Raw genomic sequence first — 110,502 nt, 5'->3', positions numbered from 1 at the left:
GTCCCTATCAATGTACGAGAAGTAATATCTAAGTTAGAAATAGATGCTATGATAAAAGCATTAAGCTTAAATGATGCAGAGGATCCAGAAAAAATATACTGTAAAAATGTTAAAAGAAATGCAGTTGGAAAGAAAAGAAGTAATTATAATTCAGATAAAATAAGGCTTCTTCGAGCGTCGCTGTATGAGAAATTTAAAGATGATGAATCGATAAGTTTTTGCTTTTCTAGAAATCCAGAAGATCATAAAAGTGATGAGGAAATATTGAAAAGATTCGCAAAAAGTAATGGTATATAAGATGGTAAAAAATGTTTGTGGAAAAATAGAAAAAGAAGATCAACCTTTGTTACAATAAATATATCGTTGTATAACAACAAAAAAGCGCTCCAATAAGGAACGCTTTTCTTTTTATCCCAAAGGATAATATGAAGTCAGTTTTGGGATTCATAGCCCAATTTGTATTTTAATTGTACATTTACTGTTGAGGAATGTCAATCTTATCTGAGTCAGTAACAAGGTGATTTATTGATTTATGCTGAATATTAACTGAATCACTGGATTGTGTAATATAAATACTACAAGATAATAAATTATATAATTTTACCGGAGCGATACTCTGTATTGCTTCGGTTTTTTGTCGTCTACTTACAGGTACAAAAAACTTGCACCAACCCCTCTATTCTTGTAAAATAGAGGTATAATAACTTATATAATACAAGAATTATTAGGAGGAATTGATTATGGCAGTGAAGATTGGTATTAATGGCTTTGGTCGTATTGGTAAATGCGTCATGCGCGCGGCTCTTAACAACCCAGATGTGGAAGTAGTAGCCATTAATGATACTGGTGATATTGAAGGTTCCGCTTTACTGTTTAAACATGACTCAATTCATGGCAACTTAAGCTGTGACGTGTCTGTAGAAGGCGAATATTTAGTAGTAGACGGCAAAAAAACACGTGTATTCTGTGACCGTGATCCAGCAAAATTAGACTGGTCCTCCGAAGGGGTTGAAGTGGTTATCGAATGTACAGGGGTGTTCCGTTCTCGTGAAAAAGCAGCGGCTCATTTAGGGGGAACTGTTAAAAAAGTAATCATTTCCGCACCAGGTAAAGATGAAGATAAAACAATCGTTATGGGTGTCAATGAAAGTGAATATGATCCAGCTACACATCATGTAGTATCTAATGCAAGTTGTACTACAAACTGTTTAGCTCCGTTTGCAAAAGTATTGCATCAAGAATTTGGTATCAAACGTGGTATGATGACAACAGTGCACTCTTATACAAATGACCAACGTGTATTGGATGCACCACATAAAGACTTACGTCGTGCTCGTGCAGCAGCGATGTCTATTATTCCTACTACAACAGGTGCAGCAAAAGCAGTGGCATTAGTATTACCTGAATTAAAAGGTAAATTAAATGGCTTTGCTCTTCGTGTGCCTACTCCAAATGTGTCTGTAACAGACTTAGTAGTAGAACTTGAAAAAGAAGCAACTAAAGAAAGCATCAATGCGGCATTCCGCAAAGCAGCTGAAGGTGAGTTAAAAGGTATTCTTGGAGTATCTGATTTGCCATTAGTATCCAAAGACTTCAATGGTGATGCTCGTAGTTCTATCGTAGATGCAGACTTAACAATGGTGATGGAAGGCAATATGGCAAAAGTAGTAGCTTGGTATGACAATGAGTGGGGCTATTCCTCTCGTATTGTTGACTTAGCTGTGTACATGAGCAAACGAGGCTTATAATCTGCGAGGGACTACGAGAGTAGTCCCTTTTTGGCATGTTTATTATATACATAGGAGACAGTATGAAACTTTCACTAGCAAATATGAATGTAGCAAATAAAACTGTATTTGTACGAGTTGATTTTAATGTACCTTTGAAAGATGGCGTTATCACTGACGATACACGGATTCGTGCGACCTTACCTACCTTGCGTCATTTGATTGACCAAGGTGCGAAGGTAGTGATTGCCTCTCATTTAGGTCGCCCTAAAGGAGAGCGTAAACCAGAGTTTACCTTAGCTCCTTGTGCCAAACGATTGAGTGAATTATTAGAACAACCAGTTCGTTTTGTAGAAGATTGCATTGGTGACATCCCTGCACAAGCCGTAAGTGAAATGAAGTCCGGTGATGTGGTGGTATTAGAAAATCTTCGTTTCTACAAAGAAGAAGAAAAAAATGATCCTACTTTTGCCAAAGCCTTAGCGGATTTAGCAGAAGTAGGCGTGAATGATGCCTTCGGCGTATCTCATCGTGCCCATGCCTCTGTGGAAGGGATTACGAAATACTTGCCAATGGGCGCCGGTTTCCTATTAGAAAAGGAAATTCGCTATGTCGGAGGTGCGGTAGAGCATCCAGAACACCCATTTGCAGCCATCATCGGTGGCGCCAAAGTAAGCGACAAAATTGAAGTCATTTCTAACTTATTACCTAAAGTAGAAGTGTTGATCATTGGCGGTGGTATGGCAAATACTTTTGTAGCAGCCCAAGGTCATAATGTGGGAACTTCCTTAGTGGAAGCTGACAAATTTGAACTAGCTCGTGAATTAATCGCTCGTGCGAAAGAAACCAACACTAACCTATTATTACCAGTAGATTTCGTTGTAGCCGATGCTTTCAGTGAAACGGCGAATCATAAAGTAGTAGATGCAACAGCTACCGAAGAGGGCTGGATGGCCTTAGACATTGGTCCAAAGAGCCGTGAGCTATTCGCAGAGGCTTTGGCACCGATGAAAATGATCGTTTGGAATGGTCCTATGGGCGTATTTGAAATGGAAGTATTCGCAGGTGGTACCAATGCGGTAGCGAAAGCGGTGGCAGAGGCGAATGCAACTACAATTGTAGGCGGCGGCGATTCTGTAGCGGCTATTGAAAAAAGTGGATTAAGTCACAAAATTTCTCATATTTCCACTGGTGGCGGCGCCTCCTTAGAGTACTTAGAAGGCAAAGTATTACCAGGTATTGCAGCCTTACAAGAGGCATAGGAGGTTATCATGCGACAACCGATCATTGCTGGGAACTGGAAAATGCATATGACGAATACGGAAGCCACAGTATTCGTAGAACAATTGAAAACATTAGTGGCGGATGCTAGCTGTGAAGTGGTGGTATGCCCTCCGTTTACAGCCATTAGCACTGTAGCTGATTTAGCGGAAGACACCAAGGTTCGTGTAGGGGCGCAAAACGTGTTCCATGAAGAATCTGGTGCCTATACAGGGGAAGTATCTCCTTCGATGTTGACGGACTTAGGCGTGTCCTACGTAATTGTGGGGCACTCTGAACGACGCTCTATCTTTAAAGAAGCAGATCGTTGTGTGAATAAGCGCGTACGCATTGTTTTACAACATGGCATGAGCCCTATCCTTTGCGTAGGTGAAAGTTTAAACCAACGTGAAAGTGGGGAAACGGTGGCGTTCATTCATTCCCAATTAGAAATGGGATTGCATGGAGTGCCTGCAGAAGAAATGACAGAAGTGGTGATTGCTTACGAACCGATTTGGGCCATTGGCACAGGTCGTACAGCCACAGCGGAACAAGCTGGGGAAGTATGCCAAAGTATTCGTGAGAAAATCGCCGCTATGTACACACCTGACATTGCAGAACAAGTGCGCATTCTATACGGTGGCAGTGTAAAACCGGAGAATGCGAAAGATATTTTAGCCCAAGCCCACGTGGATGGTGCTTTGGTGGGCGGTGCTTCCTTGGAAGCAGAGACTTTTACGGGAATTATTAATGCCTGTTAACATAGTTTTGAGGTAGCGTATGGCAAAATTAAAAGGACCAGTGATGCTAACAATCCTTGATGGATTCGGTATTGGGGATGGTCAAGACCCAACCAATGCGGTGGTACAAGCGAACCCCCGAACATTTTTAGAATTATGGGATAAGTGCCCTCACACTCTATTGGATGCATCTGGTATGGCCGTAGGCTTGCCAGATGGACAGATGGGAAACTCTGAAGTGGGCCATTTGAATATTGGTGCCGGACGTATTGTGTACCAAGAATTGACGCGCATCACGAAAGAGGCAGAGGAAGGAACCTTATTTACTCGGCCTACCTTGGTGAAAGCCTATGAAGAAGGGGCTAAACAAGCCTTGCATCTAGTAGGTTTGTTATCGGATGGCGGTGTCCACTCGCATATTGATCACTTGAAGGCATTACTTCGTGGCGCTAAAGAGGCTGGTGTAGGAAAAGTCTATATCCACGCCTTCTTAGATGGTCGTGATGTACCACCACAAAGTGCGTTGGCCTATATTGACGAGATTGCTCACTACTGCAACGAGTTGGGTCTAGGGTCGATTGCGACAATAGGTGGTCGTTATTATGGTATGGACCGTGATCAACGATGGGAACGAGTGCAACTGGCGTATAATGCCATGGTATGTGGTAGTGGCACAGAAGTAGGTTGTGCTCATGAAGTGGTAGAACACAGTTATGCTGATGAAACGACAGATGAATTTGTCATTCCATCTGTGGTGGAAGGGTATACAGGTATGCAGGATGGAGATGCGATCTTATTCTTTAACTTCCGTCCTGATCGGGCTCGTCAATTAGTGCGTGCTGTGGTAGATCCTGATTTCACTGGATTTGAACGAAAACATGTATTGCAAGGTTCCTATGTGGCGAGTATGACTCGTTACGAAGCGGACTTACCAGTGCCTGTGGTGTATGATAAAGAACTGCTAACAGATACCTTAGGAGAAGTGTTATCCAAGGGTGGTTATCGTCAACTGCGCATTGCAGAAACAGAGAAATATGCTCATGTGACGTATTTCTTCAATGGTGGCAAAGAAGATGTATTCTCCGGAGAAGATAGAATCTTAGTGCCATCTCCTAAGGTGGCTACCTATGATTTGCAACCAGAGATGAGTGCTCCAGAGGTAACAGAAAAGGTAGTTGCCGCCATTCGCAGTGGCGAGTATGATATGATTATTTTGAACTATGCGAACCCAGATATGGTAGGCCATACGGGTGATTTTGAAGCAGCAAAACGAGCTATTTTAGCCGTAGATGCGGGGCTTTCAGAGATTGTGAAAGCCATTCAAGATAGGAATGGTCAGTTATTAATTACAGCGGACCATGGAAATTCTGAGGTCATGGTGGACCATACCACAGAAATTCCGCACACGGCGCATACGACGAATCCGGTACCACTCATTTTAGTGGGAGCCCCAGAGGGTGTCACCTTGCGACCAGGTCGGCTATGTGATTTAGCACCAACTATGCTGGCTTTAGGCGGTATTGAGCAGCCTGAAGCTATGAGTGGTGAAAGTTTGTTAGTACAATAAGGAGAAGTAACAATGGCAGTAATTACTGATGTATACGCAAGAGAGATTATGGATTCCCGTGGCAATCCAACAGTAGAAGTAGAAGTATATTTAGAAGATGGTACGATTGGTCGTGCAGCGGTTCCATCTGGAGCGTCTACTGGTCAATTTGAAGCGGTGGAATTGCGCGATAGCGAGTCTTCTCGTTACTTAGGCAAAGGTGTATTACAAGCGGTAGCAAACGTAAATGACATCATTGGACCTGCTATTTTAGGGTTTGATGCATCTGAGCAAGTGGCTATTGATGGGGTGATGATTGAGCTAGATGGCACTCCTAACAAAGCAAAATTAGGTGCTAATGCGATCTTAGGTGTATCCATGGCAGTAGCTCGTGCAGCGGCTGAATCTTATGATTTACCATTGTTCCAATACCTTGGTGGCACGAATGCAAAAGAATTGCCAGTACCAATGATGAATATTTTAAATGGTGGGGCTCATGCAGATAATAACGTGGATATCCAAGAGTTCATGATTATGCCAATTGGTGCATCTAGCTTTATGGAAGCATTGCGTTATTGTGCAGAAGTATACCATACATTGAAAGGTGTATTGAAAGCAAAAGGCTTGGCCACAGGTGTAGGTGATGAAGGGGGCTTTGCTCCGAACTTAGGTTCCAATGAAGAAGCATTACAAGTGATTACAGAAGCTATCGAAAAAGCAGGTCTTGTAGTGGGTAAAGATATTGTATTTGCTATTGATGCAGCATCTTCTGAGTTCTACAAAGATGGCAAGTATCACTTAGCTGGTGAAGGCAAAGTAAAAACAGCTGCTGAAATGGTAGAATACTACGCAGAACTTTGCGAAAAATATCCAATTTACTCTATCGAAGATGGCTTGGCAGAAGAAGATTGGGAAGGCTGGAAACTATTGACAGATCGTCTTGGCAAAACTGTTCAATTAGTAGGTGACGATTTATTCGTAACGAATACAGAACGCTTGTCTCGTGGTATCAAAGAAGATACAGCAAATGCAATCTTGATCAAAGTGAACCAAATCGGTACGTTGACAGAAACATTTGATGCTATTGAAATGGCAAAACGTGCAGGCTATACAGCTGTTATCTCTCATCGTTCTGGTGAAACAGAAGATTCCACAATTGCTGATATCGCTGTAGCAGTAAACGCTGGACAAATCAAAACTGGTGCTCCAGCTCGTTCCGAACGCGTAGCAAAATACAACCAATTACTTCGTATTGAAGACATGTTGGCAGAAACGGCTCAATACCGTGGTAGCGATGTGTTTTATAACATCAAGCGATAAGAATATGTGAAAATGAAAAAGGACCCTGCGGGGTCCTTTTTGTATAAAACCTATATGTACTTTCCGTATACTGCGGGAAGTTCCTGCAAGAATAAACTATAATTAGGAGCCTGACGTTGGTTTAATACGGCAAGAATAGTAATCGTATGATGTATTTCGTTGATACTATAATAAATATCATATTTCTCGAAAGAATAAATATGATATACATTTTTAGTGGACTTAGATACATTTAGAATACGATATCGATGCGGTAGATATGATAAACTCTCTATAGCTTTATGTATTTTATGCGAAGTGTACTTAGCTGTTTCTACGGAGAAAGATTCAGCTATATAGCAATAGATATTTAATAAATTGTATTCCGCAAATGATGAAAGTCGTATATCATAGGTTTCCATAATTATTCTCCCAATAAAGTAGCGAAAAATTCTTTAGCAGAACGTCCATTACCGTTATTTGATTCTTCGACTCCACGAGATAAAATATTTTCTAACTCTGAAGGGGTAAAATCAGATGTACTAAGGGGTGGTGTATTTAACTTTAGATCAAAAGGTAGTCCTTTATGTAGGATAATTTGTCGATAAAATAAATCAATAGCGACAGCGCGACTTATCCCAAGGTCTTCTAAAATAGATTCAGCATGTTGTTTTATATTTTCATTAATTCTGACATTAACACTAGCAGATTTCATGTTGGGCTCCTTTCTGTGTACTATATTAATTAAATTATAAACCGTTGTATTGCAATATGCAACATAAAATAATACATGAAATATAAATTGACTAGGTAACAGTTTGTGATATAATATAGTTAAGAAAAGGAGAGCCATCAACGTGCGTTCGGCGTTAGGCTCATCTAGGAGTTAATAAAGCTTGATGATACCTAACGTGTTGAGGAGTGGTAGTCCTCATGCGTTAGGTATTTTCATTGTCTACTTACATAGATCAATGATAGCACTCACCTTGTTTTATACAAGGTGTTTATTTTTTTGTATAAAATCCATGAAAGACGATATATATAATCTATGATATAATAGAAAAGATTAATGCTGAATGCATTCTATAGAATTTTAAGTAAAGGTGAAAGGATTAGGAAAGGAGGAGTAGGGTGTACAACAATTTTGAAGTGATTGGGGCATTTGCATTGTATTTAGGCCTCATGATGTACATCGGGGTATATTATTACCGCAAGTCTAATAGCTTAGACGACTATATTTTAGGAGGTCGCCAGCTAGGCCCCTGGATCACGTCCATGAGTGCGGAAGCATCAGACATGAGTGGATGGATGTTGATGGGTTTACCTGGATTTGCCTACTCAACAGGGATATCGGCGTTATGGATTGCCATTGGTTTAGCTTTGGGAACGTGGCTGAACTGGGTATTCGTATCGAAACGATTGCGTAATTATACAGAGGTAGCGAATAATAGTTTGACTATACCGGATTATTTGAAAAACCGTTTTCATGATACATCAAGAATTGTGCCGGTGGTGTCTGCTATCTTCATCGTTATTTTCTTTTTAATTTACACGTCCTCCGGATTTGTGGCAGGTGGTAAATTATTTAATACTATCTTTGGACTAGATTACATGACATCCCTCTTTATTACAGCAGGGGTAGTTATTTTCTACACGTTTCTAGGTGGTTTCCTAGCCGTAAGTTGGACAGACTGTATTCAAGGTATGATGATGTTCTTCGCCATCTTATTGGTACCTGTGACGGCAGCTATGTATTTAGGTGGCCCTGTAGAAACATCTCAATTAATTGCTACGGAGTTCCCAGCAGGCTTGTCCATTTGGGGTCCGGAACAAGATACGTTCACCTTGGTGGTAGGTATCATTTCTAGCCTAGGATGGGGGCTTGGTTACTTTGGTCAACCTCACATCTTAGTGCGTTTCATGGCGATTTCCGATGCGAAAGAATTAAAAAAAGCTACGAATATTGCCATGATTTGGGTGGTTATTTCCTTGTTGGCGGCAGTGGCAGTAGGTCTTGTTGGTAAAGTATATTTAACAACACCTCTAGTAGATGCTGATGCAGAAACAGTATTCCTTGTGATGAGCGAGCATTTATTTAACCCATTTGTGGCAGGTTTGATTTGGTCCGCTGTATTGGCAGCCATCATGAGTACAGCCTCTGCACAATTGTTAGTAACTGCATCTTCTGTGTCGCAAGATTTGTACCGCAATGTGTTTGCCCGTGATGCAGGAGACCGTGAACTAGTTATGGTTAGCCGTGCTACGGTATTGATCGTATCTGCTATTGCCATCGTGATGGCAGTCAATCCACAAAGCTATATCTTGACGATGGTGGCCTATGCATGGGCAGGATTTGGCGCTGCCTTTGGTCCAGCTATCTTGATCTCGTTGACTTGGAAACGTATGACTCTGAAAGGTTGTATCGCTGGTATCTTGGTAGGTGGTATTACCGTTCTTGTGTGGAAACAATTCGGTTGGTTCGGCTTGTATGAAATCGTACCAGGTTTCGTCTTATCTGCCATTGCTATCTTTGTAGTAAGCTTGTTGGATCATGAGCCAAGTAAAGAAATCCAAGCGGAGTTCGATGCATCAGAACAAATGCATATTTTATAATTACATACACATAGTAAACGAAATGTTGGGGCTACTCCTTTGGGGTAGTGCCAACATTTTTTTGTAGAAGATGTGTAGATTATGGAAAGGATAGTGTAGTTCTAGTGCAAACGGTTTATACTGGCCTATAAAAATGGTATAATATATAGATACGATTCGATAAATGTACAGTTAGAAAGGAGGAAAGACATATGGATGCTAGAGCCCTACGAGCATTGCAACATTTTTATGGATATTCCAGTTTTCGCCCCGCTCAAGAGGTACCTGTTGCAGCTTTGTTAGAGAACCAAGATGTGCTAGGGATTATGCCTACTGGGGCAGGTAAATCGATTTGCTTTCAAATTCCTGCTATGCTAAAGGCGGGCATTACCATTGTATTTTCTCCGTTGATTTCCTTGATGCAAGATCAAGTGGATACCTTGAAAGAGCAAGGTATGCCAGCGGCGTATATGAATAGCACCCTCAGTCGAGAAGAGCAGAATAAAATTTTGTACTATTTACGGGAAGGGCGCATTAAACTATTATACTTGGCACCAGAAAAATTAGAGTCCGAAGGGTTTTGTGAGTTTTTAAGAGGACTGCCAATTAGCCAAGTGATTATTGATGAAGCCCATTGTGTGTCACAATGGGGGCATGATTTTAGGCCTTCTTTCACGGCTATAGGACCCTTTATTAAGAGCTTGCCCCATAGACCTGTGGTAGGGGCTTTCACAGCCAGTGCTACGGAAGAAGTAGAACGTGATATGAAACAACTCTTAGGATTGGAGAATGCCCGTGTGCATATTACGGGATTTGATCGTCCTAATTTAGCGTTTTCTGTGATCCACGAAAGTAAGCGTATGGAATATGTACGGGATTATGTGCTACACAACCCAAATGATGTGGGGATTATTTATTGCGCTACTAGGGCGAATGTGGAAAAAGTATATCGTGAGCTTTTACGGTACGGCGTGAAAGTAGGTTATTACCATGGTGGTTTATCTGATGAAGAGCGTAAGTACCAACAGAATCGTTACGCCTTTGATGAAGTACAAGTTATGGTAGCTACCAATGCATTTGGAATGGGCATCGATAAAAGTAATGTGCGCTATGTAATCCATTACCAAATGCCACGAAATATGGAAAGTTATTACCAAGAGGCAGGCCGTGCTGGACGAGATGGAGCACCGGCAGATTGTATTTTGCTCTACAATGGGCAAGATGTGGCAGTACATCAATATATTCTAAGTCAAAGTGACTTGCCACCAGAACGACAACGGATTGAGCGGAATATGCTACAAGCCATGATCGATTATTGTCATACACCTATGTGCCTACGTAAATTCATGTTGTCTTATTTTGGTGAACAAGTGCCTTGGGATCAATGTCATCATTGCAGTACTTGTGATGAACCACGAGTGGCGGTGGATGTAACAGCCGATGCGAGCGCCGTATTGCAGACGATTTGGAATACAGAAGAACGATATGGTGTGACTATGATTGCGGATATCCTATGTGGGAATCGGACGGAGCGTATTGAGAAGTTTCGCTTACACCGATTATCCGTATTTGGTAAATTAAATCGTTGGGCAGATAAAGATGTAAAAGGCTTTATTAAGCGCTTAATGGCGATGGGGTATGTGACGTCTTCGGGAGGACAATATCCTATTTTATCCGTTACGGAACAAGGTCATGAAGTATTAGCGGGACGGGTCACTGTGAAAGATGTGCCTATTGAGGTAGGGGAACATCGTCCTATGCAGGGCCGTTCTAAATCAAATGCTTCAGGGCTAGCAAAAGCCACTAAGAATAACTCCTTATTTGAGGCTCTGCGTGTGCATCGTTTGGAACTTTCAAAAACAGAAGGGGTAAAACCGTTCATGATTTTTTCAGACGCTACTTTATTGGACATGGTAGCAAAAGAACCATTGACCTTAGGAGATATGGCGAATGTGAAAGGCGTAGGAGATATGAAGCTGCGCAAATATGGCAATGAATTTTTGAAGGTCATAGCCGGGTTTAAGGGTAACATATAGCGATAGAGGGACAACTTGATATCTAAATGTAGATATACAAATACATTTAGACACAGATATTGATACAAATACAGATATACATACAGATATACATACTATATGCTGATACAGTTTAGCATAGTTTCGTATACAAGGAGGCATAGATGAGTTTAGCAGATACGCAATATTTACAGATTATAGAGAATATATTAGATCATGGGTATTATGCCAACAATCGTACAGGCATTGCGACCTATAAATTACCGCATCAAGTGATGCAATTCAATTTAGCAGAAGAATTTCCTATTTTAACCACGAAATTTGTGGCTTTCAAAACGGCCATTAAAGAATTGCTTTGGATTTGGCAATTGCAATCTAATGATGTACGTCAGTTGCAGGCCATGAATGTAAAAGTTTGGGATGAATGGATGCGTGAAGATGGTACGATTGGTAAGGCTTATGGATACCAAATTGCCAAATATAAACAGTTAGATAATTTATTGGATATGCTACAAAAGGACCCTCAAAGCCGTCGTATGATTGTGACCTTGTGGAATATTGAGGACTTGCCAGATATGGCGTTGCAACCATGTGCCTATGAAACATTATGGGATGTCACCGATGGTCGTTTAAATTGTATGCTTATCCAGCGCAGTGGGGATATGGGATTAGGAGTGCCTTTTAATACAGCACAGTATGCAGCGTTGGTTCATATGATTGCCCAAGTATCTGGATTGCAGGCAGGACAATTCACGCATGTCATCAATAATGCTCATATTTATGAGAACCATGTAGAAGCTTTACGTACTCAATTAGAACGTAAACATGAAGCCTTAGAGGCTCCGGTGTTACGATTAAACCCAGAGATCAAAAATTTCTATGATTTTACGCCAGAAGATATAACTCTAGAAGGCTATGAGCATTTAGGGAAACTATCTATGACAGTAGCTGTATAAGGAGTTATCTATGTTAGCAATGATTGTAGCAGTGGCTGAGAATGGCGTTATAGGCAAGGATAATCAACTGATTTGGCACATTCCAGAAGATTTAGCATATTTTAAACAGCGCACTACTGGGCATGTCATCATCATGGGACGGAAGACATTGGAGTCTTTGCCGTTTTTGTTACCTAATCGTGAACATTGGGTCATTACATCACAATTGGATTACATACCACCCTATGAAGGAGTGAAAGTATTCCATAGTCCAGAGGAAGCAGCACAAGCGGCACAAGACATAGAGTTAGCGTATTGCATTGGCGGTGCGCAGGTGTATGCAAGCATGGCACCTTATGCAGATCGTTTGTATGTGACGGAGTTACACCGAGCTTTCACAGGGGATGTGACATTTACTGAGCATACCAAGCCAGAATGGATGGAGATAGAGCGTATACCCGGCGCAGGGCAAGATGAGTTGTCTTATGATTTTGTAACCTATGAAAGGTGGAAATAGAATGGAAATACATGTAGTGATAGCCCAAGAGTTAGGGGTAAAGCCACATCAAGTAGAAGCAGCCATTACTTTATTAGATGAGGGTAATACAGTACCATTTATTGCACGGTATCGAAAAGAAGTGACTGGTGAGTTAAAAGATGAGCAATTGCGTGACATCGAAGAGCGGATGAAATATTTGCGCAACTTGTTACAAAGAAAAGAAGAAGTCACTAAGTCTATTGAAGAACAAGGCAAATTGACGGACGAACTATCCGCAGCGATTACGAAAGCGATGAAATTGCAAGAATTAGAAGACTTGTATTTGCCATTCCGTCCGAAAAAACGTACTCGTGCGTCCATGGCCAGAGACCGTGGTTTGGAACCGTTGGCACAGGCATTGTTCACAACGGCTACAGAAGAAGAGTTACGCCAAATGGGAGCAGAGTACCTTAATGAAGAAGTGCCTACTGTGGAAGATGCCTTACAAGGGGCGATGGATATTGTAGCAGAAGAAGCGAGTGAACGAGCAGATATTCGCCAATATTTGCGTAAAGCTATGTGGGAAACTGGTCATATGAAAACGGAGCTAGTAGGCGAAGAAGAAGTAAACCAAGGATTCTTACAGTACAATGAAGAATACAAAGAACCCATTCGCCAAGTCCCATCCCATCGTGTATTAGCGATGAACCGTGGGGAAAGCTTGGGCGCTTTAAAAGTTAGCTTTGTGGTACCGGATGAAACATTTATCCAATATATGGTAGACACTGTGCAAGGTACTGCAAGGGTAGAGCATTCGTATATTGCTGAGGCTATTGCTGATGGATATAAACGACTATTGTATCCATCGTTAGAGCGTGAAACACGAAATGCAATGACAGAGCAAGCAGAAGAGCAGGCCATCAAAGTATTTGGTACGAACTTGCGCAATTTGTTGCTCCAAGCACCTTTATCTGGACATGTTATTATGGGCTTAGACCCAGGATATCGTACAGGTTGTAAAATGGCCATCATTGACAGGGAAGGTAATGTCCTAGATTATGGGGCTTACTATCTTACGATGAGTGATAAACAAGCAGAGCGTGCCAAACAAGAATTGGCTAAGAAAATCCGTCAATATGGTGTTACTTTGATTTCTATCGGCAATGGTACTGCTTCTTATGAAACAGAGCAATTTACATCTGCTATGATTGCTGAAGAAGGCTTAGATTGTCATTATATTATTACTAATGAAGCAGGTGCCTCTGTATACTCCGCTTCTAAGTTAGCTATTGAAGAATTGCCAGATTTAGATGTATCTATCCGTGGTGCCGTATCTATTGCGCGCCGTGTACAAGACCCATTGGCGGAATCTGTGAAGATTGATCCAAAATCAATCGGTGTTGGTCAATACCAACATGATGTGAATCAAAAACAATTGGGCGCCACCTTAGATCAAGTAGTAGAAACGGTGGTAAACCATGTAGGGGTAGAGCTCAATACAGCGTCTCCAGCGATATTGAAGCATGTGTCTGGTATTTCTAGCACCGTGGCGAATAATATTATTGCTTACCGCAAGGAACATGGTGCTTTTACTAGTCGTAAGCAATTGTTGAAAGTAGCACGTTTAGGTCCTGCCGCCTTTACACAATGTGCCGGTTTCTTGCGCATCGGTAAAGGGGAGAACCCTTTAGATGCGACGCCAGTTCATCCAGAGTCTTATGAGATTGCCCAAGGAGTGCTAACACAGTTGGGGATGTCCTTAGACGATTTACGTAATAAAGCGACACTGGAAACGGCCAAAGCGAAACTGCAAACGGTGAATGTGGAAGAGTTGGCGAAACAGCTAGATGCAGGTGTACCGACGGTGCGAGATATTGTAGAAGCCTTGCAAAAACCAGGTCGTGACCCACGGGAAGATTTACCAGCACCGATGACTCGGAAACAAATTATGAGTTTGGAAGATATTCAAGTCGGTACCGTGGTAAAAGGAACAGTTCATAATGTGGTGGACTTTGGTGCCTTTGTAGACTTTGGTGTGAAAATCAATGGACTGCTGCATAAAAGCGAGTTTTGTGCCTATCATGAACATCCATCTGATGTATTAGCAGTAGGAGATATTATCGAAGTAGAGATTATTTCTGTCGATGCAAAACGGAACCGCATTGGTTTATCCATGAAACGAGAAAAACCAAAAGATCCAAACCGTCAAGGTCATAGACGCAATGGCGATGGAAATCCCCGTCGAGATACACCACGTAAGGATGGTCAACAACCAAAAGGCGAAAGACAACAGGGTCGAAACTCTAACAATGTTAAGGATATAAGAAGTGGCTCAGGTAATCCTATTCGAGATAGAAACAATCGTGGAAAAGGGCAAGAAAAAGAGCAGGACTTAGGCGCTTTATTACAACAATGGGCTGACCGTGGAGGACGTAAACGATGATCTATATCATAAGTATCTTGACCTTCCTATTGGATCAAGTAGCAAAATGGTATGTACGTAGCCACTTTCGGTTAGGTGAATCTGTGCCAGTTGTACCTGATGTTTTTCATTGGACCTATATTGTGAACCATGGAGCAGCCTTTGGTATGTTGATGCACCAACGATGGATATTGTTGTTGGTAGTGGTGCTTTTGTTAGGCGCTATGTACGTAGGTCGTAAGAAATTAGCTATGGCACCGTTATATGCACGAATTGGGACAGGCACGCTCTTGGGTGGTGCCTTGGGCAATGCCTGGGATCGTTTGTACTTAGGTGGTGTAGTGGATTTCTTTGATTTTCGAGTATGGCCTATCTTTAATATTGCGGATATTGGTATTTGCATTGGTGTACCTTTGTTGATTCTATATTTTTGGTCCTATGAAAGCCAAAAACAGTGAGGTAAATAATGGAAACAAAACAATATATAGTAGAGGCTCAAGATGAGGGTACACGATTAGATGTGTACCTCACGAGAGAGCTTGGTCAGTCACGTAGCTATGTGCAATCCTTAGTGAAAGAGGGAAATGTACAAGTGAATGGCAAAACAGGAAAATCAAATTTGAAACTTTCAAAGGATAGTGAAATCAGCGTTACTATTCCTGAAGTGCACGAAGTAGAAGTAGAACCAGAGAACATTCCACTGGATATTCTATTTGAAGATTCGCATATGATTGTCATTAATAAAGCTCGTGGTATGGTGGTACATCCAGCGGTAGGCAATCATTCAGGGACACTGGTGAATGCTTTGCTATACCATTGTAAAGATTTATCTGGCATCAATGGAGAAATTCGCCCTGGCATTGTGCATCGATTAGACAAGGATACATCTGGTGTGATGATGGCAGCCAAACATGATGAATCCCATTTGGGCTTAGCAGAGCAAGTGAAAGAACATAGTGCTACAAGAACCTATTATGCATTAGTACAAGGCAATATTGCAGAAGAAAAAGGGACTATCAAGGCTCCTATTGGTCGCCACCCTAAAGATCGTATGAAAATGGCGGTGGTCTTTGAAAATAGTAAAGACGCAGTGACCCATTTCCGTGTACTAGAACGATATGGCAAGCACACATTAATAGAATGCGAACTAGAAACGGGAAGAACTCACCAAATTCGTGTACATTTAGCGTATATTGGACATCCTGTGGTGAATGATCCGTTCTATGGATTCCGTAAAATGGATTTTCCTATTGTAGGGCAGGCCTTGCATTCTAAAACATTATCTGTGAAACATCCTATCACAGGGGAAGCCTTACACTTTGAAGCGCCATTGCCGGAAGATTTTTTGGCATGTATTGAGTATGCGAAAGAGCATAATCGATAAGGAGTGATACTATGGAAGAACGTATCTTAATTGATGAAGCTGGTATGATGCGAGCCATTCGTCGTATCGGGCACGAAATTTTAGAGCGTAATAAAGGATTATCCAATGCTTTAATTATTGGCATTGAGCGCCGTGGTGTATATATAGCAAAACGATTACAAGCTCAAATTGAAGCCATTGAAGGGATTCAAGTAGATGTGGCAACAATGGATGTCTCCTTGTATCGAGATGATCGGAGCAATCAACCGAAGGAAGGGCCTCCGTTTACGATGGATACGACGGGTAAAATTGTGATTCTTGTAGATGATGTATTATTTACAGGTCGTACGATTCGATCTGCATTGAATGCCCTTATGGATGCAGGTAGACCGAGTGCCATCCAATTAGCTGTATTAGTGGATCGAGGCCATCGGGAACTACCTATACGAGCTGACTATGTAGGGAAAAATATTCCTACGTCCCACTTGGAAACGGTGCAAGTTCGTGTGCACGAAGTGGATGGGGATGATAGTGTAGTGATTTTTTAGAAAGATGAGGAACAACCAATGCATGGTATGGGAACCATCCTTAATGTGGTGTTGATTATTTGTGGTAGCTTATTAGGACTCTTTATTCGACATCGCATGAAAGAAAATTTAAAAGAAACGCTCATGATGGTGTGTGGGATCATTATCCTTCTATTAGGTATGAGTGGCACTATGCAATATATGCTAGTTATTGTTAGCGACAGTTTGCATACAACAGGACCTATGATGATGATTATCTCTATGGTACTAGGGGCGATTATAGGGGAATTGATTGATTTTGATCGTCGTATTACAGCCATTGGAGAATGGTTGAAGTTGAAAACAGGTAACAGTCGGGACCCACAGTTTACCAATGCTTTTATTACGGCATCCATGACATTTACCGTAGGAGCTATGGGGGTCATCGGTTCTATTCAAGATGGTTTGACTGGCGATTATAGTACGATGGTTGTTAAAAGTATTCTAGACGGCATTATCGTGATGGTCATGGCATCTTCCATGGGAAAAGGGGCTTTATTCTCCTTTTTACCAGTAGGGATTACTCAAGGGATTATAACGGGCTTAGCTCATTTAGCGGCACCGATTATGACTCCAGAGGCGATTGATAATTTATCCTATGTGGGCTCCATCTTAATTTTCTGTGTAGGCATTAATGTATTGTGGCCCAACAAGATTCGAGTGGCTAACTTGCTACCAGCAATATTTATAGCAATGCTCATGACATTCTTGCCGATTACACTATAAATTTTAGGGGGGGACTATAGATATCCCTTACAGTATAGAGGAAATGTGAGTACAACATTCATAACTACTGAGCATTAAATAGTGAGGAGTTAGTGATGAAAGAACGTGAGAAACAGCAGGCTATCGAAGATAAGCGATTAAAAGAATTAAAAACGGTGCGCAAGATGATAGAAATCTACTGCAAAGGACAGCACCGACGTAAGTCCGGTGAGCTCTGTGAAAGCTGTGCAGAATTGATGCATTATGCAGAAGCAAGGGTAGAGCGATGCCCGCATATGGAAGAAAAAACATTTTGCGCCATGTGCAAAACACATTGTTACGCACCGACCTATCGGGAACGAATTAAAGAAGTCATGCGCTACAGTGGTCCTCGTATGTTATGGATACATCCAATCATGACGATACGACACATATTGTTAGGGAAAGGTCTGTTGAAATAATATGTGACTGAAATTATATGTTACAGTAATATGTCATGGGAATTGTGACGTGTTAAAAATCAAGTAAACACCTTTACACTATATCGAAAATTATAGTATACTATATATAGACAAAAGAGCGCCCATAAAAGGTTGCTCTTTTTTTACTGTAGGAGGCACGAATTTCGTGAGGGAAACTCCTAAGCGTATATTGGGTATAGTTAAAGGGCGTATAACATGAAATTAAAAATCGTAGGATTATTGATCTTACTGGTGATTTCACTCGTAGTAGCCCCTCAATTTGGGGCTTCTTTCATACCGGTGTGGGATATGTACCAGGCATTTACCAGTCCAGTGCCAACAGATGAGATGAAAATGTTGAGCACCATTGTGCAAGATATTCGCTTGCCGCGGTTGTTGTATTCGGTACTGACAGGGATTGGATTATCTTTAGTAGGGGTTCTGATGCAAACAGTAACACGCAATGCACTAGCCGATCCTTATGTTTTAGGTGTCTCGTCAGGTGCTAGTACAGGAGCGGTCTTTGCCATCATTATGGGAGGATTACCATTCTTGGCATCTTATAATGTGCCATTCTTTGCGGCTTTGGGAGCAGGTATTTCCATCTTGTTGGTGTTACTCTGTGTGGGACGTAGCCAAAGTCCAGTAAAATTAATTTTAATTGGTATGGGTATGACAGGTATTTTCTCATCCATTACGATGATGATTATTTATGGAGCGAAGCACGAAGCACAAGTACGAAGTGCTATGTTCTGGTTGCTCGGTAGTTTTGCAGGCATTCAGTGGAGAGACTTACCATTAACAGCCATTATCATTGGTTTGTTGATGTTCTATATGTACATGTATAAACAGGATTTTGACGTCCTCTTATTAGGGCAACAAGAAGCGAAGCAAATGGGCTTATCGGTGAAATCCTTGCAATTATCTATGGTCATCGTATCCTCTGTGGCTATCGCTACCTTAGTAGCAAAAGTAGGTGTAGTAGGCTTTATGGGCCTTATTATTCCGCACTTGGCACGCATGGTTGGGGGCCCTAAACATGGACGATTACTGATTTTTGCGCCACTCATTGGTAGTATTGTGATGATCTGGGCGGATGTACTTTCACGAGCTATGTATAGTCCCGAAGAGATTCCTATCGGTGTATTGACGTCCTTACTAGGGGCACCACTATTTATTTGGATTATTATGACGAGATACCGTCATCAAGGTTAGACAATAGGAGGGACTATGTACGAGGTAAATTCTTTGTCCTTTTCCTATGGAAAACGACAAATTTTAGATGATGTGAAGCTCAGCTTTCCTAAACATAAAATGACGGCTATCATTGGACCTAATGGTTGTGGTAAACCGACACTTCTTGGACATTTGAGCCAATTGCATCCCACTGATGCGATTACATTGGATGGTGTGCCTTTACAAACCATTGATGGCCCTACCTTTTCACGGAAGGTGGCAGTGCTAGCACAAATGCATGATGCTATGATCGATGATTTTTTAGTGAAAGATATTGTACTTATGGGACGATATCCTTATAAAAGTCATTTTGGAAATTATACAGCGGAAGATGTTGCCATTACCCAGTCCTATATGGATCAAGTGGGGGTATCCCACTTGGCAGAAGAGGAAATGGGACATTTGTCGGGTGGTGAACGGCAACGTGTGTTCATTGCAAAAGCATTGACACAACAAACAGAGGTATTATTGTTAGATGAACCAACAAATCATCTAGACATGAAATACAAGGTAGCGCTCATGAAAGAATTGCAAAACTTTTCGGGTACAAGTATTGTTGTTCTCCATGACCTAAATCTAGCGGCGCGCTATTGCGATCACATCGTGTTGATGAAAGATGGCAAAGTGCTAAAAACGGGGGCCCCACAAGAGGTGTTAACCCCAGAGTTGCTGGAGCCTATTTTTGAAGTGCCTTTCCATGTGTCTATGGAAGAGGGCGTATATCATTTGTATTACTAATTAAGGTAAGAAAGGGAAGATTATGTTAAGTAATTGGAAACAATCTAAAGGCTTTGTATTAACAGCTTTAGTATGTGGTGCTTTGGCAGTAGCAGGCTGTGGTTCTGAAAAAGAACAAGCAAAAACTGGCACAGAAGTGACTTGGAATCAAACATTTGAAGGCAAACAAACAGAATTTGCTGTGAAAGAATCTCCTAAACATGCCGTATCCATGTCTCAGTTTACAACAGAAATGATGTTACAATTAGGCTTGGAAGATAAAATGGCGGGTACAGCTTTCCAAGAAGAAGAAATCTATCCACCATTACAAGAAGCCTATGGCAAAGTAAAAGTATTAGCTGAAAAATGGCCTTCTTATGAAGTGTTTATGTCTGTAAAACCTGATTTCGCTACAGGTTGGGAAGATTCTTTCAGTAAAGAAGGTATCCCTGCAGATAAAATGATTGCTCAAAAAGTAAACATTTGGATTCCAGAGTCTGCTTTATCTACACAAGCTGACTTAGAAACTAATTTCAAAGATATGATTAAATTAGGTGAAATCTTCGGCGTGAAAGCAAAAGCAGAAGAATGGGTAAAAGGTCAACGTGCTTTGCTAGAAAAAGTACAAGCTAAATTGAAAGACCTTCCACATAAACGTGTATTCGTATATGACTCCCAAGATGGACAACCTTTCACAGTATTCGAAGGTTACACAACTAACGTATTGCGTTTAATCGGTGCTGATAACGTAATGAGTGGTTTAGGGGTAGATAAAACTTGGGCGAAAGGTTCTTGGGAAACTGTAGTTCAACAAAATCCTGATTACATCATAATTCCTGACTATGGTAATTCCATCCGCAACGATGATGATTTCCAAGAAAAAGTAGCTAAAATTAAAGCTGCCCCTCAATTACAAACAATTAAAGCGGTACAAGAAAATCATTTCATCCGCGTAAAATTGTCTGAAATTACACCAGGCGTTCGTACAGTAGAAGCGTTAAAACGTCTAGCTGAAGAAATCCATGGTATCCATATTGACTAATTAGATAGTCTTATACATAGTAAAAGCCGTCACAATAGTGACGGCTTTTTTGTGTTTATTGTACTTATCGCTTTGCTCCAGCTTGTAGGGCTTTCAGATATTCTTGTACAGGGTTTATATTATTTTTACTACACTGTAAAAAATGAGCTAATATACATTCTAAAGTGTTTTCTGAATAGGACTGTAATTCTCCAGTCATATAGGTTTCCACAGATGTATGAGTCAGGGAATTATCTTTTGCTTGGATGGGACGATGGTGTGTGTCATAGCCAGGTATTTCTAATTGGATATCTAATTCCCACTTCATATACAAGGCCATAATGGCAGTCACTAAAGACAATTTTACGTTAGAAATAGATGGCAATTTATCCTTTATGGCTAAAAATTCATCAGGATGAGTGGCTTCCATCATATATCCGTATTTGAAAGTTACCAAGTTATGTCCTTTCATGCGTGCCACTTCTAAATCGTGCAAATAGGATTGTAAAACCGGTGTAGAGTACATAGACCAATAGGCATGGCGTGACACAATGAAGTTAGCCATTTGGTCTTGGCAAGGTGAGCGATGGTCTACATTTTGCGTACTAGTGAAGAGAGGCCATTCTTGTTGAATGATAGAAATAATTAAATCGTCTTTCATAATAAAACTCCTATTCTACCCAAGAATCTTCTTTACGGAGAAGTGGATCTTGAATGCGTTGAATGACTTCTTTAGCTTGATAGGTTAAGAAATCAATAGGACTTGTGCTTAAGCCGTTGCGTTGTAACTCTTGAATAATAGCACTACATAAGCGATCAATGTGAGATTTTGTATCTGTAATAGGTGCATCTAGTAATTCTACAATCCCATGTTTGACCGTGTTTCCTAAGATAGGAAGAGTACAACTATGGCGATAGAGCCATTTGTAGAATGGCGCATAGGATTTGTTGAATAGATGCACGAGTAGCATGTAATGATGGACAAATTGATGCAATGCTAAACTTGCAGCAATTGTGTCGTCTCGTTGTAACATACGAGGTAAGTTATACTGCCCAGATTGAGCCAATTGGTTTAATTCATAGGCAATTTTACGAAGGCGAATATCTTCTGGATAGTAGGCCAATAATCGCTGACGAATATGTGTAAAAGATCCAAAATTATCTAGGAAGACTTCACCATTTGTGGCGGTGCACAACAAGTCTTGTGGGACACGGCGAAACTCTTTTTCACACTGAGGCCCTTCAGGATAAAGTGTATAGCGCTGGTAAAATTCAGATATACATTCAACTTGTACTGTGCCATAGGCATAGTTCTTAAAGTAGGACTGAAGGCGTTCTTTATTAGTTTCATAGATATCAGCTGGTAAGAAGAGCTGACAGCGCTTGGTAAAGTCGTGGTCTTCAGAGATGGCATCATCAAAGCCTAAACATTCTGATCCTGTGCCGACCAAAGCTAAGCACATATAGGGAGCTAGGTCAGGTAGATTGAGCTCTATGTCTTGTGCTACTTGGTGAGCGAGTTCTCTGCCTAGCTCTAAGCCAGTTTGGCGATGACAGGGCACCTCTTGTTGCAGCGTTTTAATAAGGTCTTTTACATATTCAAGATTGTGCAATACAGATTGATAGGCTTGACTTTCCACACCATAATTATGTTTCACAATGGGAAGGGCTTCTCTATATAAATTTAGTGCCACATCGTAGTGATGTTGTTCCATTTCAAAGTCGGCTCGATTATTTAACACCGCTGCATACATAGGGTGTTCTGTACCTACCTCACGACGTAAAATGTAGGTAGCCTTATCTAGATAGACTTGAGGAGAAAGCTCTTGTTTTCCTTTAACGTGTTTGCTGATTTCATATAAATTATTGTAGCTAATAGCTAGTGGAACTTGGTATTCTGTAGGCTCCAATAGGCGGACTGCTTCTAATTGCAATTCATGAGCTGTTTCGTAGTTGTTCGTATCACGATAGAGAAGTGATAAATTGTTCAACAGACCAATATAAGCATAGGATGTATCACCTACGGATTGAAAGATTTCTTTTGCTTTCAACAGATGTGTTTCCGCTTCGTAATAGGATTTCTTTTCACGATATGTATTGCCTAGATTAATTAAAATAGTAGCATATGTTTGTGGTGTGTAAGTATCACTTTTTTCGTAGAGACGTAGGGATTCATCAATGGCGGTGATGGCATCATCATAGCGCCCTACATTACGTAGAGACCCACTATACTCATTTAATATTTCAATCAGTTTTTTGTCATTCTTTTGGGTCCGGCACAGGTGAATGGCTTTTTCTAAATAGTCTATCATACCTTGTTCATTGCCTTGTCGCCAAAGTGTGTGTGCTTGTTTTAGTAAAGACTGAATGGATTCCATAGAACCTCCTATAATAAGGTAAGTAATTCTGTTGACGGTTCTGAAATATTGGCAAAGCTCACAATGTCTTTAGGATAACGTTTTGATAATTCTATTTCAATGGTTTTTAAATCACTATAGGAACCAGCGATAGTGAGAATGCTTTTGCCACAGAGACCAATTCCAATTTGTAGACTTAATAAATGAACTTGGTGATGCCAAGCTAGATGATTAGCTAAATGAAATACAGCCACTGTTGTGGAACATTCATAGATACCTAGGTGTGAGACAGTAGGTATTTTTTGTTTTTGTTGAAATACTGAAAGTACATCGGGATGTACGCCAGTAATTGTTTTGTATTGAATCTGCTTCGTATCCCTTAGGATTTGTTCAATTTGCTGTACTACATCTGTATCTGCAATGAGTATGAAGAACGCTTTGCCAGGACATATGCGGTAATGTTTGACAAAAGAGATAGGGTAGTCTTTTAATAACTGATCTAAAAGAGCAAATCCAGATGCGATACGATTGGTTTCCCAAAGACATATAGCCGTATTTGATGCCATCGTAATTACCTCCTGCGTATAATTACTTTCAGTATAAAGAGAAATATAATGTAGAGCAATAGAGAAGAAAGAAGAGGTGTATTTACTACCGTAGTTAGGTTTGAATATTACCAAGGCATACTGAAAACACATATACTACATGCAGATTTTGAGATAGGAGATGATAATTAATCTAACTTTTCAATTACATAAAGGTTTGTATTTTACAAAATTTGGATTGTAAATTTTTATCAGTTCTACCCTGAAATGTGATACCATTTTCTTAAGAAGCATGCACAGTATTCTATTTACGCATGAATGGAACAGAGGCATGAATTATATTTATACGTTGTAAGGAGGTTAACACATGCTAGAACGAGGATTTAGTAAACCAACAGAACGAATTGAAAAGTTGAGAAAAGTAATTATTGATGCTGTACCACAGGTCGAATCAGAACGTGCAGTCTTAATTACAGAATCCTATAAGGAAACCGAAGGTCAGCCTACGATTATCCGCCGTGCTAAAGCTGTTGAAAAAATCTTTAACGAGTTGCCGATTACAATCCGTGACAATGAATTGGTAGTTGGTTCAATCACAATCAACCCACGATCCACAGAAATTTGCCCAGAGTTCTCCTATGATTGGGTAGAAAAAGAATTCCATACTATGCATAAACGTATGGCAGATCCATTTGAAATTTCTGAAAAAGTACAACATGAATTACATGAAGCTTTCAAATATTGGGAAGGCAAAACAACTCACTCCTTAGCAGATTCCTATATGGAACCAGATACAAAAGATTGTATCGCTAATGGTGTATTCACAGTAGGTAACTATTTCTTCGGTGGTGTAGGACACGTAAATGTAGACTACGGTAAAATCTTAGAAAAAGGTTTCCGCGGTGTATTAGAAGAAACAATTACAGCATTACATGCATTAGACGAAGATGATCCTAGCAGCATTAAGAAAAAACAATTCTACAACGCAGTTATTATTTCCTACAATGCAGCTATCCGATTCGCACATCGCTATGCTGAAAAAGCTCGTGAATTGGCAAGTCAAACATCTTGTCCAACTCGTAAAGCAGAATTACAACAAATCGCCGCTAACTGTGATCGCGTACCTGAATTCGGTGCTCGTAACTTCTGGGAAGCATGTCAATCTTTCTGGTTCTTACAAATCATGGTTCAAATTGAGTCCAATGGTCACTCCATCTCCCCAGGCCGTTTTGACCAATACATGTATCCATACTTAAAAGATGATCCAATTGATCGCGTAAAAGCACAAGAATTAGTAGATTGTATCTGGGTTAAATTGAACGACATCAATAAAACTCGTGATGAAGTCTCTGCACAAGCATTCGCTGGTTATGCAGTATTCCAAAACCTTTGCGTAGGCGGTCAAGACTCTGAAGGTAAAGATGCAACAAATGAAGTATCTTACATGTGTATGGAAGCAGTAGCACACGTTCGCTTACCAGCTCCATCCTTCTCTGTACGTGTACATCAAAATGCCCCAATGGAATTCTTATATCGTGCTTGCGAAGTATCCCGTTTAGGCTATGGTGTTCCAGCATTCTACAATGACGAAGTAATCATCTTGGCTCTTGTATCTCGTGGCGTAGCATTAAAAGACGCTCGTGACTACTGTATCATCGGTTGTGTTGAACCACAAGCGGGCCATCGTACTGAAGGTTGGCATGATGCAGCGTTCTTCAATATCGCAAAAGTTCTTGAAATTACTCTTAACAACGGACGTTGTAATGGCAAACAATTGGGACCTAAAACTGGGGAATTAGAAGAATTAGATACTATGGATAAATTGTTGGCAGCATACCAACAACAAATGGAATACTTCGTTCGTCACTTAGCAAAAGCTGACAACGCTGTTGACTACGCTCACATGGAACGCGCTCCATTGCCATTCATGTCTGCGATGGTTGATGATTGTATCAAACGTGGTAAATCTTGCCAAGAAGGCGGCGCGATCTACAACTTCACAGGACCTCAAGCATTCGGTGTTGCTGACGCAGGTGACTCCTTATATGCAATCCAAAAAAATATTTTCGAAGATAAACGCTTTACATTAGCTGAATTGCGTGAAGCATTAGAAGCTAACTTCGGTTATAGCGATAGCGCAGCTCCAATTTGCACTCCATCTATTCCAGAATCTACATTAGATGAAGCTCAAATCTATGAAGCAGTTAAGAAAATCTTATCCTCCACAGGATCTATCGACATTGCTACATTGGAATCTCATTTGAAACAAGGTACTGGCACAGGTACAAGCTGTGGATGCAAATCACAAGCTGATCCAAGCAAATATGCAACTATCCGTAATATCTTGAAAAACACTGATTCCTTCGGTAATGATATTGAAGAGGTAGACCAATTCGCATATCGTTGCGGTAAAATCTACTGTAATGAAGTGGATAAATACATGAACCCTCGTGGCGGTCAATTCCAAGCTGGTATCTACCCAGTATCCGCTAACGTATTGTTCGGTAAAGACGTAGCTGCATTACCAGATGGACGTTTAGCAACTGAACCATTGGCTGACGGTGTATCCCCTCGCCAAGGTAACGACGTAAACGGTCCTACAGCGGCTTCCAACTCCGTAGCAAAATTAGACCATGCGCAAGCATCTAATGGTACATTGTACAACCAAAAATTCACACCAGCTGCGGTAGGTGGTGAACAAGGTTTGAAAAACTTCGTATCTATCATTAAGAGCTTCTTCGATAAAAAAGGTAGCCATGTTCAATTCAACGTTGTAGATAAACAAACATTGTTAGATGCACAAGAACATCCAGAAGATAACCAAGACTTGATCGTTCGTGTAGCAGGTTATAGCGCTCACTTCGTAACATTGGCTAAAGAAGTACAAGACGATATCATTAATCGTACAGAACATGAAATGTAGGTACATAATATAAAGGATAAGTTCGTATGGAATCAGTAGATTATAGTGTACAAGGCACTGTATTTGATATTCAACGCTTTTCCATTCACGATGGACCAGGAATCCGGACAATCGTATTTTTGAAGGGCTGTCCATTACGATGTAAATGGTGTTCTAATCCAGAATCACAACAATATTATCCTGAAGTAGTGTATCGAAAACAACTCTGTATTGGTTGTAAAGCTTGTCAGGCAGTTTGCCCTAAACAGGCCATTGCTGATAGCAACCCATACTGGATTGACCGTACACTCTGTGACAACTGTTCAGAGTGTACCATGGTCTGTCCTACCAGTGCACTTTCTATGAAAGGTAAGTTGATGAGTGTCGAGCAGGTAGTACGAGAACTAAAAAAAGATGCCACACAGTACTTTCGGTCCAATGGCGGCATCACCTTATCTGGTGGAGAGGCATTGACACAACCAAAGTTTGCTAAAGAAATCTTTAAAGCTTGTAAAGCACAAGGATGGCATACCGCAATAGAAACAGAAGGGTATTATGACACAAAGATTGTAGAAGAGATTATGCCGTACATCGACTTAGTTCTACTAGATATCAAAAGTGTTAATCCAGAGCAACATAAAAAGTTCACTGGTGTCGATAACGCAAGGATCAAAGAGTCGGCTAAAGTCATACAGTCTATCGCAAATACAACAGTGCGTGTTCCTACGATTCCTGGGTTTAATGCGAGCGAAGAAGATATTCGTGGTATAGCGGAGTTTGTGAAGGAAAATATGCCTAATGTTCATGACATACACTTGTTGCCATATCACAATTATGGGCAGGGGAAATATGAACTATTGGGACGTGAATATGAATTAGAAAATACACCAAAGATTCCAGAAGAAGAAATGGAAACGTATAAAAAAATAGTAGAATCATATGGTTTAAACTGTATTATTGGTGGTTAGGAGGTACTATGGATACAGCATTATTAGAAAAAGTGATGGGTCAAGTATCAGAAGAACTTGGCATTAAAAAGCCGCAAGGCACAACAGCAGGATCCATCGGAGTTACTGAATTTGTAGGTACTGCAATGGGCGATACAATTGGTCTTGTGATTGCCAGTGTGGATCCGTTATTAACAGAAACAATGGGATTAGGAAAATTCAAATCCATCGGTATTATCGGCGGTCGTGTAGGCGCAGGCCCACAAATTATGGCTGTGGATGATGCAATCAAAGCAACGAATACTGAAATTATTACAGTAGAGTTGCCTCGTGATACTAAAGGTGGCGCAGGTCATGGTTCCTTGATCTATATCGGTGCTCATGATGTATCCGATGCTCGTCGAGCTGTTGAAATTGCATTGGAAGCTGTTCCAAAATACTTTGGAGATGTATACGCTAATGATGCAGGTCACTTGGAATTCCAATACACAGCACGTGCAAGCTATTGTTTAGAAGCCGTATTCAACACTCCATTAGGTAGATCTTTTGGTATGGTATGTGCAGGCCCAGCAGCGATTGGTGCAGTACTTGCGGATACAGCAGTAAAATCTGCCAATGTAGAAGTTGTTTCGTACGCATCACCAAAATCTGGTACAAGTTTCTCTAACGAAGTAATCTTAACATTCTCTGGAGACTCTGGTGCTGTTCGTCAAGCTGTGAAAGCAGCTCGTGAAGTGGGTATTAAATTGCTTGGTGCTTTAGGTGACACACCTACATCGAGTACAACACCATACATTTAATAGGTTAGTATAGAAACATAGGAGGATATTATGGTTTCAGATGCATTAGGAATGGTAGAAACAAAAGGTTTAGTAAGTGCGATTGAAGCAGCAGATGCTATGGTAAAAGCTGCTAACGTAAACTTAGTAGGCTATGAAAAAATTGGTTCTGGATTAGTAACAGTTATGGTTCGTGGTGATGTTGGTGCAGTAAAAGCAGCTGTTGAAGCTGGTGCAGTAGCAGCTCGTGCAGTAGGCGAAGTTGTATCCTTACACGTTATCCCTCGTCCTCACATCGATACAGAACGTATTATTCCAACTCTTAAAGCGTAATGTAGCGTGGCATATGAGGCATCGTCCTTATATGCCACTACTTTAGAGGAGGCACTATGAAAGATAGAGACCTATCTAGGCTCCTAGAAGACATGGTGGCACGTATTTTAGCAGAACAATCTCATGAACAAAGTGTAAGAAAATTATATGTTGTCTTTGATGAACAGTGGCATCATGAAAATTATGCGTTGGCGAATCAATTGACTACATGTGACTTCACACAAGTTCATGCCATTGTTCCCAAGAACGGTGATCCAGAAATGGAACGTCGAGTGAAAGAAATTCATCCTTTTCTTATGCAATATCCCTATGGAGAGGAACCCGCTTTTACAGAACACGATTGCATAGTATTACCTTATATAGGAAGAAATGATGTCATTCATATTGCCTTAGGCTATAGTCAATCGGATCTGTCGGAAGTGGTAAAGAAAGCTTTTACAGCAGGTGCTAGTATCTATGTACTGCCAACATCCATAGAGCCTTTATCAGGAAAAGAACCAGGTCCCTACCAACAGATGGTGCAAGGGTACTATCAAACAATATTTGAGTTAGGGATACGATACATAGACCATATTCGTCATATGAATTGAGTCCTATGAGATAGGAGTAAGCATGTATTTAGCAAAAGTGATTGGTAATGTTGTAGCAACGAAGAAAAGTGATACCCTATTAGGATATAAGTTGATGATTATACAGCCTGTCGATGCATCGCTTTCGCCAGCTCATAGAGAACAAGTAGCAGCTGATTTTGTAGGAGCTGGTGTAGGTGAATATGTGCTAGTTGGAACGGGGTCTTCAGTACGAGTGGAAGAGAACCGAAAAGGGGCTACCATAGATTTAGCAATCATTGGTATTGTAGACTCTGTTGTTATTTAGTAAGGAGGCAAATATGGGAACCCAAGGTGGGATATTTTCCTCAGTAACACAGGTTGTGCATGCATCAAAACAAGCATTTCACATCTATCAAAAGTTGAGCCTACGGGAACGGAAGCAGTTGATTCAGGCTATCCGTGAAGGATTACGAAGCTATTGTCTAGAATTTGCCGCGCTTGCTTGTGAAGAAACTGGTATGGGTAAAGCGGAAGATAAGGCCATTAAGATTAAACTTGCTTTGGAAGAAACGCCGGGCCCAGAAGATTTAATTACAGGAACAACGCAGGGAGAAAATGGAATTGTCTTAACAGAACCATTTCCATATGGTGTTGTATGTGCTATACATCCAAGTACCAATCCTTGTGAAACGTTGATCAACAATACAATTAGTTTGTTGTCAGCAGGAAATGTAGTGATTCATTGTCCACATCCAAGAGCCATGGAAGTATCTAAATATATTACGAAAGTGATGAATAAAATTATCTTAGATAAATTTGGCATATGTAACTTAATCACCACACCAGATACTTGTTCCTTAACATATCTTAATGAAATAATGAATCATCCTGATGTAGAATTGATTTTATCTACTGGTGGGTCAGATGCAGCTAGGAGCGCATTAGCCTGTGGTAAGAAGGTTATTTCAGCAGGTCCAGCGAACCCTACATTTGTGGTAGATGAAACGGCTGATATCGATCGAGCAGCGTATTGCATTCACAAAGGCGCATCCTTCGATCATAACATTACCTGTACATCGGAGAAAAATGTCATTATTGTAGAATCTGTAGTACCTGCATTTCGGTCGGCCTTAGAAAGACTCAATGTGTATTATGTGGATTCAGTGGGAGAAATGTTGCAATTATCAAAAATTCTCTTGACTGAAGATATGGAAGTAAATCGTCAATATGGCGGTAAATCGGCAGATGAGATTTTAAAAGATGCAGGAATTCATACGAATCGTTCCTATGATTTGATTGCTGTAGAAACAGTTAAAATCCATCCATTTGTGACACAGGAAATATTAGCTCCATTGATTACAGTGGTGAAAGCTAGTAATTTTGAAAGTGCCCTACAAATTGCTGTTGATGCAGAACAAGGTTATCACCATACAGCAGGCATTCATTCTCGCGATACGGAGCGTTTACGGCAAGCAGCAAAAGCTTTCCGAACTACAATCTTTGTCAAAAATGGATGTTCCTTAGATGGAATTGGTATCTGTGGCGTAGGAGCCACATCTTTCACGATTGCCAATGTCACTGGTGAAGGAGCCATAACGGCGAAAGATTTAGTTCGTCGCAGAAGATGTGTGTATGTAGAAACGCTATGTTCTTATACATAATAACTATGATTAAATTTCATGACAAAAATCATACTTTTTGACATGGTTTTTGCAATTACTGTCGTATACTATAAGTAGAGATATTTTACGTATTGTATAGGAAAGGTAATAAAAAGGAATGCCACGAAATACTTTGGAAGACAATCGAAACGAAGAATCAGGACTGGATATTATGACTGTCATAGGTCATGATTTATTGGAAGGGATCCAAGAAGCGGTTGCCAACGTGACAGGAATAGCTTTTGTGACAGTAGATTATAAAGGTGATGTATTAACAGAAGCAACACGGTTTTGCAACTATTGTAAGAAAATAAGAGATAACCCTACATCGTCATTATTGTGTAAGTTATCCGATGCATCAGGTGCGATTATTGCTGCCACTAATAAAGAGGTGAGCATTTATATTTGTCCTTGCGGACTTTTAGAAATTGCTATACCGATTATCGTGGATGGTCATTATTTAGGCGGATTTATTGGAGGACAGATTCTATGTGATGATGTACCAGATACAATAGTCCGGTTGAGTAAAAATATGGTACCTGGTGGAGCACAATTAGTGAACCAAGATATCGAAACTACGAATCCGGAAGAGTTAGCAGATATTAAGCGATATAGCTATAATGAAGTGCTTTCCATTGCAAAACTAGTGGAGTTTATTATTAATCAACTTACAAATCATGAAATTGTATCGAATAGAAATAAACAAAAGAATTTAAATCGTATAGAAGCATTAGAAAAAGAAGTATTAGAAGCAGAAGATAAGATTTGCTGCTTACAAAGTGAGCTAGAAAAGTATAAGCGCTATGTAGATATGGTACGTAACTGTAAATTACTTAGCGTAGTAGATAGCTTATCTATAGTAGAAGAAGCAGAAAAAACGGAAGCAGCAATTCTGGATTATATTCATGTATTAGCACTTCATCATGATAGTCTATTTGAAACAAGTATTAAAGAGGAATGTTCGCGCATCGAATCTACAGTATCTCTCTTAAACTATCGTGAAGATTGCCACATAGGCTGGCATATGGATGTAGATGAGAGCCTGTGGCACTACATGTTACCGTCCTATAGCGTATGGCAATATGTATATCAAGTGGCAGAAAGAGCGCAACAAGAGGGGCATGCAAAGATTTCTATGAAACTACATGCAGAGCTCCAAGGTGATCAAGTATGTATTATTATAGAAGATGATACATTGCAGATTCACTCTGATGAAGTACTTGTACTACACAAATTACTACAAGATGTGACGAGGTTAATACATGGAGATACCATAGAGTCAACCTTATCTCCAACGAGTCAAGCTATTTTAAAATTACACCAAACGTTTATAGAATACCATGGCACTTCTGCTAAAGTACATTGTTATCCATTGCCAAAGGATGGGATACAGGTGATGTTATCCTATCCAGTAGAATAAGACAAGGAGGTATTTTGTGATGAAGATACTTTTGGTAGATACCGATAAGTTGCATATGAAAGCACTACAAAAACGAATTGCACTCCATATGCAAGCGGAGGTCATCTGCATTAGTACATATCAAGAAGTACTTTCCTTACCGAAGGAAGAAATAATTTCTGTCGCTTATATAGCAATGGATATTAGCCATCAAAAAGCAGGTGACATTATTCGACATATCTATTACACCTATCCAACATGCCGGATTGTGATGATGTTGAATAAAGAAACGCAAGCTGTTAACCAAATGACTATGAAATATTCCGGAATTGGATATTTATATAAACCTTTTAGCTGGGATGATTTTTATAAATGGATTCCAGCAAAGGGGATGACTAAAGAAAAAGAGGTCACAGGGAAATCCCTAGATCTGTTGGAGGGAATTGTACAAGGTTTTCAGCAAGGTGATTTTGAGGTAGCCTATGACAGATTATACCAAGTATGTCAGTATACATATGAACATAGTGATAGCCAGTCAATTGCCAGTGAACTATATGAAATAGTAGACCAGGTACAACACAAGGTCTTAGACACGCATGTATTGAAGTTACATACGATGGTGTCAAAGATACAGTTGGAACCTGTACATACAAAATATGGAGAAGGACTCGCTATATGGACATTTAAAATTGTTGATTTCCTGTTTATGAAACTATATCAAGGGAAACAAGAAATTTTACATACTGTTCTCTACTATATTCATACACATATACAAGAAGATATTTCTTTAAAAGATATAGTTGTTTCTTGTAATGTAAGCCAAGGCTACATTAGTCGTATATTCAAACATAAGTTAAATATGACAATTATGCAGTATATACACAAGAAAAAAATAAATTTAGCGAAGGAATATATACTTGGAACGGAAAAGAGCGGATCCTATATTGCTAACATATTGGGATATAGTGATGTGAGCTATTTTTGTAAAATTTTCAAAAAACATGAACATAAAACAATCTCACAATATCGAGATCAAGTCATTAATGGATTGGTGGAAACCTATGAAACAATCTGAGTATTTACATTTAGTAACGGAGCGCGTTATAGCAAAGTTACAAGAATTAAATAGATGTAGCGTACCAATTGGTGTTTCAAATCGTCATGTTCATGTGTCAAAAGAAGCATATACCGTTTTATTTGGACAAGATGAACTGACAAAAAAAGTAGACTTGAAACAACCAGGACAATATGCTGCAAATGAAACAGTAACTCTAGTAGGACCGAAAGGCAGTATTGAAAAAGTACGTATTTTGGGACCTTTTAGGAATGATACACAAGTGGAAATCTCTCTAACAGATTCATTTACGTTGGGAGTACCAGGCGTGATACGTGAATCTGGTGATTTACGGGAAACTCCAGGTATAACGTTACTAGGACCGAAAGGGAAATTAACGATTTCTCAAGGTGTGATCGTAGCGCATCGACATATCCATATGCATCCTGATGATGCAAAACGTATGGGCGTGATCGATAAAGAGCGAGTGACAGTGACTGTACATGGAGAACGCGAGCTGACATTTTCCAATGTAATTATTCGAGTATCGCCGAAGTTTGCTTTAGAAATGCATATCGATGTAGATGAAGCGAATGCAGGACGGATTAAAAACAATGATATTGGAATTGTATCGAAATCATAGAGGAGATACGAATGAACTTAGAAATGATTGAAAGTATAGTGAAACAAGTAGTGAAAGATTTACAACAAGAAGGCGTAGGTATGGAAACAACTCGTTATGAATATGGCGTGTTTGATACCATGGAGGCTGCGATTGATGCGAGTGAAGTGGCACAAAGAGAGTTGTTAGCTTTTTCATTACAAGATCGTAATGCATTTGTGGATGCCATCCGTGAAACTGTGTTACAAAAAGATCATTTAGAAATGATTTCACTCATGGCAGTTGAAGAAACAGGCATTGGTAGATATAGTGATAAATTGATTAAAAACCGAGTAGCTGCTGTGAAAACACCAGGTAAAGAAGTGTTGGAAACGCGTGCTATGACTGGTCATGATGGATTGACAATTGAAGAATTTTGTCCATTTGGCGTGATTGGTGCCATAACACCAACAACAAATCCAACAGAAACAATTATCAATAATTCTATCTCCATGATTGTTGGCGGTAATACGGTGGTATTTAGCCCACATCCAAGAGCTAAAAAAGTATCTACTATTTTAGTGCAAATGATTAATAAAGCACTAGAAGCGGCAGGTGCTCCGAACAACTTGGTAACGATGGTGCGTGAACCATCGATTGAAAGTACACAATGCATGATGAGTCATCCAAAAGTAAGATTGTTAGTTGCTACAGGTGGACCTGGAATTGTAAACCAAGTCTTATCCTCTGGTAAAAAAGCGATTGGCGCCGGCGCTGGTAACCCTCCAGTAGTCGTAGATGAAACAGCACATATTGAACAAGCAGCCAAAGATATCGTCAGTGGTGCAAGTTTTGATAATAACGTTCCATGTATTGCTGAAAAAGAAGTATTTGTTGTGGAATCTGTGGCAGATCAATTGGTATACCATATGAAAAAGAATGGTGCTTATGAAATTACTGATATGTCTATTCTAGATACATTAGTTGAAAAAGTAACTAAAAAAGATGGTAAACCAAATCCAGATTTTGTAGGTAAATCTGCAAAAGATTTATTAGCATTAGTAGGCATTGTGGTAGATGACAGTATTCGATTAATCATTGCTCGTACATCAGAACATCATCACCTAGTAACAGAAGAAATGATGATGCCAATTTTACCAATCGTAGCGGTTCCAAATGTAGATATTGCTATAGAATGTGCATACCGCGCAGAATTGGGAAATCGTCACACAGCGATGATGCACTCTCAAAATTTAGAAAAATTATCTAAAATGGCGAGATTGTTAGAAACTACAATTTTCGTAAAAAATGCTCCATCCTATGCAGGTATTGGTGTAGGTGGTGAAGGGCATACTACCTTTACCATTGCAGGCCCAACAGGAGAAGGTATTACATGTGCAAGATCGTTCTGTCGCATTCGTCGTTGTGTATTAAGTGAAGCATTTAGCTTAAGATAAGTGAGGCTTATATGAATCAATCGTTAGGACTATTAGAAGTAAAAGGCTTGTTAGGCGCAGTTACCATGTCCGATGTAATGGTAAAAGCATCTAATGTGCACGTAGTAAATATTGACAAAGCTAATGGTTTTGGTTGGTTTACTGTGAAAGTAGTAGGCGATGTGGGAGCTGTGCAATCAGCTGTTGAAGCAGGCGCTATGGTGGCAAAAGAGATGGGTTGTTTTGTAAGCTCTAAAGTGATTCCAAGAGTATCGCAAACTGTTATCGATGTCTTCTTACAAGAAGAACCGGCAGCTGTGAAAGAAGAACCTATAGCAGAACCTGTGGTGGAAACTGTCGGGGCAGAGCCGGAAAAAACAGTACAAGAAACAGATACAGTAATGGCTGAAGCCATTGCTGAACTGACAAATATTGTGATTGGTGAAGAATCTACACCATCAACAACAGAAGTAGCACCGAAAGCTACAGGTGCTAAAAAATCAGCTAAAACGACTAAAGCTAAAAAGAAAAGTAGTTCTAAAAAATAAGGAGGTTTATCATGAATAACGCATTAGGTATGGTAGAAACAAAAGGTTTAGTAGCAGCTATTGAAGCAGCAGATGCAATGGTGAAAGCATCCAATGTAGAATTAACTGGCTATGAAAAAATTGGTTCTGGTTTAGTAACTGTGATGGTTCGTGGTGATGTTGGTGCTGTTAAAGCAGCCGTAGAGGCGGGTGCAGTAGCAGCTGGTAACGTAGGCCAAGTTGTATCTACTCACGTAATTCCTCGCCCACATCACGATGTAGAAACATTGTTGACTAAATAGTAGAATAGCCTTTAGTAAGGAGGATGGACATGGATATTTATGATTCAGTCCGAAATATTATTGCAAACATAGAGCGCGTGCCATCCACTACACAAGAGGGAATTGCCCCCATTGGACGAGCAGCACAGTGGTCTAGATATACAGGAATTACCGTTGAATCTGTGGTAGATACTGTCGTTGAAGCTTGCGAACAAGAGGCGAAACGATTGGGAATTCCTGTTGTGATTGCTATTGTGGATGCGAGCGGATCGTTAGTGTATCAACGGCGTATGGAACGAGCTCTTGGTGTAAGCATAGAACTAGCCCCTAATAAGGCCTATACAGCAGTAGCTTTTCGGTGCGGAACAGAAAAGTTAGGAGCCGTAGTGCAGCCAGGGACTCCTCTTTATGGTATTGAGACGATGGTCAAAAGACCCATAGTCTTATTTGGCGGTGGTGAGCCACTAATGTTAGAGAATCATCTAATCGGTGGTCTAGGTATTAGTGGCGGCACTGTAAAAGAAGATGTGCTCATAGTGAATGCAGGGCTACGAGCTTTTCAGTCATATATACAAGGGGCGTAATCATGGAATCATGGTCATTTAAAACGCAAATTTTTACAGGACAAACAGAACACTCTGCCAATGGTACTAAAACAGATGCTTTAGAAAGACTTCGCTTATTAGAAGGAGAACGTATTTTTATCATCTGTGACCCATTTTTAGAAGGAACACCAGCATTACAGACAGTGATTGACTTGGTGAATACAAGCAATACCTATGTTGTATATTCTAATGTAGTACCAGATCCACCTATTGATTCCATTGTCAAAGGGGTAGAGGTATTACAGAAAGAAAAAGCCACAGTACTGATCGTCATTGGCGGAGGATCTGCCATTGATACAGCGAAAGGTATTAACTATTTCTGTAAAACAATTTATGGCATCTGCGTTAAAAAATTTATTGCCATACCAACAACTAGCGGAACTGGATCTGAAGTGACATCCTTTGCTGTTATTACAGATACTAAAACAGGTATAAAGTATCCGTTGGCAGATGACAGCTTATTGCCAGATGAAGCGATTTTAACAACATTCTTTGTGAAATCGGCACCGCCAAAAGTAACCGCTTATAGCGGCATGGATGTACTTGTACATGCCATGGAAGCCTTGGTGGCTACAGAGGCCAATCATTTTACCGATGCATTAGCTGAAAAAGCAATAGAATTAGTTATTAAGAATTTACCAACATGTGTAGAGCGTGGAACTGACGAAGTAGCACGAGCAGCGATGCATGAAGCATCCTGCATGGCAGGGCTAGCTTTCAATCAAGCTGGTCTAGGCATTACCCATGCCTTAGCACATCAATTGGGCGGTCAATTCCATGTACCGCATGGATTAGCCAATGCGATGCTATTGCCCTATGTCATTATGTATAATGCAGCCAACTCTAATGAGGCTAAATTAAAATACATTTCGATTGCACAAAAACTCTCCTTAACCACCGAATCTGATGATGAAAGTGCACAAATTGCTGCTTTAGTACGATGTGCACAATCTTTAGCACGTCGAGTGGGTTGCATTATAACAATGAAAGAGTTTGGTATTGATGAAGTTTCCTTTAAGGATTCCTTTCCTACATTAGTGCAACAGGCTATGGTGGATCGTACCTACCCAGGGAATCCATACGTGGCCACAAAAGAAGATTTAACACGTATATTAACATGTATTATATGAGGTAACACATATGGATGCTACACAAGTGTATGTTAGTGAATTTATCGGAACAGCTATTTTAATGGCTTTCGGTAGTAGTTGTAACGCTGGATTATTACTTAAAAATACAATCACAAGCGCTATTAAAACAAACTGGATTGGATTGATGTTTGGTTGGGGATTTGCAGTTACATTTGCAGTCTATGTGGCCGTTCACTTAGGTGGCGTAGGACACTTGAACCCAGCATTAACGATTGCTTTTGCAGCAGGTGGATTATTCCCTCCTGAGTTAGTATTGGGAGCCGTTATCGCTCAATTATTAGGTGGCTTTGTAGGCGCAGGCATTACGATGCTACATTACTATCCTCACTTCAAGATTACTGGTCCAGATGAAGGAAACTGTGTAGGTATTTTTGCTACAGGTCCAGCTTGTGATGAACGAGCTTGGAACTTACTATCTGAAGTGATTGCTACTTTCTTATTCATCTTTTGTGTACTTTTCTTGGGACCTATGGCCGATGGTTTAGCACCACTTATTATTGGTTTCCTTGTAGCAAGTATCGGTTTCTCTTTTGGTGGAACTACAGGCTTTGCATTGAATCCTGCTCGTGACTTTACTCCACGTTTGGCCTATGCGATTTTACCACTTCCTAATAAAGGAACTGCGAATATGGGTTATGCTTGGGTACCAATTGTAGGACCAACGATTGGGGCACTATTAGCAGTGGGCGCATTTAACTGGCTACATGTAGCTTTACATTTATAATTGGAAAGGAGGTTATATCCTATGCTAGATAAACAACGTATCATTCAAGAGTCAGTACCAGGAAAACAAGTCACATTAGCTCATGTATTAGCGAATCCAAAAAGGGACTTATACAGTAAATTAGGTCTAGATAGCGAAGGTCGTAGTGCTGTAGGTATTTTGACGATTACCCCAGGGGAAGCGGCTATTATTGCAGGAGATATGGCCTCTAAAGCAGCCAATGTACATATCGAATTTATCGATCGATTTTCAGGGGCTGTGTTAATATCAGGAGATGTTTCAAGCGTAGAGGTATCACTCTCTAGTGTATTACAGGGATTCTCGGAATTGCTACAGTTTAGCGTAGTTCCTCTTACAAGGAGCTAACCGTGGATACCTTGCGTAGTACTTTGTGGGTTGGTAGCACCTATAGTCATGTGGAAACTGTGGTACAATGTCTTTTAGGCGGAAAGAAGACGTTGCCACGGCCAATGGCGGTGTATCGTGAAGGCAATTGTGTGCTAACTCCCGGAGAGTACATTGAAAATCCTTGGTATTTTTCTGCTCTTTTAGTGTCATCCTACGATGTGGATACCGTGGTACTGGGCTACCGCTTAGGGGAACCATTCAATCCCTATCCACCAGCTACGGCAGGAGCTTTTAATCGCAATGTAGTAGGCGTTGTGGTTACGAATGATGCATTAGATGCGTCTCAGATTGGTGAAAGTGTTCGCCTACTGCGACTAGCGGGGGCTAATGACATCTGTGTCGTAATAGAGTCGGAAGAGGACATAACAGAACAAAATTTAATACAAGATATACCAATGGTGACCTATGGATACGAGGCTCTTAGAGAAATGCTATCTGTAAAGGAATAACGATCACCATAGTGACTGGATAGAAAAGCACCTTCCTTTGTGGCGGTGCTTTTTTGTTACACTATGATAGTTATTAAATAAAATTTATTTTACTATCACATGAAACCTATAGTATGATAAACTAAAAGTATATCCTTTCACGCAATGAATGAGTATGAGCAATTGTATAGTCAAATCCTTTACTTAAAAAGGTAACAGACTGTGTTCTACAATGAGCATGTGGACACAAGCGGTTAGTAGCTAAGTGCTACAGTTAGGAGGCAGTAATGATGAAAGGGAAGACATTACGTATTGTGGTGAGTACGATATGAAATATTCTATATTACTCATTACGTCTATGACGAAGCATTGGCAATGGGCTAAAGAAATAGAACAGAAGTATACAGATGAGACTATGTCCTTGGGCATAGTCTTTCTGTCATCTGAAAATATAGAGTTAGAAGATGTTCAGAGGGCGATTGATGGTACGGATATAGTACTATTTACTCATGTAGGAAGTACCTTAGATACTCCTTTGGTAAAAGGGATTCACAAATATATTACACAGAAACAAGTTCCTTATGTATTACTATTCCATGATTCAGCGTCGGATATACAGAGATATGGTATTGCAGATGAGGACATTGATCAAATTAAGGCTTATTTGCACCAAGGTGGAACAGAAAACTTTTATGGACTGTGCCAATATATGCTATCCTTACAAGGTTATACAGGGCTAGTAGAACCGGTGAAAGAACTACCATACCAAGGTATTTTAGGCAGACAAGGGGAAGTGTATCCATCCTATGAGGCATATCGTAAGGACTATGATCATGGCGGTCCAGTGGTAGGCATTTTCTTTTATCGAGATGAATGGGTACAAGGTCAATTAGACTATCCCTATGCACTGTATGATCGTGCATTAGAACATGGGTTATCGCCGGTATTAGTATTTGGTCAATACAGCAGTAAATCTGGTGGACAATTACGGTGGTACGATTGTTGGCACACGTTGTTTGATCATCAAGTGAAAGAGACAATATCTCTCATCATTAATACATGCAAGTTCTCCATCATTGGCTTGCAGGGGGCGAGTCGTGATGAAATGACGGATTTAGGAATCCCTATTTTGCAGGGCTTTGTTACCTATACTACTTTTGAAAGCTGGCAAACACGTTCACAAGGGTTAGAGCCTATGGATATATCCTTTTCCTTGTCATTGCCGGAAATAGATGGCATTTTAAATGGTCATATTGTAGGGACCAGAACGTATTCAGAGGAAAGAGGCTACTATTTTAAACCATATCCTGAGGGCATTCAAAAGTTAGTAGACCAAGCCAAACGATGGATTGCATTGCAACAGAAACATAGGTCAGAAGTAAAGATTGCTCTATTCCTTCATAATTATCCTCCTAAAAATTCACATATTGGCAATGCCTGTGGGCTAGACACGCCAGAATCTGTACTACGGTTGTTGCAAGAATTACAACAGAACGGATATACAGTAGACGATATCCCTCAAACGAGTGAAGATCTAATGATGATACTGACCAAACATGCTACGAATGATGTAGATTGCTTGACCGATTCAGCCGTAGAGAAAGCTCCAAAACTACCGAAAGAAGTGTATAGGACGTGGTTTTCAAAGCTAGATAGTGCTACCCAAGAATCACTACTACAATATTGGGGACAGCCCATAGGGGAGATATTTGTAGAAGAGGATGAGCTCATTATTCCCGGTGTGGCCTTTGGCAATGTGTGGGTATTAGTACAACCGCCACGTGGATTTAGTGATAATCCAGATGCTTTGTACCATTCGCCGGACATTCCGCCTACGCATCACTATGAGGGAGTATATCATTGGGTGCGTACTGTATTTCAAGCCGATGTGGCGATTCATATGGGAACCCATGGTAACTTAGAATGGTTGCCCGGTAAGGGAACGGCTTTAAGTTCCTATTGTTATCCTCAGTTAGGTATCGAAGATATACCTAATCTCTATCCGTACTGGACAACCATCGTTGGTGAAGGCATCCAAGCAAAACGGCGTAGCCATGCTGTTTTACTTAGCTATTTGTCACCACCTATGAAGCGGTCTGGTTTGTATGGTGACTATGAAACGCTAGAACGATATTTGGACGAATATGACCATATGAAAGCCCAGGAAACAAACCAAGAGCAAGTGGTACTAGGGTATATATTATCATCCGTGAAAGAGTGTCATTTAGAGCATTTGTGCGAAGCCTTCGACTGGTACCAAGAGGGCGGGCAGGTACACTTTGTGGTAGATAGAACTGTCAGTGAAGAAGAGTGGCGTGCCTTAGCTGACTCCATTCATGCAGACGAGGCAGAAGAACTGTTAGGGGATATTCATAATTATTTGATGGATATCCAACATCGTCATATTCGTTGTGGCTTGCATATTTTAGGGCAAAATCCAACCACAGAGGAAGAGGATGGGTATATAGATGCTTTCATAGACATGCATGGTGTGCCAGATGATGCACAGAAAGAAACGCTGTGTGAAACTTACCTCGCAGGGTTGCGCCAAACCACAGAAGAAATGTGCCAATTATTACGAGGTTTAGAAGGAAACTATATTCCACCTAATATCGGTGGGGCTGTTACTAATGGTGGTATCGGGGTGCTACCGATGGGGCGCAATTTTTATGGCGTTGATGAACGGACCTTGCCGACCGTGCCTGCCTATGCCATCGGTTGTGAACTAGGCGATGCATTGCTCAATGAATATATTCGAGAAGAACAGCGATATCCAGAGGAAATCGGTATTGTCTTGTGGGCAGACAACACGCAACGCACTCATGGACAATGTATTGGTGAAGTATTCTATTTATTGGGTGTACGACCAGTTTATACAGGAAGTCGTGTGTCCGATTTAGAAGTTATACCTCTCGAGGAATTAGGGCGACCACGCATCGATGTAACAAGCCGTATTAGTGGGTTATTCCGAGATATGATGCCTTCTGGTGTCATGTGGATTGCAAAAGCTGTGCAAATGGTAAACGCCCTTGATGAAGATCATAGTGTGAATTACGTAAAAAAACATATAAACTTGGATACAGCTGCGTTAGTCGAAGATGGTATGGACTATGAAGAAGCGGTCAAGGCTGCTACGATTCGTATCTTTGGCGATGCACCAGGTGTCTATGGGGCAGGGGTAAACCAAATTTTAGAACAAAGTAATTGGTCTACTCGTGAAGATTTAGCCAATGCCTATGTCACCTGGGGTGGCTATGGATATGATGAGCAAGGGGAGATTATTCCAAGCCATCAACAGTTTCGCAAGCGATTAGGTTCCATCGAAGTGACTGTGAAAAATGAAGATAACCGAGAGGTTAGTTTATTAAGTACAGATGATTTCAATGCCTATCATGGTGGGATGATCGCTGCTGTAGAATCTATCAAAGGAGTACAACCGAAATCCTTTATAGGCGATACAACGTACCGCAAAGATATTTTGGTGCGTTCCTTAGAAGATGAAATTCAGCGTCAGTTCCGTAGTGAACCTATGAACCCTATTTTTATAGAAGGTATGATGAAACACGGTTACAAGGGAGCAGCGGATATGGCGTCCTATGTACAACATACCTATGAATGGGATGCCACTAGTGATATGATTCAAGATTGGATGTATGATGCCTATACAGACGAATATGTCATGAATCAGGACGTACAAGACTGGATGCGCCAAGTCAATCCTTGGGCATTAGGAGCCATTTGTCATACTTTATTAGAAGCAGAACAACGAGGACTTTGGAAGGCCAGTGCGGAACGTATAGAAGGATTGCGCGATGTGGCAATGTCCTTGGAAGATGACCTAGAGGGGTATTATGATGAAACGCAAGGAGACTAACATGAGTACTATATATCCTTTTACAGCCTTAGTAGGACAAAATCAAATGAAATTGGCCTTACTCCTCAATGCGGTAGACCCACGGGTAGGTGGTGTATTGATACAGGGTGATAAGGGAACGGCAAAATCGACGGCGGTACGAGGCTTAGCCAAGGTGCTGCCGATGCATCGTGATGGCACACCGATGAAAGTGGTTGACCTTCCATTGCATTGCACGGAAGACAGATTGGTGGGAACCTTGGATATTGAGCGGATTCTGCAAGAGGGGAAGCAAAAGTTTTCTCCAGGCATTTTATTTGAGGCTCACGAAAATATTCTCTATGTGGATGAAGTCAATTTACTAGAGGACTACTTAGTGGATACATTGCTAGATGTGGCGGCGATGGGTGTGAATCGGGTTGAACGTGAGGGCATTAGCCATAGTCATCCATCACGATTTATTTTGGTGGGCACCATGAACCCCGAAGAGGGGGCTATTCGCCCGCAATTGTTGGATCGCTTTGGTCTATCGGTGACTGTGAAAGCAGAAACAGATGTAGCGTTGCGGATGGAAGTATTGCGTCGTCGATTGGCTTTTGAAGATACTCCACAAGCATTTATTGAATCCTACAGGAAGGACGATGAAGCATTGCGTAACACTATTGAATCAGCGCGCAAAGCATTGCCTACCATTGGGGTAGATGCAAATCTATTAGAATTGATTGCCAATATATCTATTACCCTAGGCGTAGAGGGACATCGTTCTGATATTACCTTACTCAATAGTAGCCGTGCTTTGGCGGCCTTACAAGGGGAGCCCCATGTGACCATGGATCATCTGAAACAGTTGACACCGCTTGTGGTATCTCATCGGATGAAGCGAAAACCCTTTGAGCAACGTGAATTTGATGAAACTATGCTGGACAATCTATGGGCTACCTATGAAGGGATACAGAAGTAGTAGAATTATCAAAGATTTTGTTAAAGGAGGTAAATGGTATGAGTGTACAACTGAATACAGGCATTCACCTCTTTTTGCAAGAACCTTTGTTGCGGACATTACTGATTTCAGGTGAAGTGGGAACGGGAAAAACTTATGCCCTGTTACAAGCATTGCTTGATAGGGGCCGAACCTATACGACGATTACATCCCACACAGATGTGAGTGCTATGCAGGAAGCAGTGGATATACAAAGGACCTTAGAAACAGCTCAAATTGTAAAACAAGCACATCCTTGGGACGTGTATGACTTGCTTATCTGCGAAGGATTGGATCACTTTGACCGGTCCATGTGGTTACGGATTCTTTACGAGCAAAATCGTCGGTACGAAGAGGGAAGACCGCTACAAATCATTGGGACCTATACGGGAGCAGAAGGGCTTTCAGAATGGGTCTATGATATGGATTTGTGGATACCCATAGAATCACCGGATGTGGATACTAGAGTGCGAGTCCTAGCAGATAGAGACCATGCAGATATATATGAGAACGGTGCGACTCGTGAATGTTACCACGGGGAGGGAATATCAGTAGATGTATATGGAACTCATGGAGAAGAGTTGATTTGTTCTAAGGGGAAATTAATGGATGCACCTGGAATCCCCACCGTGCATGATAGCATATATACATATATTTCCAGTCTAGTAGAGAAATTCAACATTTCCTTTATGGGGATGGAATATATTTTACTGAAAGCGGCCATCGGTTTAGCTAGAGAAAAAGGCCATCAGTTTGTGGAGCCTACTGATGTAGAATCAGTACTCCAGTGGACATTACCACAAAAGATGAAGAACCTAGTGAACCCTCGGACACAGCAAGATGGAGAGGCACAGGATTCATCTGACCGAATGCCATCCAATGAGGCAAGAAGGGAACAAGAGGAAAGAAAAGGGACCAGTTCAAACCGAGGGGAAGAGAACAGTTCTCCGCAGAAGGCTGGCAATGGCCAGTTGCAGGATGGGCAAGAGGAAAGAAGTCCTCAGGGAATGAGATCAGATGGTGATAGATCTTATGAGATGCAAAAAGAAGTAGAAGAGGACATTAATCAAGATACAAATCAGGCAGAGAAAGAAAATGGTTCTGGCTATATGGAGTTAGATGGACCACTGGGAAATGATACAGATAAAGAAGGTCTCAGTACATCCCATAGAGATAAGGTAGAGGAGTCCTTTGCACTTTCAGAAGCAGTGGAAACGCAGGTGTTACATTTATATGGGATGTTGCAATCTGGGCTGGCAAAGAAACACATAGACATCAGTGATGACGGTCGAGGCCCTAAGGTACATCGTCAAGGAACTATGGGGAGAACCATTGCATGGATACCAACGATAGTACAAGGGATTGTACGCAGTCGGAAAGTACCGATTCGGCTAACTATAGAAGATATCAGATATGCTATGTATCAGGAAATACCAAAAGAAGCCATCTATTTAGTAGTTGATACAAGTGGATCTATGGGGCAGAGACAACGATTACAGGGGGCAGAGAAGTTACTTTCGCAATTGGTACAGATGATGTATGTAAAACGACAGTATGTATCGCTCATCACCTTTCAAAAGCATGGGGCGCAATGTGTGGTGCCGCTGACACAGCGAATTGAGACCATCCCCAAAGCATTGGGAGAAGCTCGTATTGGGGGCAGAACGCCCTTTGTAAAAGGTATTGAGGAAGCGGTCAAACAGATAGGCAATGACATGTCTCAAATGGGGCATGTACAGGCAAAGGTCGTAATTATTACAGATGGGAAGGTCACCTCACAAGCACTGCAGGGACTAGACGACATCGGTAGATGGCTTGCGAATCAGGGAATACAAACGACGGTCATCGATACAGATACCAGTTTTGTTCGCATGAACCGCGCCAAAGAAATTGCTCATATGTTAGGGGCAGAACTTATAGATATAAATCAATATATAGTCATTTAGAAGTGACAGAATATATAGGTAAATACATGCGCCATATGCTACAATAGAATATAGAATCCAAGTTTGGTTTGATAAAAGGTAAGGTGTAATTATATATGGAAAAACGACAGGATTATTTGCAAATGATTGCAGGTGAGTCGGTGTCCCGTAGACCAGTTTGGTTTATGCGTCAAGCGGGACGAAGTCAAGCGGCGTATCGCAAGATTAAAGAGCGATATAGCCTATTTGAGATTACTCATCAACCGGAATTATGTGCAAAAGTAACAGCTCTTCCCGTTCATGAGTATGATGTGGATGCGGCTATTTTGTACAAGGATATTATGACGCCTTTGGTGCCCATGGGCGTAGATGTGAACATAAAATCTGGTATAGGGCCAGTGATTTCCAATCCTATTCGGTCCAAAGATGATGTGGAAAAGCTACGGGATATTGTAGTAGAAGAATCATTGGACTTTATGGTGAAAACGATCCAAATGTTGACGAAAGAAATGCTCACAGTTCCCTTAATTGGCTTTGCAGGAGCTCCTTTCACATTGGCTAGCTATATGATTGAAGGTGGCCCTTCTAAGAATTACCAGAAAACTCGTCAATGTTTAGTGGCAACGCCTGAGATTTGGCATGCTTTGATGGAGCGATTGACTGCTATGTCCATTACTTATATGGAAGGTCAAATTCAGGCGGGTGTGAATGCAATTCAAATTTTTGATTCATGGATTGGAGCCCTTTCCATGGAACAATATGAAAATGGTGTATTTCCGTATATGAAACATATTATTGGGACTATTAAAGAACGATATCCTCATATTCCTATCACTATGTTCGGCGTAGGTACTAAGCATTTATTCCCAGTGTGGAAAGAATTACCATTAGATGTAATCGGTTGCGATTGGAGATGCTCCATTGCAGAAGCAAGTGCGATGGGCATCAAGCAAACATTACAAGGGAATTTGGACCCTGCCTATTTATTTGCAGATTGGAAGACAATTCAAGGTGAAATTGATCGTATTTTGGCAGAAGGTGCTGCTCATGGAAAGCATATTTTTAATTTAGGCCACGGTGTTGTGCCAGATGCGAATCCTAAAGTATTGCGAAACATAGTGGAGTATGTACATGACAGAGGATAAAGAGATACAACAAGTTTGTGTATTGGTATTAGATTATGGCTCTCCCCGCTCCTTAGAAGATGTGAAAACATATTATACCCGCATACGGAGAGGTCACGGGCCAAGTGACAAAGAATTACAAGGATTGCGACATAAGTATGAACGCATTGGTGGACAATCTCAGTTAATGGAGTCTACCGCATGGCAAGTAGAGCGGTTACAAGAAGAGTTACAAAACGAACTGCCCTTTGCAAAGGTAACGGTGGTACAAGCACATAAATATATAGAACCACTCATCGGGGATGTAGCGAAGGAATTGGGCCACTATGATACAGTAGTGGTACTTATGATGAATCCTTATGGAACAGACATATTAAATGCATCCTATCTAGAGCCACTGAAACCGTTTATGAATGACCGATGGAAGGTAGTACAACATTGGGCAGATATACCGACATTAGTGCAATCTTGGACAGACCGAGTACAGAAGACTATGCGTACATTGCCTATTACGGCGAAACCGCTGTATGTCTTTACTGGCCATAGTGTGCCACTGATGCAAGGAATTTCCTATGATGGATATGTGCATAGCTTACAACGGGTGATGCAATCTATAGCAGATCAATTGGTGTTGCCCAATGCTACCCTAGCTTGGCAAAGTGCAGGCACTCGTGGGGAATGGCTAACACCTACGGTAGAAATGGTTACGGAACAAGCGGGCGCAGAAGGGCATACCCATGTGGTATATATGCCTATCGGCTTTACTTGCACTCATATGGAAGTATCTTATGATTTAGATGTGGAACGTCGTGAACAATGTGATCACTTAGGTATGTCGTATGTGCGAGTGCCTATGCCAGATCGTGACACTCTCTTTGTGAAAGCCATGGCGCATGGTGTATTAACAGCTCTCTTGAAGGAGGGATAATATGAAAGTAGCAATTATTGGTGGTGGTCTAACGGGCTTATCTGCAGCGTATTATATGGGCAAAGCATTTCCTAACTGGGACATTCATGTCCTAGAATCTTCGAATCGTTGGGGTGGAAAGATACAAACAAAACGTCGCGATGGCTATGTGGTAGAAGTGGGGCCTGATTCGTATTTAGCCAGAAAAACATCTATGACAGATTTGGTACAGGAATTGGGATTAGGTGATACCTTGGTACGTAATGCTACGGGAGAATCCTATATTTATCATCAAGGTCAAATGAAGCCTATCCCTGGAGGATCCATCATTGGCATCCCTACAGAATTTCTTCCTTTTGCTATGTCTAGCTTATTGAGTTGGTCTGGTAAATTACGAGCTGGATTAGATATTTTTAAGAAACCATATCCAGGAAACGAGGATATGAGTATCGATGCCTTTTTTCGGTATCATTTAGGGGACGAACTAGTCAATTTATTAATTGAACCTCTCTTATCAGGTATCTACGGTGGAGACTTAAAACGCTTAAGTTTACTGGGAACCTTTCCAGAATTTCGTCAATTAGAACAAAAGCATGGAAACTTGGTCAAAGGTATGATGGCTATGCAAGGTATGCGCAAACAATCTGGGGCGGTTACTGAAGGACAATTTGCCCAATTAACGGGAGGTTTAGAATCATTAGTAGATGCTCTTGTGGAACAAATGCCAAAGAACGTTTCTTTGCACACATCGACTGAGGTGCTAGAGGCATCATACACAGATAAGCTCTATACAGTGCAAACACAAAACGGTACAGACTCCTACGATCGTCTTGTGATCACTACGCCACCTAAAGCCTATGAAAAATTTTTTGTGGGAGATAAAAAATTTGAAGACTTGCGGCATATGGAACAATCTTCTTGTGCCATTGTCATTATGAGTTTGCCGAAGTCAGCTTTTACAAAACCATTGCAAGGCACAGGCTTTGTCATCACTCGCAGCACAGAGACACCATTGACGGCATGTACTTACATTTCTAGTAAGTGGCCACAAACGACACCACAAGACAAGGTGGTATTACGCGTCTTTTTAGGGAAGCCTACAGACTCTACGGTAGATACGCACAGTGAAGAAGAACTGTGTGAATTGGCGCTTTCAGAAATACGAAATATATTGAAGTTTACAGGAAATCCAGAATGGATAGAAGTGGTACGGTTACAAAAAAGTATGCCCCAATATGAAGTGGGCCACAAAGAACGAGTGGCAACCCTCATGGACCATGCCCAAGAACACTATCCGGGATTGGCATTAATTGGAACTCCATTTAAAGGGGTCGGCATGCCAGATGGCATCAAACAAGCCTATGAATTGGTAGAAGCATGGAAAGAAGAAACTAAGGAGGTAGTTCCTATGGATACACATACAGAATCTGTTCATGCAGGTGCAACACCTATGCATGGACATACTACAGGACTAGAAAAAGTACCTGAAACATACGAAGGTTGGTTTAGCTTACACGCTAATTATTCCATCAATTTTGAAAAATGGAGAAGCTGGTCTGCTGAGCAACAAATTGAAGTATTGCAATCTTTCAAAGCATTTATTGGGAATTTAGAAACAGCTCATGAGGCCCATACAAGTAGCTATGCTATGTACCAAATCAATGGTCACAAGGGAGATATTATGTTTTGGTTCTTGCAACCAAGCTTGCAAGATTTGAACGAAGTAGAATTGACACTAAAAAAATTACCAATCTTTAGTGTATTACAGCCAGAATCTTCTTTTGTATCTGTGATTGAAGTAAGCAATTATGTGAAATCTCCGAAAGACCATCCAAAAGTACAAGCTCGGTTATATCCAAAAATTCCTAGATTGGCGTGTATGTGCTTTTATCCTATGGCGAAGCAACGTAATCTAACAGATAATTGGTATATGTTGGATCGTCAAAGCCGTGGTAGCATGATGCGTTCTCATGGACAAATTGGCAAAAAATATGAAGACACTATCAAAGAGTTTACGACGGGTGCTTTTGGCATGGATGATTGGGAATGGGGTATTACATTGATGAGTGATGATCCAATTCAGTTTAAAAAAATTGTCAATGAAATGCGATTTGATGAAGTAAGTGCTCGTTTTGGTATCTTTGGACCATTTACGATTGGCACGATTCTGGATATGGATGGTATAGATCATCTGTTTTCCTAATGTATCAATAGGGTATTAAATTATAAAGTGATGAAATTGCGACAGGTTTGCATACCAGTACCATACTGGATTATAAACCTGTCGTATTTTTTTGCTTTTCGCCAATGTGGTGGCTACTAATTTAAGCGTTGTGGACAACATTCGTGGTTGAGCTATATTTGTATCATGTTAGATAGAATTATTTGTATCTTAGTAATACTTATGCAGTAGTTATACGTTGTTATATGGTATAATGAAAGATATGATAAAGGAGTGATGTCATGAAATTGTTAGCTATAGACTTAGATGATACGCTGTTACGTGATGATAATACCGTGTCTGATTATACAAAAGAAGTCCTAAAAAAAGCACAGGACAAGGGAATTGAGGTACTCATTGCCACAGGTCGAATGTACCAAACGGCATATCCTGTAGCACATCGCTTAGGCTTAGGTGATGTACCGATGGTATTGTATTCTGGCGGAGTTATCCAACGTGTGGAAAGCAAGGAACTTATTTGGGAACGAGCTATTCCACCAGAGGTAGCGCATAAGGTATTAGCCATCGCAAAAGAGCATAATATCTATATTCAGTCCTATATTGATGATGAATTGTTAGTACACAGTGAAACAGAGTTTTCTCGTCTTTATGAAGAGATTACAGGTGCTAAGGCTATGTATGTAGGAGATGCGATCTATGAACCTCAAAAAGGGACAAACAAACTATTAGTAGTGGAAGAACCTGAACGTATGGCAGAGGTGATTGCTATTCTTTCCAAAGAAGTAGGCGATATGGTTGATTTAGTTCGGTCTAAGGTAAATTTTTTAGAAATCGTAGCACCTCATGTATCTAAAGGGGAAGCCTTGGCTTTTATGGGTGAGCAATTGGGCATCGGTTTAACAGATATGGTATCCTTTGGTAATTCAGAAAATGATATTTCTATGTTACAAGTAACAGGTCATTCCGTGGCAGTAGGGAATGCAGAGGAACATGTGAAGACAATTGCCAAAGAAGTATGCGACACAAATGAAAACGATGGGGTCGCTAAATGGATTGAAGCGAATGTGTTATAAAATTTTGTAGGAGGGCCTCATGGAAGGGTTTCGTTTAATCATTGTGACCGGTATGTCCGGAGCAGGTAAAACACAAGTGATGCAAGTCTTGGAAGATATGGGATATTTCTGTATCGACAATATTCCTCCTGTGTTGATTCCTAAGTTTAGTGAAATTTGTCGTCAAAGTGCAGGCACTAAAGTGAGTCGAGTAGCCTTAGTGGTAGATATCCGCAGTCGTGAATTTTTTGATGATTTAAACAGTGCTTTAGATGATTTGACGGCTATGAGTGTGCCTTATGAAATTGTGTTCATGGAAGCTAGCGATGATACTTTGATTCGCCGGTATAAAGAAACACGTCGTAGTCACCCATTGGCACCATCAGGTCGTATTAGTACAGGACTGTCACAAGAACGGGCACTCTTGGCGGATGTACGTAGCAAGGCGGATCATATTATCGACACCACAAACATGAAAACATCTGCCTTGAAATCATTTATGCGCCGTACTTTTAGTCACGTGAAAGAACAAACAGATGGCATGGCTATTACAGTGGTAAGTTTTGGATTTAAATTTGGCATGCCTAATGATGCGGATATGGTATGGGATGTGCGATTTTTGCCGAACCCATACTACATTCCCGAATATCGTCATAAATCGGGGCGCGTACCTGTGGTAAAAGAGTATATTCACTCCTTTGAAGTGACTGATGAATTTAAAAAGCATTTCTTTACTACACTAGATTTCCTTGTGCCAAACTATGAACAAGAGGGAAAAAGCCAATTTGTGGTAGCTGTAGGCTGTACAGGCGGTATGCATCGTAGCGTAGCAATGGCAGAGGCATTATATACACATTTGAAAGAAAAAGGCTGTAATGTTTCTGTGGAACATCGTGATATGATGCGTAATCATGTAGAAGAAGATGTGAATCCACGTTCTAGATTAGACCTATAAAGAAAGGAGTGGGACGATTCTTTCGTCTCTCAAGCCTATGAAATATAATAATTGGATGCGCTGGTTTGCGCCAGGCATTAATATTAAGCGGTGGCTATTCCTATTTTCTTTAGGCACGATTTGGCTGGTAGTGGGTGTCCTTATGATGATGAACTACCAGTGGATTAGCAACTTTGAAGATATTTTCTTAGAATTTTTATTCCATCTCACAGGCTCCTATAACTATACGGTCATAGCCAGTCTTGGTTTAGCAGGTATTGTGGCGGGTATGGTAGCTATGTTGTGGGGGATACGTAAGCTCATTCAGACCATTGTGAATGCGATTTTGCCTAATACAGAAGATGGTGTGAGTGATTATATTTTTGAAAAAATTCGCTTAGGACAAGGACCAAAAATCGTAGTGATTGGCGGTGGTACAGGATTGTCTATGCTATTGCGAGGGCTAAAAAGTAAAACCACGAATTTAACCGCTATTGTTACAGTAGCAGACGATGGAGGTTCTTCTGGTCGGTTACGAGAAGATTTTCAAATGATTGCTCCTGGAGATTTACGCAACTGTTTAGTAGCATTAGCGGAAAAAGAAGGACTTATGGAAGAACTATTCCAGTATCGATTTACTAAAGGAGCAGAATTATCGGGCCATAGTTTTGGGAATTTATTCTTAACAGCAATGACTCAAGTGCTGAAAGATGATGTGGAAAAAGCCTTAGAAGCCTCTAGCAAGATCTTGCGAGTTCGGGGACGTGTTATTCCGTCATCTACAGAAGAAATCAAACTGATTGCTAAATTGACGGATGGTACCATCGTAGAAGGGGAAAGTAATATCCCTAATGCGGGTAAGCCAATTGCGAAGGTCTATACTGAGCCACATAGACCATCTCCTGTAGGAGCTGCCTTGCAAGCTATTGATGAAGCCGATGCCATCATTTTAGGCCCGGGCAGTTTATATACTTCGGTAATGCCGAACCTATTAATTGATAAGGTAGCGGATCACATTGCTAACTCTAAAGCGGCTAAGATTTATATTTGCAATGTGATGACGCAGCCAGGTGAAACAGATGGGTATACTGTGTCTGACCATGTGAAAGCCATTGAAGCACATAGTGAGGTGGGAATTATCGATACAGTTCTTGTGAATGATAACAGAATCCAAGATGCCACATTAGAACACTATAAACAAGCGGGGCAAGAACCAGTAGACGTAGATATGGACGTGTTGCAATCGATGGGGATTCGGACAGTTCGTGCAAATCTTGTAGATAGTCAAGATAAAGCGGTCCACAATTCTGATCGGTTAGCGAAAGTGGTCATGGATGTTGTCTATGCTTTGCAGACGGATATTGAACCGCACATTTTAGAATATTACTTACAGCGAGAAGATCATTAAGTATGAAAGTAGAGCCTCTAAAGGCTCTATTTTCTAGTAGAAATAGTAAAGGAGAGGCTATGTCATTTGCAGAAGATGTAAAAAATGAATTGTGCCAATTTAAAACAGAAGATGCGTGGGCATCCAAGGTAGAGGCCTCTTGTTTATTACGGATGGGTGGGTCCATTTTACTAGGTATGCAAGGACGCGTAGGGGTACGTTTGGTGACGGCCAATAATGCAGTAGCTAGACGAGTGCTAGGAATTATTAAAGAACAGTATGATTTGCCTACTTCTGTGCTAGTGCGTAAAGGGCTAAACCTACGCAAAAAGAACATGTATACGTTGACGGTAGAGCCTACAGAACAGAGTCGTCTTGCTCTAGAGGAGTTACAATTATGGCCTGTGGATGCTATGATTCCAGATGAATGGTTAAAGGACATGGAATCACGAAGGGCTTTTTTGCGAGGCGCTTTTTTGGGATGTGGGTCCGTGAATAAGCCGCAAAGTGACTATCATTTAGAGTTTATGACTACAAAGGAAAACTTTGCAGATCAAATTATTCGTGTCTTAAAGATGTTCCGATTGCATGCTCGAAAGGTAGAGCGCAAAGAGGAGTTTGTAGTATATTTAAAAGAAGGGGATGCGGTGACCTCCTGTTTACAAATTATGGGAGCTCAATCAGCGCTGATGAATTTTGAAAATGTACGAATTATGAAAGATGTACGTAATACCATTAATCGTCAAGTAAACTGTGAAACAGCAAATTTACAAAAAACGGTGAATGCAGCAGTTCGTCAATTAGATGCGATACGTATTATTGATAAACATCAAGGTCTCGACTCCTTGCCAGTTCGTCTTTATGAGGCAGCTATATTACGTCAAGAATTTCCGGATGGTAGTTTGCAAGAATTGGTAGATGCCTATGAAACAAAGTACAAACGAGAATTGACAAAATCTGGTATTGGACATCGTTTACGTAAATTAGAAGCCCTCGCCTTACAGTGGGAGCCAGAGGGGCTTACGATAGAATAGAGGTAGTATGAAATTAATGAATCGAATACAATGGAAACAATGGTTATTAGGGAGCATTTTAACAGTACTTGGGCTAGGCACTACGTATGGACAAGCACCGAGAACGGTAAATATTGATGAGTATACATTTACACCCTTAGAGGTAAAAACTGTTAAAGAGATAGATACTTTATTATTGTCCGATAGCCCAGAATATGTAAAAGAGCCGGGGATTGTAGCGGCAGGTACACTGAGAGGAAATAGCCGTATTTACTTTTATCATGTGAACGAACGAACAGAACCTATGAAAGTAGGTATTTTGTTGGAAAATAAGGGAAATGCTCCAGCATTTGTAGAGATTGAACGAGCTATCTATGCGAAACCAAGTCCTGACTATTTTAAAGTGGGACGAGAGCTTTCGAAAAAAGAAGTGAATAGTACTGCATTAGATTTAGGTGCTTGGGCGAATGAAGGTGTAACGATTCCGGTTCGTTCTAAAGCATTACAACAAGAAATTAAAAAAGAAAAAGAGAGTCTTGCACAATCGAAGAAACTAAAGGCAAAAAAAATTGAAGAGGCAATTAAAAAGGATACTACATCAAGAACTATTTCATTAGTATCACACAATACTAGTGGTACAGAATTTGTATTACGCCCTGGGGAAGTACGACCTATTTTTACTGAGTTGGAAAAAGTACTGATGAATCAAGATGATTTATTCAGTGGTATTATCGATTTTTCTACTACGGAACCAGTATATGCATCTGTGGCGGTGATGGAACCTAAGTCAACAGTTACGTATGGCTTGCCTTTATTGCCAATTCATCCTATAGATGAAGTAGAGTTACGGGGTACTTATGAAGGAATGCGTCGATTCCATGTGGTGGAACCGCAGTTTAATAGTGAGGCAGGTCCAGCTAGTTTTGAAATTGCCAATGATCGAGAAGATGCCTTTATTAGTGGTGTTGATGAGACTAGTAACAATAAGCTGGTGAAAAACAAAGGTAATTATGGTATTTCTAATGTATATGTGTTACGCACAGAAGGAAACACTCCCTATGCCTTGTATTTTAATCCATTAGGTGGTGCTTTTAGTGGCACATTCAGGATTACATCTTCTAAAGGTGTACGCACCTATGATGTGCCTGTAAAAGGTCCGTATTTGGGACATGAAACTATTTATGACACACAGCTATTAGATGTATTTGATAGACCAGAAGATTTACTATTAGAATACATGTCACCAGGGGCGTCTAATTTACCAGTTAGACTTTTGTTGATTCCACAAGTTCCAGAACGTGAGAATACAGATGGTAGTAGATCGCAATATGTGACTAATTTAGTACATAAAATTTTGGGAAAATAATCAAGTCTTTATATAAATAATCCAAAAAGGTATCTTAAATTAATAGTGATTTAATTAGTTGTATATAAGCAAATAATCTTAGTGATATAAGAAACTATGCAAATTGAAATTTTATGATATAATTTAAAACAATCTAGATAGACAAACTTTATATTGACAATCATTGCTAATTATAAATATAATGAGTAATAGAAATGATACTCAGATTAAAGTAGGCGATGTAGTTCGGCAATGAGGCCCATTTGTTAGTCGTATGAGACAGCAAATGGGCTTTTTTGAAAGGAGGAGCATGAATCAAAATTGTATGAAAAAAATAGAAAAGTTCAAACCTAAAGTAATGGATATAGACATGTTGTCTGCCACCGAGGTGGAACATGGCACCATTTATGAGATGAATACGCCTCGAGGTAAGGCAAAGATGTATAGTTATCCTGTATTCGGTGGAGTAGAATTGACGTTCCAAGAGGTGACCATGAAAGAAATCCGTCACCGTGCAAAACCCTTAGATGGTATGTTTGAAATCCATTATTGCAAAGAAGGGCGTATTGAGTGCGCCTTTGATAATGGAAAAGTATTATATATGGATGAAAACGATATTTCTGTAGGGTGGAAAGAGTCACCTAGCTATGTGCACTCTACAAAGTTTCCTACCTCTTATTACAAAGGTATCAATTTATCTATTTATATCCCCAAGGCCCAAGAGATGGTGAATAAGTTCGTAGGACATGATCGGATTGATCTTCGTGACATATGTAATCGCTTTTGTCAGGATTTTGAATTTGGGTTTGTATGTCGTAGAGAATCTAAACTTAGTGACATTTTTAAAAGTTTATATGATCTTCCCGATGAAGTGATGCCACAGTTATTTCAATTGAAATGTATGGAAATCATATTGTTATTAAGCACCATCGCATCAGATGATGATTGCTGTATGCCATATTTTGAACGAAAACATGTGGAAAGTGTGAAACGTATGCACGAATTTTTGATGAAAAATTTGCACAAAAAACCGACTATTGAAGAGTTGGCAAAAACATATGGATTAGCACCGACAGCATTGAAAAAATGTTTCAAAGGGATTTATGGTAGTAGCATTCATCAATATATTAAGCACATGCGGATAAAGGAGGCGGCAAAGGATTTAACTAATACAGATGATAGTATTCTCAGCATAGCTAACCGATATGGCTATGAAAATGCTAGTAAGTTTGCAGAAGCATTTCGGGTTATTATGGGACATAAACCTAGTGAATATAGGAAAATAAATAAAATGTCGGAATGGATTAAGTAGAAGCTATTTAGAGTAGATTTGAAATTATTAAATTTGATATTATAAGTATAAGCTGATAAAAATTATCATATTTTTTTAATGGAGGTAATAATATGGACAGCCTTTTATACATTGTACATTTATTTAACAGCGGTGGATTAGTAATGTATCCATTGGTTATTTTGTCAATCATTGTGATCGCAATTGGAATTGAGCGTTATACGTATTTCAAAGCTAATACTGCATTGCTAAAGGAATTTAGTCATGATGTGTATTTTGCAATAAAAGATAATGATTGGAAGAAAGCGAAAGAGTTATGTGAGGCAAATCAAACGGCAACTGGTCGTATCTTGAATGCAGGATTAACATACTCCAAAAACGAAACAAGTATGAAAAATGCGTTTTCCGAACAAATGATGATTGAAGCCTCTCATTTAAAAATTCATTTGGACTACTTAAGCGCTATCGTAACAATTTCTCCATTATTAGGTTTATTAGGTACAGTATCTGGTATGATTGGCACGTTCAGTGTATTGGATAATGGTGCTGGTGCATCCGCTATTTCTGGCGGCGTTGGTGAAGCCTTGATTGCGACTGCTACTGGTTTGTTAGTGGCTATCTTATCATTCTGTGTGTACACATACTTCAGTCATCGTATGGATGCAATTATCAATGATACAGAAACTTTATCTGTAGTGTTATTAAATGGTATGAAAGAACAATGGAGTGATTCTCATGTTTCAAAATAGTCGATTAAAAATGAAACCTGAGTTCATGATTGTGCCAATGATCGATATCATTTTCTTCTTACTGGTTTTCTTCATGATGAACAGTATTGAAACGGTGGCACAAAAGTCCTTGGGTGTACAATTACCGCAAGCACAATCAGCAACACAAGTCAAACAAAGTCCTATCATTCTTACATTGGATAAAGAAGGACATATCTTGATTGACTCTAAACCATATAGTATCGATGAAGCTCGTAACTATATTACAAGCAAAATTGGAGAAAATCCAAATACAGCGGTACTATTACAAGCAGATAAAAATACGCAACATGGATTCGTGGTTGCCATTATGGATATGCTAAAAACGATTGGGGTTAAGAAGTTCTCAATTGCTGCTAGCTAGAAAGGATGACACATGGAACAATATATTTCCTGGAAAAAATCCTACATAATCTCTGTTGTAATCCACATTGTCCTAGCTGTTGTGTTAGGTATTGCTTTAGTATCCGTAGTAGAGCATAAACAAACCGAAAATGCTTTTGAAATTGACATGTCTATTTCCGACGATTTAAAAGCATCCGCAGGTGGCGGTGGCGGTGGCGGCGGGGTATCTTTCCCTCAACCACTTTCACAAGAAGTTGTACAAGCTAAAGTACAAGCAGCGCAACAAAGTTTATCATCTCCAGTGCCAGTTGATGATGCTGTGAATGTGCCAACATCTACCAACGCAGCTACAGGTGCAAGTGATGGAACATCTACAAACCAAGGTACTGGTGGTGGATCTGGTGGCGGTAACGGAACAGGAAACGGTACTGGCGATGGTAGCGGTAACGGCTCTGGTAGCGGTGGTGGATCTGGCTCTGGCAGTGGCGGAGGTAATGGAGATGGTGTAGGTACTACATCTGGTAATGCACCGTTTGACTGGGCAGGATTTGTGGCTACTGTACAAGCCCAAGCACAAGGTACGTACCCTGCAATGGCAGTAAAACGTAACTTACAAGGTAGTGTTACAGTTAGCGTAACCATTGATGCGAGCGGTAATATAGCCTCTGTTTCGGCAGGTGGAGGACCTGGTATTTTAAACAGTCATACCCAAGATGTTGTCTATGGCATAGGCAATTATCCAAATGGTAGTGGCTCATCAGTATCAAATACATTCACAGTGTACTACACTTTGAATGGTGACTAGTGCAAAGGCACAAGAAATAATTCAGGAGGAATTATGGATTTAAAAAGTTTATTTGACTCCATGTCGGAGGAACAACGTAATATTCAACTTGGTTTTGATACAGCAACGCCGTTGACACATGCTTTTACAAGCAAACGTGCAGTACATGCTGGTCTAAGTGGGCGTCCTTTAGAAAAGGATGAGGCACAACGTGTATGGAATGAATTAATGCAACAACCACCTGTTCCAGGGCAAATGCAAACGGCATATATTCATATTCCATTCTGTCAAACTAAATGTACGTACTGCGGATTCTATCAACATGCTACGAATCAAGATGCAGAAGATAAATATGTAGATATGTTATTGAAAGAAATGCAAATGGCTGCCGATCAACCACGGTTCCGTGATGGTTTGATTCACACTATCTTTATTGGTGGTGGTACGCCAACATCATTATCTGCTAATAATGCAAAACGCATGTTGTCTGCCATCCAAGAATATTTCCCGTTGGCCAATGACTATGAGTTGACATTAGAAGGTCGTATTCACGACTTGGTGCCTGAAAAAATGGATGTATGGATGAGCCACGGTGTCAACCGTATGTCCTTAGGGGTACAGTCTTTCCATACTCACGTACGACGTCAATTGGGACGTTTAGATGATCAAGATACAGTGTTGTCTCGATTAGAACAATTAAAAGCATACCAACAATGTTCTGTAATTGTGGATTTAATCTATGGTTTACCAGATCAAACGATGGATGTGTGGATGGAAGACTTAAAACTTCTTGAACAATCCGCAGCAGATGGTATGGATTTGTATCAATTAAATGTTTTTGAAAATAGTGATTTACAAAGCTTAATTGAACGCGGCAAAGTAAGCCCAGCAGCTACCACTAAAGAACAAGCATTAATGTATGAGGCAGCTGTAAAATACTTGATGAAACGTGATTTTACACGTTTAAGTGCAGCTCATTGGAGCCGTGCACCGCGTGAACGCTCAATGTACAACACTATGGCGAAAGCGGGATACCCAATGTATCCATTTGGTTGTGGTGCTGGTGGTAATTTAGGTGGATACATGACAATGTTGCACCGTGTATTGCCTCCATATGAGGCTCTTGTAGAAGAAGGTAAGAAACCATTCATGGTTCTTATGAAACAATCTGAACTACAAGAATTCTCTAATTATGTAATCAGTTCCTTGGAACGAGGTGTTTTAAATCTAGACACTTTGATCGAAATGGATGCAAAACTAGAGGACTTACGTTGGTTGCTTGATACTTGGGTAACTCGTGGTTTGATGGAATATAATGGCGTATTATATCGCTTAACAACGGCTGGTGGATTCTGGAATGTCAATATTACACAAACCGTTATTGAATGTGTTCAGTACATCTTAACGGGTGAAAGCACATTGTTACATGAAAATATTGCGGCTCAAAACCATGGTGGTAGACCAAAAGATCATCCACATGTAGGTGGTGGTCATCCTGAAGGTGTGGCGAAACATCCACAGGGAGCAGGCGGTCATCCAGCAGGTGTTCCAAAAGGACATCCAGCGGGCATTCCAAAAGGGCATCCTACAGATATGGAAACTACACGTGCTCATGGCACAGTAGGACATAGTCCATTTAAGAAAAATATTTAGGTAGTATCTATTACAGGTGAACTCCTACACACCTTACCAAACCAAACAATATAGTTTCCTGTAATAGTTCTATAGCCACTCATAGAGTGGAATCAGGTATACCAGGTCAAAGTTGGTAGGCTGCATCATACTATAGTACGTTTAAAATCACTTCAGTAATAAGAGTGCAGTATCCGCAGGCAATGCCTGCGGATGTATATCTGATAAATGAACATTGTGCCTTAGGCTACAATGTTAGATACAAAAATAATGATATACTATTTATAGTATTTATATGTTATGTAAAAGGAGCGCACTTCCTAGAAGTGTGGAAAATGAATGAAAGCAATCGTAGTTTACTCAAGCCGTACAGGCAATACAAAATTAGTAGCAGAAGCTATGGCAAGTGCTTTGCCTGCTGGTACACCATGTGTATCTGTGAAAGAAGTTCCAGCTGATTTAGCATCTTACGATGTAGTATTTATGGGTTTCTGGGCAGACCAAGGTAACGCTGATAAAGCGGCACAAGCAGTACTTAAAGAAATCACAAATGAAAAAGTAGCTTTATTCTGTACTTTAGGGGTTCCTCCAGTATCTCCTCATGCACAAGAAACTGTAGAAGCAGCTGCGAAATTGTTACCAAATGATCAAACACCAGTAGGTTACTTCAAATGCCAAGGTAAAGTAGATCCGAAAGTAATCGAAATGATGTACAAAATGTTCCCAGAAGGCCATAACCATGGTAAAAGCCCTGAACGTGATGCACGTCATGCACAAGCTGCATCTCATCCAGACGAAAACGACTTAGCTAATGCAAAAGCATTTGTTGAAGAAGTTATTGCTAAATTATAAGTTTTCTACCTATGTAATAGGTTGCAATATAATAACACTCCGAAAAAGACTGCCAGAAATGGCGGTCTTTTTCATTCGAGGCGATAAGCTCTGATATGGAGTATGGACTAGAATTTTTTATGATTATTCTGAATAAGATTTTCCTGTTAGTAAGCAATGCTTTTAACTATAAGTGATATGATAGACCTATAAAAAAAGCGGGAAATTTTGTATAATTAAGATATGTTTTATTATTCCTTTGAAAGGGGGATCTTTATGCTAGTTTTGTCGGGAATAGTTATTATGATTTTGGGGTTAGCATTTCGATTCAATGCACTGCTTGTCATTTTGCTAGCAGGTATTGTCACAGGTCTAGTTGGTGGTGTAGGATTTCGAGAAACAATAGCTGCTATAGGAAAAGCATTTGTAACTAATCGATATATGTCTTTATTTATACTGATTTTACCAGTAGTAGGGATTATGGAACGTCATGGCTTAAGAGAACGTGCGGGATATTTAATCGGTAAAATTAATGCAGCAACTGCGGGAAGAATATGCATGCTTTATATGTTAATAAGACAAGTAACGGTAGCATTTGGTATTTCCTTAGCAGGAATGCCTGCGTTTGTTAGACCTCTTATTGCTCCAATGGCTGAAGCCGCTGCATTACATGGACAAGAAGTTTCACAAGAGACAATTGATAAAATCAGAGCAATGGCGGCTTCTGCTGATAATATTGGAAACTTTTTTGGCCAAAATATTTTTATTGCGGCAGGAGGAATATTATTGATAAAAGGAGTTATGGAACAGGCTGGTATTACAATCAATTTAGCAGAAATGATTTTATATTGTATTCCAACAGCCATTACTGCATATATTCTAGCGAGTATTAGATATATCCTTTTTGATAAAAAAGTTAAAGATTTAATTGCTAAAGATACGTTAAGTATATAGAGGGGGTGTATGTATGGAGTTGTTTGGATTACCTGCATTAGAAATTGTTTATATATTAACAGGAATAGTGTTAACTATTGTTGCTATACAATCCTTTAATGATAAAGAAAATACAAAACGTGTAGGAACAGGATTATTTTGGTTAACCTATGCTATTAGTTTTATGTTTGGAAAGTATATACCAGATGAAATTAATGGATGGATGGTAATTTTTATGGCAGCTATAGTGGCTACTAAGCAGTTGGGGAAAGGTTTTTATAATGAATCTTCTACAGAAATGAAGCTGTCTGAGTCTAAAAGAATTGGCAATGCCATTTTTGTGCCAGCATTGTTAGTCGGTGTTGTTACATTTTTAGTTGGAATCTTTACTAAACTAGGTGCTTTAGTAGGACTTGGTATTGCTGCGATGGTTGCTCTATTTGTAGCAGTGTTTTTAACACGAGTATCAGTACATCAAGGATTTAATGAAGGTCGTCGCCTGATAGATGCAATTGGGTGGACAGCTATTTTATCACAATTGCTAGCAGCATTGGGTTATGTTTTTGGTATTGCTGGCGTAGGCAAGGTTATTGCTACAGGAATATCAAGTGTAATCCCAGTTGATAATGTTTTTGCGGTCGTGGCTACATATTGCCTTGGTATGGCACTATTTACAATTGTTATGGGAAATGCATTTGCGGCTTTTGCAATGATGACAACGGGTATTGGAATACCTATGTTAATTAATATGCATAATGCAAATCCTGCAATGATAGGGCCAATTGCTATGCTTGCAGGGTATTGTGGAACATTATTGACACCAATGGCAGCAAATTTTAATATTGTGCCAACGGCTTTATTAGAAATGAAGGACCAATATGGGGTTATTAAGGCGCAATGGCCTGTAGCAGTATCTTTATTAGTATTTAACATATTACTTATGTATTATTTCATGGTATTCTAAAGTAATATAATAAAAATAAATACCTGTATAGTCATATTAAGAGGCGGTTAATAATGAAAACAATCTTAGTAACAGGGTTTGATCCATTTGGTGGAGAAGCTATAAACCCAGCTTGGGAAGCTGTTAAAGAATTAGAAGGATATATGGTAAACGACTATAAAGTTGTTACAAAAATGGTGCCAACAGTTCGATATGATAGTGTAAATGCTGTAAAACAAGCTGTTGAAGAGCATCATCCAGAAGCAATTATGTTAGTAGGTCAAGCTGGTGGAAGACCAGATATTACGGTAGAAAGAATTGCTATTAATATAGATGACTTCCGCATTGCAGATAATAAAGGTAACCAACCTAAAGATGAATTTATTGTAGAAGGTGGAGCTCCAGCTTATTTTGCCACATTGCCGATTAAAGATATGGTTAGTGGTTTACAACATCAAGGAATTCCAGCTAGTATTTCAAATACCGCAGGTACCTTTGTTTGCAATCATATTTTTTATGGTGTAGCACATGAAGTTGCCAATACGAATATTCGTTGTGGATTTGTACATATACCATATTTGCCAGAACAAGTAGTAACTAAGCCGGGTCAACCAAGTATGGCTAAAAATATTGTTGTAGAAGGGTTACAATCTATGGTCAATACAATTTGCAGTGGAAAAAGATATGAAATAATAGATCCTGTGGATTATGTAATTCCACATGATTAGTTATAAGTAATAAAACTTTTAAAATGAATGTGAGGATTTATGCATATGAGCATAATCCCACATTTATTTTTTAAATAATTACATTTAATGATTATTATGGCAATAGATGTATATGCAAGTATGATAATTCGGAGCTTGAGCATAAGGTGGATATATGAAGTTAATTAAACAGAATAAGAGAACATCAATTTTACTAGGTGCAGCATTTCTTATGGCAACTTCATCTATCGGACCAGGATTTATGTTGCAGACAGCAGCATTCACAGCTGAACTTAAAGCGGAATTTGGCTTTGCAATTGTATTATCGATTATTTTTTCTATTATTGCTCAGCTTAATGTGTGGACAATTATTAGTGTATCAGATAAGCGAGGACAAGACATTGCTAATCAAATATTACCAGGACTTGGCTATGTAGTTGCATTCTTGGTAGCCTTAGGTGGATTAGTTTTTAATATAGGAAATATTGGCGGAGCATCGATGGCACTCCATATTGTAGCTGGAATTGACATTAATATAGGTGCAGCTATAAGTGGAATTATTACTATGCTTCTCTTTATATTGCCTAAAGCCGAGAATATTCTTGATGGAACTTCTAAAATGCTGGGTATGGTAATGATAGCTCTGATTGGATTTATTGCGTACTCTACGCATCCACCGGTAAAATTGGCTATTACACATACGATTATGCCAGACTATATTCCTTGGTTAGCTACCTTGACATTGATTGGTGGAACGGTTGGTGGATATATTACTTTTTCCGGCGGACATCGACTTATAGATGCTAATATTACAGGAAAAGAAAATTTACATCATGTACGCCAATCTGCCTTCTGGGGAATACTAATAGATGCTTTTGTTAGAGTTTTATTGTTTTTAGCTGTTTTAGGAGTGGTGACATCAGGCGCGATATTAGATCCTAAGGATCCAATAGGAAGCACATTTTTAATAGCTGCAGGTTCATTTGGGTACATGATTTTTGGAATTATATTTTTATGCGCATCTTTGACTTCTATTTTAGGCGCTGCATATACTTCTATTTCTTTTTGTAAAACCCTATTTCCTATAATAAATAAATATGAAAAAAGTGTTATTATGCTCTTTATTGCGATCTCAACGTTTATTTTAATTTTTATAGGAAAGCCAGTATCATTAATGATTGTAGCAGGTACAGTAAATGGATTTATCTTACCAATCACATTATCTGTTATGTTGATTGCTACTCGTAGAAAGGATATAGTCGGAGACTATTTACATCCAAAAGTCTTATATTATCTAGGTTGGGTTGTTGTTTTAATTACAGCCTATATTGCAGTAATATCTGTGCATAGTATTTTTAAATTATTTTGATTTTTTGAGATCAAAAATACTATTTTGTAAATTAATTAATCATTTTGTATTTTCCTGTTAGCATAGTAAAAGTAACAGAAATATCTTGACGTATAAGCGTCCTTGCTTTATAATACTTATAAGCTTAATGAATCGGTACGAGAGACCGAAGAGCGTAATTTGAACCTTTTAAATTAGTCCTGTGAGGCTAGTAAGGGAACGTAGTAGGAGTCTTTACCTATATCTATAGGTGTACTCTATAATAGAATCACTATAACTATGCGACCTCTTGCCTTACGGCAAGGGGTCTTTTTGCGTGTAATAGAAGTACTACAAAGGAGGCTATGATGGGAGAAATCAGCTTAAAAGGTAAGCACCTATTAGGACTGCAAGGTCGGTCAAAAGAAGAAATTGAACTCATTTTACGTGTAGCTAAAAAAATGAAAAAAATTGTTTTATCGGACAATAAGAAACATCCATTATTAAAAGGCAAATCTATTATTAACTTGTTTATGGAGAATAGTACACGTACAAGAAGTTCTTTTGAGTTAGCAGGTAAATATTTAGGGGCTGATGTCATCAACATTTCCAAGAGCGGTAGCTCTATGGCAAAAGGGGAAAGTTTCCGTGACACATTATTAACGATGTCTTATATGGGAACAGACGCCATCGTAATGCGCTCTAGTGAAGAAGGAGCTCCTTTATATGCCACAAAATGTGTGGATCCAATTATTATCAATGCTGGAGATGGAGCTCATGAACATCCAACACAAGCCTTATTAGATATGTACTCTATCTTAGAACATAAACCTACATTAGAAGGTTTAAAAGTAGTTATCATAGGCGATATCATGCACAGCCGTGTAGCGCGCTCCAATATTTATGGATTAAAAACAATGGGTGCTGACGTGCATCTAGCTGGTCCACGTACGTTAGTATACCCAGAACTAGAAAAATTGGGTGTTACAGTTCATCATGATGTACGTGAAGCTGTGAAAGATGCAGATGTGGTAAACGTATTGCGTATCCAATTAGAACGGATTCACTCCGCGTTATACCCAAGTAATCGTGAATATGCACGTATCTTTGGTATTAATAAATCTGTGTTAGAAAATGCAAAAGATGATGTATTAGTATTGCACCCAGGACCAATGAATAGAGGTCTTGAAATTGCGCCAGATGTGGCGTATGATGATGCATCAGTAATCCAAGAACAGGTGCGTAATGGTGTAGCCATCCGTATGGCGATTTTATACTTAACAATTATCGGAGGTGACGGTAGTGAGCTTGCTGATTAAAAATGGTACGGTAGTTAACCCGGCAAAAGGACAACATGAAGTAGCAGATATTCTTGTAGAAAATGGTGTAATTGCAGCAATTGGACAAAATTTACAAGCGAATCAAGCAGAGGTATACGATGCAACAGGTCTTATCGTAGCTCCTGGATTAATTGACATTCACACGCATTTGCGTGAACCAGGTCAAGAAGCAAAAGAAGACTTTCACAGTGGTACGCAAGCGGCAGCAGCAGGTGGATTTACACGTGTTGTAACTATGGCAAATACAAACCCTGTTGTGGATAATGCTCCACTAGTACGTGGATTGCGTAAACAAGCTGAATTGACAGGGGTAGTAAAAGTAGATTTTATGGGCGCTGTGTCTAAAGGCTTGCAAGGAAAAGAACTTGCAGAAATGGGTGATATGGCAGAAGCTGGTGTAGTAGGTTTCTCCGATGACGGACATTATGTAGAAAGTGCTGCTTTCATGCGTCGTGCTTTAGAATATTCATCCATGTTTGGAAAAATGGTTGTAGACCATGCAGAAGAATGTAGCTTAACTTGTGAAGGTCACATGCATGAAGGCATCGTTTCCTATGAAATGGGTGTAAAAGGTCGCCCAGCTGTGGCAGAAGATTTAGCGGTAGCTCGTGATATTATGCTAGCAGAAATGACTGGTGGACATATCCATATTGCACATGTGAGTACAAAAGAAGCTGTCGATCAAGTACGCCGTGCGAAAGCAAAAGGAATCAAAGTAACTTGTGAAGTAACAAGCCAACATTTAGTATTCACAGATGAATATTTACGAGATTATAATCCAGACTTTAAAATGGCTCCGCCAATTCGTTCTGAAGATCATCGCCAAGCGTTGTTAGAAGCATTACAAGATGGCACAATTGATGCAATAATTACGGACCATGCACCACATGCGTACGAAGAAAAAGATGTGGAATTCTGCTGTGCAGCGAATGGTTTCACAGGATTGGAAACATCCTTTGCGGCAGTAATTACACATGTATTAAAAGCAGGTATCCTCACAATTGATGAAATCATCAATTTAATGAGTACTAAACCAGCTCAATTAATTGGAGTAGACGGTGGCGTACTTGAAGTAGGTAAACCTGCAGATATCTCAGTCCTTTCTTTAGATGAAACATGGACTGTAGATAGAAATAAATTCTACACTCGTGGTAAATCATGTCCATTTGATGGTATGACAGTCACTGGTAGAGCAAAATTAACAGTAGTAGATGGACAAGTTGTAATGAAAGACGGGGTTGTAATCGGGTGACAGGAAAACTGGTATTAGAAAATGGAACTATCTTTGAGGGCACATTGCTGGGGGGCATGCCAATCGTTGGCGAAGTAGTGTTTAATACAGGGATGACGGGATATCAAGAGATTTTAACAGATCCGTCATATGCAGATCAAATTATTACTTTAACTTACCCATTAGTAGGCAATTATGGTGTCACACGTGAGGTAGATCAATCTTCTAAGCCCTATTGCAAGGCAATGATTGTAGGAGAATTGTGTACGTTCCCTAGTAATTGGCAAAATGAGGGGACATTTGAGGAATATATGAGAAGCCATGGTATTCCATGTTTATACAATGTGGATACACGTGCAATTACACGTGCTATCCGCAGCCATGGCGTGATGAAAGGGGTTATTTGCCCAACAGATACACCACAAGAGAAAATCGATGCTTTATTAGCGCAACCACTAGCGACAGATCACATTATGCGTGTTACCACAAAATGGGAAGGTCGCCGTGGTCAAGATACAGCTGAGTTTCATGTAGCTGTGTACGATTTTGGTGTAAAAGAAAATATTCTTCAATCTTTGGAAAACGAAGGGTGTCGATTGACAATTTTCCCAGCTCATACAAAAGCTGAAACAGTGATGGCTTGCAATCCTGATGGAATCTTCTTGTCCAATGGACCGGGAGATCCGAAAGACGTACCTGAAATTGTTGAAGAAATAAAAAAATTAGTAGGCCAAAAACCTATTTTTGGCATTTGCATGGGACATCAACTGATTGCTCGTGCATTTGGTGGTGAAACGTATAAGTTGCGTTTTGGTCATCGTGGATCTAACCATCCAGTAAAAGATTTAGATACGAATCGTGTTCATATTACCTCTCAAAATCATGGTTATGCAGTTGATGAAGCAAGCCTAGAGGGTTCTGGATTGCGCGTATCCCATCGCAGTGTAAATGATGGTACTGTAGAAGGATTAGTGCATAATGAATTGCCGATTATGTCGGTACAATATCATCCAGAAGCGTCTCCGGGTCCGACTGATAATGTATATTTGTTTGAACGTTTTAAAACATTGATGAGAAGAGGTTAATGATGGAAAAGAAAAAAGTTCTTGTAATTGGTTCTGGTCCAATTATTATCGGGCAGGCAGCTGAGTTTGATTATGCAGGCACACAGGCTTGTCAATCTCTTCGTGAAGAAGGTTATGAAGTTGTATTAGTGAACTCCAATCCGGCTACTATCATGACAGACCGTGATATTGCGGACCGTGTTTATATTGAACCGATTTCTTTGGAGTTTGTTACAGAGATTATCCGTAAAGAACGCCCATATGGTGTGTTGGCTACATTAGGTGGACAAGTTGGTCTCAATATGGCGGTAGAACTGTCAGAGGCAGGAGTCCTTAAGGAGTATAATGTAAAATTATTGGGTACTACTTTAGAGGCTATCAAACAAGCGGAAGACCGTGAATTGTTTAAAGAGGCAATGAAACGTATCAACCAACCTGTGCCAGAATCTGATATTTTCAGTGATGTGGCGGAGGCAGTGGATTTTGCCAATCGTATTGGATACCCTATCATCATCCGTCCTGCCTATACACTAGGTGGCACAGGCGGCGGTATTGCTCATAACGAAGAAGAAATGTACATGATTGCTCTTCGTGGCATCAAGCTTAGTCCAATCCATCAAATTCTTGTAGAACGATCTGTAGCTGGTTGGAAAGAAATCGAATACGAAGTGATGCGTGACCGCGCAGATAACTGTATCATTGTATGTAATATGGAGAACATTGACCCAGTAGGGGTGCATACAGGCGATTCTGTAGTAGTGGCACCATCGCAAACGTTGAATGATACACAGTACCAAATGTTGCGTACGGCTTCGGTTGATATCATTCGCTATCTTAAAATTGAAGGTGGCTGTAATGTGCAATATGCCTTGGACCCATATAGTAATCAATACTATGTTATCGAAGTAAATCCTCGCGTGTCTCGTTCTTCTGCATTAGCTTCTAAGGCAACGGGATATCCTATTGCTAAGGTAGCAGCTAAGGTTGCTATCGGCATGACCTTAGATGAAATTACAAATGCAGTTACAGGGGAAACTAAAGCGTGCTTTGAACCATCCTTGGACTATGTGGTAACAAAATTTCCTCGTTGGCCATTTGAAAAATTTAATTTGGCGGACCGTACGTTGGGAACGCAAATGAAAGCCACTGGCGAAGTTATGGCTATCGACAGAACCTTAGAAGGTTCTCTATTAAAAGCCATTCGTTCTTTAGAAATTGGATTAGATCATATTGAACTGAAAAAGATTGCTCATGAAACGCCTGAGCAACTGATTGAACGATTACAATTAGTGGATGATGAACGTCTCTATGTCATCGCTCAAGCTCTTCGTGTGGGTATTAGTGTAGAGAAAATCTGCTATATTACAAAAATAAATTCTTTCTTCATCAATAAAATTAAAAATATTATATTAGTAGAAAAAGATTTGGCCACTAATGGTGTAACAGAAACAAATTTAAAAACTGCGAAGCGTTACTCTTTCCCAGACAAAGTCATTGCTAGATATGCAAATTGTAGTGCAGAAGACGTATTGGCAAAACGCAATGAATGGAATATTCATCCAACCTATAAATACGTAGATACCTGTGCCGCAGAATTTGAAGCGCACACACCATATTATTACAGTGCCTATGCCACAGAAGATGAAGTAGTACCACGTGGTGAAAACAGCGTTATCGTTCTTGGTTCCGGTCCAATTCGTATCGGACAAGGGGTAGAATTTGATTATTGCTCTGTTCATTCCTCTTGGGCATTGCGTAAAGCGGGCATGAAATCCATCATTATTAACAATAACCCAGAGACAGTAAGTACAGATTTTGATACATCTGATAGCTTGTACTTTGAACCGTTGACAGTAGATGATGTGATGGAAATTATCCGCAAGGAGAATCCAGTAGGGGTTATTGCTCAGTTCGGTGGACAAACAGCCATTAACTTAGCAGGACCGTTGGCTGCAAGAGGTGTAAATATTCTAGGTACATCTGTAGACAGCATCGATATGGCAGAAGACCGTGAACGTTTCGATGAATTATTGGCAAAATTGGAAATTCCTCGTCCAGTAGGGGCGTTGGTGACTAGCGATGAAGAAGCCTTAGAAGCAGCAAAACGCTTACAATATCCATTGATTGTCCGTCCGTCTTATGTACTAGGTGGTCGTGCTATGGAAATTGTATATAATGACCAAGAATTAGATCGTTATATGAAAGAAGCTGTAGTAGCATCGAAAGATCACCCAGTGTTAATCGACCGCTACATGGTAGGCATGGAAGTAGAAGTAGATGCGATTTCTGATGGTATCGATGTATGCATTCCGGGTATTATGGAACAAGTGGAACGAGCAGGGGTACACTCTGGAGATTCTATTGCGGTATATCCAGCACAACATTTGTCGGAAGAGTTGACGAATCAAATCGTAGATTATACTCGTCGCATTGCTCAAGGGTTGCAGGTAAAAGGGGTACTCAATATCCAATATATTGTGGTTAATGATGAGTTACATGTTATCGAAGTGAACCCTCGTTCTAGCCGTACAGTGCCTTTCATTAGTAAAGTAACTGGTATCAACATGGTGGAGTATGCAACACGAATTGCTTTAGGAGAAACCTTGGAAAGCTTGGGATTACCAACTGGATTAGTGCCAGCCCGTCCACATGTGGCTGTAAAAGCACCAGTATTCTCCTTCTCAAAAATGGGGTTGGTAGAAATTGCACTAGGACCAGAAATGAAATCTACTGGAGAAGTAATGGGAATTGGCCGTACTTATGCAGATGCCTTGTTCAAAGCGATTCACGGAGCCAATATGCGCATTCCAGATAAAGGCAATATTTTGATGACCGTAGCCGATCGTGATAAAGAAGAAGCAGCCCGTTTGGCAAAAGGTTTTATCGAATTGGGGTACCACATTCAAGCTACAGGTGGTACTGGTCGTTATTTCACAGAACACGGTGTAGATTGCACTATAGTGAATAAGCTATCTGAAGGTAGTCCAAACTGTGCAGATGCTATTCGTGAAGGTAAAGTAGATTTGATGCTAAATACCCTAACCTATGGTAAACAACCAGAACGAGAGGGATTCCAATTGCGTCGTTTAGCTGTAGAAATGGGCGTACCATGCTTAACATCTTTGGATACAGCTCGTGAAGTATTACATGTTGTAGCTAGTCGAGCTACCGCAGGTGATGCTATTACAGTGGATGCAGTGCAAGATTATGAAATGGAGTAATCATAAATGAGTGGATATGTAGAAATGGGTCGAGTGATTCATAACACCCAAATAGGCAGTGATGTATGGAGAATGTCCATATATGCACCCAAACAAGCAAAAGAGGCACAACTAGGACAGTTTTGCAATGTTCGCGTCACAGGGGGCACAGCTCCCTTGTTGCGCAGACCTATCAGTTATGCCGGCTTTGATGCCGAAGCAGGTACCATCGACTTATTATATCGTGTGGTAGGTAAAGGTACAGAGATTATGACTCAGCTACGAGAAGGGGATACCTTAGATTGCTTGGGACCATTAGGTCAAGCTTTTACCACTGCAGACCGCATGTTATTAGTGGGTGGTGGTGTTGGAATTGCGCCTATGCTATGTATCGCTGATCGGTTACAACCAGGTCAAGAGGCTCATGTGATATTAGGATTCCGTAATGCAAGTGAATCATTTTGGGCTGATTTATTTAAAGATAGTCCTGTGACTGTACACATCACCACAGATGATGGCTCACTGGGTACTAAAGGATATCCTACGACTGTGATGGAAACGCTGATGAAAGAAGAGCAGTTTGATGTGGTCTTGACATGTGGTCCTACACCAATGATGAAAGGGGTAGCCGCTGTAGCTCAACAAATGGGAGTGCCTTGCCAAGTGTCCTTAGAGGAACGCATGGGTTGTGGTACTGGTGGTTGCGTAGGCTGTGCATGCCAAGGTAAAAGTGGCACACGATATAAAGTGTGTAAAGATGGTCCTGTATTCCCTGCTGAGGAGGTGTTTTTCTAATGGCTACTGTAGATCCTAAATTAGCAGTGGAGTTCTGTGGTATCTCCATGAAAAATCCTATTGTAGCAGCATCGGGCACTTTTGGGTTCGGATTGGAATATGATGGATATTTAGACCTTGATACAGAGGTAGGGGCAATTTCTGTAAAAGGTTTAACACCTACTCCTCGACCTGGTAATGCTGGTGTACGTATCGCTGAAACACCATCTGGGGTGTTGAACTGTATCGGATTAGAAAATCCAGGAGCAGAAGCATTCGTAGCAGATATATTACCAAATTTAAAACAATATGATGTGCCAATTTTTGCGAATATCTCTGGTAATACACTGGAAGAGTACGAATATATGGCAAAAACATTGACCGTCGAAGGGATAGCAGCCTTAGAGGTCAACATTAGTTGTCCTAATGTAAAATGCGGAGGTATGGCATTTGGTGTGCAGGCGGAGAGTGCGGCTGCTGTATGTAAAGCGGTAAAAGGGCATACAGATTTGCCAGTAATTATGAAGTTATCACCCAATGTAACAGACATCGTAGAGATTGCTCGTGCTGTAGAAGCGGCAGGTGCAGATGGTATCAGTATGATTAATACCCTATTAGGGATGTCTGTAGACCTACGGACTCGTAAACCATTATTGGGGAATATCTATGGTGGTTTATCTGGTCCAGCTGTGAAACCAGTGGCATTGCGCTTAACACATCAAGTGGCACAAGCTATTGAAATCCCAATCATGGGGGGCGGCGGCATCATGACTGGTGAAGATGCCTTAGAATTTATGCTAGTAGGAGCTGACATCGTGTCTGTGGGGACGGCAACGATGGTAGATCCACGAGCTATTGGCATCATCGCTAGTGAAATGAGCGCTTATTGTGAAAGCCAACACATCGATCATGTATCGAACTTAGTTAGTGGCATTATTATGCCTTAATAAGAGAAAATGTATATCTCCTGTAATAGGTTTATAGTGTCAGCAATACATCTAAAATCAGAGTGGTTATCAGGAAATATATCGATACAGGGAAAGCCCTAAAGAAGAGAACTTTGAATACAATACAGAAAAGGACTGTTCCAGTGAAAGAGACACTGGCAACAGTCCTTTTAGTATTTAGATTTTATTGAGTAATTCTTCTTTTTTCTGTTGAAATTCTTCGTCAGTAATGGCCCCCATATCAAGGAGTTCTTTTAACTGTTTGATACGAAGAATGGGATCATCCATGGCTGGTACTACATTAGATGTGGTAGTATTCTCTGATATATCCTCTACTTCAATGGTAGCAGTTTCCACTGGAGGACCTGCATCGATGGCAGCTTTCACAGCAGCTGTATTAACCCATAATCCACGTTGTTGTTGATCATAATCGTAGGCTACAGTGCCACGAGATTCAATCCAGGCTTGTAAATTTTCATTTACTAAATTAGTCAATACATCTAATGTGGCAAGACAGGTATCTCGACCTTGAATGAGCAAGACTCGATGGGTGCGACTCACCTCTTTGTTGTCGATATGATCGATATCTGTATCATAAAACTTAGCACGTGTACCATAGCGACCACGATACGTAAATAGACCTGTTTTTGTGTTGTAAGTAATTTTAACTTGCAATGTATGACCGCCAGGGGCATAGCTTATGATATGGTCTGGAGTTTGCGTGAACCAATCGAAGAGTCCCATAATCACTATCCTTTCTTACGTTTGCTTGGCCAAGGACTAGGAGGTCCGTAGCGATTGTTTCCAGTAGAACCAGGGAAACAAGATAAGAATCCATGTATAATTACTACAATAATAGTGTGCAGAATATAAATATTCTTTAATGGTAGATATAAATTTGTACAAATAATATACATACCCAATAGTATACCAAGGAGACGACCTGGTAATCCGATGTCATTGAATCGTCGTATGTATAGGGTATAGTATAGAGGGAGCAATATGATATATCCTGCGTAAGCTAATACTTTGATGCCAAAATAAGCCGGCAATATGACAACTACATCTAATAGCTGTTGGATAAACATATTAAAAATATGCATAGTAGCAGATAAAAATAGTATGCCAATGATAAATTGAAATCGATTCATCCGACCTGATGAATTTAATACGCCATGACTGTGTGGTTCTAGCGCAAGTAAAAGAAAGAGGGCTGCTACACCTACTAGAAATGATAGGCCCATATTAATCAGTATGTCCATAAGGAACCTCCTTATATGCTATGAATAAGTATAGCATAGATTAGGATATATGGCGAACTGTGGTCAAATGGAATGAAATTGAAATAGATTCTTCATTAAAATATTAAAAAAATAGAGTAGTATAAAGAAAGTTAGCAGAAAAAAATAGGCAAAATAGCGGTTCATTGGTATAATAGTAAAGATAGTAAGAAATAGGTTCACTTTTTTCTTTCTAACTACGATTATATAGTTATGAAAGGAGGAATGTATGAAACCTGTAACAACACCTATGGAAAAACGCATTCGCATGGTTCGTGCTTGGTTAGATGCAGCAGCTAAGTCCTATGCTACAAAGGGAAGTGTGAAGGGGAACTTTCATTTATTCTTGGCTCAAGCAGAGATGAAGCAAATGAATGAGGGTAGACCCTCTATTGTGTCCTACGCACAACGAGCTATGTTAACTATTGCATTAGTAGGAGTCATAGGGGTAACACATTGGTGGCTATCACAACATGAAGCAGGGAACGTAACACATACTCCTGTCATAGAAACAAAGGTAGAGGTGAAACCTGCACCTGTGTCTTCCACAGTGGTAGTGAAAGAATCACCAATCATAGAACAGGCTGAACCTAAGCCCGTAGAGACGGTGATAGAAACCAATCATGTTGTAACAACACAGCCCAATGTAGAACCTAGAAAAGATCCTACTATTAGCTCGAAAGACATGGTACATGCAGTGCAAACTGGTGGACGTATTTTGCGAGATTAGCACCTTTTATATTCTAAGGAGGAACATATATGAAGGGAAACCTATCGTATAAGAAATTTTTAACCTTTGCTGTCCTAGCGGCAATCAGTACAACTCCAGTATTTGCTGATACTGCTACTACGACTGAAAGTGGCAAAACAATTGCTAAATTATCCATGGAGGATTTAGGAAAGCAAAATACTACACGCCAAGAAACAGTAGCCTCTGGTGATACGGCTACAGAGGCAGCGATTGCAGCAGCTCGTGAAGGTTTGTCTGAGGCTGCACAACGTGATGCTATTGAAGAACAACGTAAACGTGTTGATAACTCTTCCTTAGCTACTAATGACAAAGAAGTTAAAGTTATCACAAAAGCTGGTGGTGATAAATTAGAAGAAGCACAGGCGGCAGGTGTGGAAACAGCGATTCCTCAAGTACAAGCTCGTTATTTCACATCCTTAACTGAAGCGGAGTTACAAAAATATGTAGGCAAAACGATCACTCATATTTCTATTGAAGGTCTTGACCAAGCAAATCAACCGGCTTTCCTTTCTTTATTACAAGGTAAAATTGGTGATGCTGTTACAGTAGAAGGAATCTCTAAAGAGATTGCTAACCTAGGTGGTTCCGGTGTTCTTTCAGAAATTACACCAGTATTTACAGAAGTACCAGAAGGTGTAAAAGTAGCATATCATGTAACCTTAAACCCAGTGATTAAAGGTGTGTCTGTAGAGGGTAATACGGTATACAAAACAGATGTATTATTGAACTATTTAGGTGTACAACCTAACACTGTGTTAAATACTATTGCAGTTGGTGAAAAAGTACAAGGTATCAACGCAGCGTACCAACGTGATGGATATATTTTAGCTCATGTAAAAGATATGGCTGTAGATGACAATGGTGTATTACACGTATCTGTAGTAGAAGGTATTGTAGAACGTATTACTCCACATGGTAATAAAAAGACTAAAGATCGTGTGATTACTCGTGAATTTAACCAAAAAGTGGGACAACCATTTAATAAATTCTTAGTACGTCGATCTGTAGAGAAAGTATATAACTTAGGTTTCTTTGATGATGTAAATGTACGTTTAACACAAGGCTCCACAGAAGAAATGGTGAACATTGAAGTGGACGTACTAGAACATAAAACAGGTACGATTACATTAGGTGCAGGTTATTCTGATGCTGATGGCTTTGTAGGTATTGTAGAAGTGGGTGAAGAAAACTTACGCGGTACTGGTGATAAAGTGAAAGTTCACTGGGAGTTTGGAGGCACAGCAGGTTATAAAAACTACTCTGTTTCCTACTTGCGTCCATGGATTGATAGAAAAGGCACATCTTTAGGGGTAACCTACTACAATCAATTAAACGAATATACAGATTACAACGAAAAAGGACAATCGAAAGCTACCTATGACAGAAAATCTAATGGCTTTAATATTTCTTTAGGACGTCAAACGGGTGAGTTTACTCGTGATTATGTCACATTAGAGCATCGTAAAGATACTTATGTTTGGGATAATAAAGATTCCAGTGGTTTCCGGTATGATACAGATGTAAATGGCGGTCCTGGATCAGGATATCGTTGGAATAATGAGGGCTATAAGTTTGCTAGCACAGGATATATTAAACATAACTTTGGCACAACAAACAGCATTAGCTGGCAAAAAGTATTTGACTCCCGTGATAATGTATACGAACCAACACGTGGTAAACGTTTATCCAGTACATTACAATGGGGTGGTCATGGCTTAGGCGGTGACTTTAACTTCTATAAATTTACTGGTGAAGCTAGAACGTATAAAAAAGTAGGTAATAAACAAGTGCTTGCCTTCCGTGCGCGATTAGGTTGGGCAATGGGCGATTTACCATATAGCCAATTATATACAATCGGTGGTTCTGATTCTCTTCGTGCTTATGAGGATGATCAATACCGTGGTAAAAAAATGTACAACTTTACGGCAGAATATCGCTTCCCAATTTGGAATAAAGTAAGCGGTGCATTATTTACAGATTTAGGTGATGCATGGGATGCACCAAATGTACCTTGGTTCAAACATTCTAAAACATTTAATGTTTCTGTAGGTGCCGGCGTGCGTGTGACAACACCAATTGGTCCAGTACGTATCGACTATGGTATTAGTAAAGATCAAAAGAAATTCCACTTTAGCTTTGGTGGACAATTCTAATTGATGACTATACAACAATGGATAGGAGGGGCTTTCCTAATGGTTACATTAGGGATTCCCTCCGTCTATGGAGCGCCTGTTCAGACTGTGGATGTGGACCTACACAGTACAACAGGAACGATTCCAGCAGCCTTAAAAACACGTATGGTAGCTAGTATTCAAGGTGCAGCTTCCTATATATACAAAGGTAAAGAGGATTCTTATATCAAGGAATCTATGCAGGCCTATGAAAAGGCTACAATAGATGTAGTGGATCGCATTCTATATGGATATACGGTAAAATCTATATCTATGGATATTGGTGAATCTATGTATATGCGCCTTACATTAGAACCCTATGGAAATGTGGTACAATCTATAGAAACTAAGTTTAACTATGGGAATATATCTCCTTATGGACAATCTCTCATACATAGAGATATAGGAAATGTAAAGCCCCGGTTAGAGCAAATTCTTTTGGGAGCATCCCTGGAGTCCTTAGGTTGGATTACACCATTAGCACAAAAATCAATTCGAAGTGAATTAGAAGGAACTCTTCCTGAATTTACACCACAAATTGATATTGTAGGTGGAGAATTAGCAAAGGCTACCGTATATTTAGTACCTCATGGTAATAGCGTACATCGTACAGATGTGGCTATTCACTCTAATACTTTACCGAGTGCTCTTTTTTATAATATGCGTCAATATTATGAAAAAAAGTTACAACAATTAGAGGGACTACCTGTGTCGTTTGTGCGACGTCATCAGTTGATGATAGAATCGGAGATACAAGAAGAACTTAATACAAGTCGGGGTGTTACGCAATTTGGTGTGACCATGACTCCAGAACTTCAGGTAGGTACGGACACAAGATTAGACATTCACGTGGATTCCTCTAAGTATATCCTTCGAGGCGAAGGGTATTTGGATATGGGGCGTGGTGTGGATTCTGTAGGATTACGAGTGTATACGGGGGTTCATCGAGGTCCCCATGATTGGTATTTAGAAACAGAGTTTTTACCCAATCGTTTGAAATGGTCTTTTGCGCCATCGTATGGGTATCAATTCAGTAAAGATACAAAGGTAGGTTATCAATACAGCCTGCCGAATCATCACCATCATGGTTTTGTATACCAAAATATTGGTACACGTTGGAATGCAAGATATGAAAGAGATATAACTGCGAAAGCTAATGAATTTGCTCTTTCTTATGATGTACATGAATATTTACGATTAGAATATGTCTGGGGTGACCAGGATCGATGGTTACGCCTAATAGGACGAATATAAGGAAAGAAGGTAGATACACTATGATGCGTTTATTGAATAATAAAAAGAATGTAAAAACAGTGTCTATCATTGTAGGCATTCTTTTTGTCATCAGTGTGGGGGCTTTGGCCTATACACAGATGGCGGGACATGGTGGTTCCAATGCAGTGAGCAATATCGGTGTTATTGATATGCAGCGAATTGTAGAAAGCAATCCAAACTTAGTGCAAGATGCACAACAAGAATATGCTGCCTATAATGAAGAACTACAAAAAGAATTTAATGAAAAATCTGCTAATTTAGATGAAGAAGGTAAGGCTAAATTATCTAATGAACTTCGTCAAAAGATGCAAGAAAAACAACAAACAATTCAAGAAAATCTAAAAAAACGTGTAGATGAAGCTTCTAAAACAGTAGCTGATGGCAAAGGCCTTAGCGTGGTATTGAGCCGTGAATCTGTATTGTTTGGTGGTACTGATATTACAGACCAAGTGAGCAAGAAGCTAGCAGAAACTAAATAAGGTAACATCCAAATGGGAAAAGGACCTATCTTCGCTTTATTAGGTATATTTGTATGTGCTGCTAGTATCGGTAGTTATTATGTACATCATCAGCCGGTGTCTTTGCAAGGACCACGGATTGGGGTTGTACGTTTGCAAGAGGTAGTAGAAAAGCATCCAAACTTTCATAGTTATGATGAACAAAAGAAAGAATTGTTACGACTGGAGGCTCAACGGGACAGAGAGGATGAACTTCTCAAATCTAAATTGGGTACTGAAGTGGGAAAATCTGAAGAACATCTAAAACAGTTAGAATCAAATTTAACTGAAAGTTTGAATCAGGAGCTACAAACTAAAATTGCCTTACGTGAAGCTGAGTTAAATCAAGAGTTAGCGGCTAAGCAACGTGAATTGATTGAACAATATCGTAAAAATTACAAAGTAGAACCTAGTGAAGCAGATATAGAAATTGTAAATTTACAATTGTGGTTAACAACTGAAATGAAAGTAAAGCCGATTGATGAAGAGCAACGAAAACGTTGGGACACTCTAAAAGCTGAGAAGGAACAACGATTATCTGATTTGTTAGCACAACGGAGTCATCGTATCAACGGATCTCAACAATGGAAAGATCTAGAAGCCAAAGTGGCTGAGGCGATGGTACCTGCCCAGACAGAAGCACAGCAGAAGTTAAGTGCCTATGCTACTGAGCAGGCAAAAGCCTTAGGGGCACAGCGAGATCAATCTATGAAAGGTCTGGTGGATTCGCAACAAGAAGTGTTGGCTAAGGTTCACCGTGAGGGCACCACTTTGTGGGATGCAGAATGGGAACAACGATTGGCACAAAAACGGGATGAAGTACAAGCCCTACATGATGCCATTTTAGAAGATATTCGAGTTCGTGCAGGAGTGTTGGCTAGAGCTAAACAGTTAGATTTAGTGCTGGTAGATCATATTACAGATCGTACGGGTATGGATTTAACAGAAGAAATCATTCAATCGTATGGACAATAAAGGAGTAAAGTGATGAAATCAATGTGGAAACGTATGGCTACAGGTGCCATGATGGTATGTGCATTAGGCTTAGTAGCTGGTTGTGGATCAAGTGAAAAAGTAGGTGTGGTAAACACTGAAAAGTTAGTGCAAGAAAGCCAAAAAGCTAAGGATATTAATAAAGAAATGGAAGCTAAACAAAAGGAAGTTACAGACCGTTTAGCTCAAGTGCAAGGTACACAAACTGAAGAGCAATTCCAACAAACACAATTAAATGCACAACAGGAATTGCAAATTTATGGACAAGCAAAAGGTAAAGAGTTTAAAGCCTATGTGGAATCCAATATCCAAGCTGTAGCAAAAGAAAAAGAATTGACTGTAGTAGCGAATGATCAAGCCATTGTAAGTGGTGGAGTTGATATTACAGAAGATGTGCTTAAAAAAATGAATGAAAGTGCTTCCTCCGGAGAAACTAGTAAATAATAAGAGAGTAAAAAGTAAGGAGGCTTCATAGTGAAGTTTTCAGTAGAAGACCTAGCCAAATTGGTTGAGGGCACTGTATATGGCGATGGTTCCATTAATATTGAAGAAGCCCGTAGTTTAGATCAAGGTGCAGCTCATGCTATTAGTTTTGCTATCGGTGATTATAGAGAGTTTGCCAAAGATAGCAAAGCAGGAGCTTTGTTAGTAGATGCTAAGATTGAGGGGTGTGAGACTCCTCAAATTGTGGTGTCTAATGCTAAAACAGCTTTTGCCAAATTGCTAGAAGTATTTCACCCTCCAGTGGTATTCCCAGAGGGGATTCATGAAACAGCAATTATTGGCAAGAATGTAACAATCGGAAACAATGTAAAAATTGGACCTTATTGTGTAGTTTATGATAATGCTATTATTGGAGATAATGTTACATTACACGCTTATGTATATATTGGACATAATGTGCGTATTGGTGAAGGTACAACGATTTATGCAAGTTCCATTGTGCATGAGAACTGTATTTTAGGAAAACGAGTTGTCTTACGTGCGAATGCTGTTGTAGGTGGAGAAGGTTTCGGCTTTGCTACTGAAAATGGTAAGCACACACATATTCCACAAGTAGGTAATGTTATCTTAGAAGATGATGTGGAAGTAGGCTCCTGTTCTTGTATAGACAATGCTACTATGGGATCTACCTTAGTTCGTCGTGGCACTAAAATAGATAATTTAGTTCACCTAGGCCATAATGTAGAAATTGGAGAAGATTGTTTCTTAATTGCCCAAGTCGGTATCGCAGGTAGTACAAAATGTGGTAACCATGTTATCTTTGCTGGGCAAACTGGTTGTACAGGACATATTACAATTGGTGATAATGTTACTTTTGCAGGAAAAACAGGCATTACAGGTAATGTGCCATCGAATGGACTTTATGCAGGGTTCCCAATGCGACCACATAAAGAATGGTTAAAATTAGCTGCCTATGAAAGCCGTTTACCAGATATGGTAAAACAGTTAAAAGCATTAGAAAAAGAAGTAGCTGCATTACAAGCTAAATTAGAAGATAAATAGGTGTAGATATGTTATATACCTGTATGAAAGTGTTAAGTGCTATCCTATGTGCTTTGCCGTATCGAATGCAATATGCTATTGGGTATCTATTAGGGCAATTAGGATGGATTTTTACACCAAGCAATCGAAAACGATTGGCCATTGGACAAATATTATTTTGTCGTATTACAGATGATCCTGTAGAGGCAAAACGAATTGCCAAAGCCAGTGTGACAAGATTTGGTCGCATGATTGTGGATGTGCTTCGTTATCCTGAAATTAAAGATGGCAAATACAAAGAGATGTTCACCATGGAAGGTAGAGAATATCTAGAAGATGCCAAAGAAGATGGAAAAGGTGCTATTATTATTGCTCTCCATAGTGGAAACTGGGAATTACTAGGAGGTATTTTAGCATCTGAAGGATATCCTTTGATTTCAGTAGCGATGCAGCAACAAGGTGATGCGGACAAATTTATCAATGAATATCGTGCGCTTATGAAACAACACGTCACTTATAAAACAGGTGTTCGTGAAATGGTAAAAGAACTGCAACAAGGTTCTTTTATAGGTCTTATTATGGACCAGGATCCAGGAGATAAAGGTCAGTTGGTTCCGTTTTTTGGCTATGAAACATTGACTCCCGTAGGACCTGCGGCAATGGCTCGTATGCAGGATGTGCCGATTATTCCTATAACAATACGTTTTAATGAATATACTGAGAAATACGAAATTACTGTACATCCACCTGTATACGCTGAAAAAACAGAAGAGCGGAAACGTGATATTGCGGTTACATTGACGATGCTCAATGAATGGGTGGAAGATTATATTCGAAGATATCCAGAAGATTGGTTCTGGCTTCATAATAGATGGAAATGGACACGTCGCTTTTATGGTGATACCATAGAAGTACCACCAGATGTGATGAACCAAAAACTGTAGAAAGGAGGTCCTTATGAAACAACAAACAATTAGTAAAGCAATAAGCTATGAAGGGGCTGGATTACACAGCGGTTTACCTGTGCAAATGCGTATCCTTCCTAGTGAGCCCAATACAGGGATTACCTTTGTACGTACAGATTTGCCGGGCACTCCTTCTGTGAAAGCGGACATTCGTAATGTAACAAATACGATGCGTGCTACCACATTAGAAGAGGGTGAGGCAAAAGTATTTACAGTTGAACATATTTTAGCAGCTTTTTATGGTATGGCTATTGATAACTGTATTATTGAATTGAATTCACCGGAACCTCCTATAGCTGATGGTGGATCAGCCACATTTGTGCAGCTTATCAAAGAGGCAGGAATTATCGAACAAGAGGCAGACCGTCAAGTTTATGTGGTGAAAAAATCTCATGGTATCTATGAAGAAGATAAATTTATCATTATTCGTCCTTATGATGGATTCCGTGTCACTTTTACAAGTATTAATAGTCATCCTATGCTAGGTACGCAACATGCAGATTATGAGATTAATCCTGATGTATTTGCCGCAGAAATTGCGCCAGCAAGAACGATTGGTTTTACAAAAGAAATTGAACAATTGCAAGCGATGGGATTAGCTAAAGGCGGATCCACGGAAAACGTGATTGTCTATGATGATACAACATGCTTGTCAGAACTTAATTTTCCAGATGAATTGGTGCGTCATAAAATTTTAGATATATTAGGCGATTTATTCTTGGTGGGCCATCTAAAAGGCCATATTATTGCTGTGAAATCGAGTCATAATTTAAACTCGCGATTAAGTCGAGAAATTTTAAAAGAAATGCAAGAGGAGGCATAACATGATTCTTACAATTGAAGAAATTATGGAAATTCTACCACACCGTTATCCATTCTTATTGGTAGATCGTATTATTGAAATGGAACCAATGAAACGTGCGGTAGGTCTTAAAAATTGTACTTTCAATGAACCACATTTCATGGGTCACTTTCCAGGTAACCCTGTGATGCCAGGTGTATTGATTACAGAAGCAATTGCTCAAGTAGGTGGTATTGCACTCTTGTATCCTGAAGAAAATCGTGGCTTAACACCAATGTTTACAGGTATAGATAAAGTACGTTTCCGTCATCCAGTTAAACCTGGTGATCAAGTACGCATCGAGGCTGATGTAGTAAAAATCAAAGGTCGTATGGGTAAAGTAGAAGGTCGTGCGTATGTAGGTGATAAATTGGTGGCAAGTGGTGAGTACATGTTCGCCTTAGTGAAGCCAGAATAACTTTCAAAATGTAAGGAGTGACACAGATGATCGTAGTTGGCATGGAAAATGCAACATCTGAAATTCATAGTACTGCAGTCATACATCCAGATGCAAAAATTGGTAAAAATGTTATTATTGGTCCTGGTGCAGTCATTGGAGAACATGTTGAAATCGGAGATGGTACTAAAATTGGCGCTAATGTAGTTATTGGTGGCTGGACAACGATTGGTAAAAATAATGAATTTTTTCCGGGTTGTGCTATCGGTTTGGAACCACAAGATTTAAAATTTAAAGGTGAAAAAAGTTATTGCATTATTGGCGATAATACAGTAGTTCGTGAATTCGTAACTATCAGTCGTGCTACTGGTGAAGGGGAAGAGACACGAGTTGGTAACAATTGTTTGTTCCAAGCGTGCACACATGTGGCGCATAACTGTATCGTAGGCAATAATGTTATCATGAGTAACTGTGCAGGCCTTGCAGGTCACGTAATTGTAGAAGATCGCGTGGTTATTGGAGGTATTGCAGGGGTCCATCAGTTTGTAAAAATTGGCCGTAATGCTATGGTTGGTGGTATGGCGAAAGTCGTACAAGACATCCCTCCCTATGTCATTGCGGATGGACAGCCAGCGCATGTAATTGGGTTGAACTCTGTAGGGTTAGCTCGCGCTGGAGTATCTGAAGAAGTGCGTCGTGAGTTGAAGAAGGCATTTCGTATTCTATATCGCAGTGGCTATAGTCTGTCTAAAGCAATTGAAGAAATGGAATTGAATTTAATATCTTCTGTTGAGATTGAACACATGCTACGTTTCTTACGCAATGCAGATCGTGGTATCATGCGCGTACGCAGAGATTAATAATGGAATTATAATACATGGAAGAGCATACAATGTATGCTTTTCCATGTATTTTTTATTGTGAACTTTCATGCCATTTATGCCCTATATATGGTATAATATAGATTAGAATTTTTATAATTAAAAGTTAGTGGGAGGCGTTATGGCGAAAGTAGGATTGATTGCAGGAATTGGTAATCTGCCAGTTGAATTTATGCGAGCTGCTCAACATGAAGGCTATGAAGTTGTGGTCATTTCTGTTGTAACAGAGGGAGCTCCTGAATTACAAGCAGAGGCCGATGCATACTACCAAATCAGCGTCTTTAAATCAGATACAGTGATTAAAACGTTCCTTAAAGAGGGCGTCACAGATGTGACTATGTTAGGAAAAGTAACAAAAGAACATCTGTATAAAAAGATAACAACCATACCAGATATGCGTACGATCAAATTGTTGAATCGTTTGCGCAATCGTAAAGATGATACGATCATGCTAGCTATCGTAGAGGAATTAGAAAAAGAAGGACTAGCGGTAGCGGATCAAACAAAATATATGAGATCTCTTATGCCACCAGTAGGTGTCATGACAATGAGAAAACCAACAGAGGTGGAGCAATTAGATATTGAGTTTGGTTTTACCTTAGCGAAACAAATGGGTGCACTTGATATTGGACAAACCGTAGTAGTGAAAGAACAGGCGGCGATGGCCATAGAAGCTATTGAAGGAACCGATGAGTGTATCAAGCGAGGCGGTGCCTTGGGTCGTGAAGGGGCTGTGGTGGTAAAAACTGCAAAACCTAATCAGGACGTACGTTTTGATGTTCCAGCGGTAGGTATGAAGACGTTAGAATCTATGATTACCGGTAACTGCAAGGTCCTAGCTATGGAGGCGAAACGGACGATTTTTGTTGAGCAAGAAGCAGTTTTGCAAAAAGCAAACGAATTAGGTATCGTAATCTGTGCCGTAGAAGGGCCGGATGAGGAGTAAGCATGAAGATTATGTTTTCTGCTGGTGAAGCATCAGGAGATACGCATGGTGCCAGTGTGGCAAAGGCTTTATTGGATGCATATCCAGAAGCACAACTATTTGGCATGGGCGGAGACTTGATGAAACAAGCTGGTGTGAATATTATATACGATATTCAGCAACTAGGGTTCATCGGTATTGTTGAAATAATAAAACATTTGCCCACATTTTTTAAACTTCGCAGCCTCTTAAAAGAAGCTATGCTACGAGAAAAGCCAGATGTGTTGGTGTGTATTGACTATCCAGGTTTTAATATGAAGTTAGCGAAGGTGGCAAAAGAATTACATATACCTGTGGTGTATTACATTGCCCCTACCATTTGGGCTTGGAATAAAGGACGAGGCAAGGATATCGCTAAAACGGTGACAAAAGTAGCTTCTATTTTTCCTTTTGAAGCAGAGGCATACCGTGAATTTGGTGTAGATGTGGAATTTGTAGGAAATCCTTTGGTAGATATTGTACATCCTACCATGTCCGTCGAAGCAGCACTTTCTCATTTCGGTGCAGATACAAGGAGTCGCAATATTCTTTTGATGCCAGGTAGTCGTAAACAAGAAGTAGAAGGGTTATTACCAACAATGCTGGCAGCAGCAGAACGGTTATATAAAAATCATACAGATTTGAAGTTTTTCTTACCACGGGCACATACAATACCTAGAGAAGATATTGACAGAATTATACAAAGTTATTCTGTACCAGTCACTGTTACAGAAGGTCATAACTATGATTTAATGCAGATTTGTACCGCATGTATTGCGGCTTCAGGGACAGCTACCTTAGAAACAGCCTTGATGGATGTACCTACTGTATTAATTTATAAAGTAGCACCTGTTACGTATGAAATTGGTAAATTACTGGTAAAAATAGATCATATTGGATTGCCTAATATTATGGCGAAGCGTCGCATTATTCCTGAGTTATTACAGGGGGATGTAACGCCAGAAAATGTAGAACGAGAACTAGCTAATATCTTAGATCATGAGGCGGTATATACGCAGATGAAAGCTGATTTAGCGCAAGTGAAAGTAGAATTAGGGGCACCGGGAGCGGTGCAACGTGTAGCTGATGTCATTGCATCAGTCGCAATGAAGGAGGCGTAAATGAATCGTTATAAACAACTATTGGCATTTATTGTGCCATATAGGATGCGACTCATATTAGGGATATTTTGTATGATTGCAGCTGCCATGGGGTATTTAGTGGTACCATGGTTAATCCGAAATGTAGTGGATGGAGTATTGCAAGATAAAGATTTAGGCTTATTAACATTAATTGTGATTGCTATTTTAGTAATTTTCTTGCTTCGTGGATTTGCTACCTATGGGCAAAACTATATGATGGCTTATGTAGGACAGCGCGTGGTTATCGATATTCGTGAAACCTTATTTAAGCATTTACAAAAGTTAGACCAAGCTTATTTTGACCGCCGTAAAACAGGGGTTATCATGAGCAATGTGACTAGTGATGTAGGTGCATTACAACAAGCTATTGTAGATAACCTTATATCGTTTATGACAGAAGGAGTTACCTTAGTAGGGTCCTTAGTCTTCATGTTTTACTTGGATTGGAAACTATCCCTTTTAACATTGATTATTGTGCCTGTTGTATTAGGATTAACGAATATATTTGGTAAAAAATTGCGCTCTGCAGGTCATGAGGTACAAGGTAGAACAGCGGATATTACGGCGTTTTTACAAGAAGTTATCTCAGGGGTGCGCGTGATTCGTTCTTTTGCTCGTGAAACATATGAATTTAAGCGATTTGAACAAGAGAACCAAAATAACTTTGATGCTGCTATGAAAGCTACAAAATTAACAGCTGTCATGGGGCCTATGGTGGAATTTGCAGCGGCCATTGCAGTAGTGATTATTCTATGGTATGGCGGATATTCTGTAGTGCAAGGTTATATTACAGCAGGTTCCTTGATTGCATTCTTAATTTATGCTATTAACTTATCTAATCCTGTGAAACGCTTAACTCAAGTCTATGGTAACTTGCAAAAAGCAATGGCAGCAGGAGATCGTGTTATCGACATTTTAGAAACAGAACCACATGTGAAAGAATCACCAACGGCAAAAGCATTAACTGATGTACAAGGAACTGTAGAATTCGACAATGTACAATTTGCTTATGATGAAGATAATTTAGCTCTAAAAGGCGTCAACTTAACGGTGAAACAAGGGCAAACCGTGGCGATTGTTGGCCCTTCTGGAGCCGGCAAATCAACGATAGCGAACTTGTTACCACGTTTTTATGATGTAACAGATGGCGCTATTCGCATTGATGGTGTAGATGTGCGAGATGTCACATTTACTTCCTTACGAGAAAATATTGGTTTAGTGCCACAAGATACGATGTTATTCAATGCAACAGTACGTGAAAATATTTTATATGGTCGCTTAGATGCTACTGAACAAGAAATCATTGAGGCGGCTAAAGCAGCGAATGCCTATGAGTTTATTGAAAAATTACCGAATGGATTTGATACGATTGTGGGAGAGCGAGGTAACTCTTTATCGGGTGGTCAGCGTCAACGTATTGCTATTGCACGAGCTATCTTGAAAAATCCGAGCATTTTAATTCTTGATGAGGCTACCTCAGCCTTAGATACTGAAAGTGAAAAAATTGTACAAGAAGCGTTAGAACGACTAATGAAAAATAGAACGGCGCTAGTCATTGCTCATAGATTGAGTACTATTAAACATGTCGATCATATTGTGGTCTTACAGCAAGGTTGTGTTGTAGAAGAAGGCACACATGATGAATTATTAGCGTTGAATGGCTTATATAGTCATTTATATTCTGTTCAATTTGCCAGAAAAGGATAAACTATGTATTGGATATACAATATACTTCTCATTATCTATTGGATTGGCTTGATACCGGTGATTCTCTACCGTTTGGCCTTTGAAGAAGGATTCTACGAGCGGATCAAACAAAGTGCAGGATTCATGCCTAGCACATTGATGAAAAAAATTGAAGGTAAACGGGCTATTTGGTTGCATGCGGCTTCTGTAGGCGAAATTGTAGCTACCAGCCCATTGGTGAATGATATCAAAAAAAGCTTTCCTGATGCAGTTGTAGTTGTATCTGTGGTAACCGCTACTGGACATGCCATGGCACGCCGCATCATTCCGGAAGCAGAAGGGATTATTTTCTTCCCTTTAGACTTGCCATTTTTGACACGAAGAATTTTGACAACGATTAAGCCCATTGCAATTTTATTGGTTGAAACTGAAATTTGGCCAAACTTTCTTCGTATTGCCAAAGCTGAACAGATTCCAGTTATGATGGTCAATGGTCGTATCAGTGATCGTTCTATGTCACGGTATATGCATATTAAATCTTTTATGCATGATATGTTGGGGTCCATAGATCGATTCTGTATGCAATCTAAATTAGATGCGGAATATATCACTGTATTAGGGGCAAATGTACAAGAGGTAACCGTTACAGGGAATACGAAATATGATCAAACCTATGCAACGGTAACAGATGAAGAAAAAGAACAATTGCAACATGAGTTTGGATTTGGACATAATCATCCTATTATCGTGGCAGGTAGTACCCATAAAGGGGAAGAGGATAAGTTGTTTCAAGCGTTTAAAGAAATTTTACAATCTTATCCCAATGCGCGATTACTGATTGCACCTCGCGAAATTATGCGTGGCCATGATGTAAAAGCATTATCTCAAAAATATGGGTTGAAAGCGATTTGTCGTAGTGCTATGACAGAACCTGTACATGAAGAAATTCCAGTAGTGATTTTAGATACCATCGGTGAATTAGGTCGTCTATATAGTTTGGGGGATATTATTTTTGTAGGTGGATCTTTAGTAAAAACTGGAGGTCATAATATATTGGAACCAGCTGCTCATGGTAAGCCAATTATTGTAGGACCACATATGTTTAACTTTAAGGAAATCTATAGTTTGTTGAGCTCCCGTGGTGCTTGTACAATGGTACATGATGAAAGAGAATTATTAAGAGTATTGCAAACTTTGTGTGCTAACCATACTATGCGAGAAGAGATGAGTCGTCATTGCTTGGAAGTAGTCAGTGAAAATCGGGGAGCTACACAACGCAATACAGAGGAGTTACGCCGTCTTTTTGAACGCTTTCACATAGTGCCATAATCGATTCATATTAGTTTTAATATCCTAAGTTATACTAAGGGGATACGGAGGAGGTTTACTCATGAAAGGAGAACAACTCTTTAAGCATATCATTAGTGGACAGATGGAAGGCTCCTTAGGAGATGCTCTGCGCAATGGTTTGGAAAAGGCTAGTAAAGTCTATGAAAGAGTCGTAGAATATCGCAATGAACGCTATAACCATCCACACCGAGTGTTGCGAATGCCAGTGCCGGTCATTAGTATAGGAAATATTACAGTTGGAGGCACGGGCAAAACACCCATGGTACGCTATGTATGTGAAACATTGGATACAGCACATCACAACGTAAGCGTGTTGAGCCGTGGCTACAAAGCGGACAATAATAAAAAGCCTATCATTGTTTCTAGACAAGGTACGGTGGATGTGTCCTCTTTCATTAGTGGTGATGAGGCGTGGTTATTAGCCAAAACATTGCCGAATGCGAATGTCATCATTGGGTCAAAACGAGTAGAGTCTGCTAAGATTGCAGTGGATGAACTACAATCTGATGTACTTGTGTTAGATGATGGATTTCAACATCGAGCATTAGGTCGTGAGGCGGATATCGTCTTAATTGATGCCAGTCACCCATTTGGCTATGGCGCAGTATTGCCGAGAGGTCTCTTACGTGAGCCTTTGGAGAATTTGAAACGTGCCACGTACATTGTGTTAACGAAAACGAATCAAATCGATCCAGAACAATTGAAGATATTGCGCGAAGACATTCATGCGTTGGCACCACTTGTTCCGGTAGCTGAAACGATTCATCAAACGGTGGGCTTTCAAACGATGGAAGAATGGAGTCATAATGGATCGATTCATGGTATAAGTGACTATGACGGGACTCCTTTACTAGCTATTAGTGGAATCGGTCAACCGAGTTCGTTCATTTCTAATTTAAAAAGTTATGGATTCACTGTACAGGATATGATGAGTTTTGGAGACCATCATGATTATTCTGAGGAAGATGTTGTGAAATTATGGGAACGTTGTTTTAAAACTGGTATCCAAGGGATCATCACCACAGAAAAGGATGCGGTCAAGTTATCACAAGTACGAGCCATACGAGACTTACAGATTCCTGTCTATGTATTAGTAATTGGTATTGCATTTACCAAAGGTGAAGAAGATTTTAAATCCTATGTTTTGCAAATAGCAAAGGGGAAGTAATATGCGTATAGCTTGTATTATTCCAGCGCGCTATGGATCGACACGATTGCCGGGTAAACCCTTAGCGATGATTGGTAATAAACCAATGATTCAACGGGTCTATGAACAAGTATCAAAAGCCACTGAAATTCATGAGGTCATCGTGGCTACAGATGATGAACGTGTGTATGATGCGGTTACTGCATTTGGTGGGCAAGTGATGATGACGAGAGCCGACCATTTGACTGGCACTGACCGATTGGCAGAAGTAGCAGCTACAAGAACAGATATTGATGTAATTATTAATGTACAAGGGGATGAGCCACTCATTGATGCGTCTGTCATTGATGAATTAGCTCGTCAGTTCAAAGAAGATTCAACCTTACAAATGGGTACAGTAGGCTGTCCTTTGTTAGAATCAGAATACAATGAGCCTAGTGCTGTGAAAGTGATTGTGAATCGATTGGGGAACGCTATGTATTTTTCTCGGTCTTTAATTCCCCATCCTAGACATGCATTCGTGGTTCCCCCTCTCAAGCATGTAGGCATGTATGGATATAATCGTCAATTCCTACTAGCCTATGCAAAGATGGAACCAACACCGGCAGAATTAACTGAATCCTTAGAGCAGTTACGGGCCTTAGAAAATGGATATACCATTCGGGTCATTACTACGGACCAACGCTTTGTGGGCGTAGATACACCAGAAGATTTAGAACGAGTGAATGAAATATTTCACCAATTAGAAGCATAAACAATTTCGTTTAGAAAGGAGATACTATGAAAACAGTACAAGTAGGCAACCTTACACTTGGTGGAGGTAAAGGCTTATTTTTATTAGCGGGCCCATGCGTGATTGAGGGCTATGAACGTACATTGGAGATTGGTCGTCGTGCGAAAGCAATTTGTGATAAAGTGGGTATTCCTTACGTATTCAAAGCTTCCTTTGATAAAGCCAATCGCTCTAGCTATTCTTCCTTCCGTGGCCCAGGCCTCGTAGAAGGTTTAGAAATTTTGAAAGCTATTAAAGAAGAGTTGCAGGTACCAGTGGTAAGTGATATTCATGATATTACTCAAATTGAACCAGCTGCTGAAGTGTTGGATATCCTTCAAATTCCAGCATTCTTGTGCCGTCAAACTGATTTGGTATACGGAGCTGCGGCCACTGGAAAATGCGTGAATGTGAAAAAAGGTCAATTCATGGCTCCGAAAGATATGAGCAATGTGTTGAAAAAAATGGAAGAATCTGGCAATCAGAACTTAATGTTGACGGAACGTGGATTTAGTTTTGGCTATAATAATTTAGTGGTAGACATGAGATCCTTCCCAATTATGCGTTCTTTTGAATATCCAGTTATCTTCGATGCCACACATTCTGTACAATTACCAGGTGGAGCAGGCACAGCATCTTCTGGCCAACGTGAATTTGTGGCTAACTTAGCACGTGGCGCTGTTGCCAGTGGTGTGGATGGATTGTTCTTTGAAGTTCATGATAATCCAGAAGAAGCACTTTCAGATGGGCCAAATATGTTATATTTAGATTCTCTAGAAGAATTATTAACTGATTTAGTAGCTATCGACAAAATCGTAAAAAAATAGTACAGATGTAAAGGATGCAGGTGAACTATGAAGATACTTGAACGAGCAGCACAGGTGCTCCAAGAAGAATCAAAAGCAGTGTTAGACTTAATTGAAACATTAGACCATCGGTTTGAAGCAGCAGTAGAGTTAATCTTAGCCTCTAAAGGACGTGTGGTCTGTACAGGTATGGGAAAATCTGGACATATTGCACGAAAAATTTCGGCTACATTAGCGAGTACAGGTACACCTGCATTATTTTTACACCCTGGTGAAGGGGTACATGGCGATTTAGGTATGGTTACCTCTGATGATGTAGTATTGGCCTTTTCTAATAGTGGAGAAACTGGGGAGGTTATCAGTTTATTACCATCCTTACGTCGCATAGGGGCTAAATTAATTTCTGTAGTAGGGAATCCAAGCTCTACATTAGGAAAAAATTCTGATATAGTTTTGGTCGTTTGTGTAGATAAAGAAGCATGTCCTTTAGGGCTAGCTCCCACTAGTAGTACCACAGCTGCATTAGCCTTAGGTGATGCATTGGCGGTGTGTTTATTAGATCAACATCAATTTACACCAGAAAATTTTGCAGTATTCCATCCAGGTGGTTCCCTAGGTCGTAAATTATTGCTCACAGTAGAAAATATTATGCATAGTGGAGATGACAATCCTATTATTTATAAAGGCGCCACTGTGCAAGATGCATTATTTGTGATGACCAACAAAGGCCTGGGAGCAGCTAATGTAGTAGATGAAGAAGGTAAATTAATTGGTTTAGTAACAGATGGAGATATTCGACGTGGTCTAGATTCTGGATGCAATTTCCTAGTATGGTCTGTGGAAGATATGATGACGAAATCACCGCGTACGATTACTAAAGATAAACTAGCGGCGGAAGCACTTCACATGATGGAGAAGAATCAGCCACGGCCAATTACAGTACTTCCTGTTGTTGGTCATGATGGAACTAGCCTTGGGTTAGTACATATTACAGATTTGTTACGAAGGGGTATTGTATAATGGCAATACGTTGTTTAATCTTAGATGTGGATGGAGTGCTGACAAAGGGTGAGATTACGTATACATCTAGTGGAGAAGAAATTAAAGCTTTTCATGCAAAAGATGGATTAGGATTGGCTCTAGCACAGCGTATGGGATTACAAACGGCAATCATTACGGGCCGTACATCCCCTATTGTAGAGCGACGAGCGAAAGAATTAAAAATTTCTCATATTCAAATGGGGAGCCATAATAAGAGCGCTGGATTACAGAAACTCTTGAAAACATTAGAGTTAGAGGCTCACGAAGTTGCCTATATGGGCGATGACCTCAATGACTTAGGCATTATGTCTAAGGTGGGATTAGCGATGACACCACAAGATGGTGTACCAGAAGTGAAACAAGTAGCTCACTATATCTGCCAAGCTAACGGTGGACAAGGAGCGGTGCGTGAAGCAGTGGAGTATATTTTGAAACAAGCAGGACTTTGGGAGGATGCAGTACGGTCATATCGTGAGGAATCCTACCAAGCAGGTCAGTAGAAAGGAGGCTTTCATGGCAGGAGAATGGCAATATACAGCCTTAAAAACGCTTAGTAAGTTAGTTTGTACATTACCTTATTCTACAATCTTATCCATTGGAGCAACTCTAGGACCTTTATATAGATTAGTAGGAAAAAAACAGGTCAAACGAGGATTACATAATCTAATGATTGGCCTTTCCATAGATGAAAAAGAAGCAGATGCCATATTAGGACGACTCTTTCAAAACTTGGGACGTTCTGTGATGGAAACATTATATATGCCGAATTTGACACCGGAGTTCATTAAAGAACATATCGAAATGCGTGGGTTAGAGCATCTAGATGCAGCCATGGCAGAAGATAAAGGTGTTGTTATCTTGACGGCCCATGTAGGCAATTGGGAGTGGATGGGCGCAGCCTTGGCGGCTCATGGGTATCCGTCCACAACGATTGTCAAAAAACAACCGAATGCTCAATTCACAAGATTGCTAAATGAATACCGAGAAATGGTAGGATTAGAAGTATTTGCTCGCGGTGGTTCTGAAATGAGAGGCGCTGCACAAGCGATGAAAGCAAAGAAATTATTGGGTTTCTTAGCGGATCAAGATGGATGGTACACTGGTTTGCCAGTGATGTTCTTAGGACAAGATTCATCAGCGGTGACGGGACCAGCATCCTTTGCGAAAAAGTTTAAAGCTCCTGTTGTGCCAGTCTTTGCATCTCGTAAAGAGAATGGTCACATTGTCCATATATTGCCAGCACTTCATTATAAAGATACTGGTGATGTGGAGAAAGATATGTTCCGTCTTACGGAAGAAACTGTGAAGATAACAGAAGCGTTTATTAGAGAACATCCTGATGAATGGTTGTGGTTCCAGCATCGTTGGAACACAAAAATTCATGAAATCACAGATATCGAACATAAACTACAAGTGCGGGAGGCTGTCCATGAAGAACAATAAAAAACTACTCCTTACTGTGGTAGTAGGTATTTTAATTCTTATTGGCGTAGGGTATTTCTTGTATGGTGGTGTGGATACCACGACTACGGGCCCATTGGGTAACTCGATTAGCTTTAATGGAACAGAATTAAAAGAAGAAAAAAATGGACAACTGATTTGGTCTGTGAAAGCAGAAAAGATAAGTGTTGATCAGGTCACAAAAGTAGTTACCTTAGAAAATGTAACAGGGGCGTTTCATAAGGATGGAAAAATACTTACAGTGAAAGCACCAAAAGGCGTGGTATCTAAAGACCATGGACAGATTACATTATCTGGTGGCATTGAGGCTACCTCTAGTACGGGTGCAACGCTTCGCACAGAAGGGCTAGAGTATACAAGTAAAGAACAGTTATTTAAATCAACTTCTAAATTTATTTACACCGATGTTGACACAACATTAGAAGGTGATGTGCTAGAAGGCGATATGATTTTGCAACAAGTGACTGCAAAAGGTCATGCTAAGTTGATTCGCAAGTAGGAAGGAAATTCATGAAACTACAACGTTTACTCATGGCAGCTCTTATGGGTGGTGTCATGATGATTCCCGTATGGGCAGCAACAACAGATACCACTCCGGCAGGCAATGGCAGTATCATGATTACTGCTGATCAGTTGACATATGATGGCATTAGTGGTCGTGCAGAAGCCAAAGGCAGTGTGGTCATTACAAAAGATGATAAAACTATGACAGGTGCCTCTGGTTGGTACAATACAAAAGGTGAAGAAGGATTTTTAACAGGTGGCGTGAGCATGATTGGTAACAATATGTCCATGGCAGCTGGTGAAGTGCATGTCTTACATAATCATCAATTTGATGCCACAGGTAATGTACATCTACAAAAAGATGATCGTCAATTGTTCGGTGACCAAGTGAATTATAATACAGAAACTGGATATGGCGAGATTATTGGACATGGACAATTAGTGATGTCAGATAATGTGTTGACAGGTCAACATATTACGGCTTTCACGAATCAAATATCGGCGACAGCAAAAGGGAATGTAACCTTATCGAGTGCTAGTCGTAACGTGAATGCCACAGCTGATGAGGCAGTGTACACACAAACGCCAAATCAAAATGATGGTGTTGCCTATTTAAAAGGTAATGCAAGAGCGGTGCAAAATGGCAATGTTCTAGAAGCGCCGGAATTAAAGATTGAACTTAGTGACAATAGTGCAGAAACGCTTGGTGGGCGTAGTACATTAATCATTACTCCAAAGTAAGGAGAATTTATGTTTATAGAAACAAAGGATTTAGTAAAAACCTATAAATCAAGAAATGTAGTGGACAAAGTCAGTGTCCGTGTTGAAGAAGGTGAAATTGTAGGATTGTTAGGTCCTAATGGAGCCGGTAAGACAACTACCTTTTATATGATTGTAGGTGTAGAAAAACCGACTTCAGGGAGTATCTGCATTGGCGATGTGGATGTGACCCATATGCCAATGTATAAACGATCTGCCTATGGCATTGGATATTTACCACAAGAGGCATCGATCTTCCGTAACTTAACCGTAGAAGATAATATCCTAGCTATGTTAGAAACCACCAATCTTTCTAAAGCAGAACAGAAGGATACCATGGAATCGTTATTAAAGGAATTTCATATCACTCATGTTCGTGATCGCTTGGGTATTCAATTATCTGGTGGTGAACGTCGTCGTGTAGAAATTGCTAGAGCCATTGCATTGAATCCTAAATTCATATTGTTAGATGAACCATTTGCTGGAGTTGACCCTATTGCGGTAGCAGATATTCAATCTATTATTCGTCATTTGAAAGATCGAGGGATTGGAGTGCTGATTACAGACCATAATGTACGTGAAACATTAGGGATTGTAGATAAAGCTTACATTTTAAATAGTGGTACGATTTTATTAGAAGGTACAGCCGATGAAGTAGCTACGAGCGATGTGGCTCGTAAGTTTTATTTAGGTGATGATTTCCGAATGTAGGAGTGGGTATGAGAATTTTAGATAAATATATATTGAAAGCTTTCATAGGGCCATTTCTGTTTGGGATTTTTGCCTTTACTAGCATTTTTATTGGAACAGGTACGCTATTTCGTATTGCCCAATATATTACAGAATATGGGGCTAGTTTATGGTCTGTGACTAGAGCTTTTTTGTTGGCATTACCGAATATTGTAATATTAACCTTTCCTATGTCTGTCCTACTAGGATCGCTTATGACATTTGGTCGATTAAGTGGTAGTAGTGAAATTATCGTGATGCGTGCGGGGGGACAAAACTTTTTACGTTTGGCCACACCTGTATATATCATGGCATTTCTTATTTCTCTTTGCTCTATTGCTTTTAATGAATATGTAGTGCCAGCAGCGAACCATGCGTATCAAACGATTATCCGTGAGGAGATTATGAAACGTGCTACTCCACAAACACAGGAACATATTGTATTAAAAACATTAGCAGACAAAAAGATTAACACCTTAATGTATGCAGGTAAATATGATAGCTCTACTAAACTGTTGTCCGATATTACAGTGCAACAATTTACGGATGGACAAGTGACACAAATTGAACGTGCTAAAACTGCGAATTGGAACGGTCAATACTGGATTATGCACGATGGTACTATTTATGATATTAATGCATCTGGTGAGGGCATTGATCGAACTATGAAGTTTGAAGAACAAGTATTGCCAATTGCGCAAGATCCAGATAAAATTAGTCGTTCTCAACGTAAGCCAGAAGAGATGACCATCAAAGAGATTAGACAGCAAATCAAAGCTATGGAGGCTACTGGTGGTAAAATTACAGAATGGCAAATGGAAATGTATCAACGTTTTACTATTCCTGTAGCAAGCTTTATTTTTGCCTTGGTAGGAGCACCATTAGGTTTACAAAAACAACGGTCTAGCTCTTCTATTGGATTTGGCATTTCTGTGCTAGTTATCTTCATTTATTATGGGGTAATGACATTGTCTGGAGCTCTAGGTAAAGGAGGGGCGTTACCACCAGTATTAGCAGCGTGGATTCCTAATACGTTAGGTGTATTAGCTGGTTTATATTTAAACTGGAGAGTATCTAAATAATAAGATTTTACAGGGGTAGCATTACTAATTTAGTAAGTAATGCTACTCTTTTATATCTTGATTGCAGATGAGTATATGGAGACCTTTTATTGTATAACCATTGTAGTGTACTAGGGATTTTGATATACTAAGTAAAGATATAGGACTAGTATTTTACATTGAGGTATATGACCATGTTAGTAGGACTACGGATTCTCCTTATTATTACCATTATGGGGGGATTAATTGCATTTTTAGGCGATAAAATCGGCACTAAAGTAGGGAAACGGAGGATGAGTTTGTTTGGGTTGCGTCCTAAACATACATCTATTATTGTGACTATTGTAACGGGGATATTCATTTCTGCTGCTACGATAGGCGTGTTGAGTATTGCTTCAAACAATGTACGGACCGCTTTATTTGGTATGGATAAATTGAAAGCTGAAATGGCGCAACTTTCAGCAGATATAGATCAAAAAACGAAGGCATTACAACAAAGTAATGATGAATTGAATCAAAAAAATAAACAATTGCAAAAGGTACAAAGTGATGTACAAGCAACGGAGCAAGAGCTAGAAGAAACTCGCAGCGCTTTATCTAGCATGGGAGATCAATTAGTATCGATTCAAGATGCCTATGCAGAAGCGGAACAAAAACTTGTTAACTCTAATGCAGAAGTAGGACGGTTAGAACAGGTACGTACACAATTGGAAAGCCATGTACAAGATCTACAATTAACTACGAAACAATTAGAAGATGGTATCAATCATGTGCGTGAAGGGAACGTGGTATTCCGTAATGGAGAAGTTTTATCCCAAGCTGTGATTCGACCTGGCTTAGGAGAAGTAGAAAGTATGGCTGCCTTAACAAGCTTCTTGAAAGACACGAATCGTCTTATTTTAAATCGATTCCAAATGGAAGAAGAAAAGACAGTCATTTATGTGAGCAGGGATAACTTAAATGAAGTAGCAAAAGTAGTAGCCTCTACGGATAAACCATTGATGATTCGTGTTACTGCTTCAGCAAATATTATTTATGGAGAACCGGCGCTAGCAGAAATTCATGCATATCCTCATGATATGGTTTTCAAAAAAGATACAGTCCTTTGGTCATCTCTGATAGATGGTGGTAAAAGTGCGCAAGACCAAGTGTTGGCATTTTTAAAAGAAGTCAATGGGGAAGCGAAAAAACACGGTATATTACCAGATCCTATTACAGGTGAAGTCGGTTCTTTACCGGGAAATGAGTTATTTATTACTATTCGTAAAATAGAAAATCAACGTGGCCCCGTACGATTAGAGGCAGTCACAAGAGAAGATACTTTCACTAGTGGACCTGTACAAATAATGTTACGTGTCATTCCAGTGAATCAGTGAGGAGTGGACTATGGTATTGGAACCCTACGTATTGGCAGTTGATCCAGGGCGTGATAAAACAGGCGTTGCCATTCTAACAAAAACAGCTCAATTAGTGATGATGGATATTGTGTCTACTGCATCAGTTCAAAAGGAATTAGAAACTTTGCTGGCTATGTATCCAACAATAACCTATATGGTTTGTGGTAATGGAACGAATCACAAAGTGGTGGGATCCATAGTTAAAACACTTGCAATATCACAAGAAAGAGCATTTGCATTCATGAATGAAAAGCATACCACAGAAGAGGCAAGGCGCCGTTATTTTGAGGTGCATCCACCGACAGGGTGGAAAAAATTAGTGCCTAAAGGCATGTTATATCCTCCAGTTCCGGTCGATGATATTACGGCATGGATTATTGGAGAACGTTGGTTATTAGTTAATGAGGAGTGAGTATCCAAAGGATGAAAGAACATAAAAGCAGAAAACGAAAGATAATCGATATGGTTATGCGATACTTTATGATGATTATTGGAGCGGCCATTTATACCTATGGACTAGATGTATTTTTAGTGCCAAATCACCTTATCGATGGTGGCGTTGTAGGTATTGCCTTGATGGCTAGTAAGTTATCTGGTATATCATTTAGTGTACTCGTTATGTTAATTAATCTACCATTTTTATATGTAGGGTATATGCAAATTGGTAAAAGTTTTACCATATCAACCCTATTTGCTATAGCGTGTATTTCCGTATTTTCTGCTTTCATGCATCAAGTACCTCCTATTGTACATGATCCCTTGTTGGCCTCAGTCTTCGGCGGTATTATTCTGGGGCTTGGAGTAGGTATTATTATACGAAATGGTGGGTCCTTAGATGGCTCTGAAATTGTAGCTATCATTTTTGATAAAAAGAGTTCCTTTTCCGTAGGTGAAATCGTTATGTTCCTGAACTTCTTTATTTTAGGAGCAGCGGGATTTGTATATGATTGGAATAGTGCCATGTATTCCTTGATTGCCTATTTTGTAGCTTACAAAATGATGGACCTAGTTATTACTGGGGTGGAAGAATCTAAAGGAGTTATGGTCATTACTGATAAATCGGAAGAAGTCGCTGATGTAGTGATGCATCGCTTAGGTCGTGGTGTTACTTTATTGTACGGTGAAGGGGCCTATACTAAGACTCCAAAGCGTATTATTTATTGTGTTGTGACGCGATTGGAATTAACAAAATTGAAAGATATTATTTACGAAGTGGATGAGAATGCTTTTATCACCATCAATGATGTACATGATGTATTTGGTGGTCAATTTGGTAAAAAATCAATTCATTAATAGATAATTGTAAGATACGTATCATTGCGTATCCTTAGAATAGGAGGGTCTATGGAAAAAGATACAGCCATAGGAAGTCAAATTTTGAAAGAAGTTCGTGAGTGGTTACAAGCCATTGTTGTAGCTCTTATTGTAGCCATGTTAACGCATATCTTTATTGTGCAGCCCACGAGAGTGTCCGGCGAATCCATGGAGGATACTTTACATAATGGGGATTTCCTATTAATTAGTAAATGGTCTCATGTAATGCGAGATGTACCAAACTATGAAGATATCGTTATCATTGATAGTCGCGTGCAACGAGAGCGTTCTTGGAAAGATGATGTGATGGAACCTTTGATGAATTACGCCAGTGTGGTAGTACCATCTTTGCAAGGTCATGATGTATGGGTAAAACGAGTAATTGGTCGCCCTGGTGATACATTAGAATTTAAAGAAGGACATGTTTGGAGAAATGGTACCAAGCTAAATGAGCCGTATACTAAAAAAGAGACTATGAAGTTTGAACGCTCCTTACCAATTACTGTTCCCGAAGGACATGTATTTGTCATGGGAGACAATCGTAATCATTCTTCAGATAGTCGGTTCATCGGATTCGTACCAGTGGACCATGTACTTGGCAAACTAGCGTATCATATACGTAATCCATTCTAACAATAATACAATACAATCATTAGGAATCCTGTGCTTTGGCATGGGATTTCCATATATCCTAAGAAAGGTGGAGAGACAGATGGGTGAAGGTTTAATCTTAGTCAATACAGGAGATGGAAAAGGCAAGACAACAGCAGCTTTAGGTGTAGCACTACGCTCAGCTGGATGTGGCAGAAGGGTACTTATTTTACAATTTATCAAAAGTGGTGCTAATTATGGTGAATTAGCAGGCATTGCATTACTACCAACTGTAGAGATTCGATCCATGGGAAAAGGGTTCATCTTTCATAAGCAAGATGAATCAGAAGAAAAAATGAAGGAACATCAACAAGCAGCAAAAGAAGCGTGGGCTATGGTGGAAACAGAAGTGAAGTCTGGTCAATGGGATTTGATTATCCTTGATGAAATCAATTATGCTATTCATTATGGCTTAGTAGATGTAGAAACAGTAGTGAATTTACTCAAAACAAAACCAGAGAACTTAGACATGATTTTAACAGGTCGAAATGCACGCCCAGAGATTATTGAATTGGCGCATACGGTAACGGAAATGAAAGTTATCAAACATGCCTATCAACAAGGGATTAAAGCAAAGCGTGGCATAGAATTTTAACTTTGGTAATCTAAGTGTATGATTGACTACTGGATGTTGCATAAAATAAAAGGGGTATGCAAAAACCACATCGAAAATCTTAAAAATAGTTCTTGCGTAAGTGAAGAAAAACAAGTACAATAATAGTGTACTAATTTAGTGCTTTACATGGAAAGGTTTCCATGTTTGGATATGATATTAATTCAAGGGGGTTATACCTATGGCTATCACAAATTATGTAAAAACAGCTGAATTTGCAACAGAAAAACACGTTCCAGTAATCACAGCACCTGACACTGTTAAAGTTGGCGAACGCGTTGTAATCGAATTAGAAGTGGGTAAAGAAATTGCTCATCCTAACACTGTAGAACATCATATTTCTTGGATCAAATTGTACTATGTAGAAGAAGGTACACAACTTCCTTACGAAGTAGCTCGTCTTGAGTTCAATGTACACGGTGAAGCTCCTACAGGTGCTAACGAAGGTCCTGTACATGCGGAAGCAGCAGGTGTTGTTACTGCATCTTTCAAAAAATCTGGTCGTTTGATTGCAACTTCTTACTGCAACATCCACGGCTTATGGGAATCTGAAAAAGATATCGTAGTAGAAGGCTAATTTTGGATTAGACATCTAACTGAATTGATTATGATAAGGACTGTTACCCCTAGTAAGGGATGACAGTCCTTTATTATTACGTATAGAATTTGTATAGGCATAGACTGTTGTATAATATAGTAAAAATATATATAGAAATATCTACCTTAAAAAGACAAATGTATGATAAAAATAGTAAAATATTACAAAAATCCTTTACTTTAGTAGCGTAGTATGGTAGATTAATATAGATATTATTTTATACTTTGTATCTTATAAATGAGGGATTGCAGTGGCATTAATTGTGAAAAAATTTGGTGGTAGCTCTGTAGCGACACCTGAAAAAATATTTAACATTGTAAATCGCGTGTTGCGCGACAAACAACCAGATGATCGTGTTGTGGTTGTTGTTTCAGCTATGGGCGATACAACAGATGACTTGGTGAGCTTGGCGAAAGAAGTCACATCTATGCCGTATGGCCGTGAAATGGACCGTCTTTTGTCCACCGGTGAGCAAGTGACGATTGCATTGATGGCATTAGCATTCCAAGCAAAAGGTCATGCAGCGGTGTCTATGACAGGTGAGCAAGCTGGGATTGCGACTAGCGATACCTTTGGTAAAGCACGTATTTTAGATATTGAACCGAAACGTGTGCTAGATGCTTTAGAAGCCGGTAACATTGTGGTTGTGGCGGGTTTCCAAGGCATGACGGAAGCTGGGGACATTACTACATTGGGTCGTGGCGGTTCTGATACAACAGCCGTAGCATTAGCAGGCGCTATGAAAGCCGATGTATGTGAAATCTTTACAGATGTAGATGGGGTATACTCCACAGATCCACGAGTGGCACCAGGAGCCGTGAAATTGAAAGAAATCACCTATGGTGAAATGCTAGAAATGGCCCGCTTAGGAGCAGGGGTTATGCAACCAAGAGCGGTCGAAATGGGACATCGGTATGGGGTGCCAATTCATGTACGATCTACTTTCAGTGATGAAGAAGGCACGATAATTCGAGAGGAGTATACAATGAAAGCAAATCAATACGCTATTACAGGCGTTGCAGATGATACAAATGTAGCAAAAGTAAGTCTTGTAGGTGTAGAAAATGTACCGGGTGTGGCGCATCAAGTATTCCAAGCGTTGGCAAATAAGAGCATTGATGTAGACATGATCGTACAAAGTATTCGCACTACAGATGACAAGCGCACGGATATCGTGTTTACCATTACACGTGATGATGTGAATTTAGCGAAGCAAGTACTTGAAGAGCTTGGTCAATCCATGTCTATCGAAGAATGTGTAATTAATGAAAATATGGCAAAAGTTTCCATCATCGGTGCTGGTATGTTGGGACAACCAGGTGTAGCAGCAAAAATGTTTGGTATTTTATCTGATGAAGGTGTGAATATCGAGATTATCAGTACATCTGAAATCAGTATTTCCTGCCTTATCGGAGAGGAACATATTAAAACAGCTGTACGAGCTATTCACGATAAATTAATTTTAGACGGCAGAGGTTAAGTAACAATTAGAAAAGAAGGTATAGGAATGAATGATAAGAAAAAGGAACGGTATATACAACTAGGGTTGTTAAGCGGATTAGTAGCACTGGGTCTTCTAGTGTACGTCCTTGTTCCAGGTTTCTATGATGATATGTGGGAATTAATCCTTTCTGGTGATGTACAACGCATGGCAGAGGTATTACAATCCTATGGGCCATGGGCCATGGTGATAAGCTTTGCTCTGGATGTGCTCATCAATGCATTGGGATTTTTACCATCCATCTTCTTTTCTACAGCCAATGGCTTGTTATTTGGTGTGGTGCCGGGGATTATTATTTCTTGGTTAGCAGAGACTGTAGGTGTGGTGCTTAGTTTTATGATTATGCGCTACATTTTGCGAGATACGGCACATAAGGTCATTGAAAAGAGCGAGTTTTTACTGAAAGTAGATGACTTTAGTGGTAAAAATGGTTTAGTTATGATGCTCTTTGCTAGATCTATTCCATATTTTCCAAGTGGAATCATCACAGCCTTAGGAGCCATTAGTCAAATCTCCTTACGGGATTACATCATTGCGAACTTGATTGGTAAGTTTCCATCTACCGCGCTAGAAGTGGTTGTGGGTCACGATACGGTGCTGTTACAAGATAATCTAGGACGATTGGCAGTAGTGGTGCTCGTTGCTACGGTTATCTATTTCCTGTTGTGGAAAGGATACCAACGGTGGGCTAAACAGCGGTAATATAAAATGATGCCTCCTTCTATTTGTAGGATTGGCGTATCTCACTGTTTGAGACAGTGAGGTATTTACTAGGACAATCTATGATCTTAATATACGAGTAAATATATAAAAAGGAACGTTGATACTGTTTGATCAACGTTCCTTTTTTCGGTCTTATGATACTTTGTTTAGTCGTTAGTATAACGTAATATAATCTATGTATGGTATCGTGCTTTAAAAGAAGGATAATAAAAAACTCAATTCTTAATGAATTGAGTTAAGTACCCACAGCGGGTGCCCCAAGGGCGATGAAAATAAATTCGTATTTGAACTTGTAGTGTGATTCTGTAAATGTCTCAACTCCTTGAGACACCTTTATTGTATACAGAAAAAGATATGGAGTCAAGGATTTTTTAGTAGTATAATACAATTAAATAACAAATGGTGATATTCATCTTGAATTATTATAAGGGATTATTTCATGGTAGTTGATCAAAAGGAGAAGAACGATGAGTAATTTTGACAATCATAAGGATTCAATTTGTAAACACAAAGGTCTAAAGAAGGGGAATTACTATATAGGGTTAGATATTGGGACGAATTCAGTAGGCTGGGCAGCTACAAATGAGCAATATGAGTTGTTGAAATTTAAATCTCATAAAATGTGGGGATCTAGACTGTTTGCAGAGGCACAAACAGCTGTTGATACACGTATGAAGCGGTCTGCTCGTCGTCGTCTGCAACGTCGTAAATTTCGCTTGTTACTATTAGAAGAATTATTTGCTAAGGCTATCAATGCTGCGGATGATACTTTTTTTCTTCGACTTCATGAATCGAAATATCATGTAGAAGATAAAACAAATCCAGTGAAATATACACTGTTCATGGACAAAGATTACACAGATATTGATTACTACAAGGAATTTCCTACTATCTATCATTTGCGCCATCATTTGATGACAGAAGGCACGAAAGATATTCGTTTGTTATTTTTGGCGATTCATCATATCTTAAAATATCGGGGAAACTTTTTGTATGGGAAAAAAGAATTTTCTGTAGATGGAGAGATTTATTCAGTTCTTAGATCTACTTTAGAAGAACTAGGTTTTGGAAGCTATGTGGAGGATGAAAGTGTGCTCCAGTCTATAGCCAATTTAGTGCTAGATAGAGGTATTGCACGAAGTGAAAAGGTAAAGCAGATAGAGCCGTTGATTGCACAAGGAAAAAAATTATCCAGTGTAGAAAAAAACAGGTTAAAAGCTTGGGCTTATCTCATCGTGGGCTTGAAAGCTAATTTGGTCAATCTATTTACAGATGAGGATGTAGAAGTAGTACTTCCAGAAGAAAAAGAATTTAAGACTATTAATTTACATGAAGGTATCTATGAGGATGTACGGGATGCTTATGAAGATGCCTGGGGAGACCGATTTGTAATTGTTGATCAATGTAAGATTTTACACGATATCATTGTGATTAGCTCTATTATAAAGCCTGGACAATCTTTGTCAGAGGCAAAAATAGAATCCTATAATCAACATAAAGAAGATCTAGGGCTTTTAAAATCTGTACTGAAAGAGGACAAAAAATTATATGATGACATGTTTGTTGTAGATATAGATAAAGGTACAAATTACGTTAAATATATTAAACAAGGTGTGAATGGTAATACCTCTACAACACAAGAAGCGTTTTATAAGTATGTTAGAAAAGTAGTCTCCGTATTACCAGAAACAGAAAATACAAGGCGTATAGTGCAGAAACTAGAAGAAGGAACATTTTTACCACTTCAACGAATTAGTAAAAATGGGGTAGTACCTTATCAACTGCATAAAGAAGAATTAGTACGCATTCTAGAAAAAGCAAAGCTAAACTTCCCATTTTTAAATGAAGTGGAAAATGGATTGACCGTAGCGGATAAAATTATATCTATCTTAGAATTTAAAATCCCGTATTATGTAGGGCCATTGAATCCAACACACTCCATTGAAAATGGTGGTTTTGCTTGGGTTGTCCGTAAAGAAGCAGGACAAGTGTTACCATGGAACTTTGACCAAAAAATTGATGTCCAAGCATCAGCAGTTAAATTTATTGAAAATTTAACTAACAAATGTACCTATTTAATCGACCAAGATGTGTTACCTAAATATTCCTTGCTCTATGCGGAGTTTTCGTTGCTGAATGAATTGAACAATATTCGTGTCAACGATAAACCATTACCTGCAGATGTGAAACAAGCATTTATCCGAGACCATTTTATATCCTTGCAAGATAGTAAAACAGCTACGAAAAAAGTGGTGGCAAAATATTTAGTAGATAATAACTATGTGTCACAACCGCCTATCATCACAGGCATGGACCAACAGATTGCTACGAAGTTAACATCCCACAGAGACATGACTCGTATCCTAGGGGAATATTTTGACCATGCCATGGCAGAAGATATCATTCGATATATCACTATCTTTGGTGAAAGTAAAGATATGTTGCGACAAGTGTTGAAAAACTATTATGGAGATCGTCTTACTACAGAACAAATTAAAAAATTAGGGAAACTTACCTATACAGGTTGGGGTAGATTGTCTAAAAAATTCTTGTCCGATATTTGGGGTATGAAAAAGAATGATGACGATGCAGAAGCAGGTACTATCATTGAGCATATGCGTGAGGGGCAGGAAAATTTGATGCAACTATTGAGCTCTTCTTATTCTTTCATTGATGTGGTCCAAGAATATGTGACAAACGTATTGGGGGAGAAAGAAAAGACAGCATTTGAAATGTTAGAAGATTTATCCTTATCGCCGATGGTAAAACGTAGCGTATGGCAAACATTGCGCATCCTTGATGAGATCGTATCTATACGTAAAGAACTACCAAAGAAAATATTTGTAGAAGTAGCTCGCACAAATAAAGCGGATAAAAAACGGACTCAGTCTAGAAAAGCACTGTTGGAAGAGTTATATGAACAAATTAAAGATGAAGATGTACATGTTTTGCAACAAGAATTGGAATCTAAAGAAGATTCTGCTCTGAATAGTAAAAAGCTATACTTATACTTTACACAAATGGGGCGTTGTATGTATTCTGGCCGTAGAATCGATATTCATGAATTGTTTACAGATACGTATGATATCGACCATATATATCCGCGTAGCTTAACAAAGGATGACAGTTGGCATAATATTGTGTTAGTGGAAAAACAATTAAATGCAGAGAAAACAGACCGGTTTCCAATTTTATCGGCTATTCAATCTAAGCAAAAAGGATTTTGGAAATTATTATGGGATAGGGGATTTATTTCTGAAAAGAAATATGATCGTTTAGTTCGTACAACAGACTTAACCGATGAGGAACTCAATCAGTTTATCAATCGTCAGATGGTATCTACGAATCAGTCTGTTAAGGGGGTTACTACTTTATTACATCAACTGTATCCAGAGACAGAAGTAGTATTTTCTAAAGCAGAAAATGTATCTGATTTTAGACGTGATTATGGCTTTGTAAAAGTGCGCTCTATTAATCATCATCATCATGCAAAAGATGCGTACCTAAATATCGTAGTAGGCAATGTGTATCATGAAAAGTTTACGAAAAACTTTTTATCCTTTGCCAAACAAAAAGGGACACATCGTACCTATAATTTAACAAAAATGTTTGAATATGAAATTAAATTAACAGAAGAAGCTAAGAAGGTGATCTGGGATCCTAATATTCATATGGAAATAGTGAAAAAGATGATGAAAAGTAATGATGTACGTGTTACACAACGGGCGGTACCTCAAAAAGGTGGTCTATCTGATGAAACTATATACAAAAAAGGAATCGCTAAACGTGGTGTATATCTGCCATTGAAATCATCTGATGAACGTGTAAGAGATGTGGAAAAATATGGTGGAAGAACATCGATTACCATTTCTGAATATATCATTTTGAATATTAGAGATACTTCGGACAAAGAACGAATTGAATTATTCTCTCTACCACTTTATGTAGCGGGTAAAAAAGATATTCATAAGGCAATAGAAGAGGTGTATTTATCTACTTGTAAAAAACCTACGTCAGTGGTAGATATCCAAATACTATATCGAGGACTATATATTGGTAGTAAAGTAAATATTAATGGTTTTACTTATTATATGGGTGGTAAAACAGGATCTAATGTTTCTGTCGATAGTGCGGTTGATGTGGTAATGGATATAACAT

General features: G+C 39.7%; 105 protein-coding genes. 98 read left to right on the top strand and 7 right to left on the bottom strand.

Annotation, left to right across the window (positions count from 1 at the left end; all coding sequences use genetic code 11):
• From EO119_RS08105 to eno, 6 genes are all read left to right on the top strand, one after another.
• Window positions 1–297, top strand: a 297-nt coding sequence (locus EO119_RS08105) for a DUF6037 family protein (RefSeq protein ID WP_240632809.1), incomplete at its 5' end; no start/stop codon positions are given.
• Between the two features lie 443 nt (window positions 298–740).
• A complete protein-coding gene (gene gap / locus EO119_RS03325; protein ID WP_062402066.1) occupies window positions 741–1,748 on the top strand; it encodes a type I glyceraldehyde-3-phosphate dehydrogenase in 1,008 nt (335 codons plus the stop codon).
• Between the two features lie 62 nt (window positions 1,749–1,810).
• Window positions 1,811–2,989 (top strand): phosphoglycerate kinase, encoded by a 1,179-nt coding sequence (gene pgk / locus EO119_RS03320; RefSeq protein WP_126940687.1) that lies wholly within the window; start codon window positions 1,811–1,813, stop codon window positions 2,987–2,989.
• Between the two features lie 6 nt (window positions 2,990–2,995).
• Window positions 2,996–3,748 (top strand): triose-phosphate isomerase, encoded by a 753-nt coding sequence (tpiA, locus tag EO119_RS03315; protein ID WP_231723409.1) that lies wholly within the window; start codon window positions 2,996–2,998, stop codon window positions 3,746–3,748.
• Between the two features lie 19 nt (window positions 3,749–3,767).
• Window positions 3,768–5,294: a 2,3-bisphosphoglycerate-independent phosphoglycerate mutase gene (gpmI, locus tag EO119_RS03310; protein ID WP_126940686.1), complete on the top strand. Its 1,527-nt coding sequence runs from the start codon at window positions 3,768–3,770 to the stop codon at window positions 5,292–5,294.
• Between the two features lie 12 nt (window positions 5,295–5,306).
• Entirely contained in the window at window positions 5,307–6,593 is a 1,287-nt protein-coding gene (gene eno / locus EO119_RS03305; protein WP_062402054.1) for a phosphopyruvate hydratase, read from the top strand.
• A gap of 50 nt (window positions 6,594–6,643) precedes the next feature.
• Here the strand turns inward: eno and EO119_RS08265 are convergent, their stop codons facing one another.
• Both EO119_RS08265 and EO119_RS03295 read right to left on the bottom strand, forming a co-directional pair.
• Window positions 6,644–6,994: a type II toxin-antitoxin system RelE/ParE family toxin gene (locus EO119_RS08265; RefSeq protein ID WP_126940685.1), complete on the bottom strand. Its 351-nt coding sequence runs from the start codon at window positions 6,992–6,994 to the stop codon at window positions 6,644–6,646.
• Between the two features lie 2 nt (window positions 6,995–6,996).
• Complete coding sequence (locus EO119_RS03295; RefSeq protein WP_126940684.1) at window positions 6,997–7,287, bottom strand: type II toxin-antitoxin system RelB/DinJ family antitoxin; 291 nt, start codon at window positions 7,285–7,287, stop codon at window positions 6,997–6,999.
• Window positions 7,288–7,754: 467 nt separating this feature from the next.
• Here EO119_RS03295 and putP point away from each other — a divergent pair, with 467 nt between their 5' ends.
• The 13 genes from putP (at window position 7,755) to EO119_RS03230 (ending at window position 21,104) form a co-directional block, all read left to right on the top strand.
• A complete protein-coding gene (putP, locus tag EO119_RS03290; RefSeq protein WP_240632812.1) occupies window positions 7,755–9,185 on the top strand; it encodes a sodium/proline symporter PutP in 1,431 nt (476 codons plus the stop codon).
• A gap of 191 nt (window positions 9,186–9,376) precedes the next feature.
• Window positions 9,377–11,200: a DNA helicase RecQ gene (recQ, locus tag EO119_RS03285; protein WP_126940682.1), complete on the top strand. Its 1,824-nt coding sequence runs from the start codon at window positions 9,377–9,379 to the stop codon at window positions 11,198–11,200.
• A gap of 143 nt (window positions 11,201–11,343) precedes the next feature.
• Window positions 11,344–12,135 carry a thymidylate synthase gene (locus EO119_RS03280; RefSeq protein ID WP_126940681.1) on the top strand — a complete coding sequence of 264 codons (792 nt, stop codon included), beginning with the start codon at window positions 11,344–11,346 and terminating at the stop codon, window positions 12,133–12,135.
• A gap of 10 nt (window positions 12,136–12,145) precedes the next feature.
• Window positions 12,146–12,631: a dihydrofolate reductase gene (locus tag EO119_RS03275; protein ID WP_126940680.1), complete on the top strand. Its 486-nt coding sequence runs from the start codon at window positions 12,146–12,148 to the stop codon at window positions 12,629–12,631.
• Window position 12,632: 1 nt separating this feature from the next.
• Window positions 12,633–15,035 carry a Tex family protein gene (locus tag EO119_RS03270; protein WP_126940679.1) on the top strand — a complete coding sequence of 801 codons (2,403 nt, stop codon included), beginning with the start codon at window positions 12,633–12,635 and terminating at the stop codon, window positions 15,033–15,035.
• Complete coding sequence (gene lspA, locus EO119_RS03265) at window positions 15,032–15,472, top strand: signal peptidase II (protein WP_009353699.1); 441 nt, start codon at window positions 15,032–15,034, stop codon at window positions 15,470–15,472. Before EO119_RS03270 ends, lspA begins: the two co-directional genes overlap by 4 nt.
• Window positions 15,473–15,480: 8 nt before the next feature.
• Window positions 15,481–16,398, top strand: a complete 918-nt coding sequence (locus EO119_RS03260; protein ID WP_126940678.1) for an RluA family pseudouridine synthase — start codon at window positions 15,481–15,483, stop codon at window positions 16,396–16,398.
• 11 nt (window positions 16,399–16,409) lie between these two features.
• On the top strand, window positions 16,410–16,925 hold the full coding sequence (gene pyrR, locus EO119_RS03255; protein WP_009353692.1) for a bifunctional pyr operon transcriptional regulator/uracil phosphoribosyltransferase PyrR: 516 nt from the start codon (window positions 16,410–16,412) through the stop codon (window positions 16,923–16,925).
• 18 nt (window positions 16,926–16,943) lie between these two features.
• Window positions 16,944–17,669, top strand: coding sequence for a DUF554 domain-containing protein (locus EO119_RS03250; RefSeq protein ID WP_126940677.1), 726 nt, complete (start codon window positions 16,944–16,946; stop codon window positions 17,667–17,669).
• Window positions 17,670–17,764: 95 nt separating this feature from the next.
• The gene (locus EO119_RS03245) at window positions 17,765–18,109 is read left to right on the top strand and encodes a nitrous oxide-stimulated promoter family protein (protein ID WP_009353674.1); all 345 of its coding nucleotides are present in this window, start codon (window positions 17,765–17,767) and stop codon (window positions 18,107–18,109) included.
• A gap of 216 nt (window positions 18,110–18,325) precedes the next feature.
• A complete protein-coding gene (locus tag EO119_RS03240) occupies window positions 18,326–19,324 on the top strand; it encodes an iron ABC transporter permease (RefSeq protein WP_126940676.1) in 999 nt (332 codons plus the stop codon).
• A gap of 15 nt (window positions 19,325–19,339) precedes the next feature.
• The gene (locus tag EO119_RS03235; protein ID WP_126940675.1) at window positions 19,340–20,083 is read left to right on the top strand and encodes an ABC transporter ATP-binding protein; all 744 of its coding nucleotides are present in this window, start codon (window positions 19,340–19,342) and stop codon (window positions 20,081–20,083) included.
• A gap of 22 nt (window positions 20,084–20,105) precedes the next feature.
• A complete protein-coding gene (locus tag EO119_RS03230; protein WP_126940674.1) occupies window positions 20,106–21,104 on the top strand; it encodes an ABC transporter substrate-binding protein in 999 nt (332 codons plus the stop codon).
• Between the two features lie 64 nt (window positions 21,105–21,168).
• Here the strand turns inward: EO119_RS03230 and EO119_RS03225 are convergent, their stop codons facing one another.
• The 3 genes from EO119_RS03225 to EO119_RS03215 are packed head-to-tail and all read right to left on the bottom strand — an operon-like array spanning window position 21,169 to window position 24,006.
• Window positions 21,169–21,744, bottom strand: a complete 576-nt coding sequence (locus EO119_RS03225) for a DUF4125 family protein (protein WP_009353659.1) — start codon at window positions 21,742–21,744, stop codon at window positions 21,169–21,171.
• Window positions 21,745–21,754: 10 nt separating this feature from the next.
• On the bottom strand, window positions 21,755–23,461 hold the full coding sequence (locus EO119_RS03220) for a DUF4037 domain-containing protein (RefSeq protein ID WP_126940673.1): 1,707 nt from the start codon (window positions 23,459–23,461) through the stop codon (window positions 21,755–21,757).
• Between the two features lie 8 nt (window positions 23,462–23,469).
• The gene (locus EO119_RS03215) at window positions 23,470–24,006 is read right to left on the bottom strand and encodes a hypothetical protein (RefSeq protein WP_126940672.1); all 537 of its coding nucleotides are present in this window, start codon (window positions 24,004–24,006) and stop codon (window positions 23,470–23,472) included.
• 346 nt (window positions 24,007–24,352) lie between these two features.
• Between EO119_RS03215 and EO119_RS03210 the strand changes: the two genes are divergently transcribed.
• The 45 genes from EO119_RS03210 (at window position 24,353) to EO119_RS02985 (ending at window position 74,589) form a co-directional block, all read left to right on the top strand.
• The gene (locus EO119_RS03210; protein ID WP_009353679.1) at window positions 24,353–26,908 is read left to right on the top strand and encodes a glycyl radical protein; all 2,556 of its coding nucleotides are present in this window, start codon (window positions 24,353–24,355) and stop codon (window positions 26,906–26,908) included.
• Window positions 26,909–26,934: 26 nt separating this feature from the next.
• On the top strand, window positions 26,935–27,855 hold the full coding sequence (locus EO119_RS03205) for a glycyl-radical enzyme activating protein (protein ID WP_009353686.1): 921 nt from the start codon (window positions 26,935–26,937) through the stop codon (window positions 27,853–27,855).
• An 8-nt stretch (window positions 27,856–27,863) separates the two neighbouring features.
• Window positions 27,864–28,634 (top strand): propanediol utilization microcompartment protein PduB, encoded by a 771-nt coding sequence (pduB, locus tag EO119_RS03200; protein WP_009353719.1) that lies wholly within the window; start codon window positions 27,864–27,866, stop codon window positions 28,632–28,634.
• Between the two features lie 30 nt (window positions 28,635–28,664).
• A complete protein-coding gene (locus tag EO119_RS03195; protein ID WP_009353643.1) occupies window positions 28,665–28,946 on the top strand; it encodes a BMC domain-containing protein in 282 nt (93 codons plus the stop codon).
• A 56-nt stretch (window positions 28,947–29,002) separates the two neighbouring features.
• Entirely contained in the window at window positions 29,003–29,536 is a 534-nt protein-coding gene (locus EO119_RS03190) for a hypothetical protein (RefSeq protein WP_009353648.1), read from the top strand.
• A 22-nt stretch (window positions 29,537–29,558) separates the two neighbouring features.
• Complete coding sequence (locus tag EO119_RS03185; RefSeq protein ID WP_009353718.1) at window positions 29,559–29,822, top strand: EutN/CcmL family microcompartment protein; 264 nt, start codon at window positions 29,559–29,561, stop codon at window positions 29,820–29,822.
• A 13-nt stretch (window positions 29,823–29,835) separates the two neighbouring features.
• Window positions 29,836–31,158: an aldehyde dehydrogenase gene (locus tag EO119_RS03180; protein ID WP_009353655.1), complete on the top strand. Its 1,323-nt coding sequence runs from the start codon at window positions 29,836–29,838 to the stop codon at window positions 31,156–31,158.
• 118 nt (window positions 31,159–31,276) lie between these two features.
• Window positions 31,277–32,578, top strand: a complete 1,302-nt coding sequence (locus EO119_RS03175) for a PocR ligand-binding domain-containing protein (RefSeq protein ID WP_126940671.1) — start codon at window positions 31,277–31,279, stop codon at window positions 32,576–32,578.
• 19 nt (window positions 32,579–32,597) lie between these two features.
• A complete protein-coding gene (locus EO119_RS03170) occupies window positions 32,598–33,632 on the top strand; it encodes an AraC family transcriptional regulator (protein WP_240632811.1) in 1,035 nt (344 codons plus the stop codon).
• The gene (locus EO119_RS03165; protein WP_126937829.1) at window positions 33,619–34,254 is read left to right on the top strand and encodes a phosphate propanoyltransferase; all 636 of its coding nucleotides are present in this window, start codon (window positions 33,619–33,621) and stop codon (window positions 34,252–34,254) included. Before EO119_RS03170 ends, EO119_RS03165 begins: the two co-directional genes overlap by 14 nt.
• A gap of 11 nt (window positions 34,255–34,265) precedes the next feature.
• Window positions 34,266–35,669, top strand: coding sequence for an aldehyde dehydrogenase family protein (locus EO119_RS03160; protein ID WP_009353657.1), 1,404 nt, complete (start codon window positions 34,266–34,268; stop codon window positions 35,667–35,669).
• An 11-nt stretch (window positions 35,670–35,680) separates the two neighbouring features.
• The gene (locus EO119_RS03155) at window positions 35,681–36,196 is read left to right on the top strand and encodes a BMC domain-containing protein (protein ID WP_126940669.1); all 516 of its coding nucleotides are present in this window, start codon (window positions 35,681–35,683) and stop codon (window positions 36,194–36,196) included.
• A gap of 8 nt (window positions 36,197–36,204) precedes the next feature.
• Window positions 36,205–36,477 (top strand): BMC domain-containing protein, encoded by a 273-nt coding sequence (locus EO119_RS03150; RefSeq protein ID WP_303733696.1) that lies wholly within the window; start codon window positions 36,205–36,207, stop codon window positions 36,475–36,477.
• Between the two features lie 29 nt (window positions 36,478–36,506).
• Window positions 36,507–37,040, top strand: a complete 534-nt coding sequence (locus EO119_RS03145) for a heme-binding protein (protein WP_009353670.1) — start codon at window positions 36,507–36,509, stop codon at window positions 37,038–37,040.
• 2 nt (window positions 37,041–37,042) lie between these two features.
• On the top strand, window positions 37,043–38,191 hold the full coding sequence (locus EO119_RS03140; RefSeq protein ID WP_126940668.1) for a 1-propanol dehydrogenase PduQ: 1,149 nt from the start codon (window positions 37,043–37,045) through the stop codon (window positions 38,189–38,191).
• Between the two features lie 10 nt (window positions 38,192–38,201).
• Window positions 38,202–38,936 (top strand): MIP/aquaporin family protein, encoded by a 735-nt coding sequence (locus tag EO119_RS03135; RefSeq protein ID WP_009353708.1) that lies wholly within the window; start codon window positions 38,202–38,204, stop codon window positions 38,934–38,936.
• Between the two features lie 21 nt (window positions 38,937–38,957).
• Window positions 38,958–39,302: an ethanolamine utilization microcompartment protein EutS gene (eutS, locus tag EO119_RS03130; RefSeq protein WP_009353658.1), complete on the top strand. Its 345-nt coding sequence runs from the start codon at window positions 38,958–38,960 to the stop codon at window positions 39,300–39,302.
• Window positions 39,303–39,304: 2 nt separating this feature from the next.
• The gene (locus EO119_RS03125) at window positions 39,305–39,793 is read left to right on the top strand and encodes a EutP/PduV family microcompartment system protein (protein WP_126940667.1); all 489 of its coding nucleotides are present in this window, start codon (window positions 39,305–39,307) and stop codon (window positions 39,791–39,793) included.
• A gap of 307 nt (window positions 39,794–40,100) precedes the next feature.
• Window positions 40,101–43,646: a cobaltochelatase subunit CobN gene (locus EO119_RS03120; protein ID WP_126940666.1), complete on the top strand. Its 3,546-nt coding sequence runs from the start codon at window positions 40,101–40,103 to the stop codon at window positions 43,644–43,646.
• Window position 43,647: 1 nt separating this feature from the next.
• Window positions 43,648–44,586, top strand: coding sequence for an ATP-binding protein (locus tag EO119_RS03115; protein ID WP_062402015.1), 939 nt, complete (start codon window positions 43,648–43,650; stop codon window positions 44,584–44,586).
• Window positions 44,587–44,624: 38 nt separating this feature from the next.
• On the top strand, window positions 44,625–46,550 hold the full coding sequence (locus tag EO119_RS03110; protein ID WP_126940665.1) for a VWA domain-containing protein: 1,926 nt from the start codon (window positions 44,625–44,627) through the stop codon (window positions 46,548–46,550).
• A gap of 95 nt (window positions 46,551–46,645) precedes the next feature.
• Window positions 46,646–47,674 (top strand): uroporphyrinogen decarboxylase, encoded by a 1,029-nt coding sequence (gene hemE, locus EO119_RS03105; RefSeq protein ID WP_126940664.1) that lies wholly within the window; start codon window positions 46,646–46,648, stop codon window positions 47,672–47,674.
• Window positions 47,661–48,581, top strand: a complete 921-nt coding sequence (hemH, locus tag EO119_RS03100) for a ferrochelatase (protein ID WP_164725669.1) — start codon at window positions 47,661–47,663, stop codon at window positions 48,579–48,581. Before hemE ends, hemH begins: the two co-directional genes overlap by 14 nt.
• A gap of 1 nt (window position 48,582) precedes the next feature.
• On the top strand, window positions 48,583–50,763 hold the full coding sequence (gene hemG / locus EO119_RS08215; RefSeq protein WP_240632807.1) for a protoporphyrinogen oxidase: 2,181 nt from the start codon (window positions 48,583–48,585) through the stop codon (window positions 50,761–50,763).
• 260 nt (window positions 50,764–51,023) lie between these two features.
• A complete protein-coding gene (locus EO119_RS03085; RefSeq protein ID WP_126940660.1) occupies window positions 51,024–51,815 on the top strand; it encodes a Cof-type HAD-IIB family hydrolase in 792 nt (263 codons plus the stop codon).
• 19 nt (window positions 51,816–51,834) lie between these two features.
• A complete protein-coding gene (gene rapZ, locus EO119_RS03080) occupies window positions 51,835–52,749 on the top strand; it encodes an RNase adapter RapZ (protein WP_062402003.1) in 915 nt (304 codons plus the stop codon).
• 37 nt (window positions 52,750–52,786) lie between these two features.
• On the top strand, window positions 52,787–54,136 hold the full coding sequence (yvcK, locus tag EO119_RS03075) for a gluconeogenesis factor YvcK family protein (RefSeq protein WP_164723738.1): 1,350 nt from the start codon (window positions 52,787–52,789) through the stop codon (window positions 54,134–54,136).
• A 59-nt stretch (window positions 54,137–54,195) separates the two neighbouring features.
• Window positions 54,196–55,149: a DNA-binding protein WhiA gene (gene whiA / locus EO119_RS03070; protein ID WP_126940658.1), complete on the top strand. Its 954-nt coding sequence runs from the start codon at window positions 54,196–54,198 to the stop codon at window positions 55,147–55,149.
• Window positions 55,150–55,156: 7 nt separating this feature from the next.
• Entirely contained in the window at window positions 55,157–56,494 is a 1,338-nt protein-coding gene (locus EO119_RS03065) for a hypothetical protein (RefSeq protein WP_126940656.1), read from the top strand.
• Between the two features lie 289 nt (window positions 56,495–56,783).
• A complete protein-coding gene (locus EO119_RS03060; RefSeq protein ID WP_164723945.1) occupies window positions 56,784–57,785 on the top strand; it encodes an AraC family transcriptional regulator in 1,002 nt (333 codons plus the stop codon).
• Between the two features lie 92 nt (window positions 57,786–57,877).
• Window positions 57,878–58,513 (top strand): MotA/TolQ/ExbB proton channel family protein, encoded by a 636-nt coding sequence (locus EO119_RS03055; RefSeq protein ID WP_009353689.1) that lies wholly within the window; start codon window positions 57,878–57,880, stop codon window positions 58,511–58,513.
• Entirely contained in the window at window positions 58,500–58,895 is a 396-nt protein-coding gene (locus EO119_RS03050; RefSeq protein WP_009353705.1) for a biopolymer transporter ExbD, read from the top strand. Before EO119_RS03055 ends, EO119_RS03050 begins: the two co-directional genes overlap by 14 nt.
• A 12-nt stretch (window positions 58,896–58,907) precedes the next feature.
• Window positions 58,908–59,681 carry an energy transducer TonB gene (locus tag EO119_RS03045; protein WP_009353703.1) on the top strand — a complete coding sequence of 258 codons (774 nt, stop codon included), beginning with the start codon at window positions 58,908–58,910 and terminating at the stop codon, window positions 59,679–59,681.
• 33 nt (window positions 59,682–59,714) lie between these two features.
• Entirely contained in the window at window positions 59,715–61,313 is a 1,599-nt protein-coding gene (gene hutW / locus EO119_RS03040; protein WP_126940652.1) for a heme anaerobic degradation radical SAM methyltransferase ChuW/HutW, read from the top strand.
• Between the two features lie 318 nt (window positions 61,314–61,631).
• Window positions 61,632–62,144 (top strand): flavodoxin family protein, encoded by a 513-nt coding sequence (locus EO119_RS03035; RefSeq protein WP_126940650.1) that lies wholly within the window; start codon window positions 61,632–61,634, stop codon window positions 62,142–62,144.
• A 255-nt stretch (window positions 62,145–62,399) separates the two neighbouring features.
• Window positions 62,400–63,077 (top strand): DUF969 domain-containing protein, encoded by a 678-nt coding sequence (locus EO119_RS03030; RefSeq protein WP_038144755.1) that lies wholly within the window; start codon window positions 62,400–62,402, stop codon window positions 63,075–63,077.
• Window positions 63,078–63,090: 13 nt separating this feature from the next.
• The gene (locus EO119_RS03025) at window positions 63,091–64,020 is read left to right on the top strand and encodes a DUF979 domain-containing protein (RefSeq protein WP_126940648.1); all 930 of its coding nucleotides are present in this window, start codon (window positions 63,091–63,093) and stop codon (window positions 64,018–64,020) included.
• Between the two features lie 53 nt (window positions 64,021–64,073).
• Entirely contained in the window at window positions 64,074–64,727 is a 654-nt protein-coding gene (pcp, locus tag EO119_RS03020; RefSeq protein WP_126940646.1) for a pyroglutamyl-peptidase I, read from the top strand.
• A gap of 154 nt (window positions 64,728–64,881) precedes the next feature.
• On the top strand, window positions 64,882–66,075 hold the full coding sequence (locus tag EO119_RS03015; RefSeq protein ID WP_126940644.1) for an NRAMP family divalent metal transporter: 1,194 nt from the start codon (window positions 64,882–64,884) through the stop codon (window positions 66,073–66,075).
• 326 nt (window positions 66,076–66,401) lie between these two features.
• Window positions 66,402–67,352 carry an aspartate carbamoyltransferase catalytic subunit gene (locus EO119_RS03010; RefSeq protein WP_126940688.1) on the top strand — a complete coding sequence of 317 codons (951 nt, stop codon included), beginning with the start codon at window positions 66,402–66,404 and terminating at the stop codon, window positions 67,350–67,352.
• Window positions 67,336–68,625, top strand: coding sequence for a dihydroorotase (locus EO119_RS03005; RefSeq protein WP_126940643.1), 1,290 nt, complete (start codon window positions 67,336–67,338; stop codon window positions 68,623–68,625). The genes EO119_RS03010 and EO119_RS03005 overlap by 17 nt, the downstream gene beginning before the upstream one ends.
• Entirely contained in the window at window positions 68,622–69,689 is a 1,068-nt protein-coding gene (gene carA / locus EO119_RS03000; RefSeq protein ID WP_062401985.1) for a glutamine-hydrolyzing carbamoyl-phosphate synthase small subunit, read from the top strand. The genes EO119_RS03005 and carA overlap by 4 nt, the downstream gene beginning before the upstream one ends.
• Window positions 69,690–69,691: 2 nt before the next feature.
• Window positions 69,692–72,889 carry a carbamoyl-phosphate synthase large subunit gene (gene carB, locus EO119_RS02995; RefSeq protein WP_371666319.1) on the top strand — a complete coding sequence of 1,066 codons (3,198 nt, stop codon included), beginning with the start codon at window positions 69,692–69,694 and terminating at the stop codon, window positions 72,887–72,889.
• Between the two features lie 6 nt (window positions 72,890–72,895).
• Complete coding sequence (locus EO119_RS02990; RefSeq protein ID WP_126940640.1) at window positions 72,896–73,663, top strand: dihydroorotate dehydrogenase electron transfer subunit; 768 nt, start codon at window positions 72,896–72,898, stop codon at window positions 73,661–73,663.
• On the top strand, window positions 73,663–74,589 hold the full coding sequence (locus EO119_RS02985; RefSeq protein WP_126940638.1) for a dihydroorotate dehydrogenase: 927 nt from the start codon (window positions 73,663–73,665) through the stop codon (window positions 74,587–74,589). Before EO119_RS02990 ends, EO119_RS02985 begins: the two co-directional genes overlap by 1 nt.
• 177 nt (window positions 74,590–74,766) lie before the next feature.
• Here EO119_RS02985 and EO119_RS02980 read toward each other — a convergent pair whose 3' ends face one another.
• Window positions 74,767–75,333 carry an SHOCT domain-containing protein gene (locus tag EO119_RS02980; protein ID WP_126940637.1) on the bottom strand — a complete coding sequence of 189 codons (567 nt, stop codon included), beginning with the start codon at window positions 75,331–75,333 and terminating at the stop codon, window positions 74,767–74,769.
• A gap of 5 nt (window positions 75,334–75,338) precedes the next feature.
• On the bottom strand, window positions 75,339–75,851 hold the full coding sequence (locus tag EO119_RS02975) for a DUF805 domain-containing protein (protein WP_062401971.1): 513 nt from the start codon (window positions 75,849–75,851) through the stop codon (window positions 75,339–75,341).
• A 247-nt stretch (window positions 75,852–76,098) separates the two neighbouring features.
• On the opposite strand from EO119_RS02975, the gene EO119_RS02970 reads away from it, so the two are divergent.
• The 34 genes from EO119_RS02970 to cas9 form a co-directional block, all read left to right on the top strand.
• Window positions 76,099–76,599: a hypothetical protein gene (locus EO119_RS02970; protein ID WP_126940635.1), complete on the top strand. Its 501-nt coding sequence runs from the start codon at window positions 76,099–76,101 to the stop codon at window positions 76,597–76,599.
• Window positions 76,600–76,628: 29 nt separating this feature from the next.
• Window positions 76,629–78,773, top strand: coding sequence for an outer membrane protein assembly factor (locus EO119_RS02965; protein WP_009353681.1), 2,145 nt, complete (start codon window positions 76,629–76,631; stop codon window positions 78,771–78,773).
• Between the two features lie 39 nt (window positions 78,774–78,812).
• Entirely contained in the window at window positions 78,813–80,045 is a 1,233-nt protein-coding gene (locus EO119_RS02960; protein WP_126940633.1) for a hypothetical protein, read from the top strand.
• Window positions 80,046–80,065: 20 nt separating this feature from the next.
• Window positions 80,066–80,545, top strand: a complete 480-nt coding sequence (locus EO119_RS02955; RefSeq protein ID WP_009353684.1) for an OmpH family outer membrane protein — start codon at window positions 80,066–80,068, stop codon at window positions 80,543–80,545.
• Between the two features lie 12 nt (window positions 80,546–80,557).
• On the top strand, window positions 80,558–81,538 hold the full coding sequence (locus tag EO119_RS02950; protein WP_126940630.1) for a hypothetical protein: 981 nt from the start codon (window positions 80,558–80,560) through the stop codon (window positions 81,536–81,538).
• 12 nt (window positions 81,539–81,550) lie between these two features.
• Window positions 81,551–82,000: an OmpH family outer membrane protein gene (locus EO119_RS02945; protein ID WP_062401960.1), complete on the top strand. Its 450-nt coding sequence runs from the start codon at window positions 81,551–81,553 to the stop codon at window positions 81,998–82,000.
• 30 nt (window positions 82,001–82,030) lie between these two features.
• Window positions 82,031–83,062: a UDP-3-O-(3-hydroxymyristoyl)glucosamine N-acyltransferase gene (lpxD, locus tag EO119_RS02940; protein WP_062401958.1), complete on the top strand. Its 1,032-nt coding sequence runs from the start codon at window positions 82,031–82,033 to the stop codon at window positions 83,060–83,062.
• 8 nt (window positions 83,063–83,070) lie between these two features.
• Window positions 83,071–83,985, top strand: coding sequence for a lysophospholipid acyltransferase family protein (locus tag EO119_RS02935; protein WP_009353654.1), 915 nt, complete (start codon window positions 83,071–83,073; stop codon window positions 83,983–83,985).
• Window positions 83,986–83,998: 13 nt separating this feature from the next.
• Window positions 83,999–84,829 carry a UDP-3-O-acyl-N-acetylglucosamine deacetylase gene (gene lpxC / locus EO119_RS02930; protein WP_126940628.1) on the top strand — a complete coding sequence of 277 codons (831 nt, stop codon included), beginning with the start codon at window positions 83,999–84,001 and terminating at the stop codon, window positions 84,827–84,829.
• Between the two features lies 1 nt (window position 84,830).
• Window positions 84,831–85,265, top strand: a complete 435-nt coding sequence (gene fabZ / locus EO119_RS02925; RefSeq protein WP_009353694.1) for a 3-hydroxyacyl-ACP dehydratase FabZ — start codon at window positions 84,831–84,833, stop codon at window positions 85,263–85,265.
• A gap of 26 nt (window positions 85,266–85,291) precedes the next feature.
• Window positions 85,292–86,104, top strand: a complete 813-nt coding sequence (gene lpxA, locus EO119_RS02920) for an acyl-ACP--UDP-N-acetylglucosamine O-acyltransferase (protein ID WP_009353663.1) — start codon at window positions 85,292–85,294, stop codon at window positions 86,102–86,104.
• Window positions 86,105–86,246: 142 nt separating this feature from the next.
• Window positions 86,247–87,071: an LpxI family protein gene (locus tag EO119_RS02915; RefSeq protein WP_009353707.1), complete on the top strand. Its 825-nt coding sequence runs from the start codon at window positions 86,247–86,249 to the stop codon at window positions 87,069–87,071.
• Window positions 87,072–87,073: 2 nt separating this feature from the next.
• Window positions 87,074–88,210 (top strand): lipid-A-disaccharide synthase, encoded by a 1,137-nt coding sequence (gene lpxB, locus EO119_RS08150; protein ID WP_206168789.1) that lies wholly within the window; start codon window positions 87,074–87,076, stop codon window positions 88,208–88,210.
• Window positions 88,211–89,938 (top strand): ABC transporter ATP-binding protein, encoded by a 1,728-nt coding sequence (locus EO119_RS08145; RefSeq protein WP_206168788.1) that lies wholly within the window; start codon window positions 88,211–88,213, stop codon window positions 89,936–89,938.
• 3 nt (window positions 89,939–89,941) lie between these two features.
• Complete coding sequence (locus EO119_RS02905) at window positions 89,942–91,246, top strand: 3-deoxy-D-manno-octulosonic acid transferase (RefSeq protein WP_126940627.1); 1,305 nt, start codon at window positions 89,942–89,944, stop codon at window positions 91,244–91,246.
• A 61-nt stretch (window positions 91,247–91,307) separates the two neighbouring features.
• Window positions 91,308–92,435, top strand: coding sequence for a tetraacyldisaccharide 4'-kinase (gene lpxK / locus EO119_RS02900; protein ID WP_126940625.1), 1,128 nt, complete (start codon window positions 91,308–91,310; stop codon window positions 92,433–92,435).
• A gap of 1 nt (window position 92,436) precedes the next feature.
• Window positions 92,437–93,168 carry a 3-deoxy-manno-octulosonate cytidylyltransferase gene (gene kdsB / locus EO119_RS02895; RefSeq protein ID WP_126940623.1) on the top strand — a complete coding sequence of 244 codons (732 nt, stop codon included), beginning with the start codon at window positions 92,437–92,439 and terminating at the stop codon, window positions 93,166–93,168.
• A 26-nt stretch (window positions 93,169–93,194) separates the two neighbouring features.
• Complete coding sequence (gene kdsA / locus EO119_RS02890) at window positions 93,195–94,013, top strand: 3-deoxy-8-phosphooctulonate synthase (protein ID WP_126940622.1); 819 nt, start codon at window positions 93,195–93,197, stop codon at window positions 94,011–94,013.
• Between the two features lie 27 nt (window positions 94,014–94,040).
• Window positions 94,041–95,012: an SIS domain-containing protein gene (locus EO119_RS02885; protein ID WP_126940620.1), complete on the top strand. Its 972-nt coding sequence runs from the start codon at window positions 94,041–94,043 to the stop codon at window positions 95,010–95,012.
• Window positions 95,012–95,533 (top strand): HAD family hydrolase, encoded by a 522-nt coding sequence (locus tag EO119_RS02880; RefSeq protein ID WP_126940618.1) that lies wholly within the window; start codon window positions 95,012–95,014, stop codon window positions 95,531–95,533. The genes EO119_RS02885 and EO119_RS02880 overlap by 1 nt, the downstream gene beginning before the upstream one ends.
• A gap of 13 nt (window positions 95,534–95,546) precedes the next feature.
• Window positions 95,547–96,476 (top strand): lysophospholipid acyltransferase family protein, encoded by a 930-nt coding sequence (locus EO119_RS02875; RefSeq protein WP_126940616.1) that lies wholly within the window; start codon window positions 95,547–95,549, stop codon window positions 96,474–96,476.
• Window positions 96,463–96,993 (top strand): LPS export ABC transporter periplasmic protein LptC, encoded by a 531-nt coding sequence (lptC, locus tag EO119_RS02870; protein WP_164725668.1) that lies wholly within the window; start codon window positions 96,463–96,465, stop codon window positions 96,991–96,993. Before EO119_RS02875 ends, lptC begins: the two co-directional genes overlap by 14 nt.
• Before the next feature lie 11 nt (window positions 96,994–97,004).
• The gene (locus tag EO119_RS02865; protein ID WP_126940612.1) at window positions 97,005–97,739 is read left to right on the top strand and encodes an LptA/OstA family protein; all 735 of its coding nucleotides are present in this window, start codon (window positions 97,005–97,007) and stop codon (window positions 97,737–97,739) included.
• Window positions 97,740–97,748: 9 nt separating this feature from the next.
• On the top strand, window positions 97,749–98,468 hold the full coding sequence (gene lptB / locus EO119_RS02860) for an LPS export ABC transporter ATP-binding protein (RefSeq protein ID WP_126940610.1): 720 nt from the start codon (window positions 97,749–97,751) through the stop codon (window positions 98,466–98,468).
• A gap of 8 nt (window positions 98,469–98,476) precedes the next feature.
• Window positions 98,477–99,568, top strand: coding sequence for an LptF/LptG family permease (locus tag EO119_RS02855; RefSeq protein ID WP_126940609.1), 1,092 nt, complete (start codon window positions 98,477–98,479; stop codon window positions 99,566–99,568).
• A gap of 173 nt (window positions 99,569–99,741) precedes the next feature.
• Window positions 99,742–100,923, top strand: a complete 1,182-nt coding sequence (locus EO119_RS02850; protein ID WP_009353051.1) for a DUF3084 domain-containing protein — start codon at window positions 99,742–99,744, stop codon at window positions 100,921–100,923.
• Between the two features lie 10 nt (window positions 100,924–100,933).
• Window positions 100,934–101,356: a hypothetical protein gene (locus EO119_RS02845; RefSeq protein WP_126940607.1), complete on the top strand. Its 423-nt coding sequence runs from the start codon at window positions 100,934–100,936 to the stop codon at window positions 101,354–101,356.
• Window positions 101,357–101,367: 11 nt separating this feature from the next.
• The gene (locus EO119_RS02840; protein ID WP_126940605.1) at window positions 101,368–102,237 is read left to right on the top strand and encodes a YitT family protein; all 870 of its coding nucleotides are present in this window, start codon (window positions 101,368–101,370) and stop codon (window positions 102,235–102,237) included.
• A gap of 51 nt (window positions 102,238–102,288) precedes the next feature.
• On the top strand, window positions 102,289–102,891 hold the full coding sequence (lepB, locus tag EO119_RS02835) for a signal peptidase I (RefSeq protein WP_009353044.1): 603 nt from the start codon (window positions 102,289–102,291) through the stop codon (window positions 102,889–102,891).
• A 79-nt stretch (window positions 102,892–102,970) separates the two neighbouring features.
• Window positions 102,971–103,504, top strand: coding sequence for a cob(I)yrinic acid a,c-diamide adenosyltransferase (cobO, locus tag EO119_RS02830; RefSeq protein WP_062401913.1), 534 nt, complete (start codon window positions 102,971–102,973; stop codon window positions 103,502–103,504).
• 199 nt (window positions 103,505–103,703) lie between these two features.
• Window positions 103,704–104,099, top strand: a complete 396-nt coding sequence (locus tag EO119_RS02825; RefSeq protein WP_062401911.1) for a class II SORL domain-containing protein — start codon at window positions 103,704–103,706, stop codon at window positions 104,097–104,099.
• 271 nt (window positions 104,100–104,370) lie between these two features.
• On the top strand, window positions 104,371–105,600 hold the full coding sequence (locus EO119_RS02820) for an aspartate kinase (protein ID WP_126940603.1): 1,230 nt from the start codon (window positions 104,371–104,373) through the stop codon (window positions 105,598–105,600).
• 27 nt (window positions 105,601–105,627) lie between these two features.
• Complete coding sequence (locus tag EO119_RS02815; RefSeq protein WP_126940601.1) at window positions 105,628–106,323, top strand: TVP38/TMEM64 family protein; 696 nt, start codon at window positions 105,628–105,630, stop codon at window positions 106,321–106,323.
• A gap of 488 nt (window positions 106,324–106,811) precedes the next feature.
• A partial coding sequence (gene cas9 / locus EO119_RS02810) for a type II CRISPR RNA-guided endonuclease Cas9 (RefSeq protein ID WP_126940600.1) occupies window positions 106,812–110,502 on the top strand: 3,691 nt, incomplete at its 3' end.

This window comes from Veillonella sp. CNR 79/14, from assembly GCF_003992185.1.
GTDB lineage: Bacteria > Bacillota > Negativicutes > Veillonellales > Veillonellaceae > F0422.
The sequence above is the reverse complement of the archived record's forward strand: the minus strand, read 5'-3'. Positions and strand labels throughout refer to the sequence as shown.

Coding starts and splice junctions, on each gene's coding strand:
- gap (WP_062402066.1), top strand. CDS start 741: ATGGCAGTGAAGATTGGTATTAATGGCTTTGGTCGTATTGGTAAATGC.
- pgk (WP_126940687.1), top strand. CDS start 1,811: ATGAAACTTTCACTAGCAAATATGAATGTAGCAAATAAAACTGTATTT.
- gpmI (WP_126940686.1), top strand. CDS start 3,768: ATGGCAAAATTAAAAGGACCAGTGATGCTAACAATCCTTGATGGATTC.
- eno (WP_062402054.1), top strand. CDS start 5,307: ATGGCAGTAATTACTGATGTATACGCAAGAGAGATTATGGATTCCCGT.
- EO119_RS08265 (WP_126940685.1), bottom strand. CDS start 6,994: ATGGAAACCTATGATATACGACTTTCATCATTTGCGGAATACAATTTA.
- EO119_RS03295 (WP_126940684.1), bottom strand. CDS start 7,287: ATGAAATCTGCTAGTGTTAATGTCAGAATTAATGAAAATATAAAACAA.
- putP (WP_240632812.1), top strand. CDS start 7,755: ATGATGTACATCGGGGTATATTATTACCGCAAGTCTAATAGCTTAGAC.
- recQ (WP_126940682.1), top strand. CDS start 9,377: ATGGATGCTAGAGCCCTACGAGCATTGCAACATTTTTATGGATATTCC.
- EO119_RS03280 (WP_126940681.1), top strand. CDS start 11,344: ATGAGTTTAGCAGATACGCAATATTTACAGATTATAGAGAATATATTA.
- EO119_RS03275 (WP_126940680.1), top strand. CDS start 12,146: ATGTTAGCAATGATTGTAGCAGTGGCTGAGAATGGCGTTATAGGCAAG.
- EO119_RS03270 (WP_126940679.1), top strand. CDS start 12,633: ATGGAAATACATGTAGTGATAGCCCAAGAGTTAGGGGTAAAGCCACAT.
- lspA (WP_009353699.1), top strand. CDS start 15,032: ATGATCTATATCATAAGTATCTTGACCTTCCTATTGGATCAAGTAGCA.
- EO119_RS03260 (WP_126940678.1), top strand. CDS start 15,481: ATGGAAACAAAACAATATATAGTAGAGGCTCAAGATGAGGGTACACGA.
- pyrR (WP_009353692.1), top strand. CDS start 16,410: ATGGAAGAACGTATCTTAATTGATGAAGCTGGTATGATGCGAGCCATT.
- EO119_RS03250 (WP_126940677.1), top strand. CDS start 16,944: ATGCATGGTATGGGAACCATCCTTAATGTGGTGTTGATTATTTGTGGT.
- EO119_RS03245 (WP_009353674.1), top strand. CDS start 17,765: ATGAAAGAACGTGAGAAACAGCAGGCTATCGAAGATAAGCGATTAAAA.
- EO119_RS03240 (WP_126940676.1), top strand. CDS start 18,326: ATGAAATTAAAAATCGTAGGATTATTGATCTTACTGGTGATTTCACTC.
- EO119_RS03235 (WP_126940675.1), top strand. CDS start 19,340: ATGTACGAGGTAAATTCTTTGTCCTTTTCCTATGGAAAACGACAAATT.
- EO119_RS03230 (WP_126940674.1), top strand. CDS start 20,106: ATGTTAAGTAATTGGAAACAATCTAAAGGCTTTGTATTAACAGCTTTA.
- EO119_RS03225 (WP_009353659.1), bottom strand. CDS start 21,744: ATGAAAGACGATTTAATTATTTCTATCATTCAACAAGAATGGCCTCTC.
- EO119_RS03220 (WP_126940673.1), bottom strand. CDS start 23,461: ATGGAATCCATTCAGTCTTTACTAAAACAAGCACACACACTTTGGCGA.
- EO119_RS03215 (WP_126940672.1), bottom strand. CDS start 24,006: ATGGCATCAAATACGGCTATATGTCTTTGGGAAACCAATCGTATCGCA.
- EO119_RS03210 (WP_009353679.1), top strand. CDS start 24,353: ATGCTAGAACGAGGATTTAGTAAACCAACAGAACGAATTGAAAAGTTG.
- EO119_RS03205 (WP_009353686.1), top strand. CDS start 26,935: ATGGAATCAGTAGATTATAGTGTACAAGGCACTGTATTTGATATTCAA.
- pduB (WP_009353719.1), top strand. CDS start 27,864: ATGGATACAGCATTATTAGAAAAAGTGATGGGTCAAGTATCAGAAGAA.
- EO119_RS03195 (WP_009353643.1), top strand. CDS start 28,665: ATGGTTTCAGATGCATTAGGAATGGTAGAAACAAAAGGTTTAGTAAGT.
- EO119_RS03190 (WP_009353648.1), top strand. CDS start 29,003: ATGAAAGATAGAGACCTATCTAGGCTCCTAGAAGACATGGTGGCACGT.
- EO119_RS03185 (WP_009353718.1), top strand. CDS start 29,559: ATGTATTTAGCAAAAGTGATTGGTAATGTTGTAGCAACGAAGAAAAGT.
- EO119_RS03180 (WP_009353655.1), top strand. CDS start 29,836: ATGGGAACCCAAGGTGGGATATTTTCCTCAGTAACACAGGTTGTGCAT.
- EO119_RS03175 (WP_126940671.1), top strand. CDS start 31,277: ATGCCACGAAATACTTTGGAAGACAATCGAAACGAAGAATCAGGACTG.
- EO119_RS03170 (WP_240632811.1), top strand. CDS start 32,598: ATGAAGATACTTTTGGTAGATACCGATAAGTTGCATATGAAAGCACTA.
- EO119_RS03165 (WP_126937829.1), top strand. CDS start 33,619: ATGAAACAATCTGAGTATTTACATTTAGTAACGGAGCGCGTTATAGCA.
- EO119_RS03160 (WP_009353657.1), top strand. CDS start 34,266: ATGAACTTAGAAATGATTGAAAGTATAGTGAAACAAGTAGTGAAAGAT.
- EO119_RS03155 (WP_126940669.1), top strand. CDS start 35,681: ATGAATCAATCGTTAGGACTATTAGAAGTAAAAGGCTTGTTAGGCGCA.
- EO119_RS03145 (WP_009353670.1), top strand. CDS start 36,507: ATGGATATTTATGATTCAGTCCGAAATATTATTGCAAACATAGAGCGC.
- EO119_RS03140 (WP_126940668.1), top strand. CDS start 37,043: ATGGAATCATGGTCATTTAAAACGCAAATTTTTACAGGACAAACAGAA.
- EO119_RS03135 (WP_009353708.1), top strand. CDS start 38,202: ATGGATGCTACACAAGTGTATGTTAGTGAATTTATCGGAACAGCTATT.
- eutS (WP_009353658.1), top strand. CDS start 38,958: ATGCTAGATAAACAACGTATCATTCAAGAGTCAGTACCAGGAAAACAA.
- EO119_RS03120 (WP_126940666.1), top strand. CDS start 40,101: ATGAAATATTCTATATTACTCATTACGTCTATGACGAAGCATTGGCAA.
- EO119_RS03115 (WP_062402015.1), top strand. CDS start 43,648: ATGAGTACTATATATCCTTTTACAGCCTTAGTAGGACAAAATCAAATG.
- EO119_RS03110 (WP_126940665.1), top strand. CDS start 44,625: ATGAGTGTACAACTGAATACAGGCATTCACCTCTTTTTGCAAGAACCT.
- hemE (WP_126940664.1), top strand. CDS start 46,646: ATGGAAAAACGACAGGATTATTTGCAAATGATTGCAGGTGAGTCGGTG.
- hemH (WP_164725669.1), top strand. CDS start 47,661: ATGACAGAGGATAAAGAGATACAACAAGTTTGTGTATTGGTATTAGAT.
- hemG (WP_240632807.1), top strand. CDS start 48,583: ATGAAAGTAGCAATTATTGGTGGTGGTCTAACGGGCTTATCTGCAGCG.
- EO119_RS03085 (WP_126940660.1), top strand. CDS start 51,024: ATGAAATTGTTAGCTATAGACTTAGATGATACGCTGTTACGTGATGAT.
- rapZ (WP_062402003.1), top strand. CDS start 51,835: ATGGAAGGGTTTCGTTTAATCATTGTGACCGGTATGTCCGGAGCAGGT.
- yvcK (WP_164723738.1), top strand. CDS start 52,787: ATGAAATATAATAATTGGATGCGCTGGTTTGCGCCAGGCATTAATATT.
- whiA (WP_126940658.1), top strand. CDS start 54,196: ATGTCATTTGCAGAAGATGTAAAAAATGAATTGTGCCAATTTAAAACA.
- EO119_RS03065 (WP_126940656.1), top strand. CDS start 55,157: ATGAAATTAATGAATCGAATACAATGGAAACAATGGTTATTAGGGAGC.
- EO119_RS03060 (WP_164723945.1), top strand. CDS start 56,784: ATGAATCAAAATTGTATGAAAAAAATAGAAAAGTTCAAACCTAAAGTA.
- EO119_RS03055 (WP_009353689.1), top strand. CDS start 57,878: ATGGACAGCCTTTTATACATTGTACATTTATTTAACAGCGGTGGATTA.
- EO119_RS03050 (WP_009353705.1), top strand. CDS start 58,500: ATGTTTCAAAATAGTCGATTAAAAATGAAACCTGAGTTCATGATTGTG.
- EO119_RS03045 (WP_009353703.1), top strand. CDS start 58,908: ATGGAACAATATATTTCCTGGAAAAAATCCTACATAATCTCTGTTGTA.
- hutW (WP_126940652.1), top strand. CDS start 59,715: ATGGATTTAAAAAGTTTATTTGACTCCATGTCGGAGGAACAACGTAAT.
- EO119_RS03035 (WP_126940650.1), top strand. CDS start 61,632: ATGAAAGCAATCGTAGTTTACTCAAGCCGTACAGGCAATACAAAATTA.
- EO119_RS03030 (WP_038144755.1), top strand. CDS start 62,400: ATGCTAGTTTTGTCGGGAATAGTTATTATGATTTTGGGGTTAGCATTT.
- EO119_RS03025 (WP_126940648.1), top strand. CDS start 63,091: ATGGAGTTGTTTGGATTACCTGCATTAGAAATTGTTTATATATTAACA.
- pcp (WP_126940646.1), top strand. CDS start 64,074: ATGAAAACAATCTTAGTAACAGGGTTTGATCCATTTGGTGGAGAAGCT.
- EO119_RS03015 (WP_126940644.1), top strand. CDS start 64,882: ATGAAGTTAATTAAACAGAATAAGAGAACATCAATTTTACTAGGTGCA.
- EO119_RS03010 (WP_126940688.1), top strand. CDS start 66,402: ATGGGAGAAATCAGCTTAAAAGGTAAGCACCTATTAGGACTGCAAGGT.
- carB (WP_371666319.1), top strand. CDS start 69,692: ATGGAAAAGAAAAAAGTTCTTGTAATTGGTTCTGGTCCAATTATTATC.
- EO119_RS02990 (WP_126940640.1), top strand. CDS start 72,896: ATGAGTGGATATGTAGAAATGGGTCGAGTGATTCATAACACCCAAATA.
- EO119_RS02985 (WP_126940638.1), top strand. CDS start 73,663: ATGGCTACTGTAGATCCTAAATTAGCAGTGGAGTTCTGTGGTATCTCC.
- EO119_RS02980 (WP_126940637.1), bottom strand. CDS start 75,333: ATGGGACTCTTCGATTGGTTCACGCAAACTCCAGACCATATCATAAGC.
- EO119_RS02975 (WP_062401971.1), bottom strand. CDS start 75,851: ATGGACATACTGATTAATATGGGCCTATCATTTCTAGTAGGTGTAGCA.
- EO119_RS02970 (WP_126940635.1), top strand. CDS start 76,099: ATGAAACCTGTAACAACACCTATGGAAAAACGCATTCGCATGGTTCGT.
- EO119_RS02965 (WP_009353681.1), top strand. CDS start 76,629: ATGAAGGGAAACCTATCGTATAAGAAATTTTTAACCTTTGCTGTCCTA.
- EO119_RS02960 (WP_126940633.1), top strand. CDS start 78,813: ATGGTTACATTAGGGATTCCCTCCGTCTATGGAGCGCCTGTTCAGACT.
- EO119_RS02955 (WP_009353684.1), top strand. CDS start 80,066: ATGATGCGTTTATTGAATAATAAAAAGAATGTAAAAACAGTGTCTATC.
- EO119_RS02950 (WP_126940630.1), top strand. CDS start 80,558: ATGGGAAAAGGACCTATCTTCGCTTTATTAGGTATATTTGTATGTGCT.
- EO119_RS02945 (WP_062401960.1), top strand. CDS start 81,551: ATGAAATCAATGTGGAAACGTATGGCTACAGGTGCCATGATGGTATGT.
- EO119_RS02935 (WP_009353654.1), top strand. CDS start 83,071: ATGTTATATACCTGTATGAAAGTGTTAAGTGCTATCCTATGTGCTTTG.
- lpxC (WP_126940628.1), top strand. CDS start 83,999: ATGAAACAACAAACAATTAGTAAAGCAATAAGCTATGAAGGGGCTGGA.
- fabZ (WP_009353694.1), top strand. CDS start 84,831: ATGATTCTTACAATTGAAGAAATTATGGAAATTCTACCACACCGTTAT.
- lpxA (WP_009353663.1), top strand. CDS start 85,292: ATGATCGTAGTTGGCATGGAAAATGCAACATCTGAAATTCATAGTACT.
- EO119_RS02915 (WP_009353707.1), top strand. CDS start 86,247: ATGGCGAAAGTAGGATTGATTGCAGGAATTGGTAATCTGCCAGTTGAA.
- lpxB (WP_206168789.1), top strand. CDS start 87,074: ATGAAGATTATGTTTTCTGCTGGTGAAGCATCAGGAGATACGCATGGT.
- EO119_RS08145 (WP_206168788.1), top strand. CDS start 88,211: ATGAATCGTTATAAACAACTATTGGCATTTATTGTGCCATATAGGATG.
- EO119_RS02905 (WP_126940627.1), top strand. CDS start 89,942: ATGTATTGGATATACAATATACTTCTCATTATCTATTGGATTGGCTTG.
- lpxK (WP_126940625.1), top strand. CDS start 91,308: ATGAAAGGAGAACAACTCTTTAAGCATATCATTAGTGGACAGATGGAA.
- kdsB (WP_126940623.1), top strand. CDS start 92,437: ATGCGTATAGCTTGTATTATTCCAGCGCGCTATGGATCGACACGATTG.
- kdsA (WP_126940622.1), top strand. CDS start 93,195: ATGAAAACAGTACAAGTAGGCAACCTTACACTTGGTGGAGGTAAAGGC.
- EO119_RS02885 (WP_126940620.1), top strand. CDS start 94,041: ATGAAGATACTTGAACGAGCAGCACAGGTGCTCCAAGAAGAATCAAAA.
- EO119_RS02880 (WP_126940618.1), top strand. CDS start 95,012: ATGGCAATACGTTGTTTAATCTTAGATGTGGATGGAGTGCTGACAAAG.
- EO119_RS02875 (WP_126940616.1), top strand. CDS start 95,547: ATGGCAGGAGAATGGCAATATACAGCCTTAAAAACGCTTAGTAAGTTA.
- lptC (WP_164725668.1), top strand. CDS start 96,463: ATGAAGAACAATAAAAAACTACTCCTTACTGTGGTAGTAGGTATTTTA.
- EO119_RS02865 (WP_126940612.1), top strand. CDS start 97,005: ATGAAACTACAACGTTTACTCATGGCAGCTCTTATGGGTGGTGTCATG.
- lptB (WP_126940610.1), top strand. CDS start 97,749: ATGTTTATAGAAACAAAGGATTTAGTAAAAACCTATAAATCAAGAAAT.
- EO119_RS02855 (WP_126940609.1), top strand. CDS start 98,477: ATGAGAATTTTAGATAAATATATATTGAAAGCTTTCATAGGGCCATTT.
- EO119_RS02850 (WP_009353051.1), top strand. CDS start 99,742: ATGTTAGTAGGACTACGGATTCTCCTTATTATTACCATTATGGGGGGA.
- EO119_RS02845 (WP_126940607.1), top strand. CDS start 100,934: ATGGTATTGGAACCCTACGTATTGGCAGTTGATCCAGGGCGTGATAAA.
- EO119_RS02840 (WP_126940605.1), top strand. CDS start 101,368: ATGAAAGAACATAAAAGCAGAAAACGAAAGATAATCGATATGGTTATG.
- lepB (WP_009353044.1), top strand. CDS start 102,289: ATGGAAAAAGATACAGCCATAGGAAGTCAAATTTTGAAAGAAGTTCGT.
- cobO (WP_062401913.1), top strand. CDS start 102,971: ATGGGTGAAGGTTTAATCTTAGTCAATACAGGAGATGGAAAAGGCAAG.
- EO119_RS02825 (WP_062401911.1), top strand. CDS start 103,704: ATGGCTATCACAAATTATGTAAAAACAGCTGAATTTGCAACAGAAAAA.
- EO119_RS02815 (WP_126940601.1), top strand. CDS start 105,628: ATGAATGATAAGAAAAAGGAACGGTATATACAACTAGGGTTGTTAAGC.